Raw genomic sequence first — 115,343 nt, 5'->3', positions numbered from 1 at the left:
AGAGAAGCCTGATATTTTCAAGAATGCGGTACTAAAACACATATGTGAAACCACCATAGTATCGGCGCCCTACAGTAGAGTTCCAAAACAATCCGCCATCAAAATTTTGATCAAAAGGTTGGCTCGCACTAATAAATGATAAGGGTTGCACTTCATCCAAGATATTATCAATCCCAAAATAAAAAATGAAATTCTTCCATTTTGTTTGTCTCTGAATCCAAGCATAAAGCGGAAAATTAAGCTTAAAATCCCATCGACTAACACTCGGAGATTGTAATGGATAAGGAGTTCCTATTCCTGTTTTAACAGCAACATTGGGCAACCGTTGAGGACCATACCAATGAAATTGACTAGTAATATCGCAGATATAAATATCTCGAATATACAGACGATAATCAAGCGCTAGTAAGAGATTGTGCATTGAGTAAAGAGGCTCTCTAACGTATTGGTTGTTGATGGTAGAATTAATAAAATCTAACCTATAGTCAATATTTATTCCCAGTTGTGGTTTCGACAATCGAATTTGACCATCTAATTCAAAGGATAATTTTTCAGCACGTCCATTTTGGTTATAAAACGACAATTTGTAGGCATCGCTATCCATATCTAAGATTACTTTATTTTGGTAGATAGTATGATAGACTTGTAAATTCAATGCCGTATAAAAATCCAGTCCCAAACGAACCCAATTGCCATAATGAACAGATACCCCATAATACCAAGCCCTTTCAGGCAATAGTGGTTCTTTTATCTTTACTTCTCTGTTACTAATCAAAAATTGAGCATTTTCACTCAATACATTAGCATAACGCATCCCCGAACCACCAAATACATTGGCACTTAAAGACTTTAATATCGTTGCATCAAACCGAAGGTGTGGCACAAAAATCCAACGAGCTAAATTATGATAAGCAACATTAATACGAGTAGATAATTTGAATTTTTTGCCAAAAAAAGTTTCATATCCTACATAGCCTCCACCAAAAGACTCCTTGCGTTCTATTTCCAGCGAGTCTAAGTTTTCTTGAATGGTTTGATAACGGTAATTGACACCAAATTGAAACAAATCAAAACCATTTTCTAAACGGTAGCTATACTGGGCTTTGCTGTCAACGCTCCACTCCTTGCCTTTATATTGACGCAAACCATAATAATTGTTTTGAGTATGATCAACCATCCTAAAATTAATAAGCAGCATATCTTTCCCTCGTGTTGCAATATAATTAGTCGATTCTCCGATCCAATGCATTACTCCCATTCCATGTCCATAAGCATTTCTAGTCAGAAAATCGGTTGCTTTGTTGAACTGCACTTCCCCGCCTTGAGTCTCCATCCCCAAAAACCAAATATTATTAATTGACGTAAACTTTTTTAAGTGAATAGACCAAGCATTTTGTAAGAAGAGGCGCTTCTTTAAATTCAAATCAAGATAATTATCTTGATTAAAATCATTGCGCTGATTGTTCCAATGCCCGTTTAAACTCAAATGACCAGTCACCTTTTTGAATACCATGCTACCTCTGAAACTAACGTCTAGCTCTCCTAAATTAGATCCTTTAACATCTAGTCGAAAAGATTTATTTCTCAACGAACTTAATTTTGGTTTTACAGCTCCAAAAAGTCCCTGTATATCCTCCAAAGCATTGGTTCTCTTATATTCTACAATCCAATTGGAAGGTATGTTTCTAAAAAGAATAAATTTCCCGAGTCCTGTTTCATCAAATAATTTAGTTCGCTGAATACTTCGTCCCAGATAATAGCGTATGTAAACATCCTCCCCAAGAGACTGCGCCATACTTGCACTGCTAATTAATATAAAAATTAATAATAATAATTCCTTCATGTGGTGGATTTGTTGGTTTTAGGAGGTGATAACCCAACTAATTTACCTGAATACTAGCCCCTTCTAACCAATACTTATATTCATCTCCATAGTACAAATATGTCGTATTAGCTGGTGCGGTATAGTGTCCTGGAACTTCTGTTTTTAAATCTAAGGAAAGCGTTTTTGTTTCTTGACCATCCAATTCTCTATAATACAATATTAAATAATTATCTTTCAATTCATAAAAAGCAAATTGTTGTTTTTCTTGCAAATCTTTTAATTGCCAAGCTTGAACAGACAAACCTGCGGGAATACCAATCCAGGCCATTGTAGAAGGCACCGCTTCGTTGTTGGAGTTTTGAACAGTCACATCCAAACGTACTGTTTCTCCTACTTTAGCTTCTTTTTTATCAAAAGTACTGGTGATCATCAAAGGACATTCGGCAGCACTTTCAGGTGTTTGGGAAGTCCATGAAACATCAAAGCTATAGGGTAATCCTTGAGTAGCAGCATCAAACTTAACCGCCACAATATTCTGTCCTTCTACAAAATATTGATGCAGATCGGTTACTAGTAAGTTTCCTTTTTGATGTTTGCGATACAAGTCCTTCCATACAACCTTGCCATTGATCTCCACTTGTATCGATTTGTCTTCCTGTTGTTTGAGAACACTACTCGTATAAGCACTCAACGCTTTTAATGCCATGACGGTTGATTGAGTAGAGCCAAAACGACCGTATTGGCGTTTGCTCAATAGGTACTCTACAATTTTTACTATTAATGCTTCATTTCGATGTTCAGACCTCAACATAGCTAAGGCAGCAAAAGAAAGTGTTTCTATGTTCAATGCCTTTCCATAAGAATAAGTTACGGTTGACTCTGCGAAAACATTTTCTAGCCCAAGTTTTAGAATCATATTTTGAATGTTTTTCAGTAGGTTTTCAGCTCGTTCTTGATTTCCAATGTTAAAATGGGTCAATGCCGCTAAACTCATTCGATACAAATCTTCACTTGCAATAGCTTCTCTAGTCATTGCCTCCACTTCTTTGTGAATTCCTTTTGTATTAACTTCTGACAACGCCCAAGTAATATAAGCATTAAATAAAGCAGGTTTGTTTCCACTAAATCCATACTTGCCTACATTTTGCTCAAAGCCGCCTTTTCCATTTCTTCGACTCAACAAGTAGTTTTTGGTCCGTTCTATAATACCTGCCTCAACCTCGTACACCTCTTGCATATCTTTGAACTGTACCAAACCATAGGCCGTCAAGCCTTCGTGTGCAGGTGCTCGACCATACCATTCAAAACCACCTCCATTAATTTCATAAGCTGCTAATTTATGGTAACCTGTTTGAAGGTATTCCAATGCTTTTTGGCGCACACCTACTTTTAACACTCCTGTTTGTTGCATCAACTGCAAAGCCAAAATATTGGGGTAATTGCTAGAAGATACCTGTTCAAAACAGCCACTAGGAGAGTTCAAAATACTCTCTACACCATCCATCAACCCTTCTAAAATATCTGGGTAAAACTTTAACGTTGAGGTCAACGAACCTTCATAAACATCCCTCAAAACAAACGTATCTACTTGCTCTAGTTCTTGCCCAGCCATAACAAAATCTACAGGAAAACCTTTGGCTGTTGTCTCAACGGTTTGAGTGATAAAATCGTTTAGACCATCAGATTCAAAACTTATATAAATAGGCGCTTTTCCTTGTTCAAATCTCACTTGATAAAGCAAATGAACCACCTGTTGTGTGTCCGCAGCAATAGAGATATTTTTAGAAGGCATTTCCAAAACATTTAAAAACGAAGGTACTTCTATCTTTAGCGCTCCAGCAACTGTTTTAGAACTATTATTTTGAAGCACAATTGGCATGCGTACTGTATCTCCAAAACTCAACACACTAGGTATCTTTGTTACAATATTAAATGGTAAAGAGGTAGAATAAGTATGTTCTTCGTGCACTAGTTGTCCTTCTGCATTATTTCCTTCCAAAAGGATTCGGAAGGTAGTTACCTCATCGGAGTTATAATAGCTCAAAGAAGCTTTGCCATTTTTATTGGTCTGAATACTCGGATTCCAGTAAATTGTCTTTCTAAAATCAGTTCGTTCAGGAGTTCCTCTTTTATCACTGTAGTTAGGCTGATAAAACCTAGGGATACTTTTATATTGAAGATTTTTAGGCGCAACTTGAATCAAATACACACTAGGGCTTATTAGTTCCTCTTGAAAAGATGGCGTTACATTGTACCGATTATTCCTACCACTATTCATTATCTCTATGTTGGAGGCTTCTACAACGACCGATTCTGTCGAAAGCATAACACTAGCAAGCGCTCGTTCAGAGGTCAAACCACTAGTGCTCAGCTCTATCCTTTCTGTATATTTATCGGCATTTCTACGTCTATCCCAATCCAATGAACGATTTTGAGGAACAGTATATGAAATACTATCCATAACAATTGGGCTACTCCGTTTATTACCTACTGTCTTTTGTACTATTTTAGAATTGACATTGACAGGTGCTTTGCTCAATCTTCCTTCGTTTGAAAAAACATACCCTTCTTCATCTATTCGTACGGTATAGTTATGTTTAGTTTTGATAAGACCATCAACAATCTTAAAATTTTTGGAAGTAGTAACCAAGCGACCATCTTCACTTACAATATCACTATTAACCACGTCAACTTGTTGATTGTATCGATCATATAATTTTCCATCTTCTTTCTTTTTATAATAACCTTGGTTGACAATTTGATCGTGGTAAATACCAGGCACCGTACGTTCCCAACTCAATCCTGGTTTTGAATATTGATTGATTCGAATGGACTGGTATTCTCCATGATAAGTGGTCGATAAAAAAGCAGGGAAACTAACTGTAACATTTTTAAATGTAAAAAAACCGTTGTCATCTGTTTGTGTCGTTGCCAATGCCTTTTTTTTGGTATAACGTGCTTGCCCTTCAGATAAAAATATAGTTTGTTTCTTACCCAATTGATCTCCAATTTTCACATACCCCGAAATTTCATTTGCCAAAATGGGGTAACGGATCGTCATGCGATTGGACTCTTCTAAGATAGTTTGCCACTCAAATCGCCGCCAACCATGTGTCAACAAAACATAATCTAAAGCGGCGGCGGCTTTCTCATTTTTAGGATCAAAATAAAAATTAGGTTCATAAATTTCTCCTTTTAATTCTGAACTCATCAATAAATAAGACAGAATATTATCCTGCTTATCATCTGCAAAAGTGTGCTGTTTGTCATCTACAACCGCCATCGAAAAATTTCCTTGTACGCCTCGTCCAGTTTCATCTTTAGCCCAAATATCTACGACCACCTTTTCTCTAGGCAAATAATCTTCTTTGTTGGTTGAAATATGAACCTTTAGTTTTCGTTGTGCATTAACAAATACCAATCGCTCAGCATGAACACGTTCTTTTTCATCTACAACAGTTAGTTGAACGATCCCCATTGGAAAATCCTCGGTAGAAAAAGCAACTGTATTCGCTCCTTTTACGGCTTTTATTTCTTGGGTATAAATTAAGTTACCTTGTTGTTGAGCTACGACAAAAACACGCTGTTCTTTGGGACTATAAAGGTCAAATTCTATTCTTTGATCCTGTTGTTTTTTAACAAAAATACCCAATCGATCTGTCTCTACAGATGGAACTTTCCACGTTTGACGGATGCCTACTGGTTGGGTAACTCTCAGCATATAATTTTCATTCTTTTCGGGCACCAATTCAAAAGCCCCCATTCCTTGATGAAAAGTACTAAACTCCTGAATTACATTTCCTGATTTATTGACAATTTCGCCTTTAATATCAGCAGGCTGACCAAACTCATTCAATACCTTGATGGCAATTCTATTCTTTTGATTGGCAACTACCGTTCCTCCCTCTGGCAATAGTTGTATATCTAAATTATTTAAGACAATAGGTGCCGACCGAGTAATAGACTCTGTTAATCCACTCTCATCAAATTGCACATTTATCAAATTATTGGTTTCCGTCAGTTTATCTGGCAATTTATATGATAAAAGAGCCTTCCCATTATCGTCTGTTGTAGCTGTTTGATTCGTAACAAGTTGTCCGTTTAGTTGAACGGTATAAGTGAGTTTTTTGTGTGCTAATGCCTTATTATCCTTTGTTTTTGCCTTAAAAATTGCCACAACCTCATCACCTGCCCCATAGGCTTCTCGTTCAAAATCTAGCTGCATTAATACCTCTGGTAAAACCGTTTTCTGAACGGTTAACTCCTTCTCAAAATAGTTCTCTTCTCCAAAATTCTGCATCCAATAGGTATACACACGTAGTTTGTAAATACCTCCTACCGCATCTGGTTTTAACTTAAAGTATCCTTGAGCATACCCTCCCTTATTTTTCAAAATTAAAGCATCCGACTTTGTACCATTCGGACTATACAACTCCGCATAAACTTGTTCACTTAGCGTACTAGGAGCATTTTTAGCATTGGTCACAAAAACATTCCACCAGATTTCCTCATTGGGAGCATAGAATGTTCTATCTGTTTGTACATAAACCTTTTCCTGTGTATTTATACTATCGTAAGTTGTATATTTTTGCTGTATAGATTCTACTATTTGAGCTTTTATAGATTGGCAATACAAGCAAATTAAACAACAAAGTATCAACTGTTTCATATCCATTTTTTTATTGTTCATCTTACTTGTAAGATGCAAATTTGGCTTTAAATGGTGTATTAAGCCCACTTCAATAAGATAGGCATTAAAAATAAAAATAATTTTTGTCTATATTTTTTTCCAATAACAGCCAGTCTAAAAAAATCATTTAAATAAAAAATGAGCTGCCTAATTAATAGACAGCTCATAATACTTGATTTTTGTTGACTACTTGTTTTGCAATGTCTTACCTTACAAGAGAAACTTTTTGGGTTTGTATTGCCTCTTTTGTTCCCAATGTTAGCATATAAACACCACTGCTATACGAACTTAAATCTATGCTATATTTTCCTGACTTCAAATCAGATCGATGATAGACAACACCTCCTATTAGGTTATAAATTGTAAGTTGATAGCTCTTTTCTCTATCTTGACTATTAAGATTTAATTGCACAATTCCATGAGTTGGGTTTGGGCTAACCTGCCAATCAAAAGTATTAGCATTTGTTGAAGCAGTAGAAGAAGCAACTGAATTCAAATCACTTTCCCAAACTCCTCGACCAAAGGTAGCTGCTCTAAGTTTACCCGTACTGTAAGTAATTTCTAAATCATTGACAATAACATTAGGTAAACCTGTATTATATGATTGCCAGTTTGATAATGTATTGTTCTTGTGAAAAACGCCCAAGTCTGTACCTATATAAATATCTTCACTAATAGAACCAGATTGAGCAATAATGCAAGTGACAGGTATATTGGGTAATGTTCCCGTTATATTTGTCCAAGTTTGTCCTCCATTTGACGAAACAAAGACTTTATCTGTAGCTGCGTAGCCAGCATACGTAATCCATATTTTTTGTGGATTTGTTGGAGCAATTGCTATTCCTGATATCTGCCCTGTCATAATAGGAGAAGTAATTGGCGACCACGTCGTTCCTCCATTTGTCGTCCCTATTAAACTATTCGCATCATATACGGCATAAATAACACTTGGATTGGATGGAGCAAGAGAGAAGTCAACATATAGCCCACCACTAGAGATTCCGTTTGTAATAGACGTCCATGTATCCCCCTTATCTATTGATTTGTAAATTTCATCACACCCCGCATAAATAGTTGTAGAGTTAATAGGATCTAGTTGCATAGGCCATACAAACCCACAATCTGATGCTGGAATACTCAAAACAGAATCTGTCGCCCAACCATCATCCGTTCTAAGTAACCCTCCTGCCTGAGTAGAAGCATATTGAACCATTGTTGGGTTCGTTGGATCTATCAAACCTTCTATTCCATCAGAAGGACCAGCTCTATTAAACCATGTTGTTCCATCAAATTGTCCAGCATCATTATCTTGGGCTCCCGCTAAAATTACATCATTATTGATGGGGTCGGCACCTAAACCATAATATTGTGTAATTGCTAATCCCGAAGACAAATCAACCCAAGGAGTAGAAAGTGCTGCGTCTCCTCTGTGCAATCCACCATCATTACCTGTTAGCATTATAGTAGAATTAGGCAAAAATTTGAAAATATGGTGATCAGAATGGACGTAAAAATAAGGCTCTCCACTTGACCAGTAGCCATCTAAGTACTTTTCCCAAGTAGCCCCTCCATCGGTACTTCTCCATCCATTTACACCTCCTGCCATAATCAAACTTTGATTAATAGGAGCAATTGCTAGCGATAGATTATAACCACCTTGTGAAGTAAAACCATTCGCTGAAAAAGTATTCATAAGACTCCAAGTAGCACCTGCATTATTACTTGCCATCAATGTACCTTCATCATCCAATGCTAAAATATAATTACTATTGGCTTGAGTCAAGGCCAACTCTATTTTTACACCAACAATCATACTAGGACTAATATCCAACCAATTATCACCTCCATCAATAGACTTTAAGATCACTCCTAATCCCGATGCATACAGAACCATTGGGTTGTTGGGATCATATTCTATATCTCTAGCGGGTTGATTACTTACTGTAAGCCAATTATCACCTCCATCTATTGTTTTATAAATTCCATCGGTAGCAGTGACCAACAATGTATTAGCATCAATAGGATGTTGAACCATACGGGCAGTTTGGGCAATAACAGGCTTTTGAAACACTAGCCCTGTTTGGTTCCAACTATTTCCACCATCTACCGATTTCAAAACTCCAACAGAAGCGTTTTGTTGACCATCAGCATCTCCTGTTGCTAAATAGATTACATTGGCATTAGCATGACTAACAACTACATCACTGACTCCTAAAGTAATTTGGTTATCTGTTAATGGAATCCAAGAAACGCCGCCATTAATGGACTTCCACAACCCTCCACTAGGTGAACCGACATATAAATGATTCGTATTCCCTACCTCCCATGCAACGCAATTAATGCGTCCCATTCCACCATAAGCATCTATAGAAGACGTTGGCACCGTGATTGGACCAACAATAGACCAATTGGAAGTAGTAGACCTTAATGTTGGCTTTTGTTTTAATTTATTTGCTTCTTCCAAGGTTCTCTGTGCAGATACAAAGTTACCTTTTTCATCTATTCTACTTTGCCAATAATATTCCCAACGCTTATATTGCTTGTATGATTGACTATAATTAACAGCCTGCTTTTTGCTAGATTTTCCTTCATACTTTGTCTCCATCTGTTGTTGGATGGTATAAAAATTTTCACCTTGATTTTGAAGATGTCGCCATTCGTGTAAATCAGAATTTTGAGCGCTAAGATTGAATATAATACAACTCAATGCAATCGCGAATAATTGTTTTTTTTTCATATTGGAACGTTTATAAAAAGGAAGTATAGGTATCTCCCATCAATTAAGATATTAATGCTGTGGAGTTGTGTGGTGGATAAATAGTTAACAACACTTGTATTCTTTGACCATCAAAAAGTACCTTAACGACAAAGTATTATAACTAAAGTATGAATACCTTTAAACATCTTTCCACAAAAAAAACAACAATTATTTACTTTTAAACAAGCAACAAAAACACACAAACAAATAAATACCAACAAATTATCATCAATATTCATTTCAACTTAAAATACATTTTAAGCATACACCTACTATCATTATTTTCTTGTCCATAAAGTCTGATTTTTAGTCCATTCGTCGATGAACTCGATTCGTTTAACTAAAAATATAGTTAAGCTATGTTAAAATTATTCTGCTCTAAAAAAGTCTTCTTTAATTCGTAACTACAAACCAATAACACTGAACGCCTTTTGTATATGTTACCGATTATTCATCAATACCTTAACTTTCGAGTTAAACAAATATTTAGAATCCTCAAAGACATTGGCATTGGACACCTAATCCTCCTTGCCCCCATCTTATTTGTTGCTATTTTGGGAGTCTTACAATTAGTTTTAACCAGTCAAAATGGAGGAATTGCACTTGTTCTTCTTTTCTCTTGGGTAGGAACACATTGGAATCGCAAAGACCGTTTTTTCTTAGAGCAACTGACCATTCCTATTGCTATTTTTTTCAGTTTAGACTATTTTATCGCAAATAGCTTTTTCATTTTTACCTTTATTCTCTGGGGGAAATGGCAAAACTTGATTATTCTATCATTTGGTCTTCTTATTTTATCCTTTATAAAACCACCTTATCACAAAGGAATCAACAAAAAAGGGCTTCCTGTTTTTTCGTTTGAATGGATACCTATTGAGTTGTTTGAATGGCGTACTGGATTGCGTAAAAGTGCCTTTACATTTATTCTGATATACATGCTGGGGTTAGGATTTAGTTTTTATCCTATCACCACTCCTATTTTTGTGTTATTAATGGCATTAGGAGCAACAACTTTTTTCCAATTTTTTGAACACAAAGATTTATTATTAGCCGTCAATTATGACAAAAAATTATTAGAAAAAAAGACGATAGGCAGTTTAGTAATTTTCAACTTTTTGATGCTTCCTCATTACTTACTCTTTGCTCTATTCAATCCTTATCCCAAGCACTTAATTGCGTTGTTGATTGTTGCTATTATTGCTCAATTAATCATCACTTTTTCTATTGTCATGAAATACAAAAGTTATAGCTTTCACCAATACAAGTTACACAATAGCCTTCCTTTGGCTATTTTTGTAGGCTGCTGGACCATTCCCTTTTTGTGGCCAATTCCTGTTCTTATGATTATTCGCTTTTGGAAAAAAGCCAAAGAAAATTTAATTTATCACTATGCTTAATATAAAAAATTTAACCGTTTCTTACCAAAAAGATTGCATTCTAAATGCTTTAAACATTCAGTTTCATTCTGGAGAAATTCATGGCATATTAGGCATGAACGGAGCAGGTAAAAGCACTTTTTTTAATAGTATTTATGGAATAAAATCCATTGATAGTGGCGAGTGCCTGTACCAAGAAGAATGGGTCAACAGCAGCCAAGTTGCCTTTATGCAAACCCATACTTATTTTTATCCTTACATGAAAGGAATAGAGTACCTTGAACTAATGAGAAAACAAAATCCTGCTTTCGATCCTTTCCATTGGAATCAAATCTTTGAGTTACCCCTTCACCAATTGATAGAAAACTATTCTACAGGCATGAAAAAGAAATTGGTTTTTATGGGAGTTTTGGCGCAAGATAAGCCCATCCTAATTTTGGATGAACCTTTTAATGGAGTGGATATCGAAAGCAATGAAAAAATCATTCAGATACTAGAGCATTTACGCCAAAAAGGGCGTTTGATTTTACTTTCATCTCATATTATTCATTCTTTGACAGATTGTTGTGATAAAGTAAGTTATTTAAAAAATGGCCAATTTGCTCGAACCTATTTGAAAGAGGATTTTAGCGAATTACAGTTTCTAGTTAAAGAATTAGTGCAACAAGACGTAGCCAATGTTCTAAATTCCTTGGACAAAAACAAACAAAACTAAACAACTCTTAATCAACAACTTAATGTTTAAAATTTCATATCAAAATAAACTCAAAAATGTTAACAAAACGTTAATAAAAAAAGTTTTACTTGGATTTATAGTTTATTTTGCTCTATCTTTGTGTCAACAAAAACAGAAAGTTCAATTCAAAATATAAAGAATAACATCTTTATACATTCTTATCAAGAAAGGTGGAGGGAATAGGCCCTGCGAAACCTTGGCAACCTACCCATTTTGGGAAAGGTGCCACATCCTTCTCTATAATTTTATTATAAGAGATAGATAAGTTGCAATTTAGAGCATCATATAAATTTTATAAAACGCTCTTCTAGCACTTGTCTAGGAGAGCGTTTTTTTTGATGGTGCGCACATCTAAAATAATGATCTTCTTGACATTTTCTCGGTAAGTAATGAATATGAATTTTAATTTAATAACAAACTGAGAAAAGAAAAACGACATGAGTAATACGATATTAAAATTAGGCATTTTTGGATTCGGTTGTGTTGGTCAGGGCTTACACAATGTCCTTTCCCAAACAAAAGGAATCAATGCAACGATTGAAAAAATTTGTATCAAACATCCCAATAAGAAACGTTCTTTAGATGCTTCCTTTTTCACCACCAATCCTTCAGACATACTAGACAACCCCAATATTGATGTGGTTGTTGAACTAATTGATGATTCTGATGCGGCATATCATATTGTCAAAGAAGCTTTAATTAAAGGCAAAGCTGTCGTTAGTGCCAATAAAAAGCTAATTGCTGAACACTTAGAAGAACTTCTATTTTTGCAAAGCAAACACGAAACACCTCTCCTTTACGAAGGTTCTGTCTGTGGAAGTATACCTATTATTCGCAATTTAGAGGAGTATTATGATAATGATTTATTAAGTTCTGTTTCGGGTATTTTTAATGGTTCTACTAATTATATCTTATCCAAAATGCGCCATGATGGGCTTGATTTTGAGGTTGCATTAAAAGAAGCTCAAGACAAAGGTTTTGCAGAGTCAGACCCAAGTTTGGATGTTGGAGGCTTTGATGCTAAGTATAAACTCTGTATTACTCTATTACATGCTTTTGGTTTGCTTGTTCGCCCTGAAAATATTTTGAACATTGGCATCCAAAATTTGAGTGATCAAGATGTAAATTATGCCTCTCAAAACAATCAAAATATTAAACTAGTTGTGCATGGACAAAAACAAGGACAACACATATCTGCCTTTGTAATACCGACTTTTGTATCGGCAGATAATCCTCTTACCAATGTGCATAATGAATTCAACGGAATCGTCCTAGAATCTGCCTTTGCCAATCAACAGTTTTTTGGAGGAAAAGGAGCAGGAAGCGATCCTACGGGCTCTGCTGTTTTATCCGATATTAGTGCGTTGACCTATGGGTACAAATATGAGTATAAAAAACTCCATCAAAATACAGTTGTCACTTATTCTACCAAACAACTCTTAGAAGTTTATGTCCGCTATCAAGATAAAAATGTTGTCCAATGGGGTGATTTTGAATCTATTAATCAACGATTTGAATCGAAATCGTACAACTATGTCATCGGCACTGTTTATTTAGAGCAGTTGTTACAGGAAGAATGGGCGTTAAATCCTACTATTTCTATTGTGCTCAAATCTATTGTAGGAGAAGCAATACATGACGTTGCTGAACAAAATAAGGATGCGGTTTTAGAATCCGCTTAAAATAAAAAGAGCAAGGTTGAAGTTTCGGTTAAAGTTCTTCAAACATGCTCATGGGAATGGATTAGAAATCCATCGATTCGTTCTCTTTGGATGTCAATTCATTCCTTTTAAAAAATACGTATTTGCCAAATTAGTTAGTTAGTTAGTTAGTTAGTTAGTATACAGAACCCATCTTCAGCTGTGGTAACTGAAGATGGTTCTGTATTTTTTTTATTGGCGAGTTGTTATTTTTAAGGTATATGCTCCAGTGCTATTCTCATCCAATCCCGTTACAGCCACAATAACATGCGTTTTTACAGAACCTGCCTTCATCATGATACGATCCAACTCTCCTGATGGTTTTGCACTTGACTGACATCCTGACTTAGATACATTTTCTAAATACGGAGGCACATCAAAACGTTGGGCATCAATCATGTACCCATACAAACTCATATCGTTGTTGGTACTTACTTCTACTAGAACTTTTGTATTGGCTGGCACTTCAAACGCATACAAACGATGATGTCCGCTAAAGTATCGTTTTTGAGCTTCTGTAAAACAACTTACAGAACCACGCATACCAAAACGCAAATCAATAAAACGACCTTCTGACAAATCTCCTTTAACGGTTTTTGTTTTATTTAATTCTACGTCCAAAACCTTGACATAATCTGGAAATTGAGCATTGGCGGTCACAATCATAGCTGCCATTAATAGAAGTGTAGCGATAAATGATTTCATTTTTTAAGCTTATTTTAATGATTAAATATAATGGTGGGGTACATTTTGATCGTATTACTAATAGACTAAGGTACAACAATTTTATTAAAAAATTAACCACCCCATTCAGCAGCTATTTTATAAAAATACTGTATTGTGCCACTTTTTTCTAAAAGTCAAATTCCTCTACCACTCTACTAGGCTTTAGTCTACTCAAATTGAAACTGAATGTAATACGACGATAAAATTCATTTCCTGTAAATGATTTAATTTTATTTTCAATAGAATCAGTCCCAAATAATGGCAAGTAAATCCCCGCAGCACCATCCCAAATATCCAACATCAATCCACCACTTATCATCAAACCATCCATCAAACTAGGATTCGGTATAGAGCCGTCAGAAATATGATGGTATCCTATATCCAAAAAAGGTTTTAATCGGATAAACCTAGTTCTGAATGGTAATTTGATTGGAATGTCTGATTTCAAATTCATAGAGAAAATAAAGGTATTACTTGCCCCTGCCCCTATAATCGGCTCAATTGCTGTTTTAAAACCTCCTTCTCTAAGAGAAATTTGTTGTGCCAAAACATTTTCTGTTTCTTGGCGCCCCATAATATGATCATCGTAATGATAGTCCGTACGATTTCCTGCTATTAGCAACAACGGGAATTTACCAAAACGGCGATCAGTATGCATCAAAAAACCACCTGTAAATATCCTTAGATCAACTCCCCACAAACGACTATACATAAATTTGAAATTAGCTTCCAAACTTAATTTTAAATAATGCTGCCTCCCATCTATAACATCATCATAGTTCGCATATTCTAAGGTTGTTAATAAACTTAATGGTGCTTGAGCTTGTTTGTTGGTATAATAATGACTTAGACGATGTGTACTTCTCCACGTTGCTACTTTTCCTAAAAACTCATAGGTAAAACTATTGGTTAACGTATCTCGAATGCTATTAATTTGACCACTTTCTTCTACAATAAAAGCGTGTTCAAAACGGAACCGATGTCGTTCTTTGCTAATATCTGAGCTTTTTCCTAACTCAAACTCTAGATAAGGGGCAATTTTATAAAATCGTTCTTTATAAGCATAAGGACGTTCATCGGTATAGCGTTTCAAGCGTTTGTGAAATGTTTTAAACGTTAGCCCATGCGAAAAGCGATGTGTTTTGATATAGCTATTGTGTTTCAACTCTCCCATACCTGTTGCTGATAAGGTAAATGTTGAAAAGAACGGCACAACACTATATTCCCATTCTGGTTTGGGTATGGGTAAATTGTATACCGCTCCTCCTATCATTACGCCATCGTATAAGTTAAACCCTAACAAAGGCAACCAGTTGATTCTTGGTTTATTCGGATCTTTGAAATCAGCCAAAAACTGTATACGAACAGGTTCTCCCTTTCGGAACAAACCATAGTTTCTAATTTCATTATTATTGCGATTAATTTCTGGCATTGCCTCCTCGGCATCAATCTTATAAGCAACAGCATTTTTTGATACCAACTCTACAGTTGTATCTGCTCCCATAGCCAATGGCTCTATCCATATTTTTTCCAATATATTGTCTTCCTCATCAAGGGCGGATACAGAAACTGGAGCTGCAATTTGTCCTTTATTTTTAATTGTTACAGAAGCCTTATCATGTTTACTACAGCAACGATGTCCCGTAGAAGCGTAATCAATATGGCGAGTGGTATTGATGACATTATCAAAAAACCAATCTAACTTTTTGGTACTCTCTGCCTCAAATACAGCTCTCAAATCACTAGGACTAGGATGTTTAAATTTCCATGTTTCAAAATACTTTTTAAGTATTCTATCCAATTCTTCCGTTCCTAGATACTCTTGTAAGTAACGAAAAGACAACGTAGGTTTGGCATATCCACAGATATAATAATTGATAAAAGATAAATCTTGTGAACGACTCTCTATGGGCTGGTCCTCGTGTTTTTTAGCCTCATGCAAATAAGCCAAGTACTCTATCTTAGTGGTATAATAATCGTAATGCGCAGACATATATCTAGAGTCCATATACGAATTCCAACCTTCGTCCATCCACGGGTGGTCTCGTTCATTGCTACCCAATATCCCATAAAACCAATTGTGCCCTACTTCGTGTGTAATCACATTATCTAAACCAGAAGGGAAGGAAGCCAAACCAATAACGGTTACCATTGGATATTCCATATCTCTCCCCTCATAATCCCCCTGAACAACCGTCACAGAATTATAAGGATACTCTCCTACGATATCAGAATAAAACTTCACAGCTCTATTGGTATATTCCAATGCTTTTTTGTCCCAAAGATCAGATTCTTGGTCTGTAAACATGGTATAAGTCTGCACTACACGCCCAGATGACAGCTGTACACTATCGTGTTGTACGTGATACCGTTTGTCGGCAAACCAAGCAAAATCATGTACATTATCAACAGTATAACGAATCGTTTTTTTCTTATCACTAGATGGAGGGAAAGGAATATTGCCATAAATATTGCCATAAAATATACTTTGATAATCTTCTTTTTTTGATGCCGCTACTTGTTCGGCTAAAAATTCTTTTTCTGATGCTGTTTGTAAATCTCCTGTTGCACCGACAATATAATTTTCCGGAAGCGTAATAGAGACATCAAAAGAACCAAATTCTGAATAAAACTCTCCTTGACTCAAATAAGGCATAGGATGCCAGCCATCTTTGTCGTATACCGCTGGTTTGGGGTACCATTGACAAATCATATAAGCCTGACCAACATGCCCTAACCTAGAAAAATCGCTAGGAATAACAACTCTAAAAGGCGTTTTGATTATAATTGTTTCTTTGGGTTTTAATGTTTGGGGTAAATGAAGCTTTGTTATATCTGGATTTAAAAAATCTTCCTTCCAATCAATAGGTTCTCCATTGCATGAAAACTCAAGCTTGTCAATAAATCCCCTGTCCTCTTTTTTGCTAAAATGAAAATCCAAACGACCACTATTTAATAACTGTTTGGCAAAGGCTGTTTGTTGATTTTTGTAAGCATTGGGCCATAAATGGAAATACAAGTAAGACAAACTGTCAGGTGAATTATTGGTATACTCTATTTCGATATTTCCAGTCAAAACATGATTGATATCGTCTAATTCCACCGCAATTTTGTAGTTGACTTCTTGCTGAAAATAATCAACATTTTGTGCCGATAAATCATTAAACATCAACACCATTAACAAAACTAAATTAAGGTAGGGTTTTACTTTTTTATTGTGATACATAGGAGCGATTGTTATAAAAATTATAAAATAATACCATAGGTAGATGCTACTAAAAGCTAAACTACAACTTTTAAATTTTTGTCAAAAGTGCTTTGGAGAGAACTAATGGTACAAGGTTTGAATTAATAATAAAGATACAGTTTATCTACAATTAACCTGACTTAAAAAGTATGGTGATTTTTGTAGAAATTCTATTAAAAAAGAAATAGGGATGGCACAAAATATAAACAATACGGTGACAAACAAGCCTTGACTATTGTCTTTTTTATTTGTATCTTTAAAGAAAGAGGTACTTATCTAAGTGCTATTTTGAACCCAAACAACTTTAGATGGAAGCACATGATTATGATGGAGAGCATCAACCAGATTTGAAATTGCTGGTTCAGCGATATGAAGGTATGCTAAAAGAAGGTGGTATCTCTTTTTTAGAGGTAGATAGTTTCTTGATGTTATCGGATTATTACGAGGAAGGAAATGACTTTAAGCGTGCTTTAGTAGCTCTAAATCACGCAATGAATCAACATCCCTACTCTGCGTCTTTATATGTCAGAAAAGCTCAAATTCTTTCAGAACAAGAGCGATATGACCAAGCTTTTGAAGCTTTAGAAGCTGCGGTTATTTATGAGCCTTCTGATTTGGACATTTACTTGACCCAAGCAGATATCTATATGCGTATGTTTGACCAAGATAACGCTATCAGAGTCATTCAAAAAGCTAAAGAATATGCTAGTAGGGAAGAATTGGGCGATCTTTATGTTTTAGAATCTACAATTTATGAAACAAAAAAAGATTATGATAATGCGCTTAAATATCTAAAATTAGCGCTTCGCAAAGATCCTAACAATGAAATTGCATTGAGTCGTATTTCGGGTATCTATGATCAAACCAAAGATTATGGCGATGCCATTACATTTCATCTGAATTTTATCAATCAGAACCCATATTCTTATTGGGCTTGGTATAATTTAGGGTTAGCTTACTTATATGTTGGTTTGATCGAAAAAGCCGCCGAAGCCTTTGATTATGCCATTGTTATCAATGAGCGCTTTGAACCTGCTTATCATTATTACATTGATTGTTTAATTGGATTAGAACAATTTGATGCAGCCATGCGCTACCTTTCCGAATACTTGGATTTGTTTGATGCAGATCCAGAAATTTGGTATCGTTTGGGACAGTGCTACGAACATCAAGGAAATTATGAAAAAGCAAGAAGTTACTATACACAAACCTTGCAATACAATAGTTTAAATGGACGTGTTTATCATAGCATTGGCAACTGTTATATAGAGGAAGATGAGTGGTATTTGGCAGAAAAAGCTTTCTTACAAGCCTATGCTGTAGATAAGTTTAATGAAGAATTTTGTCTTTCTCTAGCAGATACTTATGATGCTTTAGAAAATTCAGACAAAGCGCATGAGTTTTACCACAAGGCACTCGCCATTGAACCTAAAGAGGTTAGCATTTGGATTCATTACATAGAGTTCTTGATTGATGAAGAAAGCTATGCTGTTGCCATTGAAATGCTTGACGAAGCAAGACAGTATATCGAAGACATTTTGTTGGATTTTGCGTTAGCTGCTGTGCTTATTGAGTCTGGTCAACGTCAAGAAGGTTTTGTTGTTTTAGGGCAAGCACTTATGGAGGATTATAATATGCATACCTATATTTATCAAATTGCTCCCAGATTGGCAGATGACGCTAGTGTAACTTCGTTCATATTGCAGTATAAAAACGAGTCTTAGATTATAAATTTTAGATTGAAAGCCACTTTGCTCTACTCAAGTGGCTTTTTTATGTTACAAGTCTAGCGTACTTGCTCTAATGACCAAAAAGAATAGAAGAAGTATTCAATAAATATCTGCATCCAAATAAAAAAATCGTTCTACCATAGTCTTATAGTAGAACGATTTTTTAGGTATAAGTGCCTAAGATCAGGTAGTTATCTATGGCAATGTTGCTAACATTGCTGCATAGGCACCTTGATCGCCATTATCATGATATAATGTAGTTGAACAACCTAGTTCTGTTGCACGTTCATTAATTTTAGTAACACGATTTCCTGGATCAGGGTGTGTACTCAAAAAAGCAGGTGTTCCAGAAGTTTGTCCTTGTGCTATTAGCTTAGCAAAGAATCCTGCCGCTCCATTACAAGCATACTTAGTGCTGTGTAAATAATCAACAGAATGTTCGTCAGCGTCTGTTTCATGAGCACGGCTAAAACCTAATTGTGCCAAACTTCCTGCTACTTGTCCCAATTGTGCTGCGGTTGCATTATTACTAGCAATTGCAATTAATGTTTCAAGTCCATACTGCTCTGTCATACTAGCCGTTGAGTGGCGTTGATCTGCATGTGCAATTTCATGTGCTAATACCCCTGCTAAATGATCTACTTTATCCAAATATTTCATCAATCCAGTATACACATAGATATATCCCCCAGGAGCACAGAAAGCATTCAAAACGCTATCATCATTAATGATCTTTAATTTCCATTCAAACTCATCTTTGAATTTTACTTCTGGCGATGCCAAAATTTCATCGCGCATTGCCAACAAATAAGTATAAGCTGTTGCATATTGCGTTTCATCCAATAAAGGGTACTCTGTAGGGTTAGAAGCTATCTCTTGTTCCAATTGTGCTCCTAATTGCTTGTCTTGACTTACCGTGAATACATTAATCGGGCGATCACAAGCCGTGTGGAACACAGCCACAAATAATAGCAGAGCAAATAAATTTCTTAATCTTGTCATTATATTTATGGATTTGTTTGTGTAAATATTGTTTACAAATAAGTTATTGTTAATGAATAGAGTGCTTCTAAAAACAACCTTAGAGCAAGATTTCACATTCTATTCTACCTCAAAATAATTGCTAATGTCTATTATTTTAACTTAAAAAAGGCGTCTATTGTTGCCAATTTAAACACTTATCTTGCCAAAAAGTATTATTGGTAATGGTTTAAGAGGCTTTAGTAGGTAAATAGAACCTCTCGTTTTTTTTCATAAGGTAACATTTTTTCCATAAAAAAACCATTCCAAAATGAGATTTTAAGCTCATAGTTCCTCTAGTTATATGCATTATAATGCTTTCATTAAAATAAATGCAATTGCCTCAGCTGAAATGTTCTGATTGACAGATACGGCACAAATTACTCCTGTATTAGTATCATAAGCCAAAACAGCTTTGTAGTTTTCGGTTCCTCCACTATGTCCTATCCATTCTTGGCTACTTCCATTGATTTTATCAAAATCGTACAACATAATTCCATTGCCATAGTACATTCCATCATTAAACATAGGATACAAATTTGCCAACATCCCATGTACGGTCTCTATCGGCAGATACTTACCTACTAATAAGGCATAGAAAAATAAAACCATATCCTTTGAATTAGCAACTATATTTCCTGCCCCCAAAGGTACAGAATATTCCGTGGTAATTGTTGTGTTATTATAATGTGCCAAAGCTAAATTGTTAGGTAATTCTCCCAAGTTCAATACTCGTAAAGAAGATAATTGTTCTGGTCTTGCAATTCTATCTTTAACAATCTCCTGAAAGGATTTATTTTCGATTTGCTCTACAATCAATGCAAGTAATAAATACCCAGTATTGGTATATGCCCAGTATTCGCCAGGTTGAAATAATGATTCCTTGGACAATGCTATGTTCAACAACTCTGTTGGGCTATGAAGCTGCTGACTAAAGTGCAATGATGAATCACTATTAAAACTATAAATACCGTTGGTGTGATTTAATAAATGCTCAATGGTTATCTGATTCGAATTTTGAATATTCGGATACCAATTTTGAAGAGGTGAACTGAGTTTTAATTTCTGTTCTGCAACCAATTGGTAAACAACAGTACTTGTCACGAGTTTAGCGACACTTGCCCAATAAAAAACCGAAAGGTGATCAATCAAAACATTGTTAGGTTTAGAAATAAAACCTGTATCAATTTGCCAAATTCCTTGATTGGGAATAAACATAGCAGCCGAAAGCCCCGTTATCGCTTGCCTACCCATAATGTCTTTAGCTTCTCTATCTAAGATTGTTTTCACAACAGATGAAACTTGCTGATGAAGTCTATAGTTGCTCGTATCGGGAAAAATATACTTGGAAGGTTGCGGATGTAGATCGCCCCCTTTATAACGAATGGGTTTTACAAGAGCATCTTTACACCCAACAAAAAACAACATACAATAGAAAAGCGTTATTCTCTTACAAAACATAGGTCCTTTATTAATAAAAAAAATCCTTATTACCTTTATTATCACTATACTATAACAACTCCTCTCAAATAGTATAACGATGCTAAAAATAATAAGGATAGTCTATCACTCCTCTAATAAGAAGAAGACCGTTTTATTTTATAATAAATTGATACTACGCATTTTCAGCTTTTCTTTCTAGTACTTTTTTAACGGCTTTAACAACATCAACCGTATCCAATCCATACTTAGCAATCAAATCAGGTACCTTTCCACTTTCTCCAAAGGTGTCATTTACTGCGACAAACTCCATCAACGTTGGTTGTTTTTGAGCCAATACACGAGCAACACTTTCTCCTAATCCACCTATAATATTGTGTTCTTCAGCAACAACGACACATTTTGTTTTCGCTGCTGATTTTAGGACAGCATCTTGATCCAAAGGCTTAATCGTATGAATATTAATCAGTTCACAACTAATACCTTCTTCCTCTAGTTGTTTGGCAGCTTCCACAGCCTTCCACACCAAATGCCCTGTTGCAAAAATAGTAACGTCTGTCCCTTCATTTAATGTCAACGCCTTTCCTATTTCAAAAGGCATATTTTCTGTAAACATAGGCCAACTTGGGCGCCCAAAACGAAGATAAACAGGACCATGATGCTCAGCAATTGCTACGGTTGCTGCTTTGGTTTGGTGATAATCGCAAGGATTAATGACAGTCATACCAGGCAACATTTTCATCATTCCCACATCTTCCAAGGTCTGATGAGTAGCACCATCCTCTCCCAACGTCAGTCCAGCATGAGAAGCACAAATTTTTACATTTTTATCAGAATAAGCAATCGACTGGCGCACTTGGTCAAAAACACGAGCCGTTGAGAAATTGGCAAATGTACCTGTGTAAGGAATTTTTCCACCTGTTGCCAAACCAGCAGCAACGCCCATCATATTGGCTTCTGAAATCCCCATTTGGAAGAAACGCTCAGGGTTCTCATCAATAAATTTATTCATTTTGAGTGACCCTACTAAATCTGCACAAAGCGCCACTACATTAGGATTTTTTTGACCAGCTTCGTACAAACCATCACCAAAGCCATCTCTAGTTGCTTTCTTGCCTGTACTTATAATATCTTTAAGCATTGTTTTTAATTTTAAGTTTAGAAGTAATAACTAGTTAAAGCAATTGAAACTTACAGAGGATAATCTCCTAGAGTTTCTTCTAGTTGAGCTAACGCAATATCTTTTTGCTCATCGTTAGGTGCTTTACCATGCCACTTGTGAGTTCCTGACATAAAATCAACACCATGCCCCATGTCTGTTTTCATTAAAATAACAACAGGTTTCCCTTGACCAGTTTTTGCTTTTGCGGCATCAAAGCCTTTGACAACTTCTTCCATGTTGTTACCATCCATGTGCACCACTTCCCAACCAAATGATAACCATTTGGCTTCCAAGTCTCCTAAACTAAGTACATCATCATTCGCACCATCAATTTGCTGCCCATTCCAATCTACAGTAACAATGACATTGTCTATTTTTTGGTGCGTTGCAAACAACATTGCTTCCCAGATTTGTCCCTCTTGTAGTTCTCCATCTCCTGTCAACACATAAACTAACTTATTGTCACCATCTAGCTTTTTTGCCAAAGCAGTTCCTAAAGCAACTGATAATCCTTGTCCTAAAGAACCTGAGGCTACACGTATACCAGGAAGTCCTTCGTGTGTTGCGGGGTGACCTTGCAAACGAGAATCTAGATTTCGAAAGGTTGCTAGCTCCTCTACTGGAAAATATCCAGATCTAGCCAACACGCTATACCAAACAGGTGAAATGTGCCCATTAGATAAATAAAAGACATCTTCTCCTTTGCCTTCCATGTTAAAAGAGGGATTGTGATCCATTACTTCTTGATATAATGCTGTAAAAAAGTCAGCACATCCTAAAGACCCTCCAGGGTGACCACTTTGACAAGCATGTACCATACGAATAATATCGCGACGTACTTGTGTAGCCATACGTTCTAGTGATTGAATATCAGCCATGATTTGATTATAATTATTATAAAATTAGTAGTATAACGCTAAAAAGAGGTTTTCCTACCACCTTTTTCTCAACGGTTACTTATTGATTATTTAAACACTTCATTTTTGAATGAGCTATGCTGTCTACCATTATATTTATATTGAAGGCATTGCATTGGCAAAACAATAGCTTATTTCATTAAAACTGATTATCATCAGCCGCACAATTCTAAAACCACAAATCAAAATCTATGATAATCAATGCTGTAGAACTTTTTCTTTTACTTTATAAAGTAAATAAAACTTAAAATAAATCACGCTAGGCAATAAATTTGCTGCAAATATACATTTTTTATTTGTAGGGAGTTTAAGTTCACTCTAAGGAATTATATTTTAGTCTTATACCCTTGCTAAGGGTATAAAACGAAAAGAGTTACTTGTTGTAAAACCGAATAGAAATTAGATTGCTAAGTCCAGTAGTAATACTTGGTAATTTATTTTTTGAATGTTCCTAAGAGCTCAGTTCTATAGGCTTGTGAAGTTCTGGATAGTTATTATCCAAAGAATCAACTTCTTTAGCAATAGGATAAATATCCAAAGAAAGGTTTTCTAAAGGTTGAAGTATATTAAGTGCGTTAGGAAGCGAGTGTTCTCCCAACCATTTAGCACGATCAGTTCCTGTTGTTATCAACGCTGGCATTCTAGATATACCCAGTTCTTTTAGTGAGTTATTGGCAGGTGTTGTTATAATAGAAAAAGTCTTGTGTAATCCTTGGTTACCATCTACCCATACATCCCAAACTCCTGCAAAAGTCATCAAGTCTCCATTGCTTAATTGTACTCGATAGGGTTGAGTAGCTCTCCCCTCTTTTGTCCACTCATAATAACTATCAGCAAAAATTAGGCAGCGTCTCTGGCGAATTGGCAAACGAAAAGATAATTTACTGGCAATTCCCTCTACTTGTGCATTAATCAAATTTGTTCCCACACTTTTGTCTTTAGCCCAATGAGGAATCAACCCCCAACTAAATATCTGTAAATCTAGAGATTGATTGGTCAACAAGTAAGCATTTTGAGTTGCTCCAATATTAAAACTCTGTTGCAATTCTTTTTTTATATCTAAATTAAACTGACGCTTCATTTTTTCTTTTGAAGCAGAGAAGGAGAAACGAGTGGGCATAAGTATCAAGAATTTTGAAGCACATTGGTAAATAGGATACCACTATTATATAACTATAGTATCGTTTATGCTATTTAGGCTTGTTTTTTTATTAAAACAAATCTATGTGTGGGTATTATTTTTTGAAATAACCCGTAAAGCTAAGCTTATTAAATTGATTATCCACAATTTTTCCTATTAATTTTATACTTTTTTTTTGTTAGCCATTTTAGCTTATCCACAATTTATTTAGTTATGCACAAAAGTAACGTGGATAATTAACTCATTTTTTAGATTTCTCACTCTATGCTAACTTTTTTGGTTACAAATCAACCTCAAAAACGCAAAAAAGGGTTAAAAAAAAGTAATTTTTTACTACCTAGGTAAGTTACGCACACATAATTCACAAGTTATCCACACCTTATTCACAATGTGCATAAATCCATCCATAAAAGTATCAACACCTTTAAAAAGATATTCCTCTATCAAAAATAATAGTATTACTTCTACATTTTTTTGTGTTTTTACAGAAAAACAAATTGTTATTAGGTAGTTATCAACATTATTTATGTATATATATATAAATAGCTAAAAAACAACTATTTAAAACCAAAGATATCCACAGTTTATTTGTCTATAACTGTGGATAAGTATAGGTTTTATCCACAGTTCATCCACAAGACTTCTTCTATTGTCTATAAAAATCTATTTTTATCGTACATTTTGTGGATTAATGTACAATTATTCACATCAATATCCACAGTAATCAACAGCAAAATAAAAAAATCTATATTTTGAGTGTTTTATCCACAAAAATGTGGATATCTGTGCATAAAAAGATAAAATACTGACTAAAAGCATACTTATATGTGGATAACTATAGTGGATAACTTCTTTTTTATTGTTAATAGTCATTTAACAGCAAAAAAAATATTTTCTAAAACGACTTATCCACTTATCCACGCTCCTAATAATGATAGCTTTTTTAATTTTAAATTTTCTTTTTATTATAATTATATAGATGTGTTTAGATTTTTGATTGGAAAAAGGGAAACAAAAATTTGTTTGAATTCCGCTGCTAACGCAAAACCATTTTTGTTTAAATCTGGAGTAGTTTAGATTTTTTCTAAAAAAAAATAAGCTTTAAGCTTTTATAGTATGATATCGTTTATTGAATTGTAAATTTGTACAAAATTTTTAACCGTCTAATTGGACGTATATTTAATCATACTTGGCCTCTATGTTATTAAAACTGCCTTATTTGGCTGGTTATCAGTTGATTTAATTCAGAGGTGCTAATGGTATAAAAGAAAGTTATAAGAATGGCAAAAGAAACAAAAACGTTTTCGAACGCTGTAAAAATTTGGTTACTGATAGGAGTTGTAATGGTTTTTTGTCAAGTTGTTATTGGTGGAATAACTAGACTAACAGATTCTGGGCTATCGATTACAGAATGGGCCGTAATTCAAGGAACAATCCCACCTTTGAATGCCGAACAATGGGAAGTTGCTCGACAAGAGTATATGGAACACGCTATAGGGCAGGTGAAGATGAAATGGTCTGGAGCAATGTATCCTGATGGAATTCCTATGAATGATTTTAAGTTTATTTACTTTTGGGAATATTTCCATCGGTTGTGGGCTCGTACTATGGGATTTGTTTTTTTAATTCCGTTTTTGATTTTTTGGAGGCGAAAGATGTTATCCAAGCCTTTGATGGTAATGTTGGGAAAAGTTGTTGCGTTGACAATGTTAGTGGCCGTTTTTGGGTGGATTATGGTCAAATCAGGGCTTGATACGCCAGAGTTTGCTTGGGTAAATGGGTACAAATTGACAATTCATTTGAGTTTAGCAACGATTGTTTTTGGTTATTTGTGGTGGGTAGCATTGCATGTTGTGCAGCCTGTTGCTACAGATGAACACAACAAACGTTTAAGAACCTTTGCTTGGCGTATTACCATTATTATCTGTCTACAAATTGTATTAGGAGGTTTGATGGCAGGTATCAAAGCGGGATTAGTTTTTAATCATTTTCCTCACATGGAGGTAAGTTCTACAGACGGTTCGTGGGTATGGATAGCCGATGTACTAAAGGATTATTCTAAATGGACTTGGGAAAATATGCGAGCTTATAACTCAAAAGAAGGGGCTGGTTTTGCTGCTGCGCTCATCCAATTGTTGCATCGAGGAACAGCTTATTTATTGTGTATTTTAATTCCTATTTTTTATTTGTATGTTCGTCGTATACACCAATCTCCTCAACTTGCTAGAGGCAGCCAATTACTCCTTTTTATTCTAATCGCACAGATTACTTTAGGAATTTTGACCTTATTGAATGGAATTGGACAAATTCCTCTATTATTAGGGGTATTGCATCAAGCTGGAGGATTATTATTGTTGGCAGCAATGCTGTATGTCAATTATCAATTTGGAAAGGGAGGAGAGCATATTTTGCGAACAACCGAAGTTAAAAAAGACCTTGTATTGGATTAGCTTTTGATTGTTTTTCCAGAGTCTTATTATAAGTTTAACAGGCTTATAACCAACCGTTATATAAGAAGCTATTAACAAGCTTTTAATACAAAATAAGGAGTAATACTTCTATTCTTGTCCTTGTCAACACCTTGTTGGCAAGGACATTTTTTATTATAAAAAAACTTATAATTATGCTTACTCATCGTTGTTTACTCCTTGGTTTGTGTACATTTTTTATTATCTGGAAAGCTGCTGCACAAAAAACACCCGCACTACACGAAATTGGATTAAAGGTCAATTCTGCTTTGGATCTCGGCTTTTTGTATAAGGTGGGAAAAACAAATAGTTTATTTCGTTTAGACCTGGCTTATTTGAACGGTCGTAATGCCATTCAGACAACTAGTAGTCAATATATCAATATGTCTGGAGCTGGTATTGGTGTTGGTTGGGAATTTAGAAGAAACATTATTGATAATTTGTCTTTTATCTACGGATTGGGAGCTCAATGTAGTTACCAAACTAATTATCATTTTAGTAATGGGAAAGCAACTGGAGAGGAGCATACCATATCACCAGAGTTATATTTACTTCTAGGCTTCAGTTATACATTGAATGATCAATGGCAATTCTCTATAGAAAACTGCCCTTATGTACGGTATAGAGCTAGTATTTCAGGAGCAAATCAGGAAGAAAGTCAAATTTTTTATGGTATGAATTTGACTAATACATACTTAGTAGTTGCGTATCGATTTGGTCGAAGAAAGAATAAATCTAGTTGAGTTAATATTATGAAATACAATGAGGTATAAGTAAGAAAGTAGAATTAGTTTGAATTCTATTTTGTATTGGATTTTGAGATAAAAAAACTCAAAAGGATTATTCAAAAACAATTTTATGTTAATAATTAAAATTATAACATTAGTTTGTTGTGTAGGAATTAAGGCAGAGCTTTGGGCACAGCGAATACACGAAATAGGCATTTCGCTCGATGCTGACTTAAATTATAGGTTGTCTTACAAAACTGGAAAAACAAAGAATTTTTTTAGATTACAAACTTTATTTTTGAATGGAAATAATATCAAAAAAGGGCGTGGTCAAGAAAGTGACTTTGGCATTGGTTTTAGTTTAGGAACAGAATCTAGGCATAGTTTAGCTAACAATATTGCTTTTGTCTATGGTTTTAATCTAGGTTTAAACTATCAAGTAGCGACTCGTACAATTATAGGAGACCCAAGCCAACTTACGTTGAAGACAATTCCCAATATGAATATAATTTTAGGGATGAATTATAGGTTAGGAAAACATTGGGTAATTTCATTAGAACTGCTCCCCTATTTTAATGTTGAGTTAGTAGCGGCTTATTCCAATTTAAAAGAAACCCAAAAGACAGTTGATATAGACTATGGCTTGCGATGGTCTAGTCTGCAATTAATTGTTGCTTATAGATTTAACAAGATTCATTAAAAATAGTATTTAGTGACGCTGTTATTGCGTAGTCGTGGTTTTTTGCTTTAACTTGATGAAGTATTGGTAAAAATACAAGAGCAGCTTATTATTATAAAATAAGCTGCTCTATTTGTATTTTGTAGTTGTACGATTAATAAATCTGCCCAACAATTTCTTTTATTGTGTCAACATCACCCATTGTATAGTAGTGCAAGCAAGGCACCCCAGCGGCTTTTAATTCTTTCGATTGAGCAACAGTCCATTCGATACCAACTTGACGACGTGCTTCAGCATCTTTGGCTGCTAACAACGCATCTGAAAAGTCTTTGGGAATGTCTAAGTGGAACAAACGAGGAATAGAATTTAATTGATACTTCTTAGTAATAGGTTTTAAGCCAGGTACAATAGGAACATTGATACCGACAGCTCGACAGCGATCCACAAAATCAAAATATTGTTGATTGTCAAAGAACATTTGAGTGACAATATATTCTGCTCCTGCGTCTATTTTTTGCTTTAAAAAGTACAAATCGCTTTGATGATTTGGTGCTTCAAAATGTTTTTCTGGATAACCTGCAACAGCAATACAGAAATCTGAAGGTTCTGCATTGGTAATATCATTATCTAGATAAATTCCCTCGTTCATATTGACCAATTGTTTGACCAAATCAAGTGCATAAGGATGCCCATTGGGTTCGGGAATAAATTTGCCTTCAAATTTACGGGCATCACCACGAAGTACTAAAACATTGTCGATGCCTAAGAACTGTAAATCGATTAAAGCATTTTCTGTTTCTTCTATACTAAATCCACCACAAATTAAATGAGGGACAGCGTCTACTCCATAACGATGCATGATAGCCGCACAAATGCCTACTGTTCCTGGTCGCTTACGCATGGCTACTTTTTCGTAATAGCCGCTAGAACGTTTTTTGTAAATAAATTCTTCGCGATGGTAGGTAACATCAATGAATGGAGGATTAAATTCCATCAATGGATCTAGTGTATCAAAAATACTTTGAATTTTTCCTCCTTTGAGCGGGGGCAAAATTTCAAAAGAGATTAAGGTCTCGCCATTGGCTGCCTTAAAGTGATCGGTTACTTTCATAGTTATTGGTTGTCTAAAAACTGAATGAATACAGTTAAGTAGATAGTTAGATGCTGCAAAGATATATTTTTTCAAAGAACTTCAATAAAAAAAGGCCATTTGCCATGAGCAAACAGCCTCTCCACATAAATCCAACTATATAAGGCACTTTATGTTGATTGGTAAAATTTCAATATGCTGTGGCAAGAACAATGGCAAATTGTATTTCGAAACCCACAGCATTGATTTTACCTCATATTTATACAATTCCAATCTCTGCAAATAGTTTTTTAGATTCAATAACTTCTTGAATATATAATTTTCTATTTCTTATATCTTCTTCTCTTTCAGTGATTTCTTGTATTTTTTCTAACACCAAGTCATTGTCAGAAATACCATCCAACTCTTGATTTAAGGTTTCTATTCGCTGAATTAAACCCTTGATATTCAAATCTTGATGTTCTGTCATATAGGTTAAGAAACCATTCAACTCTTTCAAATGTTCTGCACAATCTTCAATATAGGCCTCAAGCGCTTCGTCCCCTAAGAATGTAATTTGGCCTAAACCACTGGTTAGTACGGTTGTAATTACCGAAGCAACTGTTACACCAGTAGAAATTTTACCTAGTGTTTTGTACGTATCAACAACTGATTGTACGCTCGGGCGTAGTTCTTTTACACTACCTAACTGGAGGTTTGCTTGGTTAAGTTTTAGATACTTTTGATGTATTCCTTTGAGATTATTAGCAAAATCTTGAACCTTGTCACCAATTGTTTTTTCATCTGTTGTTGTTGGATCATCAGCAATTAGTTTTTCAAGGATAGAACGAGCCGTTGCCTCATGGTCTAAATCATCTTCAGTAATACCTTTTACCAAACAGTAATGCTCAGCGATTTTGTCACCTTCTTCAAAACCAATAGCGAGATAAGCTTTAGCAAAGAAAGAGCTATTTTCTAGCAGTTCTATACGAGCATTTCTATCTGTTTGAGCTTCTTTCATTAATTTTTTGACGCGTTTCTTGGTTTCGTTGTCTCGAATCATAAAGACGACTTTCCCACTGATTTTGATAACATCGCCTAATTTTTCTACGATTTTTCCACCAACATTGATACCTGCCCCTACAGCTGGCTGACCCAAACCAACGATAGCTCCCACGGTAGCTGTTCCAGAACCAACAACTTTCAACGAATCGCCAGTAACTTCCACAGCACCTTTTGCTACTTCTTCTTTTGCTGTCAACATTTCTCTACGAATAGCATGCAACATGATACTATCCTCTCTTACAGCACGTTCTTCTACAGAGCGCATATCATTTTTAGCTTGGATAGCAGCATGTAATTTTTGAGCACTAGCAATTAGCGCTTTGACGTTGACAGCAACACCAAAAGCAGAACCAACTACGTTACCAACAGAATTAAATAACCCTACAATTTCACTGACACCAGCCCCAACTTCTAATAGAGTGCCTACAATTTCCCCAGCATTTTCGACCGAAAATACTTCTTTGAAATGATCTTTAGCCAAGACAGGATCTTCAAGACCTTCTGTACTTTTTAAGATAAGCTTTGTCAATAGAGACACACTTTTGAGAACAGCAGTCGCAATCTTGGGACCATTGACTCCTTCGGCAGTTGTATTTAAGTATTTGGTAGCATTATCACATAACTTTTGAGTAGTACTAGCAATTACTTTCCCTATCATTACTTGACGCTTCCGAATTGCCTCAGGGTCGTCATCTTTTCGAGAGTCAATGATATTTTTAATATCCGTAATGGCTGTTTTGGCATCAAGAGCAGAACTTAAAACGTTTGTTGCAATTTTGCTTCCTTTCATTGGAGAACCATCAGGGTTGACCTCTTTTTCGTGGGAAGCATCTAAGATGTTAAACTCTACTTTTTTGGTCGTTCCATCGGGATTTTTAACCTCCAATTGGTATTTGCCACTTGCTAGAACCTCATTATAAACAGCCATTGGAGCTGTAATAGCTTCTTTAGCATTCATAATAAATTCCTTGAGTCCCGAATCAATAAATTCTTGTTTGGCCTCCTCTCCTTTCTTTTCAAAGTAAAGTGCTTCTGCTTTACGCCACAAACGCATTTCTTCTAAAAACTGATCTGGCCAAAAAACAATAGGAATATGTTCTAACATTCGTTCTGCTTCTGTAGGGCTTCCGCCAGCAGCTAAAATTAATTCAGCTCTTTGCACGGCTTTATCTCGAGCATTTTCTATTGCTTGTTGTTTTTCAGGTGGTAAAATATCTTTTATGTTGTCATAAGAATCGCAACCTTCCAATAAGCTCAGCACTTTTGCTTCATCTTTTTGTTTAGCTTCATGAATTTTGAGGAACATATTTCTCTCAAATTCAAGGAACTCCGTTTCTACTTTGCCCAAGATGGCATTGGCTCGTTTGGGCAGAAATAATTGAGCTTTTGCTTTTTGCACCCCGTCAACTAAGACCTTTTTTAGTGTTTTTAAATCTTCGACAGAAATATCAATGGAAAGGTCAGTGTATTTTTTATAACGATCTTCTAATTCTTTTGCCCGTAATAAAAACTCTTGTTGTTCTAGTGAGCGAATACCAACAGGACTCATTTTTATAGCTTCAAATTTAGCTTCCCAATCTCGGACCAAGGCATACTTATCCAAGGTTTGTGCATCTGAAGTCGCATTCGATTCTTTCCAAGATGTTAACAAGCGTTCTAAACCATAAATTTGTTTAATAATACCTATATTAATTTTAACGCCCAATACCTTTTTATCTTTAAACAGTGCTTCTAAGTTGAGCTTATCAATCTGTTTTTGAATACTTTCAAAAAGTGGATCTTTGTAAATAGTAACAGCATTATCATAACGATATTGCTCCGTTAACAAAGCATCTCGAATAACTTTTATAGCACTGGCATCAGCTCCTTGCTCTTGAATTTCTTCCTCCCGCAATAAAACAACAGAAATACTTTCCCAAGCAACAATTTGCTTTTGTATAGCTTTGATATTATCCTGCTTGGCCTCTTTGAGAACACTATTATCAGAGCTATTGTATTGAAAATTAGTTGCCTTATATTTATCTTGAATGGTAAGGGCTAATTGGTGTTTTTCGCTGATTTTAGCTTGATCATTGAGATCTTTGAGCTGTTGGTCAAATGATGCTGTACCTATATGAATTTTTTCTTTGCGACTTGCTTTCTTTTTAGCAAAAGCTGCATCGCTAATAGAGTCGTAGGCAGTTTCCCATTGAAGCGATAAGTCTTTCAATTTCAAGGTAGTTTCAATGTGTTGGGCCTTTTTCTGGTTAATTTTATCTACAATTGCAGCCTTTTTTTCAGGACTTGCTTTTATCAATTTTTTCTCAGCGTCTAATGCCTGTTTTTTTAAAGTAGTTTGGTTGGCAGTCAATACTTTGATTTGTTTCTCCAATTCTGCTAAATCTGCAATGGTTTTTACTTGTTCCTTGATTGGCGCAATTTCATTTTTGTATTTTTCAATATCCTTAATTGCTTGGTCTAAATCAGGGCTAGGATAATAATCTCCTATTTTAGTTTCCCAAATATTGACTTTTTTATACCAAGATTTTAACTGCTTGTTTCGTTCTTTTTGGTCCGTTACTTTCAATTTTTGCAAATCATTCGCATTTAAACCAATTGATTTTAATTCCTCATCATTACTATAATCATATGTAAGTTTAGTTTTTATATTTTGATTGATATTATCTAAATCGAAGTGTGCATCATTAATAATACCTTTGGCAGTTTGGTAACAGAGTTTTTTAGCATCCTTGTCTAAGCTACTACTCAAATAAGTCGTATGATCTTCTAGTTTTAACAAGACTTCTTGAAACTGTTCAGAAGAAAGTTGGTGTTTTTTTGCCAAATCTTCTGCTAAGTGTTTTGCCAAGGCACTTATTTTGGGGTAAGCCTCTTGGATCGCCTGTTTTTTGAGTTTGCGTTCCTTTTTCTTTAGTTGTTCTAATTTAGCTTGAACATCTACTAGCGTTGCTTGAATCTTTTTAGAGGAAGATCCTTGATGTTTTTGCAGTATATTTTGGTGCTTTTTTATTTGATCCCTAGTTTCAAACAATTGAGCGCTAAAAGTTCCATTGTCAGCATTTTCAGAAAGTTTACTAGCAATGTAAACAACAATTTGTTCAATAATTGCTTTTTTATCTTCAATTAAGCTTTGATTTAATTCTTCCGCTTTATCGGTAATAACTTTTCTTATTGGCGCCTCCAAGTTAGTTTGGCGAAAATTCAATTGATTCAATTGGTGTTGAATCCCTCCCAAAGCAGTTTCTTTAGGAATACCATCTTTCTCTTTTTCAAGATTTAATTTTTGTTCCTCAAGGAGTCTTCTTTCCTCTTCTATCGCTTCCAGCGCCTTTTTATTTTCAGGTTGATCATAAAACGCTTTTTTGGTCTGCTCTTCTAAAGTTTCTAGAACTTGTCTATTTTCCTCTACTTTGTTTTGGGTGAGTTGCTCCAAAACCGCATTGGTATCGTCTGTTTGTTTTTGCTGCCCTTGTTGAACGACAAAATCGACTAACTCTTGGCGGATCAACTCTAATTTTTTGTTTTTCTTTTTGGTTCCAAAAGCAGATATATTAGTATAGTGCATTTGCCATTCATCAATCATATAATTGATATTATCCATTAGATAAGTTGCTTTATCTTCAGATTCAGGAGTTGCCTTGTATTCTAGTTTTAGTTTTTGAAACTCTCGGTGGGCATTGATAATATCCAAGTAGTTGTCTCGCTTGGAAGTAAATGCATTAATTTTTTCCAAATACTCAACTAACTTCTCTTCTATTTTTTCAACTTCAACTTTTTCTTTTTTAGCATTGCTTAATTTTTTGCTAAGAGAACTTTTGTTTTCCCACTCTTTCTTCCATTGATTGACAAAGGCAGTGATTTGCAACAATTTAACTTTGCGCATTTCAATATCTTCTTTAGAAATAGAGCCATATTCTTCGTAGGCAGCAAATAATTTCTTGAAAGTACTACTAGCGCGACTAACTGGTTTTAATGCTGGTAAGTTCGTATCAGCTACTAATTTTGCCAAATCACGAGCATCCTGTTCCTTGGTTTCTGTTACTTTGTGTTGGTAAGGATCAATACTGCTGTGATCAATTCCTTCTTTTTTCAGCCATTTGCGCAAATCTTTTAGTTCTATGACAATTCTACTATCAAGTTGGCCAACAGCTTTTAACTCTTCTTTGCTAGGTTTGGGATTGGTTAGTTTCCAGTCGGTAATATTGGAGTCCAAAATATGCAACTCATTGTACAATTCTTTTAATTTTTCCCCTGTTGTATTATTGGCTTTATAACTTTTAGCATTGGTTATAAATTCATTTCTATTAAGAAGATAGCTTTTTAAATCTTCTCTAAAAGAAGCTAATAACTCTTTATTTAGAGCAGTAGGGTTATAGGTTATTTGGGCTTCAATCAAGAAAGCTTTTAGTTTTTTTATTTGCTTGTATTCTTCTTTACGCTCACTTTTATGACCTTTATACGTAATTTCCCATTCACTTATCAGAGTACGAATAATTTCTAGATGCCTAATTCTAGCTTCCATATTGTCGGGGGAACTTTTTTGATAACGGGCAACTTCTTGTTGAATACGACCAAAAACAGAAGTTGTTTGGCTGACAATAGTATCTCCCAAGGTATCAATAATAGAAGCTTGTTCGTCTCCATTTTCTGAACTGTTGTTTGTTGCTTGTGCAAATTCTGCCGTTACCTTTAGGCGTTTTAGCAAAACTTTGTTTAACAACCTTAAGTTGGCATCTCTTTGACCTTTACCTTTCTTTATATCTAGAATTAGCTTTTGTTTTCCTGAATCATCTTCAACCAAACTACAGGTTCCTTGCGCAAATTCTTTTCTACGTTTGTAATCGCTGTTAATTGCTTTTTTCCAAAACCCATTGACATTACCAGTAAAAATCATAGGATATTTTTCAGCTCCTTTGGCTTCTGTAAATTCAAAGTCTGTGATAAATAAAAAAGGAGCATTTCGCAGGTCTTTATTCAAAGCCTTTTTTAAGCGCTTCATTTGATAGTCACTAAAGCCACTTTTGGTAAGTTCTTCTGGAGTTTTAAAGTACTTCTTCATGTTGAATGAAGCTTCTTTTAAATCATCGACTGGATTGTTCTTTGACATAATAAGTAGAGTTTTGACCCGATTACAGATATAGTTGGAGTTTATCGTAATTGGAGTGTGATGAAATTATTTTATTGAACGTTAGTTAAAAATAACTCAACGTAAAAAAATTTAAACTTTCTTTTTAATCCTTTTTAACGCTCGATCAAGATAAGTGTCATCATTGTAAATTTGAGCAAATACTAGCCCGCCATACATATCTTGAACTGCCTGTTCTGCTTTGCCGATAGCATATTTGGCACTATATCGGTCTTGATACAAATGAGCAATACAATCAATTAATTCAGAACAAAACTGTTGCGCTACGGTACTAAAAACAGTTCGTTCATAGAGCGTTTGCAGAATCGTATTGGTCATCAAGCATCCTAGTTTAACTTCCTTATAAAAGTCTTTTAAAGCATTTAAAACTTGTTCTAAGCGATCTGAGTACTCTAAATTTTCATTATAAGCAATATTAAAAATATTATCAGAAGCTTGTTGTTTGAGATAAAGAAGTACTTCTAACATCAAATCTTCCTTATTTTTAAAGTAATAATACAAATGCGCTTTTTCTACCCCGCAGGCTTTGGCCAACATAGAGATACTTGTTGCTGGATAACCATTGGTTTTAAAAATAGCTAAGGACTTTTCTATCAACTCTTCTTTTGAGGTTTTTATTTTTGGCATAGGACTTTTATTTAACGTACGGTAAAATTAAAATAAAAAAATTAAAAAATCAAGGCCTTTTTACGATTATTATTATTAGCTCTAGCTAGTTCTAATAATAAAAAGTATGTAAATGCTTGTTTATGAGTGTTTTGTATTAGTGTATGTGAGTTTGAAAAAATCCCTCTTATCCGTTATTTAGACAAGAGGGATTATTAAAAAATGAATTAGAAAGGCAATGGATTAGCTTTTCACAACACTCATTTTCAAATTAATAGCATCAATTAACTCTACTTCATCTCCTGTTGATAAATTATCCACTAGGTTTAATTCAGTAGCCAACACTTCTGCGCAGATATAATCTTTGAAATGAGCCAAGGCATCATTTAAAGCCGTATGATTTTCTAAGGTTAAAACGATGCGATCGGTCACCTCAAATTCTTTATCTTTTCGCAAATTCTGAATGCGATTAACCAATTCGCGAGCCATTCCCTCTGCTTCTAATTCAGGTGTTAGTTTTACATCTAATGCCACCGTAATTTCTGCATCATTGGCAACCATCCACCCTTCGATATCTTCAGATGTAATGGTAACATCTTCTAGAGTTAAGTCAAATGTTTCAGTCCCCAAATTTAAGGTATAGACTCCTTCCCTTTCAAGCGTTGCAATATCTGCTTGTGTAAAGGCATCTATGGCAGCCTTTCCAGCTTTCATATTTTTACCTAAGCGTTTGCCTAGCGTTTTAAAGTTCGGTTTGATTCCTTTTTTGATAATACCTGAGGCATCAGAAACATATTCAAACTCTTTCACATTCAATTCGGAAAGAATTAAGTCTTCTACTGCTTCTACTTGTGCTTGGAAATTTTTATCCAATACAGGCAATAAGATTTTTTGCAACGGTTGGCGTACTCGTATCGCCTCTTTCTTTCTCAAAGATAACACCAAAGAAGTAATGCGTTGTGCATAGCTCATTCGTTGCTCCAAATCTTTGTCAATAGCTTCTTCTTGTACCTCTGGGAAGAATGCCAAATGAACAGAGATATGTGGCTCTTTTTGAGTGACGTTATTCAAGTTTTGATACAACCAATCAGAAAAGAAAGGAGCAATTGGAGCCATTAATTTTGCTAAGGTTGCCAAACAAGTATACAATGTTTGGTAGGCAGCTAATTTATCTTCGTTCTTCTCTCCTTTCCAAAAGCGACGGCGACACAAGCGAACATACCAGTTGCTTAAATGGCGGTCTACAAAGTCGGCAATCTTACGTCCAGCGTTGGTTGGTTCATAGTTGGCAAAATCAGCATCTACTTCTTTGACCAAAGAGTTTAATAAGGAGATGATCCAACGATCAATCTCTGCTCTTTGAGTTAATGGTACTTCTTTGCCGTATTTAAATCCCTCTAAACTAGTTCCATCATAAGTATCAACATTGGCATAAGTAGCAAAGAAATTGTAGGTATTATACAATGTTCCAAACAACTTCCGACGTGTTTCGTCCAAACCTAGTTCATCAAACTTTAAATTGTCCCAAGGTTGAGCATTGGTAAGCATATACCAGCGAGTAGCATCTGCACCATATTTGTCGAGCGTTTCAAATGGCTCTACGGCATTTCCTTTAGATTTAGACATTTTCTGTCCATTTTTATCCAAAACCAAGCCATTAGAAACGACATTTTTATAAGCAACTGAATCAAAACACATGGTTGCTATCGCATGTAAGGTATAGAACCAACCTCGAGTCTGATCTACTCCTTCTGCAATGAAATCCGCAGGGTAAGCTACTTCACCAGAGTTGGATTGCAAAGCATTATCAATCAATTCTTTATTTTCAAAAGGATAATGCCATTGTGCATAAGGCATAGAACCACTGTCAAACCAAACGTCAATTAAGTCTGTTTCTCGTGTCATTTTTTCACCCTTGCTGCTTACTAACACCACATCGTCGATGTAAGGGCGGTGCAAATCTTTGGGCATTGATTGAGTCAAACCTAGTTGTTCATTGGCAGCATCAATTCCCGCTTGCAATTCTTCTAAAGAGCCGATGCATACTTCTTCGCTCCCATCTTCTGTTCGCCAGATAGGCAATGGTATTCCCCAATAGCGAGAACGAGAGAGGTTCCAATCTTGAAGATTCTCCAACCATCCTCCAAAACGCTTTTCACCAGTTGCTTTAGGCTTCCAGTTAATGGTTTTATTGAGTTCTGACATGCGCTCTTTTTTAGCCGTTGCTCGAACGAACCAAGAATCCAAAGGATAGTATAAAACAGGTTTGTCTGTACGCCAACAATGTGGGTAGCTGTGCTTGTATTTTTCTACTTTAAAAGCTTTGTTTTCTGTCTTTAATTTGATTGCTAATTGGACATCGACCGATTTTTCAGGAGCTTCCCCTGCTTTGTAATATTCGTTTTTGACATACATACCACCAAATTCTCCCATTTCTGGTCTGAATTTGCCTTGTAGATCAACCAAAGGAACCAAATCTTCGTCTTCGTTCATAACCAGCATTGGCGGAACACCCGCTTCTTTGGCTACAAAAGCATCATCAGCTCCAAATGTAGGAGCAATATGCACGATACCTGTACCATCAGCAGTGGTTACAAAGTTTCCAGCAATCACTCGGAAAGCTTTTTCTGGATTTTCGTGTGGTAGTGCATAAGGCAAAAGTTGTTCGTATTCGATGCCCACCAAGTCGGTACCAACAAATTCTTGAACGATTAAATAAGGTATTTTTTTATCTCCAGCAGTATAGTCATCCAACTTGAAGTCATCTGTAGCTGGGGCATACTTTCCAGAAAATTGCTTGCTTACCAAATCTTTGGCTAAAACTACTTGCATTTTTTCTCCTGTATACTGATTGAAGGTTTGGACTAAAACATAAGCGATTTTAGGTCCTACACAAAGTGCTGTATTAGAAGGTAAGGTCCAAGGTGTTGTCGTCCAAGCGATAAAGTAAGTATCATCTGGAAGTACTGAATTGGGTTTGGCTTTAAATTGAGCAACAACCGTTGTGTCCGAAACATCTTTATAACAGCCAGGCTGATTCAGCTCATGAGAGCTAAGCCCTGTTCCTGCGGCAGGAGAGTAGGGTTGTATCGTATAACCTTTGTAAATTAAATCATCCTTGTATAGTTTTTGTAGTAACCACCAAACTGACTCTATATAGTTATTTTCGTAAGTGATATAAGGATCTGACATATCGACCCAATACCCCATTTTGAGGGTTAAATGATCCCACATGTCTTTGTACATCATGACCGTCTCCTTACACTCTCTGTTGTAGTCATCAACCGATATTTTTTTACCGATATCCTCTTTGGTAATTCCTAGTTTTTTTTCAACAGCCAATTCAATGGGAAGACCATGGGTGTCCCAGCCAGCTTTGCGTCGGACTAGTTTTCCTTTCATAGTTTGAAAACGGCAAAAAGTATCTTTTACAGAACGCGCCAAAACATGATGAATACCAGGTTTGCCATTGGCAGATGGAGGTCCTTCAAAGAATACAAAATTTGGACAGCCTTCACGTTCTGTCATACTTTTTTCAAAGACCTTATTTTCTTTCCAAAAATCCAACATCTGTTGGTCTATTTGAGGTAGGTCTAATTTCTTAAACTCTTGATACTTACTCACGATATTATTAGTTTATACGAATAGATTAGCCAAATGATTTTGCAAAAATAAAAAAAAGCTCTAACAAATTTTATCTGTTAGAGCTTTCATTAATTAGTTGTATAGCAAATTAACTCCGACAGATACGTTCTGATTGGATAATAATAATGCTAATAATTATATTTTTAGATTGACAATTCATGTTTTCTTGTTATGCTCCAAATGTAAGCTATTGACTTGAATAAAGCAAAAAAAGACGCATAAAGTTCCCTAAATCAATTAAAAATGTATTGGATTAACTTAATGTTCAATTTTGAAAAAGGCTTGTTTTTTAGAAAAAAAATATGTACATTGACTAGGAAATGAAATTTTCATTGGAAATACGTGTATACAATATTCATATTTATAAATCATTTACCAGTAAAAACTAAGAACAAATGGCAAAAGAAGAATTTGATTTCAAAGCATTGAAAGAATCGAAGTTTGAGGCTTACAAAAAAACGTATTGCAAACCTGCTGCTTTGAAGAAAGCTAAAGGCGGACTAGTCTTTATTAAGTTTGATTTAACAGGGAGAAAAAAAGGCTGTGTATTTTTACCTTTTCCGAAAAAAGATGGAGCTAAAAGCGCCTACGAAAAAGTAAAAAAGGATAAAAGTATTCACTTGTTAAAACATACTGCTCTCGTTGAACCAACTTATGGAAAGGCAGACGATGGTAGCCCACAAATGACATTAAATATCTTGAAAGGCGGATTGACAGCAGATTTGATAAAAGCAGAAGGGGACGAACTGTTTAACAAGACGTTTAAAATACAATTAAAAGTAACAGGTGCTTCTGACGATAGCGGTGATGTGAAAGGGAACGAAAACTCTGACGATACTAAAGAGCCTACAAAAGAGGAGAAAAAAGAAGAACCTAAAGTTGATGAGCCTAAAGACAAAACAGACCAAACAAGTCAAATCTTAGCTAAGAAAAAAGCAAGACGTGGAGAAGCCATCAAAAAAATGCAAGACGGGGTAAGCAAAATGGATTCTGTTAAAGAAACAGCTTCTGTGGATAAAATGCTAGCGAAAGTTGCTCAGTTTGAAGATGCCTTAGAGAAATTAATTAATGAAGCGCAATCGGATGGGGTTATTGATCAAGATGAAGAAAAGACCATTAATACCTTCAAAGATAATTTAGATCAACTAAAAAAGGCCATCGAAGAGAGAGAAAATGCTCCTAAAGTATTAACTCCAGAGCGTAGAAAGAAAATGAATGAAAATATGGATAAGATGAGTGCTCGGCTAGAAGCTATGCTTAGCAAGCTAGGTATTTAATGCTTCCTCAGCAATATTCTTTTAATTCTAAAAACAAATAAAGATGGCAACTCAAAGTGAAAAAATACAAAAACTTCAAGATGAAATAAAAAGTTATAAAGAAACATTGATCAAATATGGTGACATGTTTAACGCTGATGGTGTAATAGAGGAGCACGAACAGAAAAAACTAGATCAAATGCAGAGTATTATCCAAAAAGTGGAGAAAAAACTTGTTGCATTGAAAGAGAAAGCGGAGAAGAAAGAGCAAGATAATAAAGGGACAAATTTCCCTACTGTTAAGATGAAAGAAATAGGAGATTTCTTAACTAAGTTAGAAGCAAAGTTTGGCATTAAATAGTTATTGTATCTATAAAAATAAAAGAAAATGGACGAGTTAAAAGAATATGAAGCAACTCTGAAGCAATATGAATTAGAACTATCTCAATACTGGACTCAAGCACAATCTGCCGATAGTCCAGAGGGTAGGCAATTTAGTGAAGATGAGTCAAGGACTCTTGCGGAATATCGTAAAAGAATTGATAGATTGCAAAAAATAATAGATGCAAAGAAAAAGGAATTAGAAGGAGTTGATGGAAGCACTAGAGATAAAGCAATTGCTTATACTGCGTTTAAGAATAAAACTTGGAAATGGAAATTAATTGATAAGGATATTCGGTATCATGATTTTGGTGCAGCACTTGAGATTGATTTTAATTTTGGGAAAGAGGAACGTGGTAAGCAATCGTATTGGATATTAGAAACAGTAACACCTTCTCCTCAATCAACAACTGGACTTAAATTAGAAGTTTCAACAATTAAAACTAAATATTATGAACTAAAAGGCAATTTAGCTATGTCTATAGAATTCCAGTTTAAGTTAAGTACTGCTGATATAAAAGTTTCAACAACTACAGGTGTTGGATTTAGTTTAGGGCAAGATGTAAAAAACTCTATAGGTGTAGCCTTACCTGTTGAAGGGGCAACAGTTTCTGCTGGCAATGAAAATACTGTTTCAAAAGGTTTTACAGCAAATAAGGAGTGGACTAAAAGCCAAGAATTACCAGGCTCAGCAGCTACTATTACCAGACGTTTTTTGTGTGTCAATGATGGAGGTAAATTAAATATTTCTTTGGATTACAAAAATGATGTAGATCCCTCAGCAATAGATGATCCAGGAATGGACCCTATTGGTAAGGCTGATTGGGAGATAACTGCTGAAGATAGTAGCTTCATTGGAAGTTTATAAAGAATAATATTCTTCACTGTTTTAAGGAGCAGGAAAATTATTTTGATAATTTTCCTGCTCATCGCTTTTTAATAAAAGCTTCAATTTTTACTTTAAATAGCCAATCCAAGTGTTTTCTACATTAAAATATAAATACCCATTATTGTTATCTGGCTGTAAATAACCAATCCAAGTTCCTTCTAAATCAAATACATTATAGCCAACGGCACTATTTTGAATAGCATATTGAATGAAATTGAATGATGTATCAAAATAGATTAAAATATCATCACTTTCTTTTATGGCTATTTGTTCTGTACTTCCATCTAAGTTAAAAATATAAAACCCATCAAAATTAGAATTCTTAAGAGGATTAATGCTGCCATTCTTAAGAGGATTAATGCTGCCATTCTTAAGAGGATTAATGCTGCCATTCTTAAGAGGATTAATACTGCCATTCTTAAGAGGATTAATGCTGCCGTTCTTAAGAGGATTAATACTGCTGTTCTTAAGAGGATTAATATTGCTGTTCTTAAGAGGATTAATATTGCTGTTCTTAAGAGGATTAATATTGCTGTTCTTAAGGGGATTAATATTAGCAGTTTCTAGAGGGTTTCTTTCCTTATTAGGCACAAATTCATTCATAGTGATTTTGGTTTGAGTAGTAAAAGAAGAATCTAAATTGTTAGTGGAATTTGTATCTCCATTATTATTAGATAGGTTGCAAGATACAAACATTAAGATAAGAAGAAATTGTCCAAAATAGTAATACATATTTATATAGTTTTTTACCCCACAGAAACCACATCCGACTTAAACGGACTACGAGGTTGCCATTCTTCTTTTGGATTTAGGCTGTCAAATACAAATTGCAATATTTTGCTAGATAGCGTACTTCTATGCTTAAAAAAGCACAGCATATCTTGAGATACAGCTCCTACTGAGCTTTTGATTTCTAGCGCAGTACGAGCAAAGTCAATGCGCTCAACTTGACCATCTATTGCTCTATTCACCAAATCATATAAGATATTAAGATAAACTTGGTGTTCTCTATTATAAGCTCCGTCAACGCCTAAGAAATGTGCATCCATTTCTTGATAGTTAAAAATGGCAGTATAAAAAGCAATGAGTTGATCATCAATGAAATAAGCTGTTAGTTTGTACTGGTCTCCCAAATCTCTTTTTAGTGCTGTGAAATATTGCTTATGTAACAAAAAGGCATTAAATCCAGCGCCATCAGCTATCATTTTGTATAGCTCATAAATTCGATCTTCATGCAACTCAATTTCAGCTAAACTAAGTTCTTTTTTTATAATAGCTTTTCCTTTCTTGCGAGCCCGCTTAGCTCTTACTCTGTATTTCGAACTCATATCACCTAAATAACTATCAAAGTTATCCCAATGAGGGCGCATATCCATGTACATACTAGGCTGCATGAGAAATGGGTGGTAGGTTTCCTTTTGAAGTTGTTCTTTTAGCGGTTGGCAATCTTCTATTTTGTAGTCTTTTAGTAAGTGTACACTAACTTTTGTTTGCTCTTTATCTAGTATATTTTGCAGGGCATCCAATGAGTCCTGAATCAAGCTAGCTGTTTGCTGTTCAGAGATAGGAATATTAAAGTGGAAACCATATTCGCCTGTTAGTAATAAGTTGCCACAAATCAACAAGTTAAATTCGGCTCGCTTGATAAACCATTTTTTTACAGCATTACTAAATGCTCTGATCAAACAATTCGATTTATTCGTATTTTCTTCCTCATTGTTCTGTTGTAGGCTGTCTTCTACATTTAGTTTAAATATTTGATTATATGCAATTCCAATAGGCAAATTATCTTTGTAAAAGACAATATACCTAAAACTCATTTTTTCAGGAGGGTAGTTTTCAAGTGTTTGTAAATAAGTGCTTTGTAGAAATAGATTGTCTTTAGGGGCAACACTATCCCAAGTTTCTTTTATTTCTTGTATACTATTTTTGACTTGAATGGCATAACCAGTATTTTTAGGCAATGAATAAACTTCGACATTTTGTTGGTTAGCATTGATTAACTGTTTGCTAACATTGTTGGAAGAAAACATGTAGAACATATCGGTTGTTTGATTGGTATACGTTTTTATGAATGGGCTACGTTATTTTGATAAAATAAAATATAAAAAATTATATTTCTAAAACAATAACAATTAGTTATCATTTTTTTAAGTCAGAATTATAGCTTCAAAAGTAGTGGTTTTTTTTAGTATACGATACTAAACATTGAATTGGGGGCTTTTTGTTGTCATCAATCTCTAAAATAAATGTTAAATTTTAAAAAAACAGAAAAAGGATTAAACCTTGGTTTGAAATTCTAGTCTATAGAATAAATGCCATTGATAATAATAGTTCGCTAATTTTTGTTTTGTTTTTTTATAAAAGAAAATATACATTATTCTATTGATAGTCATTTGAATAGAATGTTTAGACGAACTAATATGATAAAGCTGCTTACTAAAAAATAAGAATTGTTAGAACCTTCACAACATAACAAAGATACAGAAAAAAAAATCCTTTCACAGTTAAGGAAACCTGAAAGCTTTGAGAAAGGATTTCGATTCTTGGTGCAAACTTACCAAGAGCGTTTGTATTGGCACATTCGACAAATGGTAAATTTGCATGATGATGCCGATGAAGTTTTGCAAAATACCTTTATCAAAACATATCGAGGGATTAAAAACTTTAGGGGAGATGCTCAACTGTATACGTGGATGTATCGCATTGCAACAAATGAGGCACTTACATTTTTGAAGAAGAAAAAAAAGTATGCAACCGTTGATTTGGATAACGAGGAAGGGAGCTTGATAGGTAGTTTGGAAGCAGATAAATATTTTGATGGCAATCAAGCAACTATTTTATTGCAAGAGGCCTTAAAACAATTGCCAGAAAAACAACGACAAGTTTTTATTTTTAGGTACTATGATGAGTTGAGCTATAATGAGATTTCAATCATATTGGGTACTTCGGTTGGTGGTTTAAAAGCGTCTTATCATCATGCTGTAAAAAAAATAGAAGCTTATGTGAGAAATAATATTGACTCGTGAATTGGAAATATTAAGGAATGCAAATAATTGATAGTAAAATTAATGTGAGATATTTTTTATGGTTTTACTTCGTGAGTCTGCTAGTTCATAGAAAAACTAAAAAAACAACGGAGTATTATAATCAATAACATGGAAAAGAATAAGATTGATAAAGAACTAAAGGATCTTTCACCGTTTTTATCCGAACTAAAAAAGGATAAAAAGGAAGGTTTTTCTATGCCTGCTAACTATTTTGATAAATTTGAAGATCGCTTAATGCATCGAATAGAGGAGGAGCAAGCTATAGAAGGAAAACAGCAGTCTCCAAAACGCCTTGCTTTTTCTTTTTGGGAGGGAATTAAACGCTTTTTTAAACCACATTATGCCATTGGTTTCTCTACTTGTGCATTGCTTATTATTGGCAGTATTTATGTACTACAACCTGTAGAAACTGCTACTAAATCGGATGTTATGGAGGGGCTTTTAGCAGATGGATCTATTGATTCTTATATCTATAATCATATTGAAGATTTTAAAACGGAAGACATTGTTGCTTTGCTAGATGTAGAAGAGGTAGCGGATATTCAGCAAGATATGGTAAAGGAGAAATTGACTGTTTCTAACGAACTTAGTACAGAAGAAAAGGCAGTAGAAACAGTTAAATCATCTATGGATAAGGCATTAGAACAGGTAGAAGTTGAAAATCTGTTGGAGGATATAACAGAAGAGGATCTAGAATTGAATGATGATGATTTATTTTAAGTATTAACAATGACTATCAAAATAGTAGTTAGCTTAGTTACTCCCTGCGGTCATGAGCCAGCAAGCTAGGTTCGCTGCTACTGTCTGGTTTCAACGAGCTATTATTAAAAATGACTTAGCAACTATTTAGTCCTAGTATTTAGCTGTGTTATTATTGTATGGTCATGGATTACTTATACAGAAAAAAATAATGTTATGAAAAAGAATATATTTTATGGAGTGTTATTATTTATCTTATTGATAAATACAATGCAAGCTCAAGAGCATCGTTCTAAAGAAGAACGAATACAAGCTTTAAAAGTAGCTTTTATAACTGAAGAACTAGCCTTGACACCAAAGCAATCACAGGGGTTTTGGCCATTATACAATGAGTTACAAGAAAAATTGAAAGCTCTAAAAAAAAGTCACAATAGACGTCTAGATGTGGACAGTATGTCTGATGAGGAGTTGGAAGTTTGGTTAGAGAATCATATCAAAATTGAAGAACAAAAACTAGCATTGCATCGTACTTATGCCGAACGATTTAAAGAAGTGATTACGATTCGGCAGCTTGTTAAGTTGACACAATCTGAACATCGATTTAGAAGGGAGTTGCTTCGACGAACAAAAGAAAGGAGAGAAGGAATGAGACGAAAAGGATAAATAAAAAACTGCTGCACGAAAACCTTGTGCAGCAGTTTTTTATTTTCTATATGGTTAGGGAACGATAAATTCAATTTTATCCTTACTCCAAGCTCCAAAGTATCCCAGTGCTCCCTCAGAGAAATTGGTAGTTGGATTGGCAGGAGCGGCACTAGCAAAACCAGCTCCAGCAATAGCATCTTCTAACGTTTTGAAGTACAAATGGGTAGCTTGATCGATAGAAGCCAACTCAATGGTAAGGGTATCGCCTGGCTCAAAACTCGTAAATGTTGTAAAGGAACGAGTGCTAATTCCATTGCTTAATTCATCATCTGCTATTCTATAATCTGTTCTGAAACCGACTTCTACGGAGTCATAATAAGTAGTTTGTATCGCATAGTAATTGGTCAAATTACCAGGATCTGTATAGTTGACATAGACAAAATATCTAGGAGGTCCAGGAATGCCGCCGCCACCAAATAAGTTGCCTCTATCTTGGACCGAGCAACTATCTATAGGAGTTAGAGGGGGCATTGTAGAACTAGCTGTGTACAACTTTCCGTCGATATTAATATCCAAGGTATAGGTATTGCCAATGGTTCCGATAAGAGTATTCCCTTTATAAATACCATCTCCTTTATGAGTGAGCGTTTCACTATTACCTGCTTGGTCTGTAATTGTCATGGTTGCATTCGTGATTGCAGGAGAAGTGCTGTTGTCGTAATAACTACTAGTTAAAGTAGCTTTGACGTAGCAGGTGGAGTCATTTTCTAAATAAGCCTCAAAAACAGGAGCAGGGTTTGCCTCATTTAAATCAACATCAATAATTTTTTCACAACTTGTTGTTAAGATGTAAAGTGCTAATAAGCTGATGATTATATTGAACTTCATAGTTTTGTTTTTTATATCAATAAGTCATACTTTGCATCATTTATTCACTCGATTACGAGCAGTTAAATGCTAGACAAAGTAGCCACTAGGTAATTGTTAAAATAGTTTAAAAAGAAAAATTCCAAGTTACCGTTGGAATAATTCCAAACAAACTTAACTGTACGGCATCCGTCTTAGTTGGATCTGCTTCATTGGGTCTAAAATCAATCGAGAATGGGTTATACTGGTTATAAACATTGTAAATACCAACTGTAAAGCTAGACTGGAATTTTTTCGTAGGTTTGTTTCTAAACGTAACAGCAATATCCAAACGATGAGCAGCAGGCATTCTGTAGCCATTTCGTTCGGTAAAATAGCTTACTTTTTGACCATTAATTTCATATTTGGCACTAGGGAATGTAACGGCATTTCCTGTCTGATAAATCCAAGAAAGTGAGAAAACCCAACGTTTTTTTAATTCATAAGTTCCCACAATAGCAATATCATGTGTGCGATCTTGTTTGGCAGGATAGGGGTTGCCTCTGTTGATTTCTTTGAACTGATAAGCTGTTTTGGATAAGGTATAACTAACCCAGCCATTAAAATCTCCAATCTTACCTTGTACCAATAGTTCTGCGCCATAAGACCAGCCAACACCGTTTAGAATCTGGCTTTCAATCCTAGTATTCAACAAGATATCCGCGCCGTTTTCATAATCAACTTGATTTTGTAGGTATTTATAATAGCCTTCTAAGCCAATTGTTAACTTATTTTTGAAAAAGCTTTGTTTGACTCCTAAACTAACTTGATCCGCAATTTGAGGTTTTACATTATTGGTACTTGGTATCCACATATCGTTCGGAGCAGCAGCAGTACTATTGCTCAATAAATGCACGTACTGATGAATTCTGTGATACCCGAACTCAAAGGCAGTTGTAGGAAAGGCCTGATAAGTGAGAGCAAGGCGAGGCTCTAGCCCCCAATAAGTTTGCACGTGCTCAAATGGTTTGTAAGTGGTTGTATCAGTTATTCTGTTTGACTCATCAAAAGTAAAAATATCTCCAGGACCAATTTGGTTGAAAAGAGAAACTCTTAGACCATAAACGGCTTTAAATTTGTCGGTAAACTGAATTTCATGTCCCGCATAAATTCCACTTTCAATAGCATGTTTTTTGTCCGCAATTAAGCTATTGATGTTATCATTGGAGGAGCGTAATTGACTAGGTTGAAATTCGTGATAGGTAGTATTAAACCCAAAGCGAATGGTATTTTTAGGATTTAAATAGTAACTATAGTCTTGCTTTAATGCATAGTCTCTAATTCCTGCTTCAATTGTAAAGTCATCGCCAGAACGACCAATTTTATAACCATAGTAATAATCACTAAAGAAAAAAGAAGTATTGGCAAATAGCTTTTCATTGAAAGTGTGATTCCAGCGGACAGTAGCGGTATAATTTCCATAATTGAGACCAAAATTTCCAAAACTAAAGTTATCTCGACCTGCATATCCAGAAACAAAAATTCTATCGTTTTTTCCAAAACTATAATTGGCTTTTAGATTTAAATCCCAAAACCCGAGTCCTAGTTGTCCAAAACGTTCGTTGTCAAATACTTTTAGTAATAGATCCAAGTAAGTCGCACGTCCAGAAAGAATAAAAGAGCCTTTGTCTTTTACAATTGGTCCTTCAAATGTTAGGCGAGATGAAATAAGTCCTAATCCTCCAGATAAGCCAAATTTTTTCTTGTTTCCATTTTTCATATAAATATCTAGAACAGAAGAAGCACGACCGCCATATTGAGAAGGAATACCTCCTTTATAAACCGTTAAATCTTTGAGTGCATCAGAGTTGAAAACAGAGAAAAAGCCCAAAAAATGGGAAGGGTTATAAACAACAGCTTCGTCTAACAAAATCAAGTTTTGGTCTGGTTTCCCTCCTCGAACAGTCAGTCCTGTACTACCTTCACTAGAAGCACTAATACCTGGCAGGAGCTGAATACTTTTAAGGATATCTTTTTCGCCCATAAATACAGGCAGTGTTTCTAGCTTTTTGACATTAATTTTAGTAGTACCAACACCTGCATCTTGCATCATTACATCGTCATCTTTTTCAGCCTTGACAACAATTTCTTCCATGTCTTTGGCACCGGTTCCTAGTTCTAGTGTCATGGTTTCATTTTCTTGCAAATCAATTTCTATTTCTTGGGCTTGATAACCAATATAGCTTACAATTAATTTGTACTTTCCTTTGTCCAAAGTGAGAGAGTAAAAACCATATATATTTGTAGCTGTGCCAAGACTAGTGCCATCAACAACAATAGTTGCCCCAATGAGTTCCTCCCCAGAGTCGGCATCTTTGACATAGCCACTAAGGGTTGCTTTATCTCCTTGTGCAGAAAGCCATCCAATATTAATCAGACAGCAGAATATTAGTGTTAACCAGATTTTCATAGTAATTTTAATTTGAAAAATAGAGATTATAATAGTAGCCATTATCAGAAATGAATGGATAAATCATTCAAAGTCATTACAGATAAGTATGAAGTTATAATTGGTTTAAATCAGATTTATCTAGGATTTATGTCTCTTAAAGATATTATAAACTAATTGTGATTTCATACTTAAGTACTAATGGATTGTTTGAATTTTTATTGAGGTCAATACTTTGTGATGAAATTGTATTGGTATGATTGTCAGTGAAATATGTTTTAAATGTTCAACGTGCTACAATGCTGATAATCAAATTACTTCATAAGTGCTTCGCAGTTGATACAAAGGTGCTTTTTGGTTTTTGCGTTAACAAAGTAAAAAAACATGGAGTATTATGAAGTATAACATTTTCATAAACAAGCAAAACCCAAAATAGGTTTGGTGCAAAAGTCTTACTTTTTTTATCTAGAAACAAATAAATTCTATTTCTTAGCTTTTTTCATCTATTAATAGGCAAAATTCCTCAACATTAACGAATGATTCTCCTCTAAATGAATTTTATAAAAAAAAAATATAAAGAGATTCTAGTTTGGGTAGCGTATTTCCTTTTGTTATTCTCTGTTGCACATGACAATTGGGGAACGATTCAAAATGGGGCAGAAGTCTCCTTATTTATGGTTGTTGTTCATTTTGTTATTTTTTATGGAAATTACTATGTCTTGATGCCATTGACATTTGCCAAAAAGAGGTATTTATGGTTTACTTTCGGAAGCATAATTTTTATAACAATATGGGCTGGTTTAACTTATTGGGTGTTTCGTTATGCTTTCCAATCAGGGTATTGGACATCACCAATTGAATTTAGTGCCATAGAGTATTCGAAGTCTATTCCAAAGGTAGAATATCTGTGGACTGGACGAATTAGTTTGAGTGGCTTGAATGTATTTTTTATCAGCATTCTTTATTTTTACGCCGAACAAGAAAAGTCATTACAGCAGCGTATGTGGGCATTGGAACACGAAAAAGTACAAGCAGAAGTTAAGTTGTTACGAATGCAAATCAACCCACATTTTTTGTTCAATGCACTGAATAATATTTATGCACAAGCAGTACTTGAAGAAAGCAACGTTGCTGATTCTATCCATAAATTATCTGGCTTACTGCGTTATACGCTATATGATTGTGATACAGACGAAGTATCTTTAGTCCGTGAAATTGAGTATATTGATAACTATATTGATTTACAAGAGTTAAAAGAAGATGCCTTGGAGCAGATCGAGTTTCGAGTAGAGGGAAATATAACCCAAGTTAAAATAGCTCCTATGTTGCTAATTTCTTTTGTGGAGAACGCATTTAAACATGGGAATATATGGCAAGGAGGTTGGATACGGATTGAACTACACACTAATTCCAAGGAGCTAGTATTTAAATGCCTTAATTCTATAGGTAATAGCAATCAAATGAAAGACACCGCTTCTGGAATAGGATTAAAAAATGTAAAAAAAAGATTGACTTTAAACTATCCTAATCGGCATCAGCTAACGATTAATAAGGATAGAGATGTATTTGAGATTACCTTAAAAATAAGTAATGAGTATAACTTGTCTAATCATTGATGACGAACAACCTGCAAGAGAATTATTAAAAAAATACCTTTCTAAAGTACCAGACTTAGAGTTAATTGGTGCTTGCAAAAGTCCCTTGGATGCTTTAAGTATTATTCAAGAACAATCAGTGGATTTGTTGTTGTTAGATATTCAAATGCCAGACTTGAAGGGAACTGAATTGCTGAGATGTATTACGGGAAAACAACCACTGGTTATCTTCACTACAGCTTATCAGGAATATGCTATAGAAGGATTTGAGTTGGACGTTGTTGATTATATGTTAAAGCCAATTAGCTTTGATCGTTTCTTAAAAGGAATCCAAAAAGTTTTGGAGCACAAACAATGGATGGAATACAAACACCAAAATTTGCCTTCTAAGAGTATTTCTACAGAAAAAGACTATATAGCACTAAAATCGAATCAAAAGCTTCACAAAGTCCAATTAAATGACATTCTATATATAGAAGGAATGAAAGAATATGTGGTATTTTATACAGAAGTACAAAAACTAGTTATTCATGCTTCTTTGAAGTCTTTAGAAACTCGATTGCCTCAAGATGCTTTTTTGAGGGTACATAAATCTTATATTGTTAATAAAAATAAAGTGTCAAATATGTTTGGTAATCAATTGGCAGTAGGAGATAAGTACATCCCTATTGGTTATTCCTATAAGCGAACGATTGTCAACCAAATTTTTTAAAGGCTAGGGAAATAAATCTACAGAGGTTTAATTTTAATAATTCGCAAAAAGCATGAATAGGAGTGTACTAACTATTATTGAGTTGATATAAAGAATAATTAATAAAACACATGAAAGAATGAAAACTATATTAGGTCAGGAAACATTGCGAGAACAGCCACCTCGCTACTTGAGCCCACTTACTTGTATCAATGTGTTGTTTGGTGGTTTTTCCATTCAATTTGGCTCTATTTTCTTTTGGTTTGGAATGATTTTTCTCTTAGTTTTTGGAGGGCAATCTAGTGCCATACATTGGTTTAGTTTTGACGGAGAATGGAAAGAAACAGAAGGTTTGTTATTAGAAATTAATGAGACATCCACAGAAGTTAACGATCAAATTATTTATGAATATGTATTTTCTTATAATGCCAACGGTCAATCGTTACTCGGTACCTCTAGTGCTGTATTTGGAGGAGAAAAAGAAGGACAGATAGTAGCAGTTGAATACAAATCGGGAAATCATCTACGTTCTAGAATTGTCGGAATGAGGACTGAAATTTTTCCTGGGTGGGTCCTCTTTTTAGTGCTTATTTTTCCTGCTATTGGCTTTGGATTTTTATTCTTTGGATTCAAAGAAAATATAAAAGCATTGAAGTTATTAAAAAATGGAATGTTTACAAGAGGGAAAATGAAGAGTTATAAAGCCACCAATACTAGTATTAATGAAGAAACGGTCTATGCTTATGAATTTGAGTTTTATGCCAATAATAAGCTTTATATAGCTACTTGCAAAACCCATTTGACAGCACAAGTAGAGGACGAAGAGGCAGAAAAAATTCTTTATGATAAAAAGAATCCTGAGCTAAATATCGTGTATGATGCGATGGGAGCAGCCCCTAAAATTGATCGTTTTGGAAGAATCAAGCAATCTAACCTGTTGGCATTGAGTTCTTTATTGTCAACTGTTATTGGTTTGTTAATTAATGGGGTGATTTTTTATTTTTTATTTATGGTTTAATTAACTGATTGTTAGGTTTTTATGTGTTTTATGCTGCTCTTTTTTTAGTTACCCAAGAAGTATTTAATGTTTTTATTTGGAAATAAAAAAAAAGATTGTAGTTTTGCAATCGCTGAAATGCAAATAAGAATTTTTTGCCGATGTAGCTCAGCTGGCTAGAGCAGCTGATTTGTAATCAGCAGGTCGTGGGTTCGAGTCCCTCCATCGGCTCTAAAAAATTAAAAGTCTGTTCCTCGTGGAACAGACTTTTTTTATTGTGACAGCTTAATTTGCTAAGCTTATCTTTGATACAATTCAAAGCGTGTGGGTTGTCTTCTAGCAGGATAGTAATTGTTATTACGATCAGTATCTGCTGTTTCTAAATAAGGATCTAAGATGATTTCTTCAAGTTCTTTTTTGCTTACAAAAACTTTTGACACCTTATCAGCGCGCTGCTTCCAAATTTCGGCAGGAATATGAATAACTTCAGAAGTTCCATCTGTATATTTCATTTCCAAAATGATTGGCATAACCAAACCACCTACATTGCTAAAAGCAACCTCGTAATAATTGTAAGCTCCATCAATTAATTCTTTTTCTTCTTTACTCAAACCAGCAATATATTGTTCGTTCAGCTTTTTGTCACGTTCAGATACTCTGTATTTATCACGGTCGTTGTATTTATCTCTTAGTTCAGGGTATTTCTCCATCAAGGTTTCTTTTACTGCTTTCTGATCATTGTTTCTAATCTCAGAAATACCACGAGGAGCTTTAGCATCCCACTTTTTCTGAACCATGATTTCTTTTTCTGTATCGTGGCTGTTTAGTTGAAACCATTTGACACCATCTATAGAAATATCAACATGGTCTGTTGTATAGAACCATCCTCGCCAGAACCAATCTAAATCAACTCCAGAAGCGTCTTCCATTGTACGGAAAAAATCAGCAGGAGAGGGGTGCTTGAATTTCCAACGGTTGGCATATTCTTTGAACGCATGGTCAAACAATTCTCTGCCCATAATCGTCTCTCTCAAAATATTCAAAGCAGTTGCAGGTTTCCCATAAGCATTATTTCCAAATTGCAAGATAGACTCCGAATTAGACATAATTGGAACAATATTATTTTTGTCTCCACGCATATAATCTACAATATTAGCAGCAGGTCCTCTTCTTGATGGAAAATCACGCTCCCACTCTGTTTCAGTTATATATTGTAAAAACGTATTTAACCCTTCGTCCATCCAAGTCCATTGGCGTTCATCTGAATTAACAATCATAGGAAAGTAGTTGTGACCTACTTCGTGAATGATAACACCAATCATACGATACTTTAAGCGTTCAGAATAGGTGCCATCTGGGCGAGGTCTTCCAAAGTTAAAGCAAATCATAGGATATTCCATTCCTGTAAAGTTTGCATGAGTAGAAATTGCAGTAGGGTATGGATAGTCAAAAGTATGTCTAGAATAAACTTTTAAAGTGTGGACGATTGCTCGAGTAGAGTATTTTTCCCAAAGAGGATTTCCTTCTTTGGGATAATACGACATTGCCATGACCGTGCGGTCACCAAAAGGCACGCCTTGAGCATCCCAGATAAATTTACGAGAAGAACAGAAACCAAAATCACGGACATTCTCTGCTTTAAAGACCCAAGTTTTCTTTTCCTTTACCTTTCCTTTTTCAATTTTTTCAGCTTCTTCTTGTGATATAATCATAAGAGGCTTATCGGACTTCTTAGATTTTTCTAATCGCTCTAGTTGTGTTGTTGTAAGCACCTCTTTGCTGTTTTGTAAAACACCAGTTGCACCAACAGTATGATCAGCAGGTGCTGTAATAGCAACTTTAAAATCACCAAAAGAAAGAGTAAATTCACCACGACCTAAAAATTGCTTGTTTTGCCATCCATCTGTTTCATTATAAGAACACATTCTAGGATAGAACTGAGCAATGTGATACATGTAGTTGTCTTCTTCTGGGAAATATTCATATCCAGAACGACCACCATAATTACCACCATCATTTACGTTATACCACCACTTGATGTTAAAAGATAAATTGCCCTTGGGTTTTAAAGGTTGCTCCAAGTCAATACGCATCATAGTCTTATTGATCGTGTATTTTAATGGATTACCTTTTTTGTCCGTGACTTTTTCTATCTTAAAACCACCATCAAAATCATTGTGCCAAGCAGATTTTATTTCTCTATACCCCATTTCGGAATAGACTTTTCCTGGGCGTGTTTTGTGAGAATCAGAATCTTTGGCTCGGACATTTTGATCCAATTGAACCCAAAGATATGTTAAGGCATCTGGTGAATTATTATAATAAGTAATGGTTTCTTCACCTAAAATACGTTGCTTTTCATCATCAATTTCGATTTTCATATCATAATCGGCGCGTTGCTGCCAATACTCATGACCAGGTGCACCTGCCGCATTTCTATAGGTATTAGGTGTTGGTAACTCTTGATACAATTGCTGAAACTTCGTAGCGCCTTGATTTGAATTCTGAGCATTTGTGCTAAACAGAATACTCATACCAAGCAAACCAAAAAGAATTTTTTTTAGCATGATTTGTTGTTTTATCTGATTGTTGTTATAAAATTAATCTTGTAAAAATAAAGCTTGTCCAGTCTCCCAAAGAATTGGAATAGTAATAGCTATAATTATTACAGAAAGAATGATTGGTAAATATTTTTGTGGGATTTTTGCATACTTCAAAAGTACAAAATTTATTATTAAAGCGATAGCCAAGATTAAAATTTGACCAACTTCTAACCCTATGTTAAATGCTAGGAGAGGAGTGAACAGCGATTCGTTTTTTGATAAAATAAAACGCAAATAGTTGGAAAACCCCAAGCCATGTATGATCCCAAAAGCTGTTATTATGATGTAGTTTAAAGTACTTTGTTCTACGTGGAACATTCCTTTTTGAACAGAATCTTCTATCTTTGTTGTTTCAGTGTTTATTTGAAGTTGATCTTTTTTTCTAAAAATAGTAATTAAACAAGTTGCAATGATCGTGACAGGAATTAGAAACTCAATTAGACTGCTATTGATTTTAACAAGTTCTAATGTCGCTAGAGCTAATGCAATAGAGTGACCAATAGTAAATGCTGTAACCAAAAGTATAAGTTTTTTGGCATTTTTTATTGTGTAAGCTGCAGCTAAAGCAGCTATAAAAAGGATGTGATCATAAGCTCCTAAATCAGAAATATGGCTCAGTCCTTGCTTAAAGAAAAAAATAAAATCATTCATCTTTATGCTTTTAATAATGTTTTAAACGTGAAATAATGAACTAAAAATACAAACTAAATTTCTTAAAAAAGATGCTTTGAAGTTTTCTTGTACTAAATAAATGACTACTTAGATAAACCTCTATTTTAATAAGATGAATTCAGTTAATATACGTTAGGTAAATATAGTTTATAATGAAAAAAATATACATTCTTTTAGTGTTGCTAACAATGACTTTAATGTCTTTTTTTGCGCACCCTATTTATGTTTCTACATCAGAAATTGATTATAACAAAGAAGAAAAAAGACTGGAAATTGCTATCAAAATATTTAGTGATGATCTAGAAAAAGTGCTTAGTGCTAAGAAGGGAGAAGATGTCGAAATAGGAACAGATAGAGAGCATGCTAAAGCCACAGAGTATATTATAGAATACTTAAAAACTCATTTTGAAATTGAAATAAATGGGAAGAATACGGATTTTGAATATGTCAATAGAAGACTAATAAAAGATGATTTCTTTGCTATGTGGGTGTTGATACAAGTTCCTAAAGTTAATCGTTTAAAGTCACTGGTATTAAAAAATAACATCCTCATTGATTTCAATAATGGTCAACAAAATCATATTAAGTTTCGAGATTCAGGAGAGGGGACTTACATTAGAAAAGTTACTAGCAAAGGACATGAACAAGTTATTTTGAAGTAAGCAAAATATACACAAAAAAGGACAATGTTCCACGTGGAACATTGTCCTTTTTTGTTTCGTTTGGGTTGAGATGTTCCACGTGGAACATTATGCAATGCGTACTCCTTCGTGGTCTATTTGAGATAAAATAACCGTATTTCGAATTTTCTTAGATGAATAAATATGCTCTAGAGAATTAGCTACCTTTTCTGCTTCTAAACTATTTTTGCATAAAGCAAAAACACCCGAACCTGTACCTGCTAGACCTGCTCCAAGAGCCCCATGCTCTAATGCTGCTGTTTTTAATTCTTTGAAAAAAGGAACAAGATCACACCAATGTTTTTCAGCAATGTAGTCAGTTAATGTATTGGATAGTAAATCAAGATTGGTCGTATACAAAGCTTGTACAAATGCTCCTAAGTTAGCCGATTGTTGAATGGCATTGTCTATGTCTGTTTTATGCGTTAAGTTATTTCTAACTTGGCGCTGAGTTAACCTCTGATTGCGAGCATAAATAACAACAATATGCAATCCTTTTATTAATGGCAGACGATGGAAATCCACATTCTGATGATCTCTTGTTAATATAATACCTCCAAGTAGAGAAGGAATAAGGCTGTTGATTCGCTGCCTTCCTTCCGCCACTTCTTCACCTTTTATAATAAAAGGAATTAGTTCCCTCTTTGAAAGCCGAGAACCAAATGCTTCGTTTACAGCATAGGCCCCAGCTACAGCACTTGCGCTGCTAGAACCTAAACCATAGCCTACGCCTATTTTTTTGTTTAAGGTTAGATCCAACCCAGCGTTAGAATCTAAATCAAAATTATTTTTGAGATGATCCAAAACCAATTGTGCAGAAACACCAGCTGCGTTTTGGTCTATTGTTAGAGGAATTTTAGTTTTGTTGTTTAGTATAGACGAAATATGAATGCCCGATTCTGTATTGGGTTTGACAATAATTTCATCACAAGGAGTATTTAATGCTAAGCCTAAGGTGTCTAATCCGCAACCCAAATTAGCAATAGTAGCAGGTGCTATAACTTTAAAATTTGATTTGAATTTCATAATCTTTGTAAGGAATATATATAATTGCAGAGATGTAGAATTAATTTGTTTAAATTTGCCTTATATCTAAAACAAAATTTCAGCACAAATTTAAAATAAAAAAATGATAACACAACGTCAAATGTTTTTAAATCATGTGGCTCAAACAAGTGATGCTCCTTTGGCTTTGGAAATAGAAAAAGGAAAAGGTATTTATTTGTATGATAAAGAGGGGAAATCTTATATTGATTTAATTGCAGGAATTAGTGTGAGTAGCTTGGGGCATAGCCACCCCCAGATTGTTGATGCCATACAAAAACAAACCAATCAATATTTGCATACATTAGTTTATGGGGAATTTATTTTGTCACCACAAGTTCAACTGGCTAACTTATTGCAAAAGCACTTGCCCGATAATTTGAATTGTACCTACTTTGTTAATTCGGGAACAGAAGCCACTGAAGGAGCATTAAAATTGGCCAAACGATATACTGGTCGCCCTAAAATAATTTCTTGCAAAAAAGCTTATCATGGATCAACAAATGGTTCCTTGAGTTTGATGAGCGAATCTTTTTTTACGGCGCCTTTCAGACCTTTATTACCAGAAATACACCATATAGAATTCAATAATACAGAAGATCTGCAAGCAATAGATGAACATACAGCTTGTGTTATTATGGAAACTGTTCGTGCCGAAATAGGAGTGATGCGTCCTTCTAATGATTATTTAAAAAAAGTAAGAGAGCGATGTACTGAAGTTGGAGCTTTATTAATTTTGGATGAAATTCAAGTGGGGTGTGGTCGAACAGGAACCTTATTTGCTTTTGAGCAATATGGAATTGTGCCAGATATTTTATTATTGGCAAAAGCATTTGGAGGAGGAATGCCATTAGGTGCTTTTATCTCTTCAAAAGAAATAATGGATTCATTGACCAATAATCCATTTTTGGGACATATTACAACTTTCGGTGGGCATCCTGTTTGCTGTGCAGCAGGATTGGCTTCTTTAAAAATATTGACAGAACAAAAGGACATTGTAGAACAAGTATTTGAAAAAGAAGCTTTGTTTAGAAAAATGTTACAACATGAGGCTATTTTAGATGTTCGAAGTGCTGGTTTATTAATGGCAGTACAATTAAGTTCTTTTGATCAAGTTTTGGGTGTTATTCACGAATGCCTTAAAAATGGTTTGATAACAGATTGGTTTTTATTCAATGCAGAAGCTGTGAGAATTGCTCCTCCTTTAACAATTACAGAAGATGAAATAATAAAAGCTTGTTCTATCTTAACAGCTGCTATTGATAAAGTATGTAAAAATGAGAATGGAAAATAATTATATTGATCGAAGGGAGCAGCTAAAAAATGAGACTTTTTTATTCTTATTTATTTGGTTTGGATTTTATGTAGTAGGGATGATTGTTGTTCAATTATTAGCTGCATTATTTGGATTGCCAGATTTCTCTAAAATTTTAAATGGAATTACAAAAGGGGAGTACTTAGAGTATTTAGATACTTTAAAAGTTCTGCAATTGATTGTTCATTTATTTCAATATTTAATTCCTGCACTGGTTTTTATTTTTTTATACCATAAAAAGAATGCTTTAAAAATTGTTTATGCGAATAAAACTCCAATGATTAAAAATATATTTTGGAGTCTTCTTTTGGTAGCATCCATATATCCCTTTATTTCTTTTATTTATTATTGGAATACGCAGTTATTGCCAGATAGTATCATCTCTCAAGAAAAACTAGATATACAAAGTGCTTTTTTAGAAATGAATACTCCCAAGGATTTAATCCTAAATTTATTATTGCTAGGCTTAGCTGCTGGAATTGGAGAGGAGTTCTTATTTCGAGGAATATTGCAGCGTTTATTAACCTTGTGGACTCAGAATATTCATTATGGAGCTATTTTGACAGGATTTATTTTTTCTTTAATGCACTTTCAATTAGAAGGATTTGTTCCAAGGTTCCTTTTAGGAGTAATATTCTGTTATTTGCTTATTTTTACAGGGAATTTATGGATAACAGTGCTTGTTCATGTATTTTTTAATAGTTTTCAGGTTATAATACCCTATTTTTCTCCTAATCTAGCGGGAAACATTAATGACATAGAGTCAGTACCTTTTTTGTTAGCGGGAATTAGTAGTTTGATATTTCTTCTATTTTTAGCTATTTTTAAGAAAATAAACCAAGAATATAAATATATTAAAATAAATTAAATAATAATAATTTTAATGAGTTTAAAAACTAGAACAATTACAGGACTTACATTTGGTGCTGTAATGATAGGAGGATGTATCTTTCACCCTCTTAGTTGCACCCTTCTATTTTTATTGATTACAGTACTTTGTCTTTGGGAGTTTGGAGGACATGTTTTGACGAAGGATGGGACAGTTGTTGTCAATTGGATTAGAACGATAAGTTTTATTTTTATAGGAAGTTGTTTTCCACTTTTAGCGGCATTAAAGTATCATGGAGGCTATGACGAAGCAATTCGATTGTTGTATTTATTTCCTGCTATTGCTTTTTCTTTGTTCTTGTTTGAGTTATTTGGAAAATCTCTAAGACCCTTTCACAATTTAGCTTATACTGCTTTAGGGGTATTGTATATTGGACTACCTTTTTCCCTATTAATTTGGATTTGTAGTTCCCCGATTTCTCAACTAGGAGGTGTTGGCAACCAATTTATACTAGCCATCTTATTTATGGTTTGGGCAAGTGATGTTTTTGCATACCTTTTAGGTTCAAAAATTGGCAAGAATAAGATGTTTCCACGTATTTCTCCTAACAAGACTTGGGAAGGTACATTTAGCGGCGTAGCAGGAGCTATTTTGACTGGTTATTTGTGTTCTTTGGTGTTTGTACCTCTCAACTTGCCTATGCCATTCTGGATTGGATTAGCTTGTATTTGTACTTTTTTTGGAATATTGGGCGACTTGGTAGAATCGATGTTCAAACGAAGTTTAGGCATTAAAGATTCTGGTAATTTATTGCCTGGACACGGAGGTTTCTTGGATCGTTTTGATGCGTTTATATTTGTTATTCCTTTTGCTTATACTTATCTGATTATTTATTTTAATGTTTGGTAGGTTTATCTACTTCTCTGCTAATTTCCTTTCGTCTTTTTGAAAGGAAAAATTAATATGTTTGCCCTTGTTTAAATTAGAAGTTATATTATGATATAATGGATAATGAAAAAAAAATACTAAAACTTTAGTTGTTTGATTATTAGGTTGTTGTGGCTGAATGAAGAGCCGAAATCTAAATATTATATGTGGTTCAAAAAGAAAATAAATCCTTATAAAATAAAAGAAAATAATACTAAAGAATTGATTTCTATAGGGGTAAAGGTTAGTATGGGGTTGCCTATATTGGATAAAGCCAATTTTAGAAGATCTAAGGACGTTGCAGAAAGAATGATGGTGTCTTTGGCCTTATTTCAATTACATCTAGGAGCTCCGATTAAAACTATTGAAGATTGGATTGAGAAAAATAATTTAATTGGGAAGCTTACAAATAAAGAAACAAAGTACCTACATACAAATTATGAGGATCTGCCAGAGCAAGATCAGATTGATCTTTATTGGTATATTGAAGCTGTTTGGGCTTTTGCTTGGGCTGGAAATCTACATGAGAATCTTACTTTAAATACAGGCGTTGAAGATTCTCTAGCATCCATGCTTCCTAATATTCAAGACGGTGAGTTAGCTCTAGTATTTATACAAAAATATAGACTTAGGCAGGACATAACAATCTTCGAAATGCTTGATAAGTTTTACAGAGCACATTGGTATGCTAGAAGTATAAAATTAAAAGGTAAACAATCAGATTTTGTAGACCTTGATATAATAATGGAAAGAAGGAAAACGCTTGAATTTATATGTTATTCAGAGTTTGAATGGAATGAGATTTCTTTAGATACGTAGATAAAAAAGTGTGTCCTACTCATATCATAGCTAGTGTTTTGCGTTATGAATTATTAAGAGCCTTGTAGGTATATTTGATACTAATCATCCAATAATTCTACCTCAGCATTAGAAAATTCATTAGGAGCAACATTTCGTTGAGCAAAATTACACCATTTGCAATGAGATTCACCGCAGCCCTCTGAAAAACGATGATTCATGATATTGGAATAAACCTGTTCGATCATTTTTTTGACCATGTTAACCTGTTTGGTTTTAAATTCGATGGATTTACTTGGAAATAGCCCTTCTTCATTAGGGGTTAAGTAATCTATCTCGGCAGAACGTACTTTGTAAGAGGTTAAACTAGAGTTTTCTAATAAAATTTTATAAAAAATTAATTGTCGCCAATAAATCCCCCCATAGGGATTGGAGTTAGAAGGCAAAGCCATTCGTTTATCTTGCAGTTTTCCTGTTTTGTAATCTACAATATGAACCTTTTTACCAGAGGTATGGGGCAACAAAAGTAATTTATCAATAGTCCCCGTCATGGGAATGCCTTTCCATTCGACATTTCGAAGCGGTTTTTCAGTCATTACTGCTGCCGTTTGTAACAATTGGTTCCATTCCTCTTTTCGAGCGCTGTAGTATGCTTTTAAATGCCTTGTTCCTAATTCTAAACGTTCTTTGTAGATTCTATGCGTTAAGAAAATACGTTGGTTTTTCATTTCAAACCTAAAAATATCTAAGAGCGTCTCTGTATCAGGTAGTTGGTTGTCATTTTTTAGAGCTAAGTTAAAGATGCGATTCAAGGAGTTGTGAATAGCCGTTCCATAAGCAGCTTCTACGCTAGACAAAGATGGAACCCGCAAAATATATTCATAATAAAAGCTCAAAGGGCAGCTAAGGTAATTATTCATAGCTGAAATGCTTAAACGGAATCCTTCTAATAAAGCATTGAGCATAGAGGTGCTCAATAACTTAATTTTAGGTTTTTCATCCGCTTTTTCTAGTTGTAACAATTGCCATTCTTCTGATAAAAAGGCTTCTTGTTCACTAAAGACAATAGCAGGATTGCGGGCTTGTAAAAGTTCGTCAACAAAGGCTGCTTTGGTTTGTATCTTATGACTAGTATTATATTGATAATAAGATATTTGAAGTGATTTTTTGGCACGAGTCATGGCAACATAAAACAATCGTCGAGCAGCTTCTTGAGCGTCGGTTTCATTGGAGTAGGTAATGGTATCAGGAAACGTAAAATGCTTACCAGAGCTACTGCGTGGTTCCCAATAATCCTTTAAGCCATTAATAATAAACACATACTCAAATTCTAGACCTTTGGCAGAATGTGCTGTAATCAAATTTACTCCATCGTCTGCTTGATTTAATTGGAATAGTCCCATGCCAATTCTATTCGCTTCCATCTGATCCAATAAAACCAAGAAAGCTCCCAAAGTTAATTTTTGATTTTTTGCGGTTTCCTGCTTCACAAATTCAAAGAGTGTCCCAACAACTTGAACCAACCACGATTTTTGTTCGTGCTCGGCAATAAAAGTTACTAATCCGCTTCTATTGATTAATAACTCAAAGAATTGGGGAAGACTATAATCTTTGTAATAATGAATGCTTTCATCTAAAAAAGCAGCAAAATTAGTCAACTGCTCTACACTATCTAGCCCAATGGACTCCAATAGTTGGGCATTGCGAATTGTATCTCGCCACATAGGAATATTTTCAAAGTCTCCTTTCATAATTAGAGCCTTCTTTTTTCGAGCCATCCAAGCAGTTAAAACAGCAGCATCTTTGCTACTAACACCAATAAAATCATAGTGCAAAAATTCAAAGAAAACATCTTCGTTACTATCGGGCTTGGCATATTCATTGGCGATATAGCCCATCAATTTGCGCAAATTGTGGACAAGGGGTAGTTCCAAGATATTGATTCGGCGCTTGGATTGGTAGGCAATTTGTCTCTTTTCAAAGAGTTGAATAATATTATCTGCTTGTTTGTGTTTTGCGTAGATAATGGCAATTTCTTTGAGTAGTACCCCTTCTTTTTGAAGTTGCTCAATGCGTTGAACAATAGCAATTTCTTCTTGCAATTGATTGGGATAAGCAACAATTTCTACAGGCGTTTGAAGCGCTGCATAGGCAGGATTTGCACCTATCAGCACTTTATTTAATTCTAGCCCTTCAATTTGATTGATAATGCGAATTTCATTATGCTCGATGGCGTCTTTTGCTGCATTTAAGATATTTTGAGACGAACGATAATTTTCTTGAAGCATAATTAGCAACAAGTTTTTATGATATTGCTCATAAAAGTCTGTCATGTTTTTAACTCTAGCCCCCTGAAATTCATAAATGGATTGGTCGTCGTCTCCAACAATAAATAAATTAGGATTATCTCCCCAATAAGCTACGAGTTGATGCACGATGGCACTTTGAGAACCATTCGTATCTTGAAATTCATCGACCAATAAATACAGATATTGCTCTTGATAAGAACGCAGCAAAAATTCTTCTTTTTCAAATGCTTCTAAAACCCACAAAATCATATCCTCATAATCATATCGTTGTCGCTCGTCTAGAACAGCTTGATACTTATCAAAAAGTAAGACTGCTTGATCTAAGCGTTGCATTTTTTTAGAAATGCTATTAAATTGAGCTTCTTTTAAGTCCCCTTTTTGAAACTGTCCTGCATTGCGCTTATAGCGCATTTCTGGGCGTTTTGGCAAGAATTCCAAATAATTTTTTATTTGGTTCTGGATAAATTGAGGAGACCAACGTTCAGCTTTCATTTGTTTGAACAAATCGGCTAGATGTTGCTCATAATAATAAGGATCCCGCTGGTTCATCTTTAAAGGATGTTCAACATCCAAATCATTGATAATGCTTCTGATAATTTCAATGCGCTCTAAATCAGACAGTGGTTCTAGATCGTGTCGCCCAAAAATCTCTAGATTTTCTTGTATGACCTTATTACAAAAAGAATGAAACGTATAAATATGGACTCTATGAGCATCAGGACCAATAAAATCCAAGAGTCGTTGACGCATAGCATTAACTGCCGCATCCGTAAAAGTTAAACATAAAATATTATGTGCTTGAGTATCGGTTGTCAATAGAATCTGACCAATTCGCGCAGTTAAAATATGCGTTTTGCCTGTTCCTGGACCTGCAATAGCAATAACGGGACCTTCTGTTTCTGTAACAGCCTGCATTTGAGCAGGGTTTAACTTAGAAAGAATTGATTGGAAGTGTTTGTTGTAATTGTCTTTTGCCATTGGTGTGCTCGGTCTGTCTCAATACGGTGTGGTAAAATTGGCTTTGTAAACTTCAAAAAAACACAATACAAAGTTTCATGAAGTTTCAATCAGCAGTTCCTTAAAAATTAGTGAACTACTAGCAATTATACTTAAAAAAATACTAAAATAATCAAACAAAAACACAAAGAAGCATATCTAGTACATTTAAGGATTAAAAAGAAGAAAAATTAAACTACCTTTAAAAAATTTTAAGAGTGCGGATAAAATAATCGACAAACGATCATCAAGTTTATGGGAGTTAGCAATTTACTCAAAAAACTTCAACAGTTTTCTTTCTTTGATACCTTTAAACATGCTAGTACTTATTTTACAGGAACCATCTTTGTTCACCTTTTAGGGATTATTACCCTACCAATTTTTACAGCTTACCTAACAGCTGAAGAATATGGAATTATTAATGTATTTACTACTTACATAGGTGTTACTTCTGTCTTATTGACACTTGCGATACATGGTGCTATTCCTAGGTATTATTTTGAAGATGGAAAGACCGATTTTAAAGAGTTTTTAGGAACTATCTTTGTCGCTTTTAATGTCATATTTTTGAGTTTGAGCGGAGCCATTTTTTTGTTTAAGGAGCAGATCGCCTCTTATATGAATATTCCTTTAGAATTGATCTTTTGGCTCATTCTAACAACTTATGGAACGATACTTATTGTCTTTTATTACAACGTGCTTATCGCAACCAAGCAAAGTAAAGAGTATGCCACGATTCAAGTGATATGGCAATATAGCAAGTTTGGATTGACAATGATAGGATTGATTTACTTATCAGGAGCCGTTTATTGGTACAACGGAGAGGAAACAAGTTATACTTTTATGGGAAAGATAGTAGGAGAGTGTTTGGCTACTTTTTTGTTGGCTACTTATGCTTTTCGCAACTTATCTAAGTATATGTCTTTTGACCACTTATCACTTGATTATGTCAAATACGCCTTGATTTACTCAATCCCACTAATTCCATTTACCTTAAGCAATCACATTCTTACTTCTTTTGATCAATGGTTTATCAATTCATCTGTAGGGCATTCTGCAGCAGGGCAGTACGCATTTGCCTACAAGATAGGGATGATTTATCAAGGATTGGTCATGGCTTTGTTAAATGGAGCAAGTCCTATTTATTATGATTATATGAATAAAAAGGATTACAAAAAAGTTGGAGAACAAGTAGATAGTATGACAAAGTTATTGATTTTGGGGGCTAGTTTTCTAATATTATTTGCTGTCGATGCCGGAACATTACTATCTTCTAGCCCTGTATTTTTAGAAGCGTTGCCAATAGCACCTGTTATTGTTGGAGCCTATGTATTTTATGGAGTGAGCAGCTTTGCCAACCGAGGTATTTACTTCCGTAAAAAAAATAGCTATCTAGCAGGAATCGTCTTGGTCAGTGGAATAATTAATATTTTGCTAAATTATTATTTTATAGGAGTTAAAGAATACAGTTATAAAGCAGCAGCTTATACGACCTTGGCTTCCTATTTTTTGATGATGCTCTTTTCCATCTTTGTAACCAAGTATATTCTAAAATTGCCTCCATTACCATTAGGACGAATATTAAAATATGTTGTACTTTTGGGAATTATAGTCGCCATAAATTACATTTTTGGTGAGCCTAATATAGGCTTACATATCGGTTGGATTTTCTTTAAAGGAGGCTTGTTTATTATTTTAAGCTTGTTGTTGTTCTACAATAAACTTGGAGTTTTTTTTCAAAAATCTAAGGTACAAAACGATGAAATATTAGACCAACCAGAAAACGATTAAAAAGAATCTTGCTAGTAAAAAACTAGTAAGTTCAATTCTCAAATAATAAATTATATTGCACCATGTTAAAAGCAAATAATCCAGCATTAAGTTCTTGGATTGCTGTATCGTCAGACAGTGATTTCCCAATTCAAAATATCCCTTTTGGAGTATTTAAAACTGCCGAAAAGAGTCCTAGAGTAGCAACAATCATTGGAGATACTGTTATTGATTTAGCAGAGTTGGCAAAAGCAGGATATTTTTCGGATTTGGAAGTAGATGCAGCTGTTTTTAGCCAAATGTACATCAACGACTTTATGGCATTGGGCAAAACAGCAACTCGTGCTGTTAGAGATAGAATCTCCGATTTATTTGAAAAAAATAATACCGAGTTAGCAGGAAAGACGGAAGTCTTGGCTAAGGTATTACACAATGTGAATGAAGTAGAATTATTATTACCTGTTCAAGTAGGAGATTATACTGATTTTTACTCTAGTCGAGAGCATGCAACAAACGTAGGGACGATGTTTAGAGACCCAGACAATGCTTTATTGCCAAACTGGTTACACTTGCCTGTTGGCTATCATGGACGTGCCTCTTCTATTGTCGTTTCGGGAACTGAAATACACCGTCCTAAAGGGCAACAACGTCCAGACGATAGCCAACCACCAGTATATGGACCTTGTAAGTTGTTAGATTTTGAATTAGAAATGGCGTTTGTGGTCGGTCAATCAACCAAAATGGGACAAAGTATATCTACTGCTGAAGCAGACGACTATATCTTTGGTTTGGCTTTGTTTAACGATTGGTCGGCACGTGATATTCAAAAATGGGAATATGTTCCTTTAGGACCATTTTTGGCTAAAAACTTTGCCTCAACTGTTTCTCCTTGGATTGTAACACTTGATGCATTGGAACCATTCCGTACAGAAGGGTATGAGCAAGATCCAGAAGTATTGCCTTATTTGAAGTATGAAGGGAAGAAGAATTATGATATTAAGCTACAAGTAGCTATTCAGCCCAATGGAGGAGAAGAGAAAGTTGTGTGTAATTCAAATTTCAAACATATGTATTGGACAATGACACAACAATTGGCACATCACACAGTGAATGGATGTAATGTCAACGTAGGAGATATGTGCGCTTCGGGAACAATTTCAGGACCAACTCCAGATAGTTATGGTTCTATGTTAGAAATTTCTTGGAGAGGAACTAAACCTGTTGATATGCCTGACGGAACTCAACGTCGATTCATTAATGATGGTGATACGGTTATTATGAGAGGTTGGGGAGAAGTTAATGGTTTGCGAATTGGTTTTGGTGAGTGTACAGGTAAGCTACTTCCTGCGTTATAATAATTAGTTATTGATTCTTGTTGTGTTAGTAACCGTATTTAGAGTCGTTTACAGCTGCAACTAGATAACCTAATAATAAATATAACTTGATTTGAGAATTTGAGTGTTAGTTACTTAAAGTTATAGGAGCTAGTATTCTTATTCTCAAATTACCCATTATCATTACTGTGTGAAAAATCGTATTGGCTAGCTTTGTTGTTACTACATGGTTTCAACGACCACGCAATAGAAATGAAGTAACTATTGAATTTACCAAAATAAATTATTTTGAAATCTTTTTTTAAGTTTTTAGTCTTTTTGGGTGTTGGGCTAACCCTGTTGTACTTTGTGTATGTTAATCAAGCGGCTGCCTATGAATTAGAATGCCATTGTAAAACAGGAACAGGTTGTCAAATTACACTAATTCAAAAAATTGTCAACGATTTTAAAGACGCCAACTTTTTTTGGTTATTTGTCATTTTAATGGCTTTTATGATTAGCAATCTAAGCAGAGCCTTGCGTTGGAATCAACTGATAGAGCCTTTAGGTTATCAGCCTAAGGTATTTAATACTTTTTTTGCAACAATGGTCGGTTACATGGTCAATTTAGCCTTGCCACGAGCAGGCGAAATTGCAAAACCAGCAACCGTAGCTCAATATGAAAAAATTCCATTAGAAAAACTGGTTGGAACCATTGTCGTCGATCGTATTTTTGATGTTATGATGTTGTTACTTGTAACTGGATTAACATTTCTAACACAGTTCAATCACCTTTACAATTTCTTGTTTGGAGCAGGAAAACCTACCGCAGAATGTCTGCATCCAATGGCTGAAAATGAGGCTGCTTTTGCAATTCCTTGGTTGGGATTACTACTTGGACTAATGGGGATTGGATTAATGGTTTGTATTTATATACTTGTTCGTTGGAAAACAATAAAAGAAACAGCCGTTGCCCAAAAAGTAATCGCTCTAATTGCTAGTTTTATTTCGGGCGTAAAAACTGTCTTACAACTAAAACGTCCAGGCTTATTTGTCGTGCACACACTCATTATTTGGCTAATGTATTATTTAATGTTGTACCTGTGCTTTTTTGCTTATGGACCAACCGTAGGTTTGTCTCCATTAGCCGCCTTGTTAGCCTTTACTTTTGGTACGTTTGGGATGGTTATTCCTTCTCCTGGAGGGATGGGCACCTATCAAATAGCCGTAACCGCAGCTTTAGTTATTTATGGAGTTGCAGAAGCGGATGCCTTTGCTTTTTCCAATATAATGTTCTTTACAATAACAATATTTGGTAACCTGTTTTTCGGTCTACTTGCCTACATTGTTTTACCTCTATACAACAAAGGTTATGAACCCACTCTTCCAGAAGATCAGCAATAAAATACAAGATTGGTCAACAGCTGTACAAACTGTCCGAAAATGGCAAAATAATGGCTTAGAAGTCGTGTTTACCAACGGTTGTTTTGATTTAGTTCATCTAGGACATCTTGCTTATTTAGCTGAGGCGGCAGCGCAAGGACAAAAATTAGTTATTGGTTTAAACTCCGATGCATCTGTAAGCCGATTAAAAGGCAAACATCGCCCTATCAAGGATCAAACCAACCGTGCGCATTTGTTAGCTAGTTTAGAAATGGTTGATTTAGTCGTGCTTTTTGAAGAAGACACTCCATTGCAATTAATTGAAGCAATTCAACCAGATGTTTTAGTCAAAGGGGGAGATTGGTCTATTGAAGAAATTGTGGGTAGCAAATGTGTTTTAGCCAATGGAGGACAAGTCAAAAGCCTAACTTTTATAGAAGGTTATTCTACGACTAAATTAGAACAAAAGATACGAAGCCGCTCCTAATCGAGCCATTTTTCAAAATCATTTTTAGGGGATTACGTTGTCTATGCACGACAAAGTAATAAGAAGTAGCAAGACATTATATTATAATTGAAAGACTTCTTTGCACCACTTACTCTGATTTTTTGACTCACACAAAAACAGAAAAAATGAAGAACTGGAAAATGAATTTAGTTGTAATGCTAGGAATGGGAATTGGTGTAGCATCTTGTAGTCACTCAAGTTGGTTGACAGCCGTTGATTTTATTAGTACAGAAAGTGACGTAGAATTAACCAATAGCGAGGGGAGTATAGATGACGAGGTAGATGCTGTTTCGTTTAATAGCAAAGGGGTGGAAGCGACTGCTTTGCAAGAACGATTACCCGCAGGAGCTACAATAGATGATACAGGCAAGGATGCTTTTCCTAGGGCTTTGACCATTGATTTTGGAGATGGGGTAGAGGATCGTAAAAAATGTCGCAAAAAGGGACAAATTATTGTCGAAATGTCAGAAGATATGGCTGTGATAGGAGCCAAACGAACAACGACGTTTAAGAATTTTTCGGTTAAAGGGCGTCAAATAACAGGAACCAAAGTTATGACAACGGTTTCTGTATCTGCGGAAGGACAGCCTGAGTTTTTGGTAGAAACCAATCTCACCATGATCGATAAAAAAGGGACTACAATTACAAAAATTGCAACAGGAACCAATACTTGGAGAGCTGGTTTTGGAGATGATGACCGTTTTAATGATGTCTTTGTTATGAAAGGGACAGCTACCGTAGAGGTAAATAATGAAGTAATGACCCGTACAGTTGTAGAACCCTTATTGGTAGACCGTTCTTGTGAATATATCAAGCAAGGTATCGTAGAGTTGGATAAAAATGGAATGATTTCTAGTATCGATTTTGGAGATGGCAATTGTGATGCTATAGCTACCGTGACAAAGGATGGAGATACTTATGAAATAGATTTGGAAGAGGAGCGAGTAGATCATGGGAAAGGGAAATGTAATAAAGAAGTTCCTACTACAAGTGATGATATTGCTCAAAACAACAGTTAGTTGATGTTATAATGGTGGGTTTTGGGAATATAAGATGAGACTGTCTAAATTTTAGGCAGTCTTTTTATAATTACAATAGAGTATATAGTGTCGCATCCCCAAAAAAATAATACAAGTTAAAAAAAGGAATAAAAAAAGACTTTGAAGATAGCCCCAAAGTCTTTTTCTTATCTATACTAAATAGATTTATATATTTAGATAGGCTATTTTAGCCACCAAAAAAGTCTTTCATCTTGTCAAACAATCCTTTACGATCTCTTTTTTCTGCATCGTTGGGTTGAAAGTTTTTGCCTTTTCGGATAATTTCTAATGCTTTTTTCTCTTCAGCTGTAAAGGTTTTAGGTACCCAAATATTAACATGAATTAATTGATCTCCTTTTCCATAGCTTTGGATAGAAGGCAAGCCTTTGCCACGCAAGCGGAAAATTTTACCAGAAGGTGTTCCTTGCGGCAAGGTAATTTTAACCTTACCTGTTAGAGTGGGTACTTCTAGACTTGTACCCAAGGCAGCATCTGCAAAATTAACATCCAGTTCGTACAAAATATTATTACCATCTCTGGTAAAATGCTCGTGTTCTTTCTCTTTTATGTTAATCAACAAGTCACCAGGACCGCCACCGTTGACCCCTGCATTTCCCTTGCCATTCATAGACAACTGCATGCCTTCGCTCACCCCCGCAGGGATTTCTAAGTTAATCATTTCCTCACCATAAACACGACCATCGCCTTTACAAGAGCCACATTTATTGGTAATCATCTCACCAGAGCCATGACAGGTAGGACAAGCAGCAGTTGTTTGCATTTGCCCTAAGAATGTTTGTTGAACACGGCGTACATATCCAGAGCCATTACAAGTATGACAAGTTTTTACCGAATTTTTGTCCTTGGCACCAGAACCGTTACAGGTCTTACAACCCACATATTTTTTAACCTTTATTTTCTTGGTAGCTCCTTCATTAATTTCCTCCAAGGTTAAACTTACTTTAATACGCAGATTAGAACCTCTTTGTCCACGTTGTTGTTGCTGTCTGCCACCTCTGCTGCTACTAAATCCGCCACCAAAAATATCACTAAACTGAGAGAAAATATCCTCCATATTGCCAAAACCGCCATAATGACCGCCTCCTGCTTGGTTGTTTACCCCAGCATGGCCATATTGGTCATAGCGAGCACGTTTTTGGTCGTCCGAGAGGACTTCATAAGCCTCAGCTGCTTCTTTAAATTTAGCTTCCGCCTCTTTGTCATCAGGATTTCTATCTGGATGATATTTTAAGGCTACCTTTCGATAAGCTTTTTTTAGCTCATCTTTAGACGCACTTTTGCTAGCACCTAGAATATCGTAATAATCTCTTTTTTCTGCCATTTTGTTTTAATTAAAAGTTCGAGGATTTTGTGTTTACAGATTAGCCACAAAACCAGCATCCATCTTATTTTAATAAAGATATAAGATGAGTTTGTGAGAAAGAAAGTTTATTCGCCTACAACAACTTTAGCGTAACGAATAATTTTATCATTTAGATAATAACCTTTCTCAATTGTATCGATAATTTTTCCTTTTAGTTCCTCAGAAGGAGCAGGTATTTTGGTTAATGCTTCATGCAATTCTGGATCAAAATCTTGACCTGTTGTCTCCATTTCTTTGATGCCTTGTTGCTCTAGAGCTTTGTACAACTTATTGTAAATCAAGATAACACCTTCAGGCATACTTTCTTCATTATCAATTGCTCTACTAAAATCATCTACTGCTGGCAATAAAGCTGCTAGAGAGTCTTTTGCGGCTAATTTGATAATATCTTGGCGCTCTTTGATCGTTCTTTTTCTATAGTTGTCAAACTCAGCAAAAATACGCAAGTATTTATCTTTCATCTCTCCTAATTCCTTTTGCAAACGCTCTGTTTCAGAAAGTTTACTCTCCTCTTTTTCCTCATTTTCTTTGGTCGATGCTACTTCCTCTGCGTTTTGCTCTTGCTCTGGTGTAGTTTCTTCTGACGTATTATCAACAGTAGAATCCTCTGTTGTATTGTTTGTTTCTTCTGTTGTCACGTTGTCTAGGGTTTCCTCATTTTCAGGACCGTCAACAGGAATTTCTTTCTTGTTCATGTATTCTATTTAAAATCTTCTAATTTTAGAAAATAAATAATCCCACTCATTTTAAAAAAATGAGCTACTTTTGGCTAGTCAAAATGTTTGCCAGCGCAAAAATAAAGACAATTTGTCAGAAAACCAGTTTAACGAATGTAAAATAGTCTTAATTTTGGCGTCTATTTGCCAATATTTCGTCTATTTTTTCGGTTAACAGATTGACACCAATAATTTTACCCGTGCCATCAATCAAAAAAGTATTTGGAATTTCTTTGATGCCATAAGCCAAAGCAACATGATCGTTTAGGCGTTTAATATCCGAAACATGGTTGGGCCATTCTAAGTTATCCTTTTCTATAGCTGCTAACCAACGGTTTCGATCTGTTTCAATTCCAACAGAAATAATGGTAAAACTACTTTCATTTTTAAATCGAACTCCTTGATATTTTTTATACAATGGCACCAGTTGTTTATTATGTTGGCGGCAAGGACCACACCAACTTCCCCAAAAATCTAATAAGACCAATTGCCCCTTAAAATCCGATAAACGAAGAGAGTCACCGTTAGGCATATACCCTACAAAATCTGGAGCAATAGAACCATTGCTTTGCCCAGGCATTCGGTAAATTTTGATAGCTCCCCAAACCAAAAAAATAATGAGAGGAATAAATAATAGTTCTTTTAGTTTTTTCATATGTAATACGTTCTGAAAAGTTATACTATTGATGAGATAGGTGTTAACAAAAATAAGAAAGTGAGTAAAGCTTTTGCCTTCTCACTTCAACAGAAAAATTATCTGTATAGTTGTTCCCTTAACAATTGTTTAGGATCTCATTATCGTTTGTTCTTGCCTTCTTTTTTTAGTACTCCCATTTGAATTAATGCTTTTTCGGAAGCTTTTTGTTCTGCACTTTTTTTGCTGTAGTCTTCAGCCGTTGCCAAAGCTTTGCCATCTAATAATACGGCAATTTTAAAACGTTCTCGGTTGTTTTTGGTTCTATAATGATCCAGAACATCGTAAGAAATAGTTTTTTGATTTTTTTGGCTGTATTCCAACAATTGACTTTTATAGTTGGTATTGACGCTTTCTAATTCATGCACATCAATATATTGACGAAGCATTTTATTGATAATAAAAGACTTCGTTTGGCGATAGCCAACATCCAAATAAACAGCTCCTACGAATGCCTCAAAAGTATTCCCCATCATTGTTTGGCTAATTCTAGTTGCTCCCAATTGGCGCAAAAAGATATCCAATTCCATGTGTTCGGCAATTTTGTTTAGTGCTTTTCTGTTGACCATTTTGGAACGCATCTGCGTCAAAAAGCCCTCGTCTTGAGTAGGATATTTTCGAAACAAGTATTCAGCTGTTACAGAATCTAATATGGCATCTCCCAAAAACTCAAGTCGTTCGTTATTAGTAGGATAACGAGTTTTGGTGTTTTCTTCCTTGGATGTTAATGATTTATGCGTAAAAGCTCGTTTGTAGAAATGTACATGTTTGGGAGTAAAACCCAGTATTTTTCGCAACTCTTTTACAAAAGCTTTATCCGTAGATAAAGTTAGATTATAAATTTTTCTTACCACAACATATTATTTATAAAACCCTCCCCAATAGTTTTTTAGTTCTTCTTGTGAATCTATCTAAGTGATTTTAGACCAAAGTTTGTTTATTTGGGTGTTTGTGTTGTATTGGTTGATAACAAGGGGAGTTTGTTAACAAAACTCTATTTGCACCATTTTAAATATATTAGTGCGTTGATTGATAGACAAATAGAAGTTTCATTGGTTAAGAGTAGTTGTTTGATTTCTACTGTCTTAACATAAAATAAGAAGGGATAATACACTCTATTATTAATGCATTATCCCTTAATACCTTGTCAATATAGCAAGAATAAAATTATTCTTCAAACTTTTTGAAAATGATTGTCGAATTATGTCCTCCAAAACCAAAGCTATTGCTTAGCGCAGCACGTACTTCTCTTTTTTGAGGAGTATTAGGCGTTAGGTTTAATCGAGGATTAATTTCAGGATCGGTTTCTTCGTGATTGATGGTTGCAGGAACAATACTTTCACAGATAGTTTTGATACAAATGACAGACTCAATAGCACCAGCGGCACCCAATAAATGTCCTGTCATAGATTTAGTAGAACTTATATTTAAGTTATAAGCATCTTCTCCAAAAACTTTTTCTATGGCTGTAATTTCCATCACATCTCCTAGTGGAGTAGAGGTACCATGTGTATTGATATAGTCGATATCTTTAGATGTTAATCCAGCACAATCTAATGCTTTTTGCATTACTTTAGCTGCACCTGCACCTTCAGGATCTGGCGCTGTAATATGATAAGCATCAGAAGTCATAGCTGTTCCTACCAATTCTGCATAGATGGTTGCACCACGTTTTTTGGCGTGTTCGTATTCTTCTAATACAATAGCACCAGCACCTTCGCCTAAAACAAAACCATCGCGATTTTTATCATAAGGTCTAGATGCAGCTGTTGGGTTTTCATTTCTTTTGGACAGCGCTTTTAAAGCACCAAAAGCACCCACTCCAACGGTAGTTACAGAAGCTTCAGAGCCCCCGACCAATATTACATCTGCGCGCCCTATACGAATCAAATCAAAAGCAATACTAGAAGCATGAGTAGTTGAAGCACAAGCTGTTACTACTGCTGCTGTAATTCCTTTAAAATTATTGCGAATAGAAATGTTACCTGCTGCGGCATCTACAATCATTTTGGGAACCAACAAAGGAGAGAAACGAGGCGTACCATCTCCATCTTTGAATTTTTCAATTTCCTCTTGCAAAGATTCCAATCCTCCAATACCTGAAGACCAAAGTACACCAATTTCATCTTTGATGTCTTGGCTAATAGTGTCTAACTTAGCATCTCTAACCGCTTGATCACTAGCTGCTAAGGCGTATTGGACAAATTTGTCTGTTCTTCTTTCCAAACGACGGTCTCCTAAGACCTCTGTCACATTAAAGTTTTTTATTTCACAAGCAAATTGTGTTTTAAACTTTGATGCATCAAAATTTTTAATTGGTCCTGCACCAGATTTGCCTTCTAGTAAAGCAGACCAAAATTCTTCAACGGTGTTACCAATAGGAGTCAAGGCACCTAATCCTGTAACAACTACTCTTCTGTTTTGCATAGTATTTTTGGGATTGATATGTTAAACAGATAATTTTTTTATTAAAAAAAGGCTAACTGTATAAGAGTTAGCTGAAAGCTTAAATCAATTGATTAAAGATTAAATTTATCGTTCTAAATCAACTTGATTGAAGAAAAATAGTACATAGTCTATAAAAAAGAACAAGCGTTGAAGCATTATGCTTCAACGCTTATACATAAGCTCTTTTTGGTTAGCTATTTATAGCTGCTTCCAAGAACTCTATGGCATTACCCACAGTTTGGATTTCTTCTGCTTTCTCGTCAGGGATAGAAAGTTCAAATTCTCTTTCGAACTCCATTATCAATTCTACTAAGTCAATTGAATCAGCACCTAAATCTTGCTTAAAATTTGCTTCTGCAGTTACTTCAGATGCATCGATAACTAGTTTGTCTGCGATAATTTTGGTTACGCGTTCAGTTATAGTTGACATAACTTGTATTATTTTGAATAATCAATAAAAAAACCTTTCGGTAATTTGTTTTATAATCAGTGGCAAAGATGGATATTTACAATTGTATAACCAAAGTTTTTGCTATTTTTTTTAATCTGTTGAGCTTCTTCATTCATTTTCAGGCAGAATATTATTGCTTTTTGAACGCTATATGATTTGATTTATTTGGCGTTTTTTGGATTAACATAAGGTCGAATAAGTAAGGAAAATAGCTTGGTTCATAAATAACATTTGGTGTTAATTACTGTTAAGAAATTATTTTTATAGATTTAATGCCCTACTTTGTATACCTACATTATGGACAATTGATTTGATAGTGCTTAAAATTATAATTTTTGGCTTAATTCTAGTCTTATCTATAAACTAATCAGTGCCTCTTGTTGATCAATTACACGACTATTACAAAAATGAGGCTAAAAGTTGATCTAATGCTCAACCAATAAGAGAAATAGATCGTTAAATTTAAAATATATTTTATCATGAAAATAATAATATATGCTTAAACATATTTTCTTTTATCTTGCCTTGCTGGCAGGAGCAGGAAGTGTGCTAGGTCAGGGATATATCTTGATTCCAATGGATGAGAGCCAGACCAATCATATGAAAGCGTATGGCATTACCTACCAAGTCCTTTCTGCGAAACAAGAAGCGTATTGGTTACTGAATTATCATGGAGGAAGTTTTGCATTTCAATACAATGATGTGTTCAAAAAAGAATGTATGCGTAGAGGTGTTTCCTTCAAAGTTATTCCAACTGCCTCGTTTAATAGTATCTTGAACGAAATAAACGATCCTCAAGTTAACATGGAGGCAATGAAGTTGGAGGTGGCTCCTAAGGTGGCTGTTTATAGTCCTACTGTTAATGTGAGAGGAAAAGAGGTACAACCTTGGGATGACGCCGTTACGCTGGTATTAACTTATGCAGAAATTCCTTATGACTTGGTGTATGATGACGAGGTATTAGATGGCAAACTTAATGAATACGATTGGCTGCATTTGCATCATGAAGATTTTACAGGACAATTTGGAAAATTCTTTGCCAATTATAGCAGTCAAAAATGGTATAAAGACCATGTTCGAAGTATGGAAGCTTTGGCCGAAAAACACGGATATAGCAAAGTTTCTCAACTGAAACTAGCGGTTGTAAAGAAAATTCGGGAATTTGTCTCTGGTGGTGGGTTTATGTTTGCAATGTGTTCTGCTACTGATACTTATGATATTACTTTGGCTGCTGATGGCGTTGATATATGTGATTATATGTACGATGGAGATGCTCCCGACCCTCAGGCACAAGAGAAGTTGAATTATAACAATACGTTTGCTTTTAAGGATTTTAAATTGGTAAGAGATCCCTTGAAGTATGAATTTTCTACCATAGATGCTTCTCCCTTGACATCACCCTCTAGAAGGGTAAAGGATGATGTGGATTATTTTACTTTATTTGATTTTTCTGCAAAATGGGATCCTGTTCCTACGATGTTGACACAGTCACATACTAAGACCGTAAAAGGTTTTATGGGACAGACAACGGCATTTAGAAAAGATCAAATTAAATCTAATGTACTAATTTTGGGAGAAAACAAACCGGCTAATGAAGCACGGTACATTCACGGAACCTTTCAAAAAGGATTTTGGAGTTTTTATGGTGGTCATGACCCTGAAGATTATCGTCATTTTGTACACGACCCGCCAACCGATTTAGAGTTGCACAAGCAATCTGCTGGATATCGACTTATTTTGAATAATGTTTTGTTCCCAGCAGCCAAAAAGAAACCTAGGAAAACATAACTAGATAAAGAAAACAACTACTTGATTTGAGAGTAGTTGTTTTTTTCGTTTAGGAAGATATTTTTCATGAATAGTAGAGTAGACCAATTGCTTGTAGATTATTTATTGAGGGGATATTAACTGTATGGAAGAATTTATTTGTCAAAAATAAGGAGAACCAAAACCGATGTATTACTTTTACTTACCTTAGTTCAAGGTTTTTATCATTTTTTGAACGATTATTTATATTACAATAGTTTGTTGCCTTTTTATCTTTTGTTAAAAAAGTGATGAACTACTATTATACTATATTATAGCCATCAATGAAATATACAACTATAGCTGTCACCATTTTATTTCTATTTGCTTCTGCCTGCAAACAAGATACGAATAAAGTAAAAGAGATTATAAATGTCAATCTTGAAGACCCTGTTGTGCAATTGATATTTAATTATCAAAATGAGCGAAAAACAGACATCTTATTGACTTACCTGACCGTTCCTAATCCTACACACCGATACTTGGCAGCTTTAGCCTTTGGTTCGGTTCAAGATACAGCAGCAATAAGAGATTTAGCTGATTTGTTGAAAGATGATTATGAAGAAGTGCGATATGCTGCTGCTTATGCCTTGGGGCAAACAAGGAATATCAAAGCTGCTACTTACCTAACAAATGCCTTTAGAGAGGATTCATCTAGACTCGTCCAAGCAGGAATATTAGAGGCTATCGGACGCTGTGGGACAGAAGAACATCTAAAAAACCTTTCTGTAACACGCCCATATCCTATCCAAGATAGTATTCTTTTAGAAGGACAGGCAACAGCGTTGTATCGTTTTGCATTGAGGGGCTTGGTACACAAAGAGGGAACAACCAAGATTATGAATGACTTTATGGCCAATTCATTAATGTCTTCTAAGGCACGATTTATTGCTGCCAATTATTTGGCTCGAACAAAAGGAATTGATTTGAGTGGTTATGAGAATGTATTGATGAACAACGTCTCGGAAGAAAAAAATCCCAATACCTTAATGTCACTAGTTACGGCATTGGCAAAAAGTAAGACCAAACGTGCGCAAGATATGCTAGAACGCATTTATCCTCAACAAAAAGATTATCGAGTAAAATGTAATATACTGAGAGGGCTAAAATATTTTCCTTATGATTCAGTCAAAACTTTAGCGTTTGATGCCTTAGATGATAAGAATTTGCATGTAAATATCACAGCAGCAGAATACTTATACCATAATGGAAATGATTTGGATGCTGGCAAATATTATACCTTAGCAGACAAACACACCGATTGGCAAGTACGCTCCATCTTGTTGGGAGCAGCTGTACATAATTTGTCTTATTTCAAATCAAAAACCAAAGCTTTTTTTAGCTCTAAAATTATTAGTTTATATAAGGCATCGAACAATGTATACGAAAAAGCAGCCTTGTTAAAAGCTTTGGGCAATCATAGTTGGAATTATCGTTTTATTGCAAGTGAAATATTCCCCAAAGCAGATAGTATTATCATTCCAGAAGTCATTCGATCAAGTGGAACCGAAGCACTAACCCTATTGAGGGGCTCGGAAACCTTTGATAGAGAGTTGGCGCTTTCAAAGATTCGTGTAACCAATGAGATTAATGTGCTGTTAAAACGAGCTATAGAAGAAGGTGATCCTGCTATGCAAGCTATTGTTGCCGATTTTTTGGCAGATGAAACGTTAAATTTTAAAGCAGTATTCTCTGATTATCAATTCCTAAAAGAGGCACAGGAAAAGCTCTCTTTACCAGGAAGTATTGAGACATATATCATTCTCCAAAAAGCAATCAATTATTTTGAAGGAAATCCCAATCGTTCTGTTCATAAAAAATCGAATTCTTTTACAGAAATAGATTGGCCCTTAATTCGTGTCCTTAAAGATAACCACAAAATTATTATACAAACTACAAAAGGAAATATTGTCCTCAAATTGCACCCAGAAGTAGCACCTGCTACAGTGACGCAATTCGTGCATTTGGCAAAAGCCAAATATTATGACAACAAACCATTTCATCGAGTCGTGCCTAATTTTGTGGTACAAGGCGGTTGCTCTAGGGGAGATGGTTATAGTGGTTTTGATGTAACGGTTGTTTCGGAATTCAGTCCCAAAGTACGTTACCATGACGAAGGTTGGGTTGGTATGGCTTCGGCAGGAAAAGATACAGAGAGCACACAATTTTTTATTACACATGCCCCAACTCCCCACTTAGATGATAATTACACTATTTTTGCAAAAGTGGCAGAAGGTATGGATGTGGTACACAAATTAGAAGTGGGAGATAAAATTATTACTATAAGTATCAATTAGTTCATAGCAGTCATTACTTCATGAGTGCAGTTAAGTAAAGTACTCGACAGTAGAATGTGCACGGTTATATAGACAACTATAGCCAATATAAAATACGTTGAAAATCTGAGCAAAACTAGTATTTATACAGATTCTCAACGTATTTTTTTCTTAAGGCTATTACTTGCCAAATTCTGCCTCAAAGGGCTTTATAAAATGCTCATCTTTAGCATAAATAGCAAAAACAACTCGTTTAAATTGGTTTTTATATTTACCTAATAAGAGCTCTTTGAACAAAGCGGCAATCACTACAGGATCGTTTTGAAAAACACCACAACCCCAAGCTCCTAAGATTAATGTTTCGTGCCCATTTTGTTTACAAATAGCTAAAACCATATCCATACGACGCTGCATCGTTTCATGGATTCTATTTACATTATTAGGCTCATTACGTTGCACTGCTCCTGCGTTTACAGCAGGTGCTGTGATAATAGCGCTATAGGTCAATTCATCTAGCAAGTTGCCATTTTCATCTTTAAAAATAGGAACATTAGGACTGTAAATAATATGATCTGTGTACAGACAAGAGTTAACGGTTCTATTTTCTTTATAATAATGTTCTGCCTTTAATTGGCAAGGATATAAGCCGCTTGCTCTAGCAATACTTTCCTCTTGTGCTTGGCTTCCATTGAGAAAACCTCCCCCAGGATTTTTAGCAGAGGCAAAGTTAAGGCAAGCAAGGCGCTGGTCTGTTGGATATTCTTTTCGGACAGCATCTAATGTTGTAAGCGAATTGACAACAAATTCCGTTTCCAAATGTTGAGCAATAGGAAGCGGTTGTTGGATTAGCTCAAGCAATTGTTTTGGTTCATACAATACTGTTTGTTGTTTGGCTGTCTTTAAAGCCTTTGACAAATAAACAGGTTTACCTAAGTTATTTTGATAACTTCCTTTTTTTAAGATGCTCAAAGTATCTTTTGCAATTAGGGCGCGTGTGCTTCGTTTCATGATTTTTAAATTTTATAGCGATGAAACATTCTTGGGATAGAAAATAGTTCCAGTTGGGAATAAAATATTAGAAATAATTAGCAAAGTATATTCTAACGTAAAAGGTACTTAAAAGATAGGCGTATAATTCTAAAATTGAGTTCTTCCAATTCTAAGCATTAGACTTCAAAAGTCTAAATACTTTTCTATCTTTACGGCTATAAAAAGACATCAATTTCAATACTTTATTTTAATCCAAATGTAATGGAAAATAATATCCACCCAATATTCGATCGACTACTACAACGGAAAGATAGAGAAAAGCGATTGGGACAACGCAGCAAAGTACTATGGTTAACAGGATTATCAGGTTCTGGAAAAAGCACAATAGCACAGCATTTGGAGCGCAAGCTTTATAACGAAGGCTTTTTTGCGCAAGTTTTGGATGGAGATAATATTCGTTCTGGAATCAATAATAATTTGTCATTTAGCCCAGAAGATAGAATGGAGAATATTCGCCGAATTTCAGAAATTGCAAAACTATACTTGCACAGCGGTGTTGTAACTATAAACTCTTTTATAAGCCCAACCATTGCCATTCGACAAATGGCAAAAGAAATTATTGGTGTAGACGATTTCGTCGAGGTATTTATTAATACCCCTTTAGAGGTTTGTGAATCAAGAGATGTGAAAGGCTTGTACAAGAAAGCTAGAAAGGGTGAAATTAAGGGGTTTACGGGGATAGATGCTCCTTATGAAGCTCCCATTAATCCCGATATCGAAGTAAAAACGCATAATATGACTATTGACGAATCTGTCGATGTTATTTATAACTATTTGTTGGATATTATTACTTTGTAATTGTTCTGGTATTTTGAGTAACTCATTTTGGTTGTATCTTAACTATTCTAATCTGATTAGAGTTGTATTGGTCAATGGGAAAAAATAGGAGATGCTCTACTATGAACAACGCATTCATCAATAACCGTTAAAATAATCCAACAAACAATCAATTATTTATTTTCTTAGTTTGTGCATTAATACAATCTGTATTAAAATACCCCACGCAGGCTATCTTATCTTTATAAATTATAATTTGTAACTTATGAACTATCATCTAAGCCACTTAAGAGAATTAGAAGCAGAATCTATTTTCGTCTTGAGAGAAGTAGCCGCTCAATTTGAGAAGCCTGTACTGATGTTTTCTGGCGGTAAGGATTCTATATTAATGACTTACTTGGCTCAAAAAGCATTTTATCCTGCAAACATTCCTTTTCCGTTGTTGCACATTGATACAGGGCATAACTTTACCGAAACAATAGAGTTTAGAGATAAATTGGTAGAGCGCCTAGGTGTCAAACTTATCGTGGGGTCTGTTCAAGAAGCAATAGACAAAGGCTTGGTCACCGAAGAAAAAGGCTATAATGCTAGTAGAAATAGCTTGCAAACAGCTGTCTTGTTAGAAGAATTGGAAAAAGGACAGTTTGATGCTGCAATGGGGGGCGCTAGACGCGACGAAGAAAAAGCAAGAGCTAAAGAACGCTTTTTCTCTCATCGGGATGAGTTTGGTCAATGGGATCCTAAAAACCAACGTCCTGAACTGTGGAATATTTTTAATGGTAAAAAACAATTTGGAGAACATTTTAGAATATTCCCAATTAGCAACTGGACAGAGTTGGATGTGTGGCAATATCTTATGTTAGAAAAAGTACCTTTGCCTAGCTTGTATTTCGCACATATGAGAAAATGTTTTGAACGCAACGGAGTTATCTTAGCAGCATCAGATTATATTAACATGAAACCTGAAGAAAAAGCATCTGTAGAGGAACGTATGATTCGTTTCCGTACAATTGGAGACATCACTTGTACGGGAGCCGTAAGTTCTGAAGCCGATACAATGGAAAAAATTGTAGAGGAAGTAGCGGCTACTCGTATTACTGAAAGAGGAGGTCGTTCTGATGATAAACGTTCAGAAACAGCCATGGAAGATAGAAAAAAACATGGTTATTTTTAAGGAATGCGATTGAACTGTGCTGCTACTGCGTGGTTCTCACCAAGTAATGTTTAATCAAATAAGGAATCAAGACAATTCTTAATTGTGGCGCTGCTGCAATTATTCAATGATAATAATTATGAAAGAACAAAAAACAGAACTCTTGCGATTTACAACGGCAGGAAGTGTAGATGATGGAAAAAGTACGCTTATTGGGCGTTTGTTATATGATAGTAAGTCTATTTTTGAAGATCAGTATGATTTGATAAAAGAAACCAGTGAACGTAGAGGCGAAGAAGGGATTAATCTAGCTTTGTTAACAGATGGCCTAAAGGCAGAAAGAGAACAAGGTATTACCATAGATGTAGCCTATCGTTATTTTGCAACGCCAAAACGTAAATTTATTATAGCTGATACACCAGGACATATTCAGTATACAAGAAATATGGTGACAGGGGCATCAACAGCCAATGCTGCACTAATTTTGGTGGATGCTCGACATGGCATCGTGGAACAGACGCGCCGCCACTCTTTTATCGCTTCTTTATTACAAATCCCTCACTTAATTGTGTGCGTCAATAAAATGGATTTGGTAGATTATAAAGAAGAAGCTTACGATAAAATCAAGAGTGATTTTGCAAATTTTGCCTCCAAATTGGCTATCAGCGATGTCGATTTTATTCCTATCTCTGCGCTATATGGTGATAATGTTGTTAAAAAATCAGAGAATATGCCTTGGTATGGTGGCTCTACCTTGTTGTATACCTTAGAAAACGTACATATTGCTAGCGATCACAATTTTATCGATTGTCGTTTTCCTGTTCAACATGTTATCCGCCCTAATACAGACGAACACCACGATTATAGAGGCTATGCAGGGCGTGTAGCGGGAGGTGTTTTTCAAAAGGGAGATAAGGTTGTTGTTCATCCTTCAGGGTTTTCGTCAAAAATTGCGAAAATTGACACCTTTGATGGAGAAATAGACAAAGCATACCCTCCTATGTCGGTTACTATATTATTAGAAGATGACATTGATGTTAGCCGAGGAGATATGATTGTTCGCGAAAATAATCAAGCAACGGTTACTCAAGATTTGGAAGTAATGGTATGTTGGTTTAATCCAAAACCATTGCAATTGCGTGGCAAGTATACCATCTTGCATACAACTAAAGAGGCTCGTTGTTTGGTGAAAGATATCCGTTATAAGCTAGATATTAACAACTTAAAAAGAAAAGAAGAGGATAAAGATATTGGCATGAATGATATTGCTAGAATCGTTGTTCGTACCATGAAGCCTTTATTTGTAGACTCTTACCGAAAAAACCGAGTGACAGGGGCCTTGATTTTTGTCGATGAAGGAACCAACGAGACAGTTGGTGCTGGTATGATTATTTAGGTTTGTTATAAGAAGAAGAAAAAAAAGCTCTTTCCGTACAGTTAGTGGGAAAGAGCTTTTTTTTAACTTGATATAAGGTATATCTATTCTGAAAATGGATTTAATCTTAATATATTAGAACCAGGACCTGTACAGCCTTCTAATAATGGACAATCTTCAGTACTAGGAACAGTACTTGTTCTTGGTACAACTTGAATATTCAATACTTCATTTTCGAGAGTAGAGTGTATAAATAATTCAAAGGCTAAAGTGTGTTTTTGGGGGGCTATCGCTAAACCAACCTCAGCCCCAGCAACCTGAGCATTAGCAGAAATATTTTTTGCTAATGCCATATCATCTACATCAAGTACCATTCGTATTTGATGTATGGCGGTGTTATTTTCAAATTTAGTTTGACCAACTTTACTGATATCTATTCTATCTAGAGAATAGGGGCTATTTTTTTGAAATCTAATTGTTCCATTATTGATTGGCTCAAGATCAGCAAATACAATTGATTTTCCATTTTTATATGTTTTGCTAACCTTAAATGGCAAGTGTAGCTGAATATCATCAGGCGCCACATTCGTACGAAAAGTTGCCGCCAAAAGGTTGCCCCCTAATTCTTTTAATTCATCGAGAGTACCGCTTTGAATTTTGTCATTGAACCAGTCTAATAACCATTTTGTTTTCTCCGTTAAGTCATCTCCTCCAGGAATTTCATTATGCACTTCTGTTGCTGCGATTTCAACCAATGTTTTTCGTGGTTCCCAGTTGAGTTGATAATTAACCACTAATGTACTGGTATCAATGCTCAGAGGGCGTCGTTTAGCACTATTTCTACTGACACTTAAAGCAGCTTTTAAATCTTTGGTGCTAGGAAAAATAAATTCCATAGAATCAATCAATTCTTCCACATCTTCAGGGTAATAATTTTTAGTATAAGAAGTATATTGTTTTTTCAAAATCTTATCCAGCTGTGCATTTTCCATGGCATCCCTCCATATGTTTTGGATATTTTTGAATGTGACGGTATTGCTTTCTTTTGCCAAGGACGTTTTTAAGAATTGTTCATAAATAAATCGAAGCCCTTCTAATCCATTAATATCTTTAGTAAATAAGTATTCTAATTCTTGGCTCAAATCTTTAGTTTTAAAAGTAGTATTATCCGACCAACTAGAAGATTTTGCATCCAATACTAAGTCTTTAGACGCTGTTGTCCACTGATCTATTTTGATTTGATAATCATCAAAACTAGCTTGAGCTTTTACTTCTTCAAACAAACTTTTTAATTGGCTGCTGAACTTAAGTGGAAAGGAAAATTTTTGCTCTTGCCACTGATCAGCCATTCTATAATTATGGCTTCGTGCTAAACTATCTAACTCGTCAATTGATGCTCCAATTAAATCTGAAAGTAAGTCTCCTCGCTCAATTTTAGTCGTAGCAGATTTTAAATGATACATGACTAGACTCATAAGCGGATCAATATCTCCATAATTGCTAGAGAGAATACCTAATTTTTGACGATAACTGCCAGCGTAGAATAAGGTATCTTGATTTTCTATACTATTGATTGTTTTGATTACGTCCTTTGTCCAAGCAGAAAGTTTTTCTTGGAAGATTCTATACTCTGGGGCATCATTATAAGGTACCTCAATTATTGCCTCGTTGAGCCAATGGGCAAATGTAGCAGCAGGAGGAAATAGGCTACCATCAAAATCATTATCATTGATGTTTTTATACAAGTCGTAATTATAATAAACAACAATATCTTTAGGTTTGATACTAGAGAAGGCATCTGCAATTGTAGAGGCAACGATTGTTCCTTCTATTTCTACTGCATCAAAACTTCGGAGATAATTGCGAAGAACCTTATAAATATGGTTATAAAGGGCAGGGTCATATTTTTCATCTGAGAATTCAGCCTCAATGGTTTTTAATAATTTTACGGTATTAATTTTTTTATGATTTTTATAATGTTGCATAGAATCTTGTACAAGCCAAGCCCAATCTTTTACAGATTCAACATATTCTTGCTTAGATACTCCTTGGTTAGGGGCAGCACCTGGATGATTGGGGTGTTTGGTATCTTCTATGTTTTGCCTTAATAAAACATTAAGAATGGCTTTATCTGAAGATGGTAAAATATCATCAAGAGACTTTGCTTTTTTTAGATTTCTCTTGATAGCAATATTATTTTTGTCTTTAAGCAGATTAATGATATTGTTTAAGGTATATTTTTTTAAAACTTCAATAATTTTAATTGCTAAATGTTCACGAGAAGGGGGTGTTAGACTATCTGGTAATGAATTAATTATATCATCGTATATATATTGATTAATTAAGTAGAGTTTTGCCATTAGAGCACTCTCTAGCATTACTTTAAATTTAGAAACTAAAACTGGAGTTTTATCGCCATCTAAGGTTTCTAATTCTATGGCAAAACCATTTAACTTATTAGATAATTTTGCTGCAAAAATCCCCAAATTAACCTCTTCATCAAGATTTATATCTGATGATACATTAGTTTTTGATTTATCTAAATGCTCTATTTTTGCCTTGTAATAATTATCTAGAAATCTTTGGTTTTCAGGAATACTTAGTGTTTGACGAGCTAGATCTAGTTGTTGCAACGTGCTAGAATCGATTTGATGCTTTAATAGTGGGTAAGCTGTTAATATAGTATCTAAAGTTTTGAAATAGGAGTCAAGCTGAATTAGTTTTTTTTGTTGCATAGGTGAAGCACTTAGTAAAATAATGGTTAGTAGTAAAATTTTCATACTTTAATTGCTAAATATATTAGGCAAGTTGCTGCTGTGTTTCTAGTATTTTGGCAATAACGAGGTTTAGCTTTTTACGAGCAAGTTCGAGAGAGCTAGGAGGAATACTAGTACGATGAAACGTTGTAAAGTCTTGATAAAAAACCATGTTGGCTTGGTACTGTTCTTGAATTGCTAGATTAGCGTTCTTATACGTTGTTGTGAACTGCTGAATAAGTAGGGTTAGCTCATTTAATTCTTGGTACATATTTATTGATAACTTATTAAAAAATGATACTTCGCAGACTTTAAAGAAGCATATTGACCTATCATCAATGCTTTATGTTTTTATTGCGAAATAAAAATAATGTAAAAGGGAAATATATACTTTTTTTAATGAAAAATCAAGTAGATATTTATTGTACTTGTTTATTTTAAAAAAAGTAATCCCCTAAAAATGAAGCAGTCTTCAAAGCTACCAATAATATATAGTCGTGTTGAGACAAACTCAACTAAAAGTTACAAACTTCAATTTCACCTTGCATGATTTCTTCAAACCAAGTAACAGGGCTTTGGTATTTATCGCCAGTTTGTGTATCACATTTAAAAAACAGATAAAATAATTGCAAATTATCTTTCAAACGAGTTCTTAGACGATTGAGCAGTTGGTTTGATTTTTCTTCATAGCCTGCACAAGCTGCACACCAAGCATAATAAGCATCATCATGGAGTTCAATAACATCTAAAACTGCTTGGTCATGGATGTATTTTTTTGCAAATTTTAAGGCATAAATAGCATGATGTTTAGACCAATCGGTACGAGGACGAGTTTGTTCTTCTAAGTGCTTGAAGGTATCGTGGATAATGGTTATTAAGCGGAGTTGTTGGCGCATTTTTTTATGCTGAGTCGCCTTATCTACATTTTGTAGAACCTCATGGATATGGTAAATTACTTTGCCTTCTGGATGACCAGGGCGAGGTTCGCCCCAAAAAGCTCCTACCTGCCAATACTTGTCTCGAACAATTGTTTGCTCTAAAGTTGATTCAGGATTGACGTAACGTATAATCGTGTTGGTATCGTTAGAAACTTTGTTTAATAACATGGCACTTGGGTTCCAAATTCTTTGACTAGTATTCATATAACTCTCTTTTGCACTGATTTAAATTGTTGGTTAAGTTGACTAGTTGAACAATCTAAATTGGTGTGTTATTTATAGCAAAAATCTTACCAGTGTAAGCTCTTTGTTAAGAAAACCTTAAATAGTTATTTTTCTAACATTTTCTTTTTGTAGAGTTGCTTTTTTCTCCAGTATTCTTTTGAGAATAAGGGAGTGTTTCAAAAGCATCATTTTTGCTTTCAAATGTGTCTATGAGTGGTTTTTATAAGTAGTTAAATTAGGAGAGTTGAAGTTGATGTATTTTTTGAAGGTTGATTAATAATTTTTCTAAATCATTTAATGCTAGCATATTAGGTCCATCCGATAAGGCTAGGTCAGGAGAAGGGTGTGTCTCCACAAAGTAGCCCCGAATACCAATAGCAGCAGCAGCTTGAGCCAACAAAGGAGCATAAGCACGATTGCCTCCGCTTTTGCCTCCTGCTCCCCCTGGTTTTTGTACCGAATGGGTAGCATCCATTACAACAGGATAGCCATATTCCATCATATCCAAAATACCAGTATAATCTACTACCAAGTTATTATAGCCAAACATTGTGCCTCTTTCGGTCAATAGAATTTGGTGATTGCCAGTAGAGCTTACTTTGTTAACAACATGCATCATGTCTTTGCCTGATAAAAACTGTGCTTTTTTTATATTAACGATGCAATTAGTAGCAGACGCTGCCAATAGCAAGTCGGTTTGTCGACAAAGAAACGCTGGAATTTGCAAAATATCAACGACCTTTGCAGCTGCTTTGGCTTGTTTAGGTTCATGGATATCTGTCAAAATAGGTAACCCATACACCTCTTTTACTTTTGTTAAAATAGCCAATCCTTTTTCTAAGCCTGGTCCTCTAAAAGCGTCTACAGATGTTCTATTGGCTTTATCAAAAGATGCTTTGAAAATAATAACGAAGTCAGAAAACTTTTCTTGTATTTTTTTTAAAAATCTTGCTACTTCCAAGACCAATTCTTCTGATTCTATGACACAAGGTCCTGCAATCAAAAAAGGCTTTTCTTGGAGTTTTTTGTACAAATTCATAGTGTTATAACTTTCTTTACTTCGTGGGTGAATCATATTGTTTTGATTATCAATAGGGTGTGTTTTGAAGCTAAAAGCTTTGAAAAGATTGATAATCAAAAGAGAAGCACTCACAACGTAAACAGATGCAAAGATGTTTTTTTGTTTTTTGTAAAAAACGAAAAAATCCACGGAGTATTAAACTTTCACAGTTACAGTATTGGTATAATACAGACGTTTGGTGTATGCTAGTCGTTGGAATAGATTTAAAAATAATAAACGAAAAAGTGTTAAAATATAAAAATTAACTGCCGCAGTTTTTAATACAACGTGTTGCAGTTTTAAATTCTTCGGGGGGGAGTCCAGGTATGGTCATAATACCTTTTAAGTATTCTACAGCCTTAGAACAGTTGCCCAAATAACAATATGCAATGCCTATATCTAGTAAAATTGTAGGGTTATCAGGAGTAATACGATTGAGTTGCAAACTATAATCCAACCATTTTTGAGTATTGGCTCTATCTTGCCCATTTTGGTTGGCTAAAATTTTATAACATAGACCTAAATATTGAATTGCTGGGGCATAGTCTGAATCAATGGCAATAGCTTGGTTGAGGAGATGGATAGCCACAGGAAAATCTTGTTGTTGCAAAGATAAGGTTGCTTGCCCTACAATGGCACTAACATAATCAGGTTTTGCTTTAATCGCTTGAGTATACTGATAGGCTGCTTGCTGAATATAGCTCTGTTTTAAGGAATCTTCTATTGCGCTATTGAATGCAGCATTATTATAAATATTACCTAAAAGCTCATAGCCTTTCCAAGGTTCAACACCGGCCAAAACAGATGCTTTGGCGCGTTCAAAAGCTAAGTTAGTTTGTTGCAAACTCAGATAGTAAGATCCTGCAATTGCATCTTCGTCTGTCTCTGAGTAATTGGTAGGGGTATAAAGAGGATTAAAAACTTTGCTAATAAAATAAGAGGTGCTAGAAGCTGCGACAGGCTTTAAATCTGAAAATAAGTCCTTAAACCCATTTCTTGTAAATCCATATTGCTGAATTAAGGCTTTGTTTTGAGGGGTGTTTTTCAAATAAACAGAGGCAACAGGATCGACAAAGACTAATTCATAGTTGGTGGAAGTTAGTAGATATTGGTGCAAGGACTGAAATTTAGGTCTAAACAAAACGACATAGTTGAAATTCAAAGAATCATCCTTTGCTTCAAATTCAGAAGGAATATTGGTAACTTTTGCAAAGTCGGTAAAAAAATCTGTTGGAAAAATATCCAAATCTCGCAAATCTATATAGGTTTTAAAATCAGGTTGTAATTTCCACAATAGATAAGCTGATGTTAGATAATCTGAAAAACAAGTGCCCTTGATCTCGTGTTGTTGAATGAATTCCGCAGCACCAATAGGATTGTGGCTGGACAAGACCTGCAAACCATAAGTGTCTCTAGAGTTAGACCATTCATGATACTTGCCTGTTATAACAGCTCCGTAAAAACATATACCAAGAACTAATAATACAGGATAAATCCATTTGGCTGCATTTATTTTTCTAAACAAATATTCCATCCCAATTGCAAAAAGAGGGGCTGCCGCTAAAATGAAAAATGGAATGTTCCGATAAGCAGTGATACTTAAATAGAACAGCATAAAAAAGAGCAAGCCATTACCCAAACCAAACTTCTGCACATTGCTGTCAAACCAAGCGACTAAACCAAGCTTTGAGTTGTGCTTTTGTGGTGTTGATTTTTTTTGGGTTTTCTTAGTTTTTTTTGTTTTTTTCTGAGAAACGGGTGTTGTCTTAACTTCTTGAGATAAGCGCTTTTTTTTCTGAATAAAGGGATAGAAAAAGATAAATAGTAAGCTAACACCTAAGAAAAGTAAATTGAGATAAGCTTGTTTTTCCCAGTAGCTCAATTTCCAAATAGAAGCTAGTTCTGTGGTGTATTGGTTTTTTCCCAACTGGTTAAAAATTTCAAATGGATGCCACCACATTTGAATTCCTCTAGGATTGAATGAAACAGCTAATAATGCCCCTAAAACGGCTATAGATAACAGTTCGGGAGTATCTACCTGCCATTGTTTTTTTTGAGCATAGATATAATGTAGCCATGTAGCCCCCAAATAAGCTAGCATCAAAACCATTCCTATTCCAAAAGCCTCGTGCATATTGGTCCAAAGTACCTGTAAGGGAATTAGCAACAAAATTAATTTCGAAGAAGGGCGGTAATGTTGTTTCCAAAACAACCACAAATAAATGGCAACCATAGCGTGACTCGTCATTTCTGGACGACCAATCAGACGATAGTCAATTGTAAAAAGCATTAATAATGCTGTAAAAATAAGCCCAGCAAATGGTCTGTTTTGATAGCTTGGTTGGTTGAAAGTGTATTGATGGATTATGTTGGTCGTTTTATAGAAAAAGGTTAAGATCAAAATAGTAACCAAGGCTTGAAATACAAAAATAAATTCCACCCCAAACCAATTTTTACCAACTGTAATGAGAATTTCAAACAACCATTTTACATTAATCCATTCTGTACCTGCAAAAGTATAAGAAAATGGATCTGTTTTGGTGACTTGCCCATGTTCCAACATCCATTCTCCTGTGCGGTACATCCACCAAAGGTCAGGTTCTCTCAAGGCTTTGAGACTAAGTACAATGCCTATTAAAAGACAAATTGCCCAACTGATACGTGCAATGGTTGATTGTTTGTTCATTGTTTTGAGTGTTCCTTAGTTGTTCTAATACATACGAGCATTCTTCAAGCAGCACTGTTTATATTTTTTTCCACTACCACAAGGGCAAGGATCGTTGCGACCAACTTTGTTTCCCGTATAATTTAGCATGGATTTAAAAGCAGTTTTAAGCCTATTCTTGGTGTCTTGTTGGAATACATGGCTCAAGATTTCATACAACTCAGGTTTATTTTTCTGCAAAGCCTTTGGATGTTCAAAGAAATATTCAGAAGCGACTGCAAAAAACTCTACTCGATTGGTAGCACCGTAAGGGTTCATACTCGATTTTCCTTCTTGTATGCGTTCGGTTTCTTTGCGAATAATCTCCAACCATGGAGCAATATATTGATGTTCCATAAAACGTTCTGGAATGCCATCATATTTCCCATCTGAAGCATCTAATAAATGAACAAACTCATGGATGCCCACATTTTTTTTATCGTTAGGATTGGTAAAACCCGCAATTAATGCAGGTTTGGAAAGAATCATAATACCTTGCATAAGCCCTGTGCCCACCATTCCTGTCACTGTTCTCCCTGGACCATCTGTTCTAAAATCTTTGGTAAAGGGACCGGGATAAATTAAAATTTCCCCTAAATTATCATATTCCCATTCAGGAAAGCCAAAAACAGGAATTTCGGCGCTAGCTGCTGCCAATACCAAAGTCATATCATCCACCTCTGTCTGAACTCCTGTTACCCTCGTTTCATGTAGAAAAATTTGAATTTCTGTTTCAAAACGTTTCTTTTCTTCTGGTGTTAATGCTTGATAAAAAACGACATATTGTTCTAGTATTTTACGCCAATTTTCGGGAAAAGGAGTTTTGACTAAGGCATTTCGTTCTCTGTATTTTTTTGTAAAAATGCTATACGTATTAAAACAGACTAATGCTCCTATAGCTAACAAAATATAGTAAATAGTATCAGATAGATTGTCCAAGCTGCTTATGACAAGCAGATAACAAGCGCCTATAATGGCGGAAAAGAGTAACGCTAAAAATTGATTTAATTGGGTTTTCTTTTTAGATAAATGCATGATAATAGATTGTAATCTGTATAAGAATAGGGCATTTTTACCAAAAACAAGATAATCAAAATCTAATAAAAGTTGACTTCTTTACTTAAATTGATATTTTTTGAACAAAGACTTTTATCTTGGTCGTGTTGTTGAACTATAAAAATTCTATTGATAAAAAATCAACGAACTACTAAGAAAAATAACGTACTATAAAGATATGATTCTGTATAATTTATTTCGATTGTTTTTGTGGGTAATGTATATCTGTTTCTTTAGGAGAGTCTATTATATAAATCCAGAACATATTCCTGCCAACGAGCCTTTAATTTTCATTTCGAATCATTCAAATGGTTTTATGGATCCCATACTAATTGCAGCGATGCAACGACGTCCTGTTTATTTTTGGGCTAGGGCTACGGAGTTTCCTAATAATTTGAAAGGGTGGTTGATGTATAAGTTGCATGGTTTGCCTATTTATAGGGTAGAGGAAGGCACAGAGAATATGTACAAAAATGAGGTGACTTTCAAAAAAACAAGAGAACTGCTTTATACAGGTTGGGATAGTGCTTTTATTGCGCCAGAGGGAAACTGCGTCCTGCAAAAAAAATTGCTTCCATTTAAAAAAGGATGTGCTCGATTGGCCTTTAAAATGATGGAGGAAAAGAATTGGGGAATAGACGTTAAAATTTTGCCTGCTGGAGTGAATTATACGTATCATGATAAATTTAGAAGCGAAGTGTATACACAGTTAGGAAAGCCATTGTCTGTACAGGATTATAAAGAAAAATACTTAGAAGATAAAGAAGCCGCTATTACGACCCTGACACAAGACATGCGAGTTGCACTACGAGCGCAAATGGTTTATATAGAAGAGGGAAACGAGATCTTGACAGAAAAGTTATTAGTTTTGGTTCGAAATAATTTTACTAGAAATATTTTTCCAATGTATTCTGCCAATCCAGAGGTTTGTCATGCCGAGCAAGCTATTGCCAACCATGTTAATGCCCTAAATACAGCGGAGAAAAATGCTTTAGAAAAACAAGTCGATGCCTACCAAGCAGCATTAGACGAAGAAGGAGTCAAGGATTATGCTGTTGCAGGAAAAAATAAACGTTCCTTATTTGGGTTATTGATTGGATTCCCTTTTTGGTTATTAGGGACATTATTTGGTCGTATTCCGCATATAGTTGCTCGTGATTTACGCAATAAATTTGTTCCTTTTGCCGAGTTTTCTACAAGCTTTGCTTTTACAGCTGCTTTTTTTGTATGGATTGTTTGGGGAATATTGGCGATAGGAATTGGTGCTTTTATGGTAGGTTGGTGGGCCTTGCTCTTGCCTTTTGTAATGGTCTTTTTTCAGACATATGCTTATCATTACAAGGATTATTACCAAGAATGGAAGGTCTTGGCGGATTATAAAAAGGTAGAGAATAAAACGAAATTGGAACAAAAACGAGCCAGTATTACTTGTTTGCAAATACAAAAATAGAGTTGTTATGAATATTTTCTTGCTAGTGATTTTTTCCTTAATTACGATAGAAAATATTACTGCCCAACATTATGAAAGTTATCAAAAATTAAAGGATACGACATTTTATTCCCATCACTTGGGCTATGCCAAAGAGCTTTCTATTGTCGTTCCTTTAGAGTGGGATACTGCCATCGCCAAAAAGTTTCCCGTTATTTTAATTTTTGATAAACAAAACAAACGAAGTAATCAGTATATTCTCAATACGATTGATTACATGACAACGAATTATCAAATGCCTTCTTGTGTGGTGATTAGTGTAGCTAGCTCATTTGAAAAGCGATATGCCGAAACCGTGCACCAGCCAACAACCTCAAAAGGGAAAGCTAAAGAGAATGAGCAATTTATTTTTGATGAATTATTGCCTTTGGCAGAAAAAGAACTTCGTGCGAGTACTTTTCGAATGTTGATTGGGCATTCAAGATACGGATATTATACCACCTCTTTATTTATTAATAGAATTAAAGATCTGAGTGCCGTGATTGCTCTATGCCCCTTTTACCAACAAAAGGGCGTCAATTGGGCTGATTCGGTGGTTCATTATTATCCGAATGGACATCAACCTGTAAAATATTACAGAGCAGGAATAGAAAGTGATTATATGCAAGATTATCATCATTTTGAAAATCAAGTCAATCGAAATCATATTAATATCAAAGGAATAGAATTTAAAACGGCTGATCATAATGTTATTCCAGGGCTAACGATTGCGCCAGCTTTGTACGAAGTCTTTTACTTTTGGGCGAATCAGCAGAACTTGTATTATAGCAATACGCATTTTAATGCAGCTCAATTGGATACAATTGAAACCCAAATAGAAGCGCATTATGGCGCAAAAATGCGCCTTTCAATAGGTGTTTTGAATGGGAAAGGCTGGGGGCTACTAGAGCGAAAAGAATATCAAAAGGCTATTGAAGCATGGGAGTTGTTGTTGCAAGAATACCCTAACTTTGCAGATGCTTATTGGGGAATAATTGAAGCTCAAAAAGAGTTGAAGATAGACACGACATCAACCATTCGATCCTTTAAAGCTTGTTTGGATCGGTACAACTATTATACGCCCCAAGAAAAAGAGGAGATGTTAAAAGAATTAGAAAAGTAAAATAGCTTGAATATAAAAAAGCGATTATTTTCAAATCAATTGAAAATAATCGCTTTTTAGTTGATTTATAAAAGATTTATAACCCTGCTTTAGCAGAAATCTCTAACATTTTGTCAATACAACCACGACCTTTATCAATAATTTCTTGCTCTAGAGTAACTTCTGGCAACTCATGTTTCATGCACAGATATAGTTTTTCCATTGTATTCAATTTCATGTGCGGACATTCGTTACAAGCACAAGTATTGGTAGGAGGAGCAGGATAAAAGGTCTTGTTTGGAGACGCTTTTTCCATTTGATGAATAATACCAGGCTCGGTAGCCACAATAAACTCATCAAACGCACTCTCTTTGGTATACTTTAACAAAGAACTAGTAGAACCAATATGGTCCGCAATTTCCAATAAATGAGCCTCACATTCAGGGTGCGCAATCAATTTAGCCTTAGGATGTTGAACTTGCAACTTTACAATTTTTTCTTTGCTAAAGATTTCATGTACCATACACGAACCATTCCAAAGAATCATATCCCGACCTGTTGTTTTCTGAAGATAAGCTCCTAGATTTTTGTCTGGTGCAAATATAATGGGTTGATCTTCTGGAATACTGTCAATGATTTGCTGAGCGTTGGTCGAAGTACAACAAATATCTGTCATGGTTTTTAATGCTGCTGTACAGTTGATATAACTAACAACTACATGATCTGGATATTTTTCCTTGAATTTCTTAAAAACAGGAGCTGGACATGAATCTGCCAAAGAACAACCTGCTTTCAAATCTGGTAACAATACTTTTTTGGACGGATTGAGCATTTTAGCTGTTTCTGCCATAAAATGTACTCCTGCAAAGACAATGATATCAGCATCTGTTGTGGCGGCTTTCTGAGCCAGTCCCAGGCTATCTCCGATATAGTCGGCAATGTCCTGGATTTCACTTTCTTGGTAATAATGCGCTAAAATGATGGCATTTTTTTCTTTTTTTAACTGCTCAATGGCAGCGACCAAGTCAAGCATTGGGTCCACTTCTACATCAAGAAATCCTTTTTGTTCTAGGTTTTCTTTTGCTTGTGTTAAACCTTGCATAACATTTTTGATTTATAAGTAAATCCCTTTAATTTTTAAAGTGCTTACTTAAGTTATATAATATATAGTTTGTTTTATTTTTAAACTAAGTTGAATCTTAACACTAAAACTTAGATTTAGCAAAAATAGTTCCCTTATTTTAAAAATAAAACAAAGTCTACTACTTTATTGTTCAAGATATCAAAAAATAAGTATTCTGTAAGGAATAGTAGCATTATTGGGGCAGCGAAACTAATTGGTCATTTTATGTTTCCAAACAAACATTTCTTTCTTCCAGATTAGAGCTAAGACCACTTTACCGTTTTGCCTAAACGTTAATTTATTTTTCTCCAAATCCATCGAAACAGCTTGTTCGGGATCTTGATTATAAAAATACATCCCCATACCTCCTTTTTGTAAGGTCTGAAGGTGTTTGTTGACCATAATCAAGAAATTATCGGGAAGGCATTCCAAAGTACAATCTCTCCATTTATTTTCTTTTTTTGTATAAATTTTGAATCCCCAATCACTACAACCAACAGGTTCCATGTCTAACCCTTTGTACAATTTAATATCATGCTGGTCAAATTGAAATTCAAGCAACCAAGATTTGTCCTTTTCATCCAAAAAAGAATAGTGAAAGCTCTGTTGCACCTCCTCTACGGGGCGGTTTTCAAATCCCCTAGAAAAAACGACTAAATTCTCACGAATATTTGCTTGTTGATAAACACGTTCGTTTTGCATATTGTTAATAAACAGAGAGGGATTTACTTTTTTAACGGCACGTGGTAATTCTTGACCGAAAGCAATCAAAGTAATAAGGCTTAGTAAAAGAGAAAAAAAGTATTTCATAATTGGGTAGGTGATAATCATTATAGTAATTAGCTTTGTTATTATTCGCTATGCTCATGAGAGCGCAAGGCTAGTTCCCTGCGGTCATGTCATGAGCCAGCAAGTTGGGGGCGCTGTTACTTCGTGGTCGTTGATTAGTTGCGTTGTTGCACAATTGATAATCAAAAAATTAACGCAAAATACAATAAAATTACAACTTGTTGATTGTTGTTAGGGCAATAAAGTTTACTTCGTGAGCGCTGCGCTTTTAGTTAGCTGCGTTGCCATTAATAACTTCATGAAAAAAGATTGCTCAGTCTAAATTACCAAACAATCCTTTCTAAATCAAAGATAATGCCTTTTGGGACATATATTTTTTATGATTCCCAGTTGACTGAATTAGCTTTTTTGCCACCCCATTCTACAACCGTATATCCTTTTCTGGAGGTTCTTTGAAGTTCTTGCGTAGGTATATCAATCGGAGCTTCTAGCGGCTGATAAACCATAAATACTCTAATCAACGATTCGGGAGCTGGTGTAATTTCTAACCTTGCATTTTGTGTGTATTCTTCTGTTGAAAAATGAATTAAGTTAAATCTATTCTTTTCTAACTCTGGCAACCAATAAGATACAAAGTCTGTAGCTTCTCTTCTGTTCAAGCCCATTAATGCTAGTTTTTCATCCAAAAAGTCGGCTACTTCGGTTCCTTTTACAACAAAACCTTTGTCTAGTGTATACTGAAAAGGGCTTTGTCCTTCCCAAAATAGGTAACTAAAATCTTTACCAGTAGTCTGTTCGGTAAGCATTCCATCAGGAGTCGCAGATACATTCCATCCTGTTGACACATTGTACTTGGGATAGGTATGGGTTAATACACCCGCAAAATGAACCTTTACATTAATGTCTTGTGTTGTTTCAGGGTACAAATAAATAACAGGCTTGCGAACAGCTTCAGGGTCTATAGCAATTTGGTTTTTCTCTTTAAATGATTTTGTATACAAGCGACCTAAATTAGTCCAAACATTAAAGGTACCTAGACGGTTGCCTTGATAAAAGCGTGCTTCTAGAATTCTACTACCCGATTCTATATGTGTACCAACCAATACTCCTGAAAACGGTTTTCCATTAAGTAATAGCGGTTGACCATATAGACCAATATCTTCCATATTGGCAAAAGGGGAGACGGCTTGATATTTTAGAGTTTTCTTATTTTCCTTGGCAATATAATCTTTAAAACCTAAGCCCAGTTTATGGTTCAAGGCTTCTTCTCTAGCTTTTTGTTCTTCGTTTTTACCATAAGTAATGTTATTGGTAACAGGGTCGTACTGCCAGTTTTTGAGATACAAGCCCTCTTGGTATTCTTTGAGGTGTCGATCAAATTCAGCTAATGTTTCTTTGACAGCAGCAGAAGAACTTTTCATCATGAGGTCACTAGCAGAAGGAGCTCTTCGAGTTGTGTTATAATCTGCTTCAGTAGTACAACTGTGGTAGGCAAGAGAAACAATGATTAGTAATCCTAATAGGTGTTTATTATCGATGGTGAAAGTATTCATGGTGCGTTAATTTAATCATGATAACGTTAAAAATGGGGGATCAGATGATATTTTTTTGACAGTCACTAAACTGTTTTTGCAACAGCGCAACACCTTGGTCAATAGAGTTTACTTGTTGAATATTGTAACGATGACAAACAATATCAACATTACCTTTTCTCCAAAAACCCTTAGGACAATGAACCAAGCACTTGCCAGACTGAGCAAATAATCCTAATTCCATTAAAGTAATTGGCGACTTAGTTTGAGGTTCAAAGTGAAAAAAAATAGCTTCGGCTCGATTTAGTGCGTCCAATTCCCAATCTACTTGTTCTTTGAAAATAGGATTGTCAATGGATTGTTCCCAAGAACTATCCCAAGATAATCTCCTTGGATTCCATATTATTATGTCAAAACTATCAAATTTGTTACCAACCAAGGTTTGCCAATCTGTTGCCATACCCATTTCTATGCTTCCTGCTAAAAAAAAGCTTCTTTTATTCGGTATGGTTTCCAAATTTTGAGGTGGTTTTATAATACTTGCCATCAGATGATTTGGTTTATTGAGTTTAGTGTAATATAATCTATGGTAACGAAAAAACGGAAAAAAAACTATAATTCTGTTGTTTCGAGAAGAATAAATGCTAGTCGGACTAAAATTTATATTCAAAAGTAGGATAAAAGAACTAGAAGCCTGATAACTAGATTGTACTATTTTTAGAATAGACTTAGGTATTAGTACCTAACTTTGGATATAAATTTGTTTTTTTGTTGCTTTAATAAGCACCTAGATCTATTGTCAATAGAGACTAGAGCGATTCGTTGAGAAATTAGATAGGATGTTTTCATGTTGATAGGGGTTGCTAATTTGATTAGGATGAATAAAGGAAATGTACTATAGAATAGTGATTATATGTTATAGTGCTATTCGTATAATATCTCTATATAAGTTAATAATAAATAAAAGTATCTTAAATTTAAATAAAAAAAGAATGGCAGGAGCATTATATTTAATTCCGACCCCTTTAGGAGATGGTGTTATTGAGCCACTTCCTGCATATATGATTCAGAAAGTTCATGAAATTGATGTCTTTATTGTAGAAAGAGGGAAAACAGCACGTCAATTTTTAAAAGCAATCAAGACACCTATTCCTTTGCAATCAATGACCTTTTTTGAGCTGAATAAACGTACAGATCCTGAGGATATACACTCGTTTTTGATGCCTGCTATAAAAGAGGGAAAAAACATAGGTCTATTGTCCGAAGCTGGTTGTCCAGGGGTGGCTGATCCAGGTGCTGAGGTGGTTCAATTGGCGCACAAAAAAGGCATCAGAGTAGTTCCTATGGTGGGACCATCTTCTATTTTATTAGCTTTGATGGCTTCGGGGATGAATGGACAACAGTTTGCTTTTCATGGATATTTGCCCATCAAAACACCTGATCGAAAGAAAGCTTTAAAAGATTTGGAGCGCCGTTCTGCTAAAAATAATCAAACACAAATTTTTATAGAAACCCCCTATAGAAATGATGGCTTTGTAGAGGATGCCTTATCAGTACTTCAAAACAACACTTTATTTGGCATTGCCACCGATATTACACTTCCCTCAGAATACATTTGTACGCAGACTATTCAAAAATGGAAGAAAATCAATATTCCTAATTTACATAAACGACCAACGATTTTTTTGCTACTAGCACGTTAGTTATCCGATTTCCAATTAAAAATAATAAACATGATTTACAAAAAAATAAGTGTACTGTTGTTGATATGTTTAATGGCAACTGGCTCTTTTGCTCAAATCTTGGATGAAGATGCCGAAATTAAGTACATAAAAAAAATGTACAGTAATATACTAACAGAAAGCCCTGCTCATGATTGGTTGCATTATTTGTGCAAACAAGCAGGTGGACGATTAGGAGGTTCGCCCGAATATGCAGCAGCCGTTTCTTACACTTCTCATATGTTGGATACGTTGGGGTGTGATAAAGTATGGACGCAACCTGTCGAAGTACCTTATTGGAGAAGGGGCGCTGTTGAAAAGGCTAAGATTGTAAATTCTGAATATATTGGAACGGTTGATTTGGCCGTTACTGCTTTAGGTTTTTCAGGTGGTACAGGTGCTTTGGGTATTACAGGGGAAGTGGTAGAAGTGAAAAACTTTGAGGAGTTGGAAGCATTAGGAAAAGATAATGTGAAAGGAAAAATTGTCTTTTTTAACCGACCAATGGAAATTACCAAACTAAATACTTTTCATGCTTATGGAGCTGCCGTAAATCAACGTACTGCTGGTCCTAGGAAAGCGGCTGAATTGGGTGCTGTAGGAGCGATTGTTCGTTCTATGACAGTTAAACAAGATAATACGCCTCATTCTGGCGTTACTTCTTTTAATAACCAAGAGCCAATTCCTGCGGTGGGTATCGGGTTGCAAGATGCAGATTTATTGAGTGAATTATTAGAAAAAGAACCGAAGGTAAAAGTAAACATTCAATTGAGTTGTCGACATATGGGAAAGCGGATAGCACATACTGTCATTGGCGAAATTAAGGGAACAGAAAAGCCAGATGAAATTATTCTTGTTGGTGGACATTTAGACTCGTGGGATATTGGAGAGGGAGCACACGATGATGGAGCAGGGTGTGTTCAGTCTATGGAAGTTTTGCATGTGTTCAAACGTATGGGGATTCGTCCGAAACATACCATTCGTTGTGTGTTGTTTGCGAATGAAGAAAATGGTTTGTTTGGCGCAACAGAATACGCCAAACAAGCTAAATTAAAAGGAGAAAAACACATTGCAGCAATAGAATCGGATGCAGGAGGACATACTCCAAGTGGGTTTCGAATGGATGCTGCTTCAGACATTGCAAATGCAAGTTATGATCAAGTGAAAAAATGGCGAACAATTTTTGCTTCGGTAGGAGTATGGGATATACAAGCGGGTGGTTCAGCAGCTGATATTTCTAGACTCAAAGATCAAGGAACGGTATTGTTTGGATACCGCCCAGATAGTCAACGCTATTTTGATTTTCATCATTCGGCAAACGATGTGTTTGAAAATGTGCACAAAAGAGAGTTGCTATTGGGAGGAGGTGCTATGGCTGCCTTGGTTTATTTAATAGATAAGTACGGAGTTCGATAATGAAAAAAGAATTAAAATATGGTGTGGTATGGCTGGTGCTGTGGGGGACAATACTAGGTATCGGAGGCTGTGACGTTGAAGACGTGACTTATACTTCTAAAATGCATCAATTACCAACCGACTTAGATTTATCAGATGTCTATTTCTTAAATCAAGACACAGGTTATGTGAGTGCTGGAAACTTATTTACAGCAGGGTTGGTATTGGGAACATACAATGGAGGAATAACTTGGGATACCATAGTAGCTTATGAAAGAGGAGTGAATAGCCTGTCGTATCAAAATGGAATATTTACGGCAAGTCTTTGTGGACAACGAATGTATAGTAGTCCCGACTTTTCCAATTGGACGTTTAATAATGCTAATCTGGGATGGTGGAATTGGCAAAAGCACATTCGTTTAATGGATAATCGAGTCTTATTGGTTGGTGGCGAAAATTTTGGAAGTGGATACATTCATATATATGATCCTACGCAAGGGAATATAACAATTAAAGATACGTTTAATCATGAAATAGCAGATATTGCTGTTACAGGTAATCGCACGATACACGCAGTTGGTTATGGTTTGATCTTAAAATCAACGGATGAGGGAAATTCTTGGATACTAAGTTCAATTACAGGTGATTTTTTCAAAGGGGTTGATTTTGTAGGTGATAACATTGGGTATGTTGTAGGAGAATATGGAACTGTTTACAAAACAACAAATGGCGGCAATTCTTGGAAGACTTGTCGTGGGGGGAATTCTGTGTTTGCAGACCAAAGTAAATTGTTGAGAGATGTTGCCTTTTTGAATGAATCGACAGGTTTTTTGGTCGGAACCAATAATTTAGTCTATCGTACAACAGATGGCGGAAAGCTATGGAAAAGGATTAGTAATTTAGATGGGTATGCAGATTTTAATGCTATTCGAATTCAACATGGAAATGCTTACCTTACTGGACACGAAGGAAATTTGCTGATTATCGATTTGGAATAGTTTTTTCATCCTAAGTAAGTGATCAAAAAACATAGTAAAAAATGGGGACTACGAAATGAATAATATGGAATCAATGAAATATAGTGTATTAGGAATACTACTCTTAGTTGGATTAGAAACGTTTGCCCAATTATTGCCTTTACAAGAATTGGAAAAAAAGCCCGTTTATTATTCTATTGATCAAGCTGTTCGAGAAGCGGATAAAGCATTGCGATTGAAAGTTTTGCGCAGGGCATATACTTTTCCAACGGCTGTTCCAAGAATGGATAAGCTGCAATGGCTAAATATGAATCATACCTTAGTGGAAACGATTCCTGATGCTATTACGGGAATGAAAATGCTACAGGTTTTAGAAATTCGTGGCAATAAATTAAAGAAGTTACCAGAAGCACTTTGCGAGATGAAAAACTTGCGTCGGTTGGATGTTTCCAAAAATCACTTGACCTCTTTACCTACTAACTTTGCACAATTGAACCAATTAGAGTGGTTAGTTTTGAGTCAAAATGAAAAGTTAACAAGTCTTCCCTCTGAAATTTTTACAAGAAAGCGGCTTCAGCGTTTAGAAATTAGTAAAATCCGTTTGGAACAATTGCCAGAATCAATTGGTGATCTAACAGCATTGGAGGTCTTGGATATTAGCCACAATCAATTAACAAAAATCCCTAGCCAAATAGGTCATTTGACGGCTATTAGAAAATTGTCTCTAGGAAACAATCCCGTTAAAAAAGCAAATGATATTTATAAATGGTTGGGAAATTTAAAACAATTAGAAAGCTTAAATTTAGATGGTTTAGGACTAAGCAAATTGTTTTCTGATGTTAATGAGTTGGAACAATTGACAGACTTTAGTGTGCAGTTAAATAAAATCAAGCGTTTGCCTTATGAGTTGTATAAAATGAAGCAATTAGTGCGATTAGATATTGGTTCTAACCTTTTAGATACCCTTCCAAACGAATTGGGCAAGCTAAGTAACTTAACTTATTTAAACTTAGAGCGAAATGAGTTTACAGAACTACCCGATATCTTTTCTAATTTTAAGAAATTGTTGGTTCTAAAATTGGATGCTAATAGAATTACAGCATTGCCAAAGAGTATCGGGAAACTTGCACAACTAGAAGAACTAAATATAGCCAATACAGGAATTAGAAACCTACCAAGTGGATTTGGCGAATTAAAAAATTTAACGCATCTGAATATAGCATTTAACCGCTATCTAAGTATTTCTCGTGCAGCTAAAGAATTGGTACAATTGACGAGTCTAAAACACTTAGAAATGATAGAAAATGAGCATAAGTCGTTGCCTGATATATTAACAACACTTCCTGCTATAGAGTACTGGAATTTGAGGGATAATAAATTGACACGTCTACCAGAAGACTTTGGTCATCTCAAAACTTTGAAACGACTAGAATTGCGTTATAATGACTTGAAAGAACTTCCCGAATCAATTGGCAACTTAGAAAGCCTAGAACATTTGGATTTGGGATACAATCAACTTAAAACATTGCCAGCATCTATTCAGAATTTAAAAAAATTGAAACTATTGAAGTTGGAACGCAATAAGTTGACAGAAGAAGAACAAGCAAAAATAAAAGCATGGTTACCCAATACTAAAATTGTGTTTCATCATTAAATGTGAACCTGCTTAAGAACCAACAAGTTTACTAGGAGATGTTTTTGCGTAATTTTTAAGCCTTTCCCAACTGGGTGATGTTTGTTTTTTGATTCATGTGATAGAACTTCTATTCAAGCATACACGTTGAAATAGATAGACAGATAGGATAATAAAGTTGTTTTTATAATAATATTAACAAGAAAAATATTACTATTTGATATATTTTTTCAATATTGTATATTGAAAGTAAGAATTATAACCCCGCTGATTATCATTGTCATAATTATTATAATTATTGCTCTTATTCCCGACTATATTGAGCTTGTAAGAATAGTCAGCCCAAAACATATTCAAAAAATGGAAAAACAATTTTGGATTGATTCCTGGAATGAAGGAGGATTTAAAACCTCTTTTCATAGAAAGGACATACACCCCTATATTTTGGAGTACCTAACGCCAGAAAAAATAGAAGGAAAGAGAATTTTAGTCCCGCTTTGTGGCAAGAGCATTGATTTGGTTTACTTTAGTCAATATGCCAAACATGTCATTGGGGTAGAGTTGGCAGAAAAGGCTATTTATCAGTTTTTTGAAGAACAAGGACTAGCATTTGAAAAACAAGGAAATCGCTTTGAAAGCAATCAGTTGACTATTATCAATGCTGATTTTTTTTCGCTCAGTACAGAAGCTGTTGGAGAGATTGATTTGGTCTATGATAGAGCTGCTTTGGTCGCATTGCCTCTTTCCATGAGATTGAAGTATGTAGCAAAGATACAACAAATATTGCCCTTGAATGCACAACAATTTATCAACACATTAGAATATGCCCCCATCAAAGAAGAGCCTCCTTTTAGTATATCACCTAAAGATTTAATGGCTTATTATGGGAATTCATTTGACGTAGAGCATTTAAAATCACCACTTATTCCTAATCATGGATTAATTCGGTGCTGGGGCTTAGATTACGTCAAAGAGCATGGTTTTTTGTTAACAAAAAAATAAGAAAGTGAAAAAAAATCTGAAAAAACTTGCATTCTAAAATAAAACGTCTAATCTTTGTATCAATGCAAAAAGAAACAAACATATCAAATTTTGGACAAAAATCTAGCAACGCTCTTGTTGCTTGGTGGTGGACTACTTCCCTTCGATGGCGAGAGTAGCAGACCTCCTATATATCCATTTTCAGATAACAACTCATATATAGAACTTGCAAATCTCTCGTAGATTTGCAAGTTTTTTTTTGTCTAATACCAATCTTTTTACAAAATCACTTATCCGATGAATTTAATGAAGTTTAGGACGATTAGTCGTACTCGCTTAGCAGATTTGCATACTCCTGTCAGCATTTACCTGCAATTAAGAGACAAAATGGCGCACAGTTTATTGTTAGAAAGCTCTGATTACCAATCAAAAGAAAATAGCTATTCTTTTATTTGTGCAGAACCAATTGCCGAATTGATGATACAAGACCGAGTGCTGAAATATCATTTTCCAGATGGAACGGTAGAGAACTTTCAGATACCGCCCAAGAATAATGTTTCTAATTTACTGGAGCAATTTTGCAATCGATTTCAGTTTGAAGGAGCAGCTGCTTATCAACGATTTAATGGATTGTTTGGTCATACTAATTTTGATGCCGTTCAGTATTTTGAAACATTGGAATTAGATGCGACCAAACGGCAACATGATTTGCCAGATTTGAGATATGCGGTCTATCGTTATGTCATTGTTATCAATCATTATACGAGTGAGATGTACTTACTGGAAAATCTGTTAGAAGGTCAGGAAAGTGAATTGGATAAAGTAGAGCGTTATTTAAAAAAAGGAGCATTGACCACTTATCAATTTGAATTAGATGGAAAAAGGACTAGCAATTTAAGTGATGAAGCATTCAAAGATTTGGTTAGAAAAGGGAAAGAACATTGTGCCCTTGGAGATGTTTTTCAGATTGTTTTTGCTCGCCAATTTCAGCAACATTTCAAAGGAGATGATTTTAATGTTTACCGAGCGTTGCGTTCTATTAATCCTTCCCCATACCTATTTTATTTTGATTATGGAGCTTACAAAATATTTGGATCTTCCCCAGAAGCTCAACTAGTTATTCGAGACCGCAAAGTAACGCTAACGCCCATTGCAGGCACCTATAAACGAACAGGTAATGCAAAATTAGATCAAGAAAATGCTACTGCTTTACTTGCTGACCCAAAAGAGAATGCAGAGCATGTGATGTTGGTAGACTTAGCTCGTAATGATTTGAATCGACACACACAAAATGTAGTGGTAGAAGAGTATAAAGAAATTCAGTATTACAGTCATGTTATTCATCTTATCTCTAAAGTGAAAGGAGATTTACCCACTGACGCAAATATTTTTCAGGTCTTTGGCGATACTTTTCCAGCAGGAACCTTATCAGGAGCACCTAAATATAAAGCACTAGAGTTGATTAATGAATACGAAAACCAAAGCAGGGGCTTTTATGGAGGTGCTATTGGCTTTTTTAATCCCAAAGGTCAGCTAAATCAGGCGATAATGATTCGATCCTTTATGAGCAAAGACAACTGTCTGTATTATCAAGCAGGGGCTGGTATTGTGATAGATTCAGAAGAAGAAAAAGAATTGCAAGAAGTCAATAATAAACTAGCTGCTCTCCAAAAGGCGCTAAATCAGGCTATTGAAGTATAACTAAATCAGGTGCTGTAGATGGTTCGCTCACAATCTACCAAGTATTCATAACCATAATAGAAATAAGATGAAACTACTAATTATAGATAATTACGATTCCTTTACCTACAATTTGGTGCAATATCTTCGAGAAATCCTGCACGGGGGCGTTGAAGTTTATAGAAATGACCAAATTTCTTTAGCAGAAGTTGCTAATTACGACGCTATTGTTCTTTCCCCAGGTCCAGGTCTGCCCAAAGACGCAGGGATTATATTAGATATCATTAAGACGTATCACACCAAAAAGCCAATATTGGGAATATGCTTAGGGCATCAAGCTATTGGTCAAGCATTTGGGGCAACGCTCAAAAATATCAAAAAAGTCTATCATGGAATTGCTACACCTATTCAAATTTTAGATCGGACTGGTCTATTTGAGGGGCAACCCGATAGACTGGTGGTCGGACGCTATCATTCTTGGATTATAGATACCAAAAAACTTCCAGATTGCTTGAAAATCTTGGCTCAGGATGAAACAGGGCAAATTATGGCTATAAAACATCAAAGGGCACCTGTAATGGGCATGCAGTTTCATCCAGAATCTGTACTAACGCCTCAAGGCAAAGCACTGCTTCAGAACTTTGTCAAAGAGGCTCAGGCTTTTCTAAGAAAAAAATTGGTAAAACAATAAATAAAACACAACCAATGAAAAAAATATTGCAAAGCTTGTTTCAACAAGAATACTTGACTCGGGCAGAAGCCAAAAGAATCTTAATTGACATTGCCCAAGAAAAATTTAATCCATCTCATATCGTTGCTTTTTTGACGGTATTTCAAATGCGACCGATTTCTACAGAGGAACTGCAAGGCTTTCGCGAAGCCTTATTAGAATTGTGCTTAAAAATTGATTTGTCAGATTATAATAGTGTGGATTTGTGTGGAACGGGAGGGGACGGAAAAGATACCTTTAATATTTCTACTTTGGCAGCTGTTGTCGTAGCAGGAGCTGGATATATGGTTACTAAGCATGGTAATTATGGAGTGTCTTCTGTTTGTGGTTCTTCTAATGTACTTGAAAAATTAGGGTATAAATTTACGAATAAGGAAGCTGTGTTAAAAAATCAATTGGAGAAACATCAACTTTGTTTTTTGCATGCTCCGTTATTTCATCCTGCCATGAAAGCAGTAGGAACTATTCGCAAAGATTTAGGGCTGCGTACTTTTTTTAATCTACTAGGTCCTTTAGTCAATCCAGTGCAACCCAAACAACAGATGGTTGGAGTTTCTAATTTGGAGATTGTTCGGCTGTATCAATATGTATTGCAACAAACAGATAAAGAATTTGCTATCGTTCATGCCTTGGACGGTTATGACGAAGTTTCTTTAACAGGAGCGTTCAAAGTGATAACACCTACAACGGAAGCATTATTAACGCCTCATGGAATTGGACAAAAACAGCAGTATGCTAAAGATTTAGAAGGAGGAAGCACCATTGCTGCGGCTGCTCAAATATTTTCAACCATATTAGAAGGGAGAGGAAGTACTGCCCAAAATCAAGTCGTTTGTACCAATGCAGGGATTGCCATTCAACGCTTTAATCCTCAAAAAGCACTAGAAGACTGCATCAAGGAAGCAGAGGAGGCTTTATTCAGCAAACGAGCATATCAAAATTTTAAACAGCTAATCAATCAATAAAAATGGAAACGATATTAGACCAAATAACCGCTTACAAAAGAAAAGAGGTAGAACAGCGCAAAACCTTATATCCCGCTCAACTACTAGAACAAAGCATCTACTTTGATACACCTATCGTATCATTAGTAGAATTTTTGAAACGACCAACCATGCAAGGTATTATTGCAGAGTTTAAGCGTCAATCTCCTTCCAAGGGAAACATCAATGCATATGCAAAAGTCGAAGAAGTTTCTATTGGTTATATGCAAGCAGGTGCTTCGGCTTTATCGGTATTAACCGATACGCATTTTTTTGGAGGTTCGTCTAGTGATCTAACAGAAGCCAGACGGTTTAATTATGCCCCTATATTAAATAAAAACTTTGTGATTGATGCGTATCAAATTATAGAAGCAAAATCAATAGGAGCAGATGTGATTTTGTTGATTGCAGAATGTTTGGATGCTAAAGAGTTAAGACGTTTGGCACAATTTGCTAAAAGTTTGGGAATGGAAGTATTGATGGAAGTGCACACCGAAGATCAATTGAATAAGTTGTGTCCAGAGGTAGATTTAGTTGGTGTTAACAATCGAAATTTAAAAACTTTTGAAGTAGATATTGAAAACTCTTTGCGGATTGCTTCCTTATTACCCAATAACGTGGTCAAAGTTGCAGAAAGTGGCATCAATGCCCCCGATACAGTAGTCTTGCTCCAAGAACATGGATTTGAAGGTTTTTTAATTGGAGAATATTTTATGCAACACGCTAGACCTCAAGATGCTTGTGCGAGATTTATTCAACAGGTAAGCTTAAAAAGCACTAAAAAGTTCTCCTATGAAAATTAAGGTCTGTGGAATGAGAGAAGTTGCTAATATTGAGGCTTTGACAGCACTGAATATTGATTTTGTAGGATTTATTTTCTATTCCCAATCACCTAGATATGTGCAGCAACTACCAACAATAGATATTTCGCCAAGGATTAAACGAGTGGGCGTTTTTGTCAATGCTACGATAGCTGAGATAGAGCAACGTATAGAGGCATTTGCATTGGATTGTATCCAACTGCATGGAAATGAATCACCTGATTTTTGCAAGCAATTGCAACAAAAGAGAATCGTTGTGCTCAAAGCTTTTGCTGTAGACGAGCAATTCGATTTTGATACCTTAAAGGCGTATGAAGCTTACTGTGATTATTTCTTATTGGATGCCAAAGGAAAGTCTTATGGAGGGAATGGTGTTCAATTTGATTGGCAAATTTTGGAACAGTATACTAGCTCAAAACCCTTTTTTTTGAGCGGAGGAATTGGGCTAACGGATATTCCTCAAGTTTTAAGATTAGCACATCCTCAATTATATGGAATTGATGTAAACAGTAGGTTTGAAATAGCACCCGCCCTAAAAGATTTGGCTCAAATCAAAGAATTAGTACAACAAATAAAGGAATAAATAATGACAACATATCAAGTAACAGAACAAGGGTACTATGGCTCTTTTGGAGGTGCTTTTATCCCTGAAATGCTCTATCCTAATATAGAAACATTAAAAAAACAATACGTACAAATAACGGAAACGGCAACTTTTCAAAAGGAGTATCAAGCTCTATTAAAAGATTATGTTGGGCGCCCAACCCCCTTGTATTTTGCACAGCGATTGAGTGCGCAATATCAGACAAAAATTTATCTAAAACGAGAAGATTTATGCCATACAGGTGCACATAAAATTAATAATACCATAGGGCAAATCTTATTAGCCAAAGCACTAAATAAAACAAGGATAATTGCTGAAACAGGAGCCGGACAGCATGGCGTTGCAACAGCAACAGTTTGCGCATTGATGGGACTAGAGTGTGTGGTGTATATGGGGGCTCTAGATGTAGAGCGACAAGCACCCAATGTCGCTAGAATGAAAATGTTAGGGGCTACGGTTATTCCTGTTTATAGTGGTAGTAAAACACTAAAAGATGCTACCAATGAGGCCATTAGGGATTGGATTAATCATCCTGAAAATACACATTATATCATTGGTTCTGTTGTAGGTCCTCATCCTTATCCTGATATGGTGGCACGATTTCAATCTGTGATTAGTCAAGAAATAAAAGAACAATTAAAAGCACAAACTGGAAATGAGAATCCGACTCGAATTATTGCTTGCGTTGGAGGGGGAAGCAATGCTGCAGGGGCTTATTTTCATTATTTGAATGACTTAGACGTAGAACTGATTGCAGTAGAAGCGGCAGGAGAAGGGATTCATTCTGGCAAGTCGGCTGCAACAAGCATTTTGGGAACAGAAGGAATTATCCATGCTAGCAAAACTCTGTTGATGCAAACAAAAGACGGTCAAATTGTAGAGCCTCATTCAATTTCTGCGGGCTTAGATTACCCAGGAATCGGTCCTTTGCATGCGCATTTGATTGTTAGTAAGAGAGCCCAAGCAATAGCAGTGACCGATCAAGAAGCGTTAACGGCTGCTTATAGGCTAACTAAATTGGAAGGAATTATTCCCGCATTAGAAAGTGCACATGCGATTGCTGCTTTGGAGCAAGTTAATTTTAAACCCAATGAGGTAACGGTTTTGAACTTATCGGGACGAGGAGATAAGGACTTAGAAACCTATATGAAGTTCCTCTAAGCTGTTAAAAAAAATTTTAATAGCCTACTTAAAAACAATAGTTAGCTGCGGTGCTACTACGTGGTCATTGAAAACACGAAGTCGCAGCATCGCTAACTACTATAAAAATAAAAACAATGAATAGAATCAATCAATTATTTGAGCGAAAGCAAGAAAATCTACTCAATATATACAGTACAGCTGGTTATCCTCAGTTAGAATCAACTGGAGAGATCATTTTATCTTTGGATAAAGCAGGTGTAGATTTGGTCGAAATTGGAATGCCTTATTCTGACCCCTTGGCAGATGGACCAACCATCCAAAAGAGCAGTACTATTGCTTTGCAGAATGGGATGACGATTCGAAAAGTTTTAGAACAAATTAAGACAGTTCGAGATCAAACAACGTTACCAATTATTCTAATGGGCTATCTTAATCCTGTCTTGCAATATGGCTTTGAAGCATTTCTAAAAAGCTGTCAAGAAGTGGGCGTAGATGGTTTGATCCTACCAGATTTACCTTTGTATGAATACGAAACGCATTATCAAGGTTTGTTTAAGAAGTATAACATTCGGCTCATTTTTTTAATTACGCCACAAACATCGACCAAACGCATTCGAAAAATTGATGCATTAAGCAATGCTTTTATTTATGTCGTTTCTTCGGCAGCAACAACAGGAAAACAAGCTGGTTTTGAGGCAAAAAATATAGCTTATTTCAAAAGAATTCAAGCAATGAATTTAAAGAACCCTATTTTGATTGGTTTTGGGATTTCTAATCAAGCAACGTATCAGACCGTTTGCCAATATGCGAATGGAGCAATTATAGGAAGTGCTTTTATTAGAATGTTGGAAAAGAGCGAGCATATAGAGCGAGATGTTGTAGCGTTTGTAGAAGGTCTTAACGTTTCTACTGTCGCTAAATAAGTTTATTATTTATAAAAATAGTAGCAGCGCAGCTAACTATTGTAAAAAGAAACAAGTCATTATGATTATTCAATTAGAAAAAAATATAGCAGCTGATCAGTATCAAAAATTAACTCAAAAATTGGATGCGATTAACTATAAATATACCAATGTTAAAACACAGTTTCAGGAATATTTAGTGGCCATAGGGCAACAAGAATTTGATATTAGAAGTATTGGTGTAATGCCAGGTGTACAGGATTTGCATCGTGTAAGTGATAACTATAAACTTGTCTCTAGTAAGTGGAAAGTACAAGATACTATGATTGATTTGGGAGATGGAGTAAAGATTGGTGGAGGTCATTTTACGGTTATGGCTGGTCCTTGTTCTATCGAAGGAGAGGAACAGATAGAAGAAACAGTTAAACATTTAGTAAAAAATAATGTTCGGGTAATGAGAGGTGGTGTGTATAAACCAAGAAGTTCTCCGTATTCATTTAGAGGAATGGGTTTAGATGGTTTAAAGTTATTTTATAAGGCCTGTCAAGCAGAAGGAATTAAAATTATCACAGAAGTCATGCAAGTTTCACAAATAGAGGCGATGCTAGATTACGTAGATATTCTGCAAGTGGGGGCTAGGAATGCACAAAATTTTAACCTTTTGGATGCTTTAGGAAAAGTAGATAAACCTGTTTTGCTAAAAAGAGGTATTTCTGGAACAATTGACGAGTTACTGCAAGCCGCAGAGTATGTTTTTTCAAATGGGAATGAAAAAATCATGTTGTGTGAACGAGGCATCCGTTCGTTTGAAACAAGTTATAGAAATACTTTGGACTTGAATGCAGTTCCTATATTAAAGGACAAATCGCACCTACCTGTTATTGTTGATCCTTCTCATGGTATAGGTGTGCGCAAATATGTTGAACAAATGTCTTTGGCAGGTGTTATGGCTGGTGCAGATGGGCTAATAGTAGAAGTCCATCGTCAACCCGAAAAAGCATTTTCGGATGGACAACAAACCCTCTCTTTTGCTGAAGCAGAAGTGTTGTATCAAAAAATCGAACAGACAGTACGTTTGAGAGATTCTTTTTCATGATTTATAATCAAAAGCCAATGGTCTCTAAAAAAACAAATATTAAAGGAGAAATTACACTGAATGGTTCTAAAAGTATTAGCAATAGAATTTTGATGATTCAAGCCATTTCAGGAGAAGAGTTTTCTATTAGTGGCTTATCCAATGCCAAGGATACGACAACATTGAAGAGTCTTTTGGAAAAATTAAATGAGCCCATATTAGATGCTGGAGAAGCGGGTACTGCGTATCGTTTTAT

The 115,343-nt window shown here is 35.2% G+C and carries 86 protein-coding genes, 1 tRNA gene and 1 riboswitch (1 of these 88 only partly in view); of the genes, 48 read left to right on the top strand and 39 right to left on the bottom strand.

The genetic code is table 11. The annotated features are described in order from the left end of the window. Positions 1-31: 31 nt before the first annotated feature. The 3 genes from QP953_RS01590 to QP953_RS01580 all read right to left on the bottom strand — a co-directional run bounded on the left by QP953_RS01590 (position 32) and on the right by QP953_RS01580 (position 9,252). The gene (locus QP953_RS01590) at positions 32-1,843 is read right to left on the bottom strand and encodes a hypothetical protein (RefSeq protein ID WP_309553745.1); all 1,812 of its coding nucleotides are present in this window, start codon (positions 1,841-1,843) and stop codon (positions 32-34) included. Positions 1,844-1,880: 37 nt separating this feature from the next. Then, the gene (locus tag QP953_RS01585; RefSeq protein WP_309553744.1) at positions 1,881-6,494 is read right to left on the bottom strand and encodes an MG2 domain-containing protein; all 4,614 of its coding nucleotides are present in this window, start codon (positions 6,492-6,494) and stop codon (positions 1,881-1,883) included. Positions 6,495-6,720: 226 nt separating this feature from the next. Beyond that, positions 6,721-9,252, bottom strand: a complete 2,532-nt coding sequence (locus QP953_RS01580) for a VPS10 domain-containing protein (protein ID WP_052598038.1) — start codon at positions 9,250-9,252, stop codon at positions 6,721-6,723. Positions 9,253-9,710: 458 nt separating this feature from the next. Here QP953_RS01580 and QP953_RS01575 point away from each other — a divergent pair, with 458 nt between their 5' ends. From QP953_RS01575 to QP953_RS01565, 3 genes are all read left to right on the top strand, one after another. Then, positions 9,711-10,670 carry a hypothetical protein gene (locus QP953_RS01575; protein ID WP_309553743.1) on the top strand — a complete coding sequence of 320 codons (960 nt, stop codon included), beginning with the start codon at positions 9,711-9,713 and terminating at the stop codon, positions 10,668-10,670. After that, the gene (locus QP953_RS01570) at positions 10,663-11,364 is read left to right on the top strand and encodes an ATP-binding cassette domain-containing protein (RefSeq protein ID WP_052598036.1); all 702 of its coding nucleotides are present in this window, start codon (positions 10,663-10,665) and stop codon (positions 11,362-11,364) included. The genes QP953_RS01575 and QP953_RS01570 overlap by 8 nt, the downstream gene beginning before the upstream one ends. A 176-nt stretch (positions 11,365-11,540) precedes the next feature. Beyond that, positions 11,541-11,653: riboswitch (SAM riboswitch) on the top strand. A gap of 169 nt (positions 11,654-11,822) precedes the next feature. After that, the gene (locus QP953_RS01565; protein ID WP_309553742.1) at positions 11,823-13,067 is read left to right on the top strand and encodes a homoserine dehydrogenase; all 1,245 of its coding nucleotides are present in this window, start codon (positions 11,823-11,825) and stop codon (positions 13,065-13,067) included. A gap of 210 nt (positions 13,068-13,277) precedes the next feature. Here QP953_RS01565 and QP953_RS01560 read toward each other — a convergent pair whose 3' ends face one another. Next, positions 13,278-13,790: a hypothetical protein gene (locus QP953_RS01560; RefSeq protein ID WP_156039809.1), complete on the bottom strand. Its 513-nt coding sequence runs from the start codon at positions 13,788-13,790 to the stop codon at positions 13,278-13,280. Positions 13,791-13,938: 148 nt separating this feature from the next. After that, on the bottom strand, positions 13,939-17,037 hold the full coding sequence (locus QP953_RS01555; RefSeq protein WP_309553741.1) for a M1 family metallopeptidase: 3,099 nt from the start codon (positions 17,035-17,037) through the stop codon (positions 13,939-13,941). A 329-nt stretch (positions 17,038-17,366) separates the two neighbouring features. Here QP953_RS01555 and QP953_RS01550 point away from each other — a divergent pair, with 329 nt between their 5' ends. Then, positions 17,367-18,782: a tetratricopeptide repeat protein gene (locus tag QP953_RS01550; protein WP_052598032.1), complete on the top strand. Its 1,416-nt coding sequence runs from the start codon at positions 17,367-17,369 to the stop codon at positions 18,780-18,782. Between the two features lie 201 nt (positions 18,783-18,983). Here QP953_RS01550 and QP953_RS01545 read toward each other — a convergent pair whose 3' ends face one another. From QP953_RS01545 to QP953_RS01525, 5 genes are all read right to left on the bottom strand, one after another. Then, positions 18,984-19,790 (bottom strand): M48 family metalloprotease, encoded by an 807-nt coding sequence (locus tag QP953_RS01545; protein ID WP_052598031.1) that lies wholly within the window; start codon positions 19,788-19,790, stop codon positions 18,984-18,986. A 327-nt stretch (positions 19,791-20,117) separates the two neighbouring features. Next, a complete protein-coding gene (locus tag QP953_RS01540) occupies positions 20,118-21,269 on the bottom strand; it encodes a serine hydrolase domain-containing protein (RefSeq protein WP_309553740.1) in 1,152 nt (383 codons plus the stop codon). Positions 21,270-21,423: 154 nt separating this feature from the next. Next, on the bottom strand, positions 21,424-22,389 hold the full coding sequence (locus QP953_RS01535; protein WP_052598029.1) for a transketolase family protein: 966 nt from the start codon (positions 22,387-22,389) through the stop codon (positions 21,424-21,426). A 50-nt stretch (positions 22,390-22,439) separates the two neighbouring features. Then, on the bottom strand, positions 22,440-23,288 hold the full coding sequence (locus tag QP953_RS01530; RefSeq protein ID WP_052598028.1) for a transketolase: 849 nt from the start codon (positions 23,286-23,288) through the stop codon (positions 22,440-22,442). A gap of 490 nt (positions 23,289-23,778) precedes the next feature. Beyond that, positions 23,779-24,447: an SOS response-associated peptidase gene (locus tag QP953_RS01525; RefSeq protein WP_309553739.1), complete on the bottom strand. Its 669-nt coding sequence runs from the start codon at positions 24,445-24,447 to the stop codon at positions 23,779-23,781. A 1,301-nt stretch (positions 24,448-25,748) separates the two neighbouring features. Between QP953_RS01525 and QP953_RS01520 the strand changes: the two genes are divergently transcribed. From QP953_RS01520 to QP953_RS01510, 3 genes are all read left to right on the top strand, one after another. Beyond that, on the top strand, positions 25,749-26,918 hold the full coding sequence (locus tag QP953_RS01520; protein ID WP_052598025.1) for a COX15/CtaA family protein: 1,170 nt from the start codon (positions 25,749-25,751) through the stop codon (positions 26,916-26,918). A 173-nt stretch (positions 26,919-27,091) separates the two neighbouring features. Further along, on the top strand, positions 27,092-27,679 hold the full coding sequence (locus tag QP953_RS01515; protein WP_309553738.1) for a hypothetical protein: 588 nt from the start codon (positions 27,092-27,094) through the stop codon (positions 27,677-27,679). A 115-nt stretch (positions 27,680-27,794) separates the two neighbouring features. Next, positions 27,795-28,364 (top strand): hypothetical protein, encoded by a 570-nt coding sequence (locus QP953_RS01510; protein WP_309553737.1) that lies wholly within the window; start codon positions 27,795-27,797, stop codon positions 28,362-28,364. A 133-nt stretch (positions 28,365-28,497) separates the two neighbouring features. Here the strand turns inward: QP953_RS01510 and metF are convergent, their stop codons facing one another. From metF to ileS, 4 genes are all read right to left on the bottom strand, one after another. Beyond that, on the bottom strand, positions 28,498-29,454 hold the full coding sequence (gene metF / locus QP953_RS01505) for a methylenetetrahydrofolate reductase [NAD(P)H] (protein ID WP_052596535.1): 957 nt from the start codon (positions 29,452-29,454) through the stop codon (positions 28,498-28,500). Positions 29,455-29,692: 238 nt separating this feature from the next. Beyond that, the gene (locus QP953_RS01500; RefSeq protein WP_309553736.1) at positions 29,693-35,584 is read right to left on the bottom strand and encodes a hypothetical protein; all 5,892 of its coding nucleotides are present in this window, start codon (positions 35,582-35,584) and stop codon (positions 29,693-29,695) included. A 111-nt stretch (positions 35,585-35,695) separates the two neighbouring features. Further along, on the bottom strand, positions 35,696-36,250 hold the full coding sequence (locus tag QP953_RS01495; RefSeq protein ID WP_052596531.1) for a TetR/AcrR family transcriptional regulator: 555 nt from the start codon (positions 36,248-36,250) through the stop codon (positions 35,696-35,698). Positions 36,251-36,472: 222 nt separating this feature from the next. Continuing rightward, the gene (gene ileS / locus QP953_RS01490) at positions 36,473-39,856 is read right to left on the bottom strand and encodes an isoleucine--tRNA ligase (protein WP_408913527.1); all 3,384 of its coding nucleotides are present in this window, start codon (positions 39,854-39,856) and stop codon (positions 36,473-36,475) included. A 413-nt stretch (positions 39,857-40,269) separates the two neighbouring features. Here ileS and QP953_RS01485 point away from each other — a divergent pair, with 413 nt between their 5' ends. From QP953_RS01485 to QP953_RS01475, 3 genes are read left to right on the top strand one after another with little or no spacing between them, the layout of a single operon-like run. Next, positions 40,270-41,151 carry a hypothetical protein gene (locus tag QP953_RS01485; RefSeq protein ID WP_309553734.1) on the top strand — a complete coding sequence of 294 codons (882 nt, stop codon included), beginning with the start codon at positions 40,270-40,272 and terminating at the stop codon, positions 41,149-41,151. Between the two features lie 43 nt (positions 41,152-41,194). Further along, on the top strand, positions 41,195-41,491 hold the full coding sequence (locus tag QP953_RS01480) for a hypothetical protein (RefSeq protein ID WP_309553733.1): 297 nt from the start codon (positions 41,195-41,197) through the stop codon (positions 41,489-41,491). 27 nt (positions 41,492-41,518) lie between these two features. After that, positions 41,519-42,379 (top strand): hypothetical protein, encoded by an 861-nt coding sequence (locus QP953_RS01475; RefSeq protein WP_309553732.1) that lies wholly within the window; start codon positions 41,519-41,521, stop codon positions 42,377-42,379. A gap of 87 nt (positions 42,380-42,466) precedes the next feature. Here QP953_RS01475 and QP953_RS01470 read toward each other — a convergent pair whose 3' ends face one another. Both QP953_RS01470 and QP953_RS01465 read right to left on the bottom strand, forming a co-directional pair. Then, complete coding sequence (locus tag QP953_RS01470; RefSeq protein WP_309553731.1) at positions 42,467-43,132, bottom strand: hypothetical protein; 666 nt, start codon at positions 43,130-43,132, stop codon at positions 42,467-42,469. Between the two features lie 14 nt (positions 43,133-43,146). After that, positions 43,147-44,442 carry a GNAT family N-acetyltransferase gene (locus QP953_RS01465; protein WP_081909538.1) on the bottom strand — a complete coding sequence of 432 codons (1,296 nt, stop codon included), beginning with the start codon at positions 44,440-44,442 and terminating at the stop codon, positions 43,147-43,149. A 411-nt stretch (positions 44,443-44,853) separates the two neighbouring features. Between QP953_RS01465 and QP953_RS01460 the strand changes: the two genes are divergently transcribed. The 3 genes from QP953_RS01460 to QP953_RS01450 all read left to right on the top strand — a co-directional run bounded on the left by QP953_RS01460 (position 44,854) and on the right by QP953_RS01450 (position 46,812). After that, positions 44,854-45,429, top strand: coding sequence for an RNA polymerase sigma factor (locus QP953_RS01460; RefSeq protein ID WP_052596522.1), 576 nt, complete (start codon positions 44,854-44,856; stop codon positions 45,427-45,429). 129 nt (positions 45,430-45,558) lie between these two features. Then, complete coding sequence (locus tag QP953_RS01455) at positions 45,559-46,170, top strand: hypothetical protein (protein WP_052596521.1); 612 nt, start codon at positions 45,559-45,561, stop codon at positions 46,168-46,170. Between the two features lie 195 nt (positions 46,171-46,365). After that, positions 46,366-46,812, top strand: a complete 447-nt coding sequence (locus QP953_RS01450; protein WP_052596519.1) for a hypothetical protein — start codon at positions 46,366-46,368, stop codon at positions 46,810-46,812. Between the two features lie 54 nt (positions 46,813-46,866). Here QP953_RS01450 and QP953_RS01445 read toward each other — a convergent pair whose 3' ends face one another. Next, complete coding sequence (locus QP953_RS01445; protein ID WP_052596518.1) at positions 46,867-47,682, bottom strand: DUF4249 domain-containing protein; 816 nt, start codon at positions 47,680-47,682, stop codon at positions 46,867-46,869. A gap of 106 nt (positions 47,683-47,788) precedes the next feature. After that, entirely contained in the window at positions 47,789-50,110 is a 2,322-nt protein-coding gene (locus QP953_RS01440; RefSeq protein WP_309553730.1) for a TonB-dependent receptor, read from the bottom strand. Between the two features lie 530 nt (positions 50,111-50,640). Here QP953_RS01440 and QP953_RS01435 point away from each other — a divergent pair. The 4 genes from QP953_RS01435 (at position 50,641) to QP953_RS01420 (ending at position 53,603) form a co-directional block, all read left to right on the top strand. After that, complete coding sequence (locus QP953_RS01435) at positions 50,641-51,705, top strand: sensor histidine kinase (RefSeq protein WP_052596515.1); 1,065 nt, start codon at positions 50,641-50,643, stop codon at positions 51,703-51,705. Further along, a complete protein-coding gene (locus tag QP953_RS01430) occupies positions 51,680-52,396 on the top strand; it encodes a LytTR family DNA-binding domain-containing protein (protein WP_052596513.1) in 717 nt (238 codons plus the stop codon). The genes QP953_RS01435 and QP953_RS01430 overlap by 26 nt, the downstream gene beginning before the upstream one ends. A 118-nt stretch (positions 52,397-52,514) precedes the next feature. Continuing rightward, a complete protein-coding gene (locus QP953_RS01425) occupies positions 52,515-53,393 on the top strand; it encodes a hypothetical protein (protein WP_309553729.1) in 879 nt (292 codons plus the stop codon). A 136-nt stretch (positions 53,394-53,529) separates the two neighbouring features. Beyond that, positions 53,530-53,603: transfer RNA gene (locus QP953_RS01420), tRNA-Thr, on the top strand. Between the two features lie 68 nt (positions 53,604-53,671). On the opposite strand, the gene QP953_RS01415 is transcribed toward QP953_RS01420, so the two are convergent. Then, entirely contained in the window at positions 53,672-55,939 is a 2,268-nt protein-coding gene (locus QP953_RS01415; protein ID WP_309553728.1) for a M1 family metallopeptidase, read from the bottom strand. Between the two features lie 33 nt (positions 55,940-55,972). Beyond that, positions 55,973-56,626, bottom strand: a complete 654-nt coding sequence (locus QP953_RS01410; protein ID WP_309553727.1) for a HupE/UreJ family protein — start codon at positions 56,624-56,626, stop codon at positions 55,973-55,975. Between the two features lie 173 nt (positions 56,627-56,799). Between QP953_RS01410 and QP953_RS01405 the strand changes: the two genes are divergently transcribed. Beyond that, complete coding sequence (locus QP953_RS01405; RefSeq protein WP_309553726.1) at positions 56,800-57,309, top strand: DUF6702 family protein; 510 nt, start codon at positions 56,800-56,802, stop codon at positions 57,307-57,309. Positions 57,310-57,396: 87 nt separating this feature from the next. Here QP953_RS01405 and QP953_RS01400 read toward each other — a convergent pair whose 3' ends face one another. After that, the gene (locus QP953_RS01400; RefSeq protein WP_309553725.1) at positions 57,397-58,353 is read right to left on the bottom strand and encodes a homoserine kinase; all 957 of its coding nucleotides are present in this window, start codon (positions 58,351-58,353) and stop codon (positions 57,397-57,399) included. 103 nt (positions 58,354-58,456) lie between these two features. Here QP953_RS01400 and QP953_RS01395 point away from each other — a divergent pair, with 103 nt between their 5' ends. The 4 genes from QP953_RS01395 to QP953_RS01380 all read left to right on the top strand — a co-directional run bounded on the left by QP953_RS01395 (position 58,457) and on the right by QP953_RS01380 (position 62,261). Beyond that, a complete protein-coding gene (locus tag QP953_RS01395) occupies positions 58,457-59,665 on the top strand; it encodes an aspartate aminotransferase family protein (protein WP_309553724.1) in 1,209 nt (402 codons plus the stop codon). Then, positions 59,655-60,554 (top strand): type II CAAX endopeptidase family protein, encoded by a 900-nt coding sequence (locus tag QP953_RS01390; protein ID WP_309553723.1) that lies wholly within the window; start codon positions 59,655-59,657, stop codon positions 60,552-60,554. The genes QP953_RS01395 and QP953_RS01390 overlap by 11 nt, the downstream gene beginning before the upstream one ends. Positions 60,555-60,569: 15 nt before the next feature. Next, positions 60,570-61,424, top strand: a complete 855-nt coding sequence (locus QP953_RS01385) for a phosphatidate cytidylyltransferase (RefSeq protein WP_052596498.1) — start codon at positions 60,570-60,572, stop codon at positions 61,422-61,424. A gap of 132 nt (positions 61,425-61,556) precedes the next feature. Beyond that, a complete protein-coding gene (locus QP953_RS01380) occupies positions 61,557-62,261 on the top strand; it encodes a DUF4272 domain-containing protein (RefSeq protein WP_309553722.1) in 705 nt (234 codons plus the stop codon). 80 nt (positions 62,262-62,341) lie between these two features. On the opposite strand, the gene QP953_RS01375 is transcribed toward QP953_RS01380, so the two are convergent. Then, positions 62,342-65,527, bottom strand: a complete 3,186-nt coding sequence (locus tag QP953_RS01375; protein ID WP_309553721.1) for an ATP-dependent DNA helicase — start codon at positions 65,525-65,527, stop codon at positions 62,342-62,344. A gap of 273 nt (positions 65,528-65,800) precedes the next feature. On the opposite strand from QP953_RS01375, the gene QP953_RS01370 reads away from it, so the two are divergent. The 5 genes from QP953_RS01370 (at position 65,801) to QP953_RS01350 (ending at position 71,538) form a co-directional block, all read left to right on the top strand. After that, positions 65,801-67,336 carry an oligosaccharide flippase family protein gene (locus tag QP953_RS01370; protein ID WP_309553720.1) on the top strand — a complete coding sequence of 512 codons (1,536 nt, stop codon included), beginning with the start codon at positions 65,801-65,803 and terminating at the stop codon, positions 67,334-67,336. A 62-nt stretch (positions 67,337-67,398) separates the two neighbouring features. Continuing rightward, positions 67,399-68,670 (top strand): fumarylacetoacetase, encoded by a 1,272-nt coding sequence (gene fahA / locus QP953_RS01365; protein ID WP_052596488.1) that lies wholly within the window; start codon positions 67,399-67,401, stop codon positions 68,668-68,670. 267 nt (positions 68,671-68,937) lie between these two features. Beyond that, a complete protein-coding gene (locus tag QP953_RS01360; protein ID WP_231512789.1) occupies positions 68,938-70,032 on the top strand; it encodes a lysylphosphatidylglycerol synthase transmembrane domain-containing protein in 1,095 nt (364 codons plus the stop codon). After that, a complete protein-coding gene (rfaE2, locus tag QP953_RS01355; RefSeq protein ID WP_309553719.1) occupies positions 70,001-70,498 on the top strand; it encodes a D-glycero-beta-D-manno-heptose 1-phosphate adenylyltransferase in 498 nt (165 codons plus the stop codon). The genes QP953_RS01360 and rfaE2 overlap by 32 nt, the downstream gene beginning before the upstream one ends. 146 nt (positions 70,499-70,644) lie before the next feature. Beyond that, complete coding sequence (locus tag QP953_RS01350; RefSeq protein ID WP_309553718.1) at positions 70,645-71,538, top strand: hypothetical protein; 894 nt, start codon at positions 70,645-70,647, stop codon at positions 71,536-71,538. 208 nt (positions 71,539-71,746) lie between these two features. Here QP953_RS01350 and dnaJ read toward each other — a convergent pair whose 3' ends face one another. The 6 genes from dnaJ to QP953_RS01320 form a co-directional block, all read right to left on the bottom strand. After that, positions 71,747-72,901 (bottom strand): molecular chaperone DnaJ, encoded by a 1,155-nt coding sequence (gene dnaJ, locus QP953_RS01345; RefSeq protein WP_052596480.1) that lies wholly within the window; start codon positions 72,899-72,901, stop codon positions 71,747-71,749. A 107-nt stretch (positions 72,902-73,008) separates the two neighbouring features. After that, the gene (locus QP953_RS01340; RefSeq protein ID WP_309553717.1) at positions 73,009-73,638 is read right to left on the bottom strand and encodes a nucleotide exchange factor GrpE; all 630 of its coding nucleotides are present in this window, start codon (positions 73,636-73,638) and stop codon (positions 73,009-73,011) included. Positions 73,639-73,786: 148 nt separating this feature from the next. Then, complete coding sequence (locus QP953_RS01335) at positions 73,787-74,314, bottom strand: TlpA disulfide reductase family protein (protein WP_052596478.1); 528 nt, start codon at positions 74,312-74,314, stop codon at positions 73,787-73,789. 140 nt (positions 74,315-74,454) lie between these two features. Next, positions 74,455-75,207 (bottom strand): ribonuclease III, encoded by a 753-nt coding sequence (gene rnc / locus QP953_RS01330; protein ID WP_052596475.1) that lies wholly within the window; start codon positions 75,205-75,207, stop codon positions 74,455-74,457. A 313-nt stretch (positions 75,208-75,520) separates the two neighbouring features. After that, the gene (gene fabF, locus QP953_RS01325; RefSeq protein ID WP_052596472.1) at positions 75,521-76,780 is read right to left on the bottom strand and encodes a beta-ketoacyl-ACP synthase II; all 1,260 of its coding nucleotides are present in this window, start codon (positions 76,778-76,780) and stop codon (positions 75,521-75,523) included. A gap of 211 nt (positions 76,781-76,991) precedes the next feature. Continuing rightward, positions 76,992-77,231 (bottom strand): acyl carrier protein, encoded by a 240-nt coding sequence (locus QP953_RS01320; protein ID WP_052596470.1) that lies wholly within the window; start codon positions 77,229-77,231, stop codon positions 76,992-76,994. 516 nt (positions 77,232-77,747) lie between these two features. On the opposite strand from QP953_RS01320, the gene QP953_RS01315 reads away from it, so the two are divergent. Next, positions 77,748-79,040 carry a hypothetical protein gene (locus tag QP953_RS01315; RefSeq protein ID WP_052596467.1) on the top strand — a complete coding sequence of 431 codons (1,293 nt, stop codon included), beginning with the start codon at positions 77,748-77,750 and terminating at the stop codon, positions 79,038-79,040. Positions 79,041-79,342: 302 nt separating this feature from the next. Further along, positions 79,343-81,355 carry a peptidylprolyl isomerase gene (locus QP953_RS01310; protein ID WP_309553716.1) on the top strand — a complete coding sequence of 671 codons (2,013 nt, stop codon included), beginning with the start codon at positions 79,343-79,345 and terminating at the stop codon, positions 81,353-81,355. Positions 81,356-81,514: 159 nt separating this feature from the next. On the opposite strand, the gene QP953_RS01305 is transcribed toward QP953_RS01310, so the two are convergent. After that, complete coding sequence (locus QP953_RS01305; protein ID WP_309553715.1) at positions 81,515-82,342, bottom strand: TIGR02452 family protein; 828 nt, start codon at positions 82,340-82,342, stop codon at positions 81,515-81,517. A 243-nt stretch (positions 82,343-82,585) separates the two neighbouring features. On the opposite strand from QP953_RS01305, the gene cysC reads away from it, so the two are divergent. The 3 genes from cysC to cysN all read left to right on the top strand — a co-directional run bounded on the left by cysC (position 82,586) and on the right by cysN (position 85,710). Beyond that, on the top strand, positions 82,586-83,182 hold the full coding sequence (gene cysC, locus QP953_RS01300; RefSeq protein ID WP_052596463.1) for an adenylyl-sulfate kinase: 597 nt from the start codon (positions 82,586-82,588) through the stop codon (positions 83,180-83,182). 244 nt (positions 83,183-83,426) lie between these two features. Beyond that, complete coding sequence (cysD, locus tag QP953_RS01295) at positions 83,427-84,335, top strand: sulfate adenylyltransferase subunit CysD (RefSeq protein ID WP_052596461.1); 909 nt, start codon at positions 83,427-83,429, stop codon at positions 84,333-84,335. A gap of 118 nt (positions 84,336-84,453) precedes the next feature. Next, complete coding sequence (gene cysN / locus QP953_RS01290) at positions 84,454-85,710, top strand: sulfate adenylyltransferase subunit CysN (RefSeq protein ID WP_081909536.1); 1,257 nt, start codon at positions 84,454-84,456, stop codon at positions 85,708-85,710. An 83-nt stretch (positions 85,711-85,793) separates the two neighbouring features. Here cysN and QP953_RS01285 read toward each other — a convergent pair whose 3' ends face one another. From QP953_RS01285 to QP953_RS01260, 6 genes are all read right to left on the bottom strand, one after another. Continuing rightward, positions 85,794-88,469: a hypothetical protein gene (locus QP953_RS01285; RefSeq protein ID WP_309553714.1), complete on the bottom strand. Its 2,676-nt coding sequence runs from the start codon at positions 88,467-88,469 to the stop codon at positions 85,794-85,796. A gap of 19 nt (positions 88,470-88,488) precedes the next feature. After that, positions 88,489-88,716 carry a hypothetical protein gene (locus QP953_RS01280; RefSeq protein WP_052596454.1) on the bottom strand — a complete coding sequence of 76 codons (228 nt, stop codon included), beginning with the start codon at positions 88,714-88,716 and terminating at the stop codon, positions 88,489-88,491. Between the two features lie 244 nt (positions 88,717-88,960). Next, positions 88,961-89,587, bottom strand: coding sequence for a hypothetical protein (locus tag QP953_RS01275; protein ID WP_081909535.1), 627 nt, complete (start codon positions 89,585-89,587; stop codon positions 88,961-88,963). A 256-nt stretch (positions 89,588-89,843) separates the two neighbouring features. Continuing rightward, the gene (gene kdsA / locus QP953_RS01270) at positions 89,844-90,683 is read right to left on the bottom strand and encodes a 3-deoxy-8-phosphooctulonate synthase (RefSeq protein WP_231512788.1); all 840 of its coding nucleotides are present in this window, start codon (positions 90,681-90,683) and stop codon (positions 89,844-89,846) included. 247 nt (positions 90,684-90,930) lie between these two features. Then, positions 90,931-93,354 carry a cytochrome C biosynthesis protein gene (locus QP953_RS01265; protein ID WP_309553713.1) on the bottom strand — a complete coding sequence of 808 codons (2,424 nt, stop codon included), beginning with the start codon at positions 93,352-93,354 and terminating at the stop codon, positions 90,931-90,933. A 24-nt stretch (positions 93,355-93,378) separates the two neighbouring features. After that, complete coding sequence (locus tag QP953_RS01260; protein ID WP_052596449.1) at positions 93,379-94,407, bottom strand: zinc-dependent peptidase; 1,029 nt, start codon at positions 94,405-94,407, stop codon at positions 93,379-93,381. Positions 94,408-94,606: 199 nt separating this feature from the next. Between QP953_RS01260 and QP953_RS01255 the strand changes: the two genes are divergently transcribed. Together QP953_RS01255 and QP953_RS01250 are read left to right on the top strand one after the other, a co-directional pair. Continuing rightward, positions 94,607-95,878, top strand: coding sequence for a 1-acyl-sn-glycerol-3-phosphate acyltransferase (locus tag QP953_RS01255; RefSeq protein ID WP_309553712.1), 1,272 nt, complete (start codon positions 94,607-94,609; stop codon positions 95,876-95,878). Between the two features lie 7 nt (positions 95,879-95,885). Then, positions 95,886-97,019: an alpha/beta hydrolase-fold protein gene (locus QP953_RS01250; RefSeq protein WP_309553711.1), complete on the top strand. Its 1,134-nt coding sequence runs from the start codon at positions 95,886-95,888 to the stop codon at positions 97,017-97,019. Between the two features lie 76 nt (positions 97,020-97,095). On the opposite strand, the gene nadA is transcribed toward QP953_RS01250, so the two are convergent. The 4 genes from nadA to QP953_RS01230 form a co-directional block, all read right to left on the bottom strand. Further along, complete coding sequence (gene nadA / locus QP953_RS01245; protein WP_052596443.1) at positions 97,096-98,100, bottom strand: quinolinate synthase NadA; 1,005 nt, start codon at positions 98,098-98,100, stop codon at positions 97,096-97,098. 231 nt (positions 98,101-98,331) lie between these two features. Then, entirely contained in the window at positions 98,332-98,931 is a 600-nt protein-coding gene (locus tag QP953_RS01240) for a hypothetical protein (RefSeq protein WP_156039750.1), read from the bottom strand. 356 nt (positions 98,932-99,287) lie between these two features. Then, positions 99,288-100,463 carry a hypothetical protein gene (locus QP953_RS01235; RefSeq protein ID WP_309553710.1) on the bottom strand — a complete coding sequence of 392 codons (1,176 nt, stop codon included), beginning with the start codon at positions 100,461-100,463 and terminating at the stop codon, positions 99,288-99,290. A gap of 40 nt (positions 100,464-100,503) precedes the next feature. Continuing rightward, a complete protein-coding gene (locus QP953_RS01230; RefSeq protein ID WP_309553709.1) occupies positions 100,504-100,989 on the bottom strand; it encodes a nucleoside 2-deoxyribosyltransferase domain-containing protein in 486 nt (161 codons plus the stop codon). A 445-nt stretch (positions 100,990-101,434) separates the two neighbouring features. Here QP953_RS01230 and QP953_RS01225 point away from each other — a divergent pair, with 445 nt between their 5' ends. The 14 genes from QP953_RS01225 to QP953_RS01160 all read left to right on the top strand — a co-directional run. Further along, a complete protein-coding gene (locus tag QP953_RS01225) occupies positions 101,435-102,145 on the top strand; it encodes an SAM-dependent methyltransferase (RefSeq protein WP_052596434.1) in 711 nt (236 codons plus the stop codon). Between the two features lie 30 nt (positions 102,146-102,175). Continuing rightward, on the top strand, positions 102,176-103,579 hold the full coding sequence (locus QP953_RS01220) for a M20/M25/M40 family metallo-hydrolase (protein WP_052596433.1): 1,404 nt from the start codon (positions 102,176-102,178) through the stop codon (positions 103,577-103,579). Beyond that, a complete protein-coding gene (locus QP953_RS01215) occupies positions 103,579-104,556 on the top strand; it encodes a YCF48-related protein (protein ID WP_052596430.1) in 978 nt (325 codons plus the stop codon). The genes QP953_RS01220 and QP953_RS01215 overlap by 1 nt, the downstream gene beginning before the upstream one ends. 73 nt (positions 104,557-104,629) lie before the next feature. After that, on the top strand, positions 104,630-106,189 hold the full coding sequence (locus tag QP953_RS01210) for a leucine-rich repeat domain-containing protein (protein WP_309553708.1): 1,560 nt from the start codon (positions 104,630-104,632) through the stop codon (positions 106,187-106,189). A 339-nt stretch (positions 106,190-106,528) separates the two neighbouring features. After that, positions 106,529-107,170 (top strand): thiopurine S-methyltransferase, encoded by a 642-nt coding sequence (locus QP953_RS01205; protein WP_052596426.1) that lies wholly within the window; start codon positions 106,529-106,531, stop codon positions 107,168-107,170. Positions 107,171-107,446: 276 nt separating this feature from the next. After that, positions 107,447-108,850, top strand: a complete 1,404-nt coding sequence (locus QP953_RS01200; protein WP_309553707.1) for an anthranilate synthase component I family protein — start codon at positions 107,447-107,449, stop codon at positions 108,848-108,850. A gap of 67 nt (positions 108,851-108,917) precedes the next feature. Next, positions 108,918-109,520 carry an aminodeoxychorismate/anthranilate synthase component II gene (locus QP953_RS01195; RefSeq protein ID WP_309553706.1) on the top strand — a complete coding sequence of 201 codons (603 nt, stop codon included), beginning with the start codon at positions 108,918-108,920 and terminating at the stop codon, positions 109,518-109,520. Between the two features lie 14 nt (positions 109,521-109,534). Beyond that, complete coding sequence (gene trpD / locus QP953_RS01190; RefSeq protein WP_052596420.1) at positions 109,535-110,524, top strand: anthranilate phosphoribosyltransferase; 990 nt, start codon at positions 109,535-109,537, stop codon at positions 110,522-110,524. 2 nt (positions 110,525-110,526) lie between these two features. After that, positions 110,527-111,345, top strand: coding sequence for an indole-3-glycerol phosphate synthase TrpC (trpC, locus tag QP953_RS01185; protein ID WP_309553705.1), 819 nt, complete (start codon positions 110,527-110,529; stop codon positions 111,343-111,345). Continuing rightward, positions 111,335-111,946 carry a phosphoribosylanthranilate isomerase gene (locus QP953_RS01180; protein ID WP_309553704.1) on the top strand — a complete coding sequence of 204 codons (612 nt, stop codon included), beginning with the start codon at positions 111,335-111,337 and terminating at the stop codon, positions 111,944-111,946. The genes trpC and QP953_RS01180 overlap by 11 nt, the downstream gene beginning before the upstream one ends. Positions 111,947-111,949: 3 nt before the next feature. Then, positions 111,950-113,128 (top strand): tryptophan synthase subunit beta, encoded by a 1,179-nt coding sequence (gene trpB, locus QP953_RS01175; protein WP_052596415.1) that lies wholly within the window; start codon positions 111,950-111,952, stop codon positions 113,126-113,128. Between the two features lie 116 nt (positions 113,129-113,244). After that, positions 113,245-114,033, top strand: coding sequence for a tryptophan synthase subunit alpha (gene trpA, locus QP953_RS01170; protein ID WP_309553703.1), 789 nt, complete (start codon positions 113,245-113,247; stop codon positions 114,031-114,033). 61 nt (positions 114,034-114,094) lie between these two features. Beyond that, complete coding sequence (aroF, locus tag QP953_RS01165) at positions 114,095-115,108, top strand: 3-deoxy-7-phosphoheptulonate synthase (protein WP_052596413.1); 1,014 nt, start codon at positions 114,095-114,097, stop codon at positions 115,106-115,108. Positions 115,109-115,125: 17 nt separating this feature from the next. After that, positions 115,126-115,343 carry the 5' end (the start) of a 3-phosphoshikimate 1-carboxyvinyltransferase gene (locus tag QP953_RS01160; protein WP_309553702.1) on the top strand. Its footprint extends 1,000 nt past the window's final position, so the window shows 218 of its 1,218 coding nt (coding positions 1-218); the start codon lies at positions 115,126-115,128; the stop codon falls past the right edge of the window.

Origin of the sequence: Aureispira sp. CCB-E (genome assembly GCF_031326345.1) — a bacterium.
In the GTDB taxonomy this organism is placed as follows: domain Bacteria; phylum Bacteroidota; class Bacteroidia; order Chitinophagales; family Saprospiraceae; genus Aureispira.
This window is presented reverse-complemented; position numbering and strand designations above follow the sequence as displayed.

Coding starts and splice junctions, on each gene's coding strand:
- QP953_RS01510 (WP_309553737.1), top strand. CDS start 27,795: ATGTTAATAATTAAAATTATAACATTAGTTTGTTGTGTAGGAATTAAG.
- QP953_RS01475 (WP_309553732.1), top strand. CDS start 41,519: ATGGACGAGTTAAAAGAATATGAAGCAACTCTGAAGCAATATGAATTA.
- QP953_RS01320 (WP_052596470.1), bottom strand. CDS start 77,231: ATGTCAACTATAACTGAACGCGTAACCAAAATTATCGCAGACAAACTA.
- QP953_RS01565 (WP_309553742.1), top strand. CDS start 11,823: ATGAGTAATACGATATTAAAATTAGGCATTTTTGGATTCGGTTGTGTT.
- QP953_RS01440 (WP_309553730.1), bottom strand. CDS start 50,110: ATGAAAATCTGGTTAACACTAATATTCTGCTGTCTGATTAATATTGGA.
- QP953_RS01570 (WP_052598036.1), top strand. CDS start 10,663: ATGCTTAATATAAAAAATTTAACCGTTTCTTACCAAAAAGATTGCATT.
- trpA (WP_309553703.1), top strand. CDS start 113,245: ATGAATAGAATCAATCAATTATTTGAGCGAAAGCAAGAAAATCTACTC.
- QP953_RS01350 (WP_309553718.1), top strand. CDS start 70,645: ATGAAGAACTGGAAAATGAATTTAGTTGTAATGCTAGGAATGGGAATT.
- QP953_RS01395 (WP_309553724.1), top strand. CDS start 58,457: ATGATAACACAACGTCAAATGTTTTTAAATCATGTGGCTCAAACAAGT.
- nadA (WP_052596443.1), bottom strand. CDS start 98,100: ATGCAAGGTTTAACACAAGCAAAAGAAAACCTAGAACAAAAAGGATTT.
- QP953_RS01265 (WP_309553713.1), bottom strand. CDS start 93,354: ATGAACAAACAATCAACCATTGCACGTATCAGTTGGGCAATTTGTCTT.
- QP953_RS01230 (WP_309553709.1), bottom strand. CDS start 100,989: ATGGCAAGTATTATAAAACCACCTCAAAATTTGGAAACCATACCGAAT.
- QP953_RS01555 (WP_309553741.1), bottom strand. CDS start 17,037: ATGTATCACAATAAAAAAGTAAAACCCTACCTTAATTTAGTTTTGTTA.
- QP953_RS01410 (WP_309553727.1), bottom strand. CDS start 56,626: ATGAATGATTTTATTTTTTTCTTTAAGCAAGGACTGAGCCATATTTCT.
- QP953_RS01540 (WP_309553740.1), bottom strand. CDS start 21,269: ATGTTTTGTAAGAGAATAACGCTTTTCTATTGTATGTTGTTTTTTGTT.
- QP953_RS01500 (WP_309553736.1), bottom strand. CDS start 35,584: ATGTCAAAGAACAATCCAGTCGATGATTTAAAAGAAGCTTCATTCAAC.
- QP953_RS01310 (WP_309553716.1), top strand. CDS start 79,343: ATGAAATATACAACTATAGCTGTCACCATTTTATTTCTATTTGCTTCT.
- cysN (WP_081909536.1), top strand. CDS start 84,454: ATGAAAGAACAAAAAACAGAACTCTTGCGATTTACAACGGCAGGAAGT.
- dnaJ (WP_052596480.1), bottom strand. CDS start 72,901: ATGGCAGAAAAAAGAGATTATTACGATATTCTAGGTGCTAGCAAAAGT.
- QP953_RS01205 (WP_052596426.1), top strand. CDS start 106,529: ATGGAAAAACAATTTTGGATTGATTCCTGGAATGAAGGAGGATTTAAA.
- QP953_RS01430 (WP_052596513.1), top strand. CDS start 51,680: ATGAGTATAACTTGTCTAATCATTGATGACGAACAACCTGCAAGAGAA.
- QP953_RS01215 (WP_052596430.1), top strand. CDS start 103,579: ATGAAAAAAGAATTAAAATATGGTGTGGTATGGCTGGTGCTGTGGGGG.
- QP953_RS01575 (WP_309553743.1), top strand. CDS start 9,711: ATGTTACCGATTATTCATCAATACCTTAACTTTCGAGTTAAACAAATA.
- QP953_RS01445 (WP_052596518.1), bottom strand. CDS start 47,682: ATGAAGTTCAATATAATCATCAGCTTATTAGCACTTTACATCTTAACA.
- cysC (WP_052596463.1), top strand. CDS start 82,586: ATGGAAAATAATATCCACCCAATATTCGATCGACTACTACAACGGAAA.
- QP953_RS01305 (WP_309553715.1), bottom strand. CDS start 82,342: ATGAAACGAAGCACACGCGCCCTAATTGCAAAAGATACTTTGAGCATC.
- QP953_RS01590 (WP_309553745.1), bottom strand. CDS start 1,843: ATGAAGGAATTATTATTATTAATTTTTATATTAATTAGCAGTGCAAGT.
- QP953_RS01480 (WP_309553733.1), top strand. CDS start 41,195: ATGGCAACTCAAAGTGAAAAAATACAAAAACTTCAAGATGAAATAAAA.
- QP953_RS01275 (WP_081909535.1), bottom strand. CDS start 89,587: ATGAATACTAGTCAAAGAATTTGGAACCCAAGTGCCATGTTATTAAAC.
- QP953_RS01560 (WP_156039809.1), bottom strand. CDS start 13,790: ATGAAATCATTTATCGCTACACTTCTATTAATGGCAGCTATGATTGTG.
- QP953_RS01225 (WP_052596434.1), top strand. CDS start 101,435: ATGGCAGGAGCATTATATTTAATTCCGACCCCTTTAGGAGATGGTGTT.
- QP953_RS01390 (WP_309553723.1), top strand. CDS start 59,655: ATGGAAAATAATTATATTGATCGAAGGGAGCAGCTAAAAAATGAGACT.
- rfaE2 (WP_309553719.1), top strand. CDS start 70,001: ATGAACCCACTCTTCCAGAAGATCAGCAATAAAATACAAGATTGGTCA.
- QP953_RS01455 (WP_052596521.1), top strand. CDS start 45,559: ATGGAAAAGAATAAGATTGATAAAGAACTAAAGGATCTTTCACCGTTT.
- QP953_RS01470 (WP_309553731.1), bottom strand. CDS start 43,132: ATGTATTACTATTTTGGACAATTTCTTCTTATCTTAATGTTTGTATCT.
- QP953_RS01425 (WP_309553729.1), top strand. CDS start 52,515: ATGAAAACTATATTAGGTCAGGAAACATTGCGAGAACAGCCACCTCGC.
- QP953_RS01535 (WP_052598029.1), bottom strand. CDS start 22,389: ATGCTTAAAGATATTATAAGTACAGGCAAGAAAGCAACTAGAGATGGC.
- QP953_RS01450 (WP_052596519.1), top strand. CDS start 46,366: ATGAAAAAGAATATATTTTATGGAGTGTTATTATTTATCTTATTGATA.
- QP953_RS01405 (WP_309553726.1), top strand. CDS start 56,800: ATGAAAAAAATATACATTCTTTTAGTGTTGCTAACAATGACTTTAATG.
- QP953_RS01375 (WP_309553721.1), bottom strand. CDS start 65,527: ATGGCAAAAGACAATTACAACAAACACTTCCAATCAATTCTTTCTAAG.
- QP953_RS01285 (WP_309553714.1), bottom strand. CDS start 88,469: ATGAAAATTTTACTACTAACCATTATTTTACTAAGTGCTTCACCTATG.
- QP953_RS01315 (WP_052596467.1), top strand. CDS start 77,748: ATGCTTAAACATATTTTCTTTTATCTTGCCTTGCTGGCAGGAGCAGGA.
- QP953_RS01520 (WP_052598025.1), top strand. CDS start 25,749: ATGGCAAAAGAAACAAAAACGTTTTCGAACGCTGTAAAAATTTGGTTA.
- QP953_RS01370 (WP_309553720.1), top strand. CDS start 65,801: ATGGGAGTTAGCAATTTACTCAAAAAACTTCAACAGTTTTCTTTCTTT.
- cysD (WP_052596461.1), top strand. CDS start 83,427: ATGAACTATCATCTAAGCCACTTAAGAGAATTAGAAGCAGAATCTATT.
- QP953_RS01385 (WP_052596498.1), top strand. CDS start 60,570: ATGAGTTTAAAAACTAGAACAATTACAGGACTTACATTTGGTGCTGTA.
- QP953_RS01220 (WP_052596433.1), top strand. CDS start 102,176: ATGATTTACAAAAAAATAAGTGTACTGTTGTTGATATGTTTAATGGCA.
- QP953_RS01585 (WP_309553744.1), bottom strand. CDS start 6,494: ATGAAACAGTTGATACTTTGTTGTTTAATTTGCTTGTATTGCCAATCT.
- QP953_RS01210 (WP_309553708.1), top strand. CDS start 104,630: ATGAAATATAGTGTATTAGGAATACTACTCTTAGTTGGATTAGAAACG.
- trpD (WP_052596420.1), top strand. CDS start 109,535: ATGAAAAAAATATTGCAAAGCTTGTTTCAACAAGAATACTTGACTCGG.
- QP953_RS01235 (WP_309553710.1), bottom strand. CDS start 100,463: ATGAATACTTTCACCATCGATAATAAACACCTATTAGGATTACTAATC.
- trpB (WP_052596415.1), top strand. CDS start 111,950: ATGACAACATATCAAGTAACAGAACAAGGGTACTATGGCTCTTTTGGA.
- QP953_RS01415 (WP_309553728.1), bottom strand. CDS start 55,939: ATGCTAAAAAAAATTCTTTTTGGTTTGCTTGGTATGAGTATTCTGTTT.
- QP953_RS01485 (WP_309553734.1), top strand. CDS start 40,270: ATGGCAAAAGAAGAATTTGATTTCAAAGCATTGAAAGAATCGAAGTTT.
- QP953_RS01515 (WP_309553738.1), top strand. CDS start 27,092: ATGCTTACTCATCGTTGTTTACTCCTTGGTTTGTGTACATTTTTTATT.
- QP953_RS01335 (WP_052596478.1), bottom strand. CDS start 74,314: ATGAAAAAACTAAAAGAACTATTATTTATTCCTCTCATTATTTTTTTG.
- QP953_RS01240 (WP_156039750.1), bottom strand. CDS start 98,931: ATGAAATACTTTTTTTCTCTTTTACTAAGCCTTATTACTTTGATTGCT.
- QP953_RS01280 (WP_052596454.1), bottom strand. CDS start 88,716: ATGTACCAAGAATTAAATGAGCTAACCCTACTTATTCAGCAGTTCACA.
- QP953_RS01435 (WP_052596515.1), top strand. CDS start 50,641: ATGAATTTTATAAAAAAAAAATATAAAGAGATTCTAGTTTGGGTAGCG.
- QP953_RS01200 (WP_309553707.1), top strand. CDS start 107,447: ATGAATTTAATGAAGTTTAGGACGATTAGTCGTACTCGCTTAGCAGAT.
- trpC (WP_309553705.1), top strand. CDS start 110,527: ATGGAAACGATATTAGACCAAATAACCGCTTACAAAAGAAAAGAGGTA.
- QP953_RS01525 (WP_309553739.1), bottom strand. CDS start 24,447: ATGCCCACTCGTTTCTCCTTCTCTGCTTCAAAAGAAAAAATGAAGCGT.
- QP953_RS01495 (WP_052596531.1), bottom strand. CDS start 36,250: ATGCCAAAAATAAAAACCTCAAAAGAAGAGTTGATAGAAAAGTCCTTA.
- QP953_RS01580 (WP_052598038.1), bottom strand. CDS start 9,252: ATGAAAAAAAAACAATTATTCGCGATTGCATTGAGTTGTATTATATTC.
- fabF (WP_052596472.1), bottom strand. CDS start 76,780: ATGCAAAACAGAAGAGTAGTTGTTACAGGATTAGGTGCCTTGACTCCT.
- QP953_RS01250 (WP_309553711.1), top strand. CDS start 95,886: ATGAATATTTTCTTGCTAGTGATTTTTTCCTTAATTACGATAGAAAAT.
- QP953_RS01180 (WP_309553704.1), top strand. CDS start 111,335: ATGAAAATTAAGGTCTGTGGAATGAGAGAAGTTGCTAATATTGAGGCT.
- QP953_RS01545 (WP_052598031.1), bottom strand. CDS start 19,790: ATGACAAGATTAAGAAATTTATTTGCTCTGCTATTATTTGTGGCTGTG.
- QP953_RS01340 (WP_309553717.1), bottom strand. CDS start 73,638: ATGAACAAGAAAGAAATTCCTGTTGACGGTCCTGAAAATGAGGAAACC.
- QP953_RS01195 (WP_309553706.1), top strand. CDS start 108,918: ATGAAACTACTAATTATAGATAATTACGATTCCTTTACCTACAATTTG.
- QP953_RS01260 (WP_052596449.1), bottom strand. CDS start 94,407: ATGCATTTATCTAAAAAGAAAACCCAATTAAATCAATTTTTAGCGTTA.
- QP953_RS01550 (WP_052598032.1), top strand. CDS start 17,367: ATGGAAGCACATGATTATGATGGAGAGCATCAACCAGATTTGAAATTG.
- aroF (WP_052596413.1), top strand. CDS start 114,095: ATGATTATTCAATTAGAAAAAAATATAGCAGCTGATCAGTATCAAAAA.
- fahA (WP_052596488.1), top strand. CDS start 67,399: ATGTTAAAAGCAAATAATCCAGCATTAAGTTCTTGGATTGCTGTATCG.
- QP953_RS01465 (WP_081909538.1), bottom strand. CDS start 44,442: ATGTTCTACATGTTTTCTTCCAACAATGTTAGCAAACAGTTAATCAAT.
- metF (WP_052596535.1), bottom strand. CDS start 29,454: ATGAAAGTAACCGATCACTTTAAGGCAGCCAATGGCGAGACCTTAATC.
- QP953_RS01400 (WP_309553725.1), bottom strand. CDS start 58,353: ATGAAATTCAAATCAAATTTTAAAGTTATAGCACCTGCTACTATTGCT.
- kdsA (WP_231512788.1), bottom strand. CDS start 90,683: ATGATTCACCCACGAAGTAAAGAAAGTTATAACACTATGAATTTGTAC.
- QP953_RS01530 (WP_052598028.1), bottom strand. CDS start 23,288: ATGGCTGATATTCAATCACTAGAACGTATGGCTACACAAGTACGTCGC.
- QP953_RS01255 (WP_309553712.1), top strand. CDS start 94,607: ATGATTCTGTATAATTTATTTCGATTGTTTTTGTGGGTAATGTATATC.